At 68.1% G+C, this 115,343-nt stretch carries 89 protein-coding genes, 1 tRNA gene and 6 pseudogenes (1 of these 96 cut by a window edge); 46 read left to right on the top strand and 50 right to left on the bottom strand.

What is annotated here, in order from left to right:
* Positions 1-229 precede the first annotated feature (229 nt).
* Both ML5_RS30055 and ML5_RS30050 read left to right on the top strand, forming a co-directional pair.
* Entirely contained in the window at positions 230-1,960 is a 1,731-nt protein-coding gene (locus ML5_RS30055; protein WP_013285590.1) for a CTP synthase, read from the top strand.
* Between the two features lie 34 nt (positions 1,961-1,994).
* Entirely contained in the window at positions 1,995-2,600 is a 606-nt protein-coding gene (locus tag ML5_RS30050) for an NUDIX hydrolase (RefSeq protein WP_013285591.1), read from the top strand.
* A 63-nt stretch (positions 2,601-2,663) separates the two neighbouring features.
* Here ML5_RS30050 and ML5_RS30045 read toward each other — a convergent pair whose 3' ends face one another.
* Positions 2,664-2,978, bottom strand: coding sequence for a TM2 domain-containing protein (locus ML5_RS30045; RefSeq protein ID WP_225319689.1), 315 nt, complete (start codon positions 2,976-2,978; stop codon positions 2,664-2,666).
* A gap of 225 nt (positions 2,979-3,203) precedes the next feature.
* On the opposite strand from ML5_RS30045, the gene ald reads away from it, so the two are divergent.
* The 9 genes from ald (at position 3,204) to ML5_RS30000 (ending at position 11,792) form a co-directional block, all read left to right on the top strand.
* A complete protein-coding gene (gene ald, locus ML5_RS30040) occupies positions 3,204-4,319 on the top strand; it encodes an alanine dehydrogenase (RefSeq protein WP_013285593.1) in 1,116 nt (371 codons plus the stop codon).
* 11 nt (positions 4,320-4,330) lie between these two features.
* Positions 4,331-5,302 carry a site-specific tyrosine recombinase XerD gene (locus ML5_RS30035; protein ID WP_013477406.1) on the top strand — a complete coding sequence of 324 codons (972 nt, stop codon included), beginning with the start codon at positions 4,331-4,333 and terminating at the stop codon, positions 5,300-5,302.
* Between the two features lie 194 nt (positions 5,303-5,496).
* Positions 5,497-6,420, top strand: a complete 924-nt coding sequence (locus ML5_RS30030; protein ID WP_013285595.1) for a ParA family protein — start codon at positions 5,497-5,499, stop codon at positions 6,418-6,420.
* Positions 6,421-6,461: 41 nt separating this feature from the next.
* Positions 6,462-7,550 (top strand): ScpA family protein, encoded by a 1,089-nt coding sequence (locus ML5_RS30025; RefSeq protein WP_013477405.1) that lies wholly within the window; start codon positions 6,462-6,464, stop codon positions 7,548-7,550.
* 4 nt (positions 7,551-7,554) lie between these two features.
* Positions 7,555-8,559 carry an SMC-Scp complex subunit ScpB gene (gene scpB, locus ML5_RS31785; protein ID WP_013477404.1) on the top strand — a complete coding sequence of 335 codons (1,005 nt, stop codon included), beginning with the start codon at positions 7,555-7,557 and terminating at the stop codon, positions 8,557-8,559.
* Positions 8,546-9,316 carry a pseudouridine synthase gene (locus tag ML5_RS30015; RefSeq protein WP_013477403.1) on the top strand — a complete coding sequence of 257 codons (771 nt, stop codon included), beginning with the start codon at positions 8,546-8,548 and terminating at the stop codon, positions 9,314-9,316. Before scpB ends, ML5_RS30015 begins: the two co-directional genes overlap by 14 nt.
* 171 nt (positions 9,317-9,487) lie before the next feature.
* Complete coding sequence (gene cmk, locus ML5_RS30010) at positions 9,488-10,168, top strand: (d)CMP kinase (RefSeq protein ID WP_013477402.1); 681 nt, start codon at positions 9,488-9,490, stop codon at positions 10,166-10,168.
* Entirely contained in the window at positions 10,165-11,571 is a 1,407-nt protein-coding gene (der, locus tag ML5_RS30005) for a ribosome biogenesis GTPase Der (protein ID WP_013285600.1), read from the top strand. The genes cmk and der overlap by 4 nt, the downstream gene beginning before the upstream one ends.
* 147 nt (positions 11,572-11,718) lie before the next feature.
* A tRNA-Pro gene (locus ML5_RS30000) sits at positions 11,719-11,792 on the top strand.
* Positions 11,793-11,906: 114 nt separating this feature from the next.
* Here the strand turns inward: ML5_RS30000 and ML5_RS29995 are convergent.
* The 3 genes from ML5_RS29995 to ML5_RS33150 all read right to left on the bottom strand — a co-directional run bounded on the left by ML5_RS29995 (position 11,907) and on the right by ML5_RS33150 (position 16,034).
* The gene (locus ML5_RS29995; protein ID WP_013477401.1) at positions 11,907-13,118 is read right to left on the bottom strand and encodes a site-specific integrase; all 1,212 of its coding nucleotides are present in this window, start codon (positions 13,116-13,118) and stop codon (positions 11,907-11,909) included.
* Positions 13,119-13,121: 3 nt separating this feature from the next.
* Complete coding sequence (locus ML5_RS29990) at positions 13,122-13,331, bottom strand: AlpA family transcriptional regulator (RefSeq protein WP_030504821.1); 210 nt, start codon at positions 13,329-13,331, stop codon at positions 13,122-13,124.
* Positions 13,332-14,111: 780 nt separating this feature from the next.
* A complete protein-coding gene (locus tag ML5_RS33150) occupies positions 14,112-16,034 on the bottom strand; it encodes an Hsp70 family protein (RefSeq protein WP_013477399.1) in 1,923 nt (640 codons plus the stop codon).
* Between the two features lie 277 nt (positions 16,035-16,311).
* Here ML5_RS33150 and ML5_RS29975 point away from each other — a divergent pair, with 277 nt between their 5' ends.
* The 4 genes from ML5_RS29975 to ML5_RS29960 all read left to right on the top strand — a co-directional run bounded on the left by ML5_RS29975 (position 16,312) and on the right by ML5_RS29960 (position 23,751).
* Positions 16,312-18,918 carry a LysM peptidoglycan-binding domain-containing protein gene (locus tag ML5_RS29975; protein ID WP_236619332.1) on the top strand — a complete coding sequence of 869 codons (2,607 nt, stop codon included), beginning with the start codon at positions 16,312-16,314 and terminating at the stop codon, positions 18,916-18,918.
* Between the two features lie 314 nt (positions 18,919-19,232).
* Complete coding sequence (locus ML5_RS29970) at positions 19,233-20,174, top strand: SMI1/KNR4 family protein (RefSeq protein ID WP_041784365.1); 942 nt, start codon at positions 19,233-19,235, stop codon at positions 20,172-20,174.
* Positions 20,175-21,202: 1,028 nt separating this feature from the next.
* The gene (locus ML5_RS29965) at positions 21,203-21,658 is read left to right on the top strand and encodes a hypothetical protein (protein ID WP_083816976.1); all 456 of its coding nucleotides are present in this window, start codon (positions 21,203-21,205) and stop codon (positions 21,656-21,658) included.
* An 842-nt stretch (positions 21,659-22,500) separates the two neighbouring features.
* Positions 22,501-23,751 carry a hypothetical protein gene (locus ML5_RS29960; RefSeq protein ID WP_013477394.1) on the top strand — a complete coding sequence of 417 codons (1,251 nt, stop codon included), beginning with the start codon at positions 22,501-22,503 and terminating at the stop codon, positions 23,749-23,751.
* Between the two features lie 176 nt (positions 23,752-23,927).
* Here the strand turns inward: ML5_RS29960 and ML5_RS29955 are convergent, their stop codons facing one another.
* The gene (locus ML5_RS29955) at positions 23,928-24,953 is read right to left on the bottom strand and encodes a hypothetical protein (RefSeq protein WP_236619331.1); all 1,026 of its coding nucleotides are present in this window, start codon (positions 24,951-24,953) and stop codon (positions 23,928-23,930) included.
* Between the two features lie 234 nt (positions 24,954-25,187).
* On the opposite strand from ML5_RS29955, the gene ML5_RS29950 reads away from it, so the two are divergent.
* Positions 25,188-25,376 (top strand): hypothetical protein, encoded by a 189-nt coding sequence (locus ML5_RS29950; protein WP_041784362.1) that lies wholly within the window; start codon positions 25,188-25,190, stop codon positions 25,374-25,376.
* A gap of 404 nt (positions 25,377-25,780) precedes the next feature.
* Here the strand turns inward: ML5_RS29950 and ML5_RS29945 are convergent, their stop codons facing one another.
* From ML5_RS29945 to ML5_RS29885, 13 genes are all read right to left on the bottom strand, one after another.
* Positions 25,781-26,809 (bottom strand): C40 family peptidase, encoded by a 1,029-nt coding sequence (locus ML5_RS29945; RefSeq protein ID WP_013477392.1) that lies wholly within the window; start codon positions 26,807-26,809, stop codon positions 25,781-25,783.
* A 203-nt stretch (positions 26,810-27,012) separates the two neighbouring features.
* Positions 27,013-27,447, bottom strand: coding sequence for a hypothetical protein (locus tag ML5_RS29940; protein WP_013477391.1), 435 nt, complete (start codon positions 27,445-27,447; stop codon positions 27,013-27,015).
* A gap of 122 nt (positions 27,448-27,569) precedes the next feature.
* Positions 27,570-28,559 carry a DUF932 domain-containing protein gene (locus tag ML5_RS29935; RefSeq protein WP_013477390.1) on the bottom strand — a complete coding sequence of 330 codons (990 nt, stop codon included), beginning with the start codon at positions 28,557-28,559 and terminating at the stop codon, positions 27,570-27,572.
* 71 nt (positions 28,560-28,630) lie between these two features.
* On the bottom strand, positions 28,631-29,863 hold the full coding sequence (locus ML5_RS29930; RefSeq protein WP_013477389.1) for a MarR family winged helix-turn-helix transcriptional regulator: 1,233 nt from the start codon (positions 29,861-29,863) through the stop codon (positions 28,631-28,633).
* 171 nt (positions 29,864-30,034) lie between these two features.
* The gene (locus ML5_RS29925; protein ID WP_013477388.1) at positions 30,035-30,628 is read right to left on the bottom strand and encodes a hypothetical protein; all 594 of its coding nucleotides are present in this window, start codon (positions 30,626-30,628) and stop codon (positions 30,035-30,037) included.
* A 12-nt stretch (positions 30,629-30,640) separates the two neighbouring features.
* A complete protein-coding gene (locus tag ML5_RS29920; protein ID WP_013477387.1) occupies positions 30,641-31,369 on the bottom strand; it encodes a hypothetical protein in 729 nt (242 codons plus the stop codon).
* 87 nt (positions 31,370-31,456) lie between these two features.
* On the bottom strand, positions 31,457-32,152 hold the full coding sequence (locus ML5_RS29915; protein ID WP_013477386.1) for a hypothetical protein: 696 nt from the start codon (positions 32,150-32,152) through the stop codon (positions 31,457-31,459).
* A gap of 306 nt (positions 32,153-32,458) precedes the next feature.
* On the bottom strand, positions 32,459-33,310 hold the full coding sequence (locus ML5_RS31775) for a replication-relaxation family protein (RefSeq protein ID WP_013477385.1): 852 nt from the start codon (positions 33,308-33,310) through the stop codon (positions 32,459-32,461).
* 202 nt (positions 33,311-33,512) lie between these two features.
* Positions 33,513-35,978, bottom strand: coding sequence for a type IV secretory system conjugative DNA transfer family protein (locus ML5_RS29905; protein WP_013477384.1), 2,466 nt, complete (start codon positions 35,976-35,978; stop codon positions 33,513-33,515).
* Positions 35,975-37,726 (bottom strand): VirB4 family type IV secretion system protein, encoded by a 1,752-nt coding sequence (locus ML5_RS29900; protein ID WP_013477383.1) that lies wholly within the window; start codon positions 37,724-37,726, stop codon positions 35,975-35,977. Before ML5_RS29900 ends, ML5_RS29905 begins: the two co-directional genes overlap by 4 nt.
* A complete protein-coding gene (locus ML5_RS29895; protein ID WP_013477382.1) occupies positions 37,723-38,616 on the bottom strand; it encodes a PrgI family protein in 894 nt (297 codons plus the stop codon). The genes ML5_RS29900 and ML5_RS29895 overlap by 4 nt, the downstream gene beginning before the upstream one ends.
* Before the next feature lie 3 nt (positions 38,617-38,619).
* On the bottom strand, positions 38,620-39,600 hold the full coding sequence (locus tag ML5_RS29890; RefSeq protein ID WP_013477381.1) for a conjugal transfer protein TrbL family protein: 981 nt from the start codon (positions 39,598-39,600) through the stop codon (positions 38,620-38,622).
* A 2-nt stretch (positions 39,601-39,602) separates the two neighbouring features.
* A complete protein-coding gene (locus ML5_RS29885) occupies positions 39,603-39,893 on the bottom strand; it encodes a pilin (protein WP_013477380.1) in 291 nt (96 codons plus the stop codon).
* Positions 39,894-40,293: 400 nt separating this feature from the next.
* Here ML5_RS29885 and ML5_RS29880 point away from each other — a divergent pair, with 400 nt between their 5' ends.
* Positions 40,294-42,267 (top strand): hypothetical protein, encoded by a 1,974-nt coding sequence (locus tag ML5_RS29880; protein ID WP_041784359.1) that lies wholly within the window; start codon positions 40,294-40,296, stop codon positions 42,265-42,267.
* A gap of 167 nt (positions 42,268-42,434) precedes the next feature.
* Here the strand turns inward: ML5_RS29880 and ML5_RS29875 are convergent, their stop codons facing one another.
* Positions 42,435-43,163, bottom strand: coding sequence for a hypothetical protein (locus ML5_RS29875; RefSeq protein WP_236619330.1), 729 nt, complete (start codon positions 43,161-43,163; stop codon positions 42,435-42,437).
* A gap of 316 nt (positions 43,164-43,479) precedes the next feature.
* Here ML5_RS29875 and ML5_RS29870 point away from each other — a divergent pair, with 316 nt between their 5' ends.
* The 12 genes and pseudogenes from ML5_RS29870 to ML5_RS29815 all read left to right on the top strand — a co-directional run bounded on the left by ML5_RS29870 (position 43,480) and on the right by ML5_RS29815 (position 57,975).
* Positions 43,480-44,055 (top strand): hypothetical protein, encoded by a 576-nt coding sequence (locus ML5_RS29870; RefSeq protein WP_236619329.1) that lies wholly within the window; start codon positions 43,480-43,482, stop codon positions 44,053-44,055.
* Positions 44,048-44,890 (top strand): TRM11 family methyltransferase, encoded by an 843-nt coding sequence (locus ML5_RS29865; protein WP_013477376.1) that lies wholly within the window; start codon positions 44,048-44,050, stop codon positions 44,888-44,890. The genes ML5_RS29870 and ML5_RS29865 overlap by 8 nt, the downstream gene beginning before the upstream one ends.
* 416 nt (positions 44,891-45,306) lie before the next feature.
* Positions 45,307-46,353 carry a DUF4192 domain-containing protein gene (locus ML5_RS29860; protein WP_236619328.1) on the top strand — a complete coding sequence of 349 codons (1,047 nt, stop codon included), beginning with the start codon at positions 45,307-45,309 and terminating at the stop codon, positions 46,351-46,353.
* A gap of 5 nt (positions 46,354-46,358) precedes the next feature.
* Entirely contained in the window at positions 46,359-46,811 is a 453-nt protein-coding gene (locus tag ML5_RS29855) for a hypothetical protein (RefSeq protein WP_013477374.1), read from the top strand.
* 229 nt (positions 46,812-47,040) lie between these two features.
* On the top strand, positions 47,041-47,319 hold the full coding sequence (locus ML5_RS29850) for a hypothetical protein (RefSeq protein WP_013477373.1): 279 nt from the start codon (positions 47,041-47,043) through the stop codon (positions 47,317-47,319).
* A 241-nt stretch (positions 47,320-47,560) separates the two neighbouring features.
* Entirely contained in the window at positions 47,561-48,244 is a 684-nt protein-coding gene (locus ML5_RS29845; RefSeq protein WP_013477372.1) for a GGDEF domain-containing protein, read from the top strand.
* Entirely contained in the window at positions 48,241-49,545 is a 1,305-nt protein-coding gene (locus ML5_RS29840) for a hypothetical protein (RefSeq protein WP_013477371.1), read from the top strand. The genes ML5_RS29845 and ML5_RS29840 overlap by 4 nt, the downstream gene beginning before the upstream one ends.
* 864 nt (positions 49,546-50,409) lie before the next feature.
* Positions 50,410-50,552, top strand: a pseudogene (locus ML5_RS31770) (transcriptional regulator); the annotation flags it as partial.
* A gap of 995 nt (positions 50,553-51,547) precedes the next feature.
* The gene (locus ML5_RS29830; RefSeq protein ID WP_013477369.1) at positions 51,548-51,748 is read left to right on the top strand and encodes an AlpA family transcriptional regulator; all 201 of its coding nucleotides are present in this window, start codon (positions 51,548-51,550) and stop codon (positions 51,746-51,748) included.
* Positions 51,749-52,052: 304 nt separating this feature from the next.
* Complete coding sequence (locus tag ML5_RS29825; protein ID WP_013477368.1) at positions 52,053-53,621, top strand: type I restriction-modification system subunit M; 1,569 nt, start codon at positions 52,053-52,055, stop codon at positions 53,619-53,621.
* Positions 53,618-54,859, top strand: coding sequence for a restriction endonuclease subunit S (locus tag ML5_RS29820; protein ID WP_013477367.1), 1,242 nt, complete (start codon positions 53,618-53,620; stop codon positions 54,857-54,859). Before ML5_RS29825 ends, ML5_RS29820 begins: the two co-directional genes overlap by 4 nt.
* Positions 54,856-57,975: a type I restriction endonuclease subunit R gene (locus ML5_RS29815; protein ID WP_013477366.1), complete on the top strand. Its 3,120-nt coding sequence runs from the start codon at positions 54,856-54,858 to the stop codon at positions 57,973-57,975. Before ML5_RS29820 ends, ML5_RS29815 begins: the two co-directional genes overlap by 4 nt.
* Positions 57,976-58,162: 187 nt before the next feature.
* Here ML5_RS29815 and ML5_RS29810 read toward each other — a convergent pair.
* Positions 58,163-59,394, bottom strand: a pseudogene (locus tag ML5_RS29810) (IS701 family transposase).
* A 159-nt stretch (positions 59,395-59,553) separates the two neighbouring features.
* On the bottom strand, positions 59,554-60,978 hold the full coding sequence (locus ML5_RS32220) for a hypothetical protein (protein ID WP_143766972.1): 1,425 nt from the start codon (positions 60,976-60,978) through the stop codon (positions 59,554-59,556).
* 85 nt (positions 60,979-61,063) lie between these two features.
* On the opposite strand from ML5_RS32220, the pseudogene ML5_RS31760 reads away from it, so the two are divergent.
* A pseudogene (locus ML5_RS31760) lies at positions 61,064-61,350 on the top strand (hypothetical protein); the annotation flags it as partial.
* A gap of 558 nt (positions 61,351-61,908) precedes the next feature.
* Here ML5_RS31760 and ML5_RS29790 read toward each other — a convergent pair.
* Positions 61,909-64,074, bottom strand: coding sequence for an AIPR family protein (locus ML5_RS29790; RefSeq protein ID WP_201766717.1), 2,166 nt, complete (start codon positions 64,072-64,074; stop codon positions 61,909-61,911).
* 721 nt (positions 64,075-64,795) lie between these two features.
* On the opposite strand from ML5_RS29790, the gene ML5_RS31310 reads away from it, so the two are divergent.
* The gene (locus tag ML5_RS31310) at positions 64,796-67,492 is read left to right on the top strand and encodes an N-6 DNA methylase (protein WP_013477362.1); all 2,697 of its coding nucleotides are present in this window, start codon (positions 64,796-64,798) and stop codon (positions 67,490-67,492) included.
* Between the two features lie 466 nt (positions 67,493-67,958).
* Here the strand turns inward: ML5_RS31310 and ML5_RS32215 are convergent, their stop codons facing one another.
* The gene (locus tag ML5_RS32215) at positions 67,959-69,095 is read right to left on the bottom strand and encodes a hypothetical protein (RefSeq protein ID WP_143766971.1); all 1,137 of its coding nucleotides are present in this window, start codon (positions 69,093-69,095) and stop codon (positions 67,959-67,961) included.
* Positions 69,096-69,410: 315 nt separating this feature from the next.
* On the bottom strand, positions 69,411-69,668 hold the full coding sequence (locus tag ML5_RS29770) for a hypothetical protein (protein WP_013477360.1): 258 nt from the start codon (positions 69,666-69,668) through the stop codon (positions 69,411-69,413).
* Between the two features lie 64 nt (positions 69,669-69,732).
* Here ML5_RS29770 and ML5_RS29765 point away from each other — a divergent pair, with 64 nt between their 5' ends.
* A complete protein-coding gene (locus tag ML5_RS29765) occupies positions 69,733-70,365 on the top strand; it encodes a hypothetical protein (RefSeq protein ID WP_236619327.1) in 633 nt (210 codons plus the stop codon).
* Positions 70,366-70,474: 109 nt separating this feature from the next.
* On the opposite strand, the gene ML5_RS29760 is transcribed toward ML5_RS29765, so the two are convergent.
* From ML5_RS29760 to ML5_RS29705, 11 genes are all read right to left on the bottom strand, one after another.
* Positions 70,475-71,224, bottom strand: coding sequence for a hypothetical protein (locus tag ML5_RS29760; protein WP_236619326.1), 750 nt, complete (start codon positions 71,222-71,224; stop codon positions 70,475-70,477).
* Positions 71,225-71,242: 18 nt separating this feature from the next.
* Positions 71,243-71,560: a hypothetical protein gene (locus ML5_RS29755; RefSeq protein ID WP_013477357.1), complete on the bottom strand. Its 318-nt coding sequence runs from the start codon at positions 71,558-71,560 to the stop codon at positions 71,243-71,245.
* Positions 71,557-72,180, bottom strand: a complete 624-nt coding sequence (locus tag ML5_RS29750) for a hypothetical protein (RefSeq protein WP_236619325.1) — start codon at positions 72,178-72,180, stop codon at positions 71,557-71,559. Before ML5_RS29750 ends, ML5_RS29755 begins: the two co-directional genes overlap by 4 nt.
* Positions 72,181-72,839: 659 nt before the next feature.
* Positions 72,840-74,072 (bottom strand): methyltransferase, FxLD system, encoded by a 1,233-nt coding sequence (gene fxlM, locus ML5_RS29745; protein WP_013477355.1) that lies wholly within the window; start codon positions 74,070-74,072, stop codon positions 72,840-72,842.
* A 103-nt stretch (positions 74,073-74,175) separates the two neighbouring features.
* Positions 74,176-74,997 carry an aminoglycoside phosphotransferase gene (locus ML5_RS29740; protein ID WP_013477354.1) on the bottom strand — a complete coding sequence of 274 codons (822 nt, stop codon included), beginning with the start codon at positions 74,995-74,997 and terminating at the stop codon, positions 74,176-74,178.
* A gap of 12 nt (positions 74,998-75,009) precedes the next feature.
* Positions 75,010-75,498, bottom strand: coding sequence for a hypothetical protein (locus ML5_RS29735; protein WP_013477353.1), 489 nt, complete (start codon positions 75,496-75,498; stop codon positions 75,010-75,012).
* 149 nt (positions 75,499-75,647) lie between these two features.
* Complete coding sequence (locus ML5_RS29730) at positions 75,648-75,980, bottom strand: hypothetical protein (RefSeq protein ID WP_013477352.1); 333 nt, start codon at positions 75,978-75,980, stop codon at positions 75,648-75,650.
* Between the two features lie 170 nt (positions 75,981-76,150).
* On the bottom strand, positions 76,151-76,576 hold the full coding sequence (locus ML5_RS29725) for a hypothetical protein (RefSeq protein WP_013477351.1): 426 nt from the start codon (positions 76,574-76,576) through the stop codon (positions 76,151-76,153).
* Positions 76,577-76,910: 334 nt separating this feature from the next.
* Complete coding sequence (locus ML5_RS29715) at positions 76,911-77,585, bottom strand: GPP34 family phosphoprotein (protein WP_013477350.1); 675 nt, start codon at positions 77,583-77,585, stop codon at positions 76,911-76,913.
* A complete protein-coding gene (locus ML5_RS29710; RefSeq protein WP_041784667.1) occupies positions 77,582-78,598 on the bottom strand; it encodes an acetamidase/formamidase family protein in 1,017 nt (338 codons plus the stop codon). Before ML5_RS29710 ends, ML5_RS29715 begins: the two co-directional genes overlap by 4 nt.
* 5 nt (positions 78,599-78,603) lie before the next feature.
* Positions 78,604-80,010: an APC family permease gene (locus ML5_RS29705; protein ID WP_013477348.1), complete on the bottom strand. Its 1,407-nt coding sequence runs from the start codon at positions 80,008-80,010 to the stop codon at positions 78,604-78,606.
* Positions 80,011-80,473: 463 nt separating this feature from the next.
* On the opposite strand from ML5_RS29705, the gene ML5_RS29700 reads away from it, so the two are divergent.
* Positions 80,474-81,085, top strand: a complete 612-nt coding sequence (locus ML5_RS29700; RefSeq protein WP_013477347.1) for a hypothetical protein — start codon at positions 80,474-80,476, stop codon at positions 81,083-81,085.
* On the opposite strand, the gene ML5_RS29695 is transcribed toward ML5_RS29700, so the two are convergent.
* Positions 81,075-81,521 carry a hypothetical protein gene (locus ML5_RS29695; protein WP_013477346.1) on the bottom strand — a complete coding sequence of 149 codons (447 nt, stop codon included), beginning with the start codon at positions 81,519-81,521 and terminating at the stop codon, positions 81,075-81,077. The genes ML5_RS29700 and ML5_RS29695 overlap by 11 nt on opposite strands.
* Positions 81,522-81,557: 36 nt before the next feature.
* Between ML5_RS29695 and ML5_RS29690 the strand changes: the two genes are divergently transcribed.
* Positions 81,558-82,154 carry an HD domain-containing protein gene (locus tag ML5_RS29690; protein WP_013477345.1) on the top strand — a complete coding sequence of 199 codons (597 nt, stop codon included), beginning with the start codon at positions 81,558-81,560 and terminating at the stop codon, positions 82,152-82,154.
* Positions 82,155-82,162: 8 nt separating this feature from the next.
* Positions 82,163-83,104, top strand: a complete 942-nt coding sequence (locus tag ML5_RS29685; RefSeq protein ID WP_236619324.1) for a phosphotransferase — start codon at positions 82,163-82,165, stop codon at positions 83,102-83,104.
* A gap of 79 nt (positions 83,105-83,183) precedes the next feature.
* Here ML5_RS29685 and ML5_RS29680 read toward each other — a convergent pair whose 3' ends face one another.
* From ML5_RS29680 to ML5_RS29670, 3 genes are all read right to left on the bottom strand, one after another.
* The gene (locus ML5_RS29680) at positions 83,184-83,849 is read right to left on the bottom strand and encodes a 2'-5' RNA ligase family protein (RefSeq protein ID WP_013477343.1); all 666 of its coding nucleotides are present in this window, start codon (positions 83,847-83,849) and stop codon (positions 83,184-83,186) included.
* On the bottom strand, positions 83,846-85,201 hold the full coding sequence (locus ML5_RS29675) for a helix-turn-helix transcriptional regulator (protein ID WP_236619464.1): 1,356 nt from the start codon (positions 85,199-85,201) through the stop codon (positions 83,846-83,848). The genes ML5_RS29680 and ML5_RS29675 overlap by 4 nt, the downstream gene beginning before the upstream one ends.
* A gap of 289 nt (positions 85,202-85,490) precedes the next feature.
* Positions 85,491-86,453 (bottom strand): endonuclease/exonuclease/phosphatase family protein, encoded by a 963-nt coding sequence (locus ML5_RS29670; protein ID WP_013477341.1) that lies wholly within the window; start codon positions 86,451-86,453, stop codon positions 85,491-85,493.
* 270 nt (positions 86,454-86,723) lie between these two features.
* Here ML5_RS29670 and ML5_RS29665 point away from each other — a divergent pair, with 270 nt between their 5' ends.
* Positions 86,724-87,398 (top strand): HNH endonuclease family protein, encoded by a 675-nt coding sequence (locus tag ML5_RS29665; protein WP_013477340.1) that lies wholly within the window; start codon positions 86,724-86,726, stop codon positions 87,396-87,398.
* A 326-nt stretch (positions 87,399-87,724) separates the two neighbouring features.
* Here ML5_RS29665 and ML5_RS31305 read toward each other — a convergent pair whose 3' ends face one another.
* Complete coding sequence (locus tag ML5_RS31305) at positions 87,725-89,965, bottom strand: tetratricopeptide repeat protein (protein ID WP_143766970.1); 2,241 nt, start codon at positions 89,963-89,965, stop codon at positions 87,725-87,727.
* Between the two features lie 425 nt (positions 89,966-90,390).
* Here ML5_RS31305 and ML5_RS29650 point away from each other — a divergent pair, with 425 nt between their 5' ends.
* Both ML5_RS29650 and ML5_RS29645 read left to right on the top strand, forming a co-directional pair.
* Positions 90,391-91,899: a hypothetical protein gene (locus ML5_RS29650; RefSeq protein WP_013477338.1), complete on the top strand. Its 1,509-nt coding sequence runs from the start codon at positions 90,391-90,393 to the stop codon at positions 91,897-91,899.
* Positions 91,896-94,376 (top strand): hypothetical protein, encoded by a 2,481-nt coding sequence (locus ML5_RS29645; RefSeq protein ID WP_013477337.1) that lies wholly within the window; start codon positions 91,896-91,898, stop codon positions 94,374-94,376. Before ML5_RS29650 ends, ML5_RS29645 begins: the two co-directional genes overlap by 4 nt.
* 307 nt (positions 94,377-94,683) lie before the next feature.
* Here the strand turns inward: ML5_RS29645 and ML5_RS29640 are convergent, their stop codons facing one another.
* On the bottom strand, positions 94,684-94,863 hold the full coding sequence (locus tag ML5_RS29640) for a hypothetical protein (RefSeq protein WP_013477336.1): 180 nt from the start codon (positions 94,861-94,863) through the stop codon (positions 94,684-94,686).
* 360 nt (positions 94,864-95,223) lie between these two features.
* Here ML5_RS29640 and ML5_RS32490 point away from each other — a divergent pair, with 360 nt between their 5' ends.
* Positions 95,224-95,937: a DUF6338 family protein gene (locus tag ML5_RS32490; protein ID WP_255348691.1), complete on the top strand. Its 714-nt coding sequence runs from the start codon at positions 95,224-95,226 to the stop codon at positions 95,935-95,937.
* A 27-nt stretch (positions 95,938-95,964) separates the two neighbouring features.
* On the opposite strand, the pseudogene ML5_RS33045 reads toward ML5_RS32490, so the two are convergent.
* Positions 95,965-96,222: pseudogene (locus ML5_RS33045) on the bottom strand (hypothetical protein); the annotation flags it as partial.
* Positions 96,223-96,486: 264 nt separating this feature from the next.
* On the opposite strand from ML5_RS33045, the gene ML5_RS31300 reads away from it, so the two are divergent.
* The gene (locus ML5_RS31300; RefSeq protein ID WP_013477334.1) at positions 96,487-99,453 is read left to right on the top strand and encodes a serine/threonine-protein kinase; all 2,967 of its coding nucleotides are present in this window, start codon (positions 96,487-96,489) and stop codon (positions 99,451-99,453) included.
* A gap of 286 nt (positions 99,454-99,739) precedes the next feature.
* On the opposite strand, the gene ML5_RS29625 is transcribed toward ML5_RS31300, so the two are convergent.
* On the bottom strand, positions 99,740-100,003 hold the full coding sequence (locus ML5_RS29625; protein WP_013477333.1) for a hypothetical protein: 264 nt from the start codon (positions 100,001-100,003) through the stop codon (positions 99,740-99,742).
* 188 nt (positions 100,004-100,191) lie between these two features.
* Here ML5_RS29625 and ML5_RS31750 point away from each other — a divergent pair, with 188 nt between their 5' ends.
* Entirely contained in the window at positions 100,192-100,845 is a 654-nt protein-coding gene (locus ML5_RS31750; protein ID WP_013477332.1) for a response regulator transcription factor, read from the top strand.
* On the opposite strand, the gene ML5_RS29615 is transcribed toward ML5_RS31750, so the two are convergent.
* The 4 genes from ML5_RS29615 to ML5_RS29600 all read right to left on the bottom strand — a co-directional run bounded on the left by ML5_RS29615 (position 100,751) and on the right by ML5_RS29600 (position 106,064).
* A complete protein-coding gene (locus ML5_RS29615; protein ID WP_013477331.1) occupies positions 100,751-104,344 on the bottom strand; it encodes an AAA family ATPase in 3,594 nt (1,197 codons plus the stop codon). The genes ML5_RS31750 and ML5_RS29615 overlap by 95 nt on opposite strands.
* A 34-nt stretch (positions 104,345-104,378) precedes the next feature.
* The gene (locus ML5_RS29610; protein ID WP_013477330.1) at positions 104,379-105,170 is read right to left on the bottom strand and encodes a hypothetical protein; all 792 of its coding nucleotides are present in this window, start codon (positions 105,168-105,170) and stop codon (positions 104,379-104,381) included.
* A 62-nt stretch (positions 105,171-105,232) separates the two neighbouring features.
* Positions 105,233-105,739, bottom strand: a complete 507-nt coding sequence (locus ML5_RS29605; protein WP_013477329.1) for a hypothetical protein — start codon at positions 105,737-105,739, stop codon at positions 105,233-105,235.
* An 88-nt stretch (positions 105,740-105,827) separates the two neighbouring features.
* Positions 105,828-106,064, bottom strand: a complete 237-nt coding sequence (locus ML5_RS29600) for a hypothetical protein (RefSeq protein ID WP_013477328.1) — start codon at positions 106,062-106,064, stop codon at positions 105,828-105,830.
* Between the two features lie 375 nt (positions 106,065-106,439).
* On the opposite strand from ML5_RS29600, the pseudogene ML5_RS32205 reads away from it, so the two are divergent.
* A pseudogene (locus ML5_RS32205) lies at positions 106,440-106,571 on the top strand (IS5/IS1182 family transposase); the annotation flags it as partial.
* A gap of 161 nt (positions 106,572-106,732) precedes the next feature.
* On the opposite strand, the gene ML5_RS32200 reads toward ML5_RS32205, so the two are convergent.
* From ML5_RS32200 to ML5_RS33355, 3 genes and pseudogenes are all read right to left on the bottom strand, one after another.
* Complete coding sequence (locus ML5_RS32200) at positions 106,733-108,322, bottom strand: hypothetical protein (RefSeq protein ID WP_143766969.1); 1,590 nt, start codon at positions 108,320-108,322, stop codon at positions 106,733-106,735.
* Positions 108,319-109,542: an NACHT domain-containing NTPase gene (locus ML5_RS31745; RefSeq protein WP_083816971.1), complete on the bottom strand. Its 1,224-nt coding sequence runs from the start codon at positions 109,540-109,542 to the stop codon at positions 108,319-108,321. The genes ML5_RS32200 and ML5_RS31745 overlap by 4 nt, the downstream gene beginning before the upstream one ends.
* 159 nt (positions 109,543-109,701) lie before the next feature.
* Positions 109,702-109,787 (bottom strand): annotated as a pseudogene (locus tag ML5_RS33355) (IS5/IS1182 family transposase); the annotation flags it as partial.
* A 133-nt stretch (positions 109,788-109,920) separates the two neighbouring features.
* Between ML5_RS33355 and ML5_RS29590 the strand changes: the two are divergent.
* The 4 genes from ML5_RS29590 to ML5_RS32485 all read left to right on the top strand — a co-directional run.
* Positions 109,921-110,292 carry a TIR domain-containing protein gene (locus ML5_RS29590; RefSeq protein ID WP_041784341.1) on the top strand — a complete coding sequence of 124 codons (372 nt, stop codon included), beginning with the start codon at positions 109,921-109,923 and terminating at the stop codon, positions 110,290-110,292.
* Positions 110,293-110,302: 10 nt separating this feature from the next.
* Positions 110,303-111,283, top strand: a complete 981-nt coding sequence (locus tag ML5_RS29585; protein ID WP_013477324.1) for a caspase family protein — start codon at positions 110,303-110,305, stop codon at positions 111,281-111,283.
* Complete coding sequence (locus tag ML5_RS29580) at positions 111,283-111,564, top strand: hypothetical protein (RefSeq protein WP_013477323.1); 282 nt, start codon at positions 111,283-111,285, stop codon at positions 111,562-111,564. Before ML5_RS29585 ends, ML5_RS29580 begins: the two co-directional genes overlap by 1 nt.
* A gap of 946 nt (positions 111,565-112,510) precedes the next feature.
* On the top strand, positions 112,511-115,343 hold the 5' portion of the coding sequence (locus tag ML5_RS32485; protein WP_168168228.1) for a hypothetical protein. Its footprint extends 1,058 nt past the window's final position; 2,833 of the gene's 3,891 nt are visible here — the first part of the coding sequence; the start codon lies at positions 112,511-112,513; its stop codon lies off the right edge, out of view.

Here is a 115,343-nt window from a genome sequence, read left to right as displayed (position 1 = left end):
GGGCCGGACCCGGGCCGGAGGAGGGCCGGAGGAGGGCCGGAGGAGGGCCGGGAGAGGGCCAGGGGAGCGCCGGGGGAGGGCCGGCACCGGCCTCACGTGCGCCGACAGCGGGTGCGACGCCGGCTCACGGTCCGGATGGTGTTACCGTGGAATCCCGTGGATCGCGTGATCACTCTGCTGATCGGCACGGCGGTTCGCACGACCGCTACGGACGACACGGGAGCAGGCCTTGGCCCCAACAGCACGGACGACCAGGCACATTTTCGTCACCGGGGGCGTCGCCTCCTCGCTGGGTAAGGGCCTCACCGCCTCCAGCCTCGGCAGTCTGCTGACCGCGCGCGGACTGCGCGTGGTGATGCAGAAGCTCGACCCGTACCTGAACGTCGACCCCGGGACGATGAACCCGTTCCAGCACGGCGAGGTCTTCGTCACCGAGGACGGCGCCGAGACCGACCTCGACGTCGGGCACTACGAGCGGTTCCTCGACCGGGACCTCTCCGGCAAGGCGAACGTCACCACCGGCCAGATCTACTCGGCGGTGATCGCCAAGGAGCGGCGCGGGGAGTACCTCGGCGACACGGTGCAGGTCATCCCGCACATCACCAACGAGATCAAGGCCCGCATCCGCGGCATGGCCGACCCGGACGCGGACGGCCAGGTGCCCGACGTGGTGATCACCGAGGTCGGCGGCACTGTCGGCGACATCGAGTCGCTGCCGTTCCTGGAGTCGATCCGGCAGATCCGCCACGACCTGGGCCGGGACAACTGCTTCTACCTGCACGTGTCGCTGGTGCCGTACCTGGCGCCGTCGGGCGAGCTGAAGACCAAGCCGACCCAGCACTCGGTGGCGCAGCTGCGCAGCATCGGCATCCAGCCCGACGCGCTGGTGCTGCGCTGCGACCGGGAGATCCCGGAGAAGGTCAAGGAGAAGCTGTCGCTGTACTGCGACGTCGACCGGGAGGCGGTCACCGCCGCGCCGGACGCGCCGAGCATCTACGACATCCCGAAGGTGCTGCACCGCGAGGGCCTCGACGCGTACGTGGTGCGCCGGCTCGGCCTGTCGTTCCGCGACGTGGACTGGACCCGCTGGGACGACCTGCTGGAGCGGGTGCACCAGCCCCGGCACACGATCACCGTCGCGCTGGTCGGCAAGTACGTCGACCTGCCCGACGCGTACCTGTCGGTGAGCGAGGCGATCCGGGCGGCCGGGTTCGGCCACCGCGCCCGGGTGCAGCTCAAGTGGGTGCCCAGCGACGACTGCGTGACCCCGGCGGGCGCCGCCGCCGCGCTGTCCGGCGTCGACGGCATCGTGATCCCCGGCGGCTTCGGCGTCCGCGGCATCGAGGGCAAGGTCGGCACCGCCCGGTACGCGCGGGAGAACGGCATCCCGCTGCTGGGCCTCTGCCTCGGCCTCCAGTGCATGACCATCGAGGTGGCCCGGCACCTGGCCAACCTCGACGGGGCGAACTCGCTGGAGTTCGACGAGGAGGCCGTGCACCCGGTCATCGCCACCATGGCCGACCAGGAGGACATCGTCGCCGGGCGCGGCGACCTGGGCGGCACCATGCGGCTCGGGGCGTACCCGGCGAAGCTGGCCGAGGGCTCGATCGTCGCCGAGGCGTACGGCAGCACCGAGGTCAGCGAGCGGCACCGGCACCGGTACGAGGTGAACAACGCCTACCGCGACCAGCTCACCAAGGCCGGTCTGACCATCTCCGGCACGTCGCCGGACGGGCGGCTGGTCGAGTTCGTCGAGCTGGACCGCAACCTGCACCCTTTCTTCGTGGCCACCCAGGCGCACCCGGAGCTCAAGAGCCGCCCCACCCGGCCGCACCCGCTGTTCGCCGCGTTCGTCGGCGCCGCCGTGGCGTACTCGCAGGCCGACCAGCTGCCGGTGGACCTGGACGGCGCGTCGAAGAAGGCCGGCCGCGGCGGTGGCGCGAAGGCGTCCGCGAAGTGAGCGGCCGGTCCGCGCGGGCGCGCGGGGAGGCGGCGTGAGCGGCGTCGAGCACCGGTACGAGGTGACCGGCCGCCGGGAGATCTGGTCCGGCCGGATCTTCTCCGTGGTCAGCGACGACGTCACCATGCCCGGCGGCGGCAGCGCGACCCGCGACTACGTGCGGCACGTCGGCGCGGTCGCCGTGGTGGCGCTCGACGACGCCGGTCAGGTGGTGCTGATCCGCCAGTACCGGCACCCGGTCGGCCGGCACCTGTGGGAGCTGCCCGCCGGGCTGATGGACGTCGGCGGCGAGGACCTGGCCGCCGCCGCGCTGCGGGAACTGGCCGAGGAGGCGGACCTGACCGCCGGACGTGTCGACGTGCTCGTCGACCTGCACAGCTCGCCCGGTTTCGCCGACGAGGTGGTGCGGGTGTTCCTGGCCCGCGACCTCGCCGACGTGCCGGCCGATCAGCGGCACGACCGGCACGACGAGGAGGCCGACCTCCAGGTGGTCCGCGTGGACCTGGACGAGGCGGTGCGGATGGTGCTGGCCGGCGAGATCACCAACGCGTCCTGCGTGGCCGGGCTGCTCGCCGCCGCCCGCGCCCGCGACACCGGCTTCACCGAGCTGCGCCGCCCGGAGGCGCCGCTGCCGCGCTGATCCGCAAACGACGAGGGGCCGCCCGGCGCACTGCGCCGGGCGGCCCCTTCCGTGCGCCTGTGGTCAGTCGCGCAGAGGGCGTCCCTGCCCGTCGACACCGCCGTTGACGAGGATCAGGATGCCGTCGACGAGGCCCCAGATCGCGCCGAAGCCGCACGTCACGAGCGTGACGATGAGCTGGATGACACCGGTCTTGGTGTCGCCCATGTAGAACCGGCCGATGCCGAAGCCGCCGAGCAGGATCTGAAGCACACCCGCGACGACCTTGCTCTTGTCGGAGACGCCCTGCGGGTACTGCTGATAAGGAGTGGTCATGAGCGGACACAATAGTGATCGGTTCACGTCCTGTCGGCCTCGCCGCTCAGCCGATGGGAAGATGTCATCGAACTTTGTCCTCTCGGCGGATGGCGTCTCCACCGGGCAGTCCGGGGCATGCCTGACACACCGTCAGGACCAGCGGGCACCGGATGTCACAGTGTCGCCGCCCGTGGGCTTCCCACGGGCCTAGACTGCCGCCGGCGGGACAGGCGGACCGCGCCGGCAACGGAGCCGGCGCGGCCGCGCAGTCGGGGGTGAGCCGCCCCGGAGGAAGGTGTCTGCATCGTGAAGGTCGGAATCCCCCGCGAGGTCAAGAACCACGAGTACCGGGTGGCGATCACGCCCGCCGGCGTCAACGAGTTCACCCGCCACGGCCACGAGGTCTTCGTGGAGGCAGGCGCCGGAGTCGGTTCCAGCATCACCGACGACGAGTTCGCCGCCGCCGGCGCGAAGATCCTGGCCACCGCCGACGAGGTGTGGGACACCGCCGATCTGGTGCTGAAGGTCAAGGAGCCGATCGCCGAGGAGTACCACCGGATGCGCGAGGGGCAGGTGCTGTTCACCTACCTGCACCTGGCCGCGTCCCGCGAGTGCACCGACGCGCTGGTCGACCGGAAGGTCACCGGCATCGCGTACGAGACGGTCGAGCTGCCCGACCGCTCGCTGCCGCTGCTCGCCCCGATGTCCGAGGTGGCCGGCCGCCTCGCCCCGCAGGTGGGCGCCTTCTACATGATGCGTACCGGCGGCGGGCGGGGCGTGCTGCCCGGCGGCGTCTCCGGTGTGTACGCGGCCAAGACCGTGGTCATCGGCGCGGGCGTGTCCGGCCTGAACGCCGCCGCCATCGCGCTCGGCCTCCAGTCCGAGGTGCTGCTGCTGGACAAGAACGTGGCCCGGCTGCGCCAGGCCGACGCCATCTACCGGGGCCACCTGCAGACCGTCGCCTCCAACGCGTACGAGATCGAGCGGGCCGTGCTCGACGCGGACCTGGTCATCGGCGCGGTGCTGGTGCCCGGCGCGAAGGCCCCGAAGCTCATCTCCAACGAGCTGGTCTCCCGGATGAAGCCGGGCAGCGTCCTCGTCGACATCGCCATCGACCAGGGCGGCTGCTTCGAGGACTCGCGCCCGACCACGCACGCCGACCCGGTCTACAAGGTCCACGACTCGATCTTCTACTGCGTGGCGAACATGCCCGGTGCGGTGCCGAACACCAGCACCTACGCGCTGACGAACGTCACCCTGCCGTACGCCCTCGAACTGGCGAACCAGGGCTGGCAGCAGGCGCTGCGCAACGACCCGGCGCTGGCCCTCGGTCTGAACACCCACGCCGGCAAGGTCGTCTACGGCCCGGTCGCCGAGGCGCACGGCATGGACGTGCTGCCGCTGGATGAGGTGCTGAGCTGACCGACGCCGCTGTGCGCAGGGCCGGCGCGGAACCCGCGCCGGCCCTGCGCCGTGCGGTCCGGACCTACCTGGACCACCTCACCGTCGAACGCGGGCTGTCCGCGAACACGCTCGCCTCGTACCGCCGGGACCTGGACCGCTACCTCGCCACACTGGCCGCAGCCGGGGTGGACGACCTGGCCGCCGCCGGGCCCGCGCAGGTCGAGGCCCACCTGGCCCGGCTGCGCGCCGGCGACGACGACCACCCGCCGCTCGCCGTCTCCTCCGCCGCCCGCGCGGCCAGCGCGGTCCGCGGCCTGCACCGCTTCGCGCTGCGCGAGGGACTCGCCGGCGCCGACCCCAGCCGCGACGTCCGGCCGCCCGCGCCGCCGCGACGGCTGCCCCGCGCGCTGCCCGTCGACGCGGTCCTGCGGCTGCTGGAGGCCGCCGGCACACCCGGCGCCAGCGGCGACGCCGCCGCCCGCGCGCTGCGCGACCGGGCGCTGCTGGAATTCCTGTACGGCACCGGCGCGCGCATCTCCGAGGCGGTCGGCGCGGCCGTCGACGACCTCGACCTGGACGCCGGCACGGTGCTGCTGCGCGGCAAGGGCGGCCGGACGCGGCTGGTCCCGGTCGGCGGGTACGCGGCCGACGCGCTGCGCGCCTGGCTGGTCCGGGGCCGCCCGGCGCTGCTCGCCGCCGGGCGCGGCACCCACGCGGTGTTCGTGAACGCGCGTGGCGGCCCGCTCACCCGGCAGGGCGCCTGGGCCGTGCTGCGTACCGCCGCCGCACGTGCCGGCCTGCCGGTCGACGGTCCCGACGCGGTCTCCCCGCACACGCTGCGCCACTCGTACGCCACCCACCTGCTCGACGGCGGCGCGGACGTGCGGGTGGTGCAGGAACTGCTCGGCCACGCCTCGGTGACCACCACCCAGGTCTACACGCTGGTGACTGTGGAGCGGCTGCGCGAGGTGTACGCGACAGCCCACCCCCGCGCCCGCTGAGTGCCGACGTGGCCGGACCTGGTTGACGGGCGGCCGACACGCCGACCCGCTACCGAACGCGCTGCTGGCCGGTGGCGTACAGTCGGCATCGGCGCGGGCCTCCAGGTACGACGGACCGGGGGTGCGCAGCGGCGCCGCGAGGGACGTCGGACGGCTCCGACGCCGGGTGGTCGTCGGGAGGGGGCAACGAGGACATGGCAGGAAACGGTGACCGTGCCGAGACCTGGACGTCGGAGCTCCGTGAGCAGCAGGCGACGCTCGGTGCCGATCTCGGCCCCGCCGACCCGGCCGCGTACACCATGCGCAAGCCGATCCCCGAACCCATGCCGACCGACCGGCACGGCCCGGCGCGGATCATCGCGATGGCCAACCAGAAGGGCGGCGTCGGCAAGACCACGACGACCATCAACCTGGGCGCGGCCCTGGCCGAGTACGGCCGCAAGGTGCTGCTCGTCGACTTCGACCCGCAGGGCGCCCTCTCCGTCGGGCTGGGCGTCAACCCGCACAACCTGGACCTGTCGGTCTACAACCTGCTGATGCAGGACGACGTCACCGCCGAGGACGTCCTCATCAAGACCGACGTGGCCGGGCTGCACCTGCTGCCCGCCAACATCGACCTCTCCGCCGCCGAGATCCAGCTGGTCAACGAGGTCGCCCGGGAGATGGCCCTGGCGCGGGTGCTGCGGACCATCCGCAAGGAGTACGACTTCATCCTGATCGACTGCCAGCCCTCGCTGGGCCTGCTGGCGATCAACGCGCTGACCGTCGCGCACGGCGTGCTCATCCCGCTGGAGTGCGAGTTCTTCAGTCTGCGCGGTGTGGCGCTGCTGCTCGACACCATCGACAAGGTGCGCGAGCGGCTCAACTTCGACCTGGAACTCGAAGGCATCCTCGCCACCATGTACGACAGCCGCACCACCCACTGCCGCCAGGTGCTCCAGCGGGTGGTCGAGGCGTTCGGCGACAAGGTCTACCAGACCGTCATCACCAAGACGGTGAAGTTCCCCGAGTCCACGGTGGCCGGTGCACCGATCACCACCCTCGACCCGGCCTCCTCCGGCGCGCGCAACTACCGGCAGCTCGCCCGGGAGGTCATCGCCGCCCAGGCGGACCGGTAGGGCGCACGCCGGCCGCCCGCCGCGTCGTCTACGGTTTCCCGGTGACCGCACCGCCCCTCGACCCGCCGCACGGCCCCGGCGACCCCGCCGTCGCCGCGGAGCTGGCCGCCGAGGTCGACGGTGTGGTGCCCGCCGAGCCGGGCACCGGCGAACAGACGAGTGGCTTCACGGTCCGGCTCGACAACTTCACCGGCCCGTTCGACCTGCTGCTCCAGCTGATCAGCAAGCACAAGCTGGACGTCACCGAGGTCGCGCTGCACAAGGTCACCGACGAGTTCATCGCGTACCTGCGCGCCATGGGCGACCAGTGGGACCTGGACGAGACGAGCGAGTTTCTGCTCGTCGCCGCGACACTGCTGGACCTGAAGGCGGCCCGGCTGCTGCCCTCGGCCGAGGTCGAGGACGAGGAGGACCTGGCGCTGCTGGAGGCGCGGGACCTGCTGTTCGCCCGGCTGCTGCAGTACAAGGCGTACAAGGAGGCCGCCGCGCACATCGCCGAGCTGGAGGCGGTCGGCGGCCGGCGCTACCCGCGGGCGGTCACACTCGAACCGCGGTACGCCGAGGCGCTGCCCGACCTGGTACTCGGCATCGGTCCGGAGCGGCTGCGCAAGCTCGCGGTCAAGGCGATGAGCCCGAAACCGGTACCCGAGGTCTCAATCGCCCACGTGCACATGGTCCGGGTCAGCGTCCGGGAACACGCCGGCATCATCGCCGACCGGCTGCGCCGCGCCGGGATCGCCACGTTCTCGCTGCTCTGCGCCGACTGCGAGATGACGCTCGAGGTGGTGGCCCGGTTCCTGGCGCTGCTGGAGCTGTACCGGCAGGGGCTTGTGGCGTTCGTGCAGGAGCAGGCGCTGGAGGAACTCACTGTCCGCTGGACCGGCCCGGCCGACGGCGATGCCGAGCTGACAGTCGACGAGTACGCCGGCAGCCCCGAACCCACGACCACGTCCGTCCCCGCCGCGCCGCCCGACGACCCGGCTGCTCCGGCCGAGGACGCTGCCGCGGTGGCCGGCGATGCCGCCGAATCCGCTGGCGCCACCGTGCCGGGCGACGTCGCCGCAGCCGCCGCATCCGACGCCGCCGTGCCCATCGAGGCGGCGGACGAACCCGCACCGACGCAGGAGTGAACGGATGAGCGACGAGGAACGGCGCGACTCCCTGGCCGACCAGGCCGCCGCCTGGGTGCCCCCGTGGGAGCGCCCCGCCCCGCCCAAGCCGGCGCCGGACGACTCCGACCCGCCCGCCGAGCACCCGGCACCCGAGATCGCGGACACCGCCGGTTACCGGGAAGCAGATCTCGACGCGACACCGGATTCCTCGGCGGATCTTGGAAGCGAAGGGCCCCCAGAGGGGCCCATTCCTTCCAAGATCGCCACGGTTCAGGGGGATCTTGGTGCGGGGACGCCCCTCGGAGGGCGGGACCGTACCAAGATCTCGGGAGAGGCCGGGACGGACGACGTCGGGCGGGACGTCGCCGAGGCCGCGCAGGAAGCGGCGCCGCGGGCGGGCGGGGGAGCGGGGGCTGACGGCGTACCCCCTAAGCGGGGACGGCGGCGGGCCGTGCCGGAACCGGCGCCCGCGCCCGTCCTGGACGACGCGGAGCTGCGCGGCGCCCTGGAGGCGATCCTGCTCGTGGTGGACCAGCCGGTCAGCGAGCTGGTCCTGGCCGAGATCCTCGAACAGGCGCCGGAACGGGTCGGCGCGATGCTCGACGAGATCGCCGCCGGATACACAGCGGCCGGGCACGGGTTCGACCTGCGCCGGGCCGCGGGTGGCTGGCGTCTCTACACCCGGCCGGAATACGCGACGTACGTGGAACGGTTCGTACTGGACGGGCAGTCCGTGCGGCTGACCCAGGCCGCGCTGGAGACCCTCGCCGTGGTTGCCTACCGGCAGCCGGTGACCCGTTCGCGCATCTCGGCCATCCGGGGTGTCAACTGCGACGGGGTGCTCCGTACCCTGGTGGGTCGCGGCCTGGTCGAGGAGTGCGGCACCGAAGCGGACAGCGGCGCCTACCTCTACCGGACCACCACCATGTTCCTGGAGAAGCTGGGGCTGAACTCGGTGGACGACCTGCCGCCGCTCGCCCCGTTCCTTCCCGACGACGTAGAAGAGCTTGCCGATGCGACGCGATGACCGTGCCCCGAAGCCCGACGCCCCCGTGTACGAGGGCGCCGAGCGCCTCCAGAAGGTGCTCGCCGCCGCGGGGGTGGGTTCCCGGCGCGCCTGTGAAGACCTGATCTTCCGGCGCCGGGTCACAGTCAACGGGCGGGTGGCGCAGCTCGGCGACAAGGCCGACCCGGCCCGCGACGTGATCGTCGTCGACGGAGAGCGGCTCCAGGCCGACGTCCGCCTGGTCTACGTGGCGATGAACAAGCCGCGCGGGGTGGTCACCACCATGGCCGACGAGAAGGGCCGCACCGAGCTCGCCGACTTCATCGGCGCGCGGCTGGAGCAGCGGGTCTACCACGTCGGGCGACTGGACGCCGACAGCGAGGGCCTGCTCCTGCTCACCAACGACGGCACTCTCGCCCACAAGCTCATGCACCCGTCGTACGAGGTACTCAAGACCTACCTCGCCGAGGTGGCCGGGCCGATCCCGCGCAACCTGAGCAAGCGGCTGACCGCCGGCGTCGAGCTGGAGGACGGGCCGGTGAAGGTCGACGGGTTCAAGGTGGTCGACACGCTTGGCAAAACCGCCCAGGTGGAGCTGACCCTGCACGAGGGGCGCAAGCACATCGTCCGGCGCCTGATGGCCGAGGTGGGACACCCGGTGAGCCGTCTGATCCGTACCTCGATCGGTCCGATCAAGCTCGGCGACCTGCGCACCGGGCGGATGCGGCGGCTGACCAACGCGGAGGTCGCCGCCCTGTTCAAGGCCGTGGGTGACTGACCCCGACGATCGGGGTACGGCTCCCGGTAGGCTTCGACGCGGTCCGCGGGCCGGCACACGCCGGCCCGGTGGGACGCCCGCGCGGCGCGGGCATGATTCAAGACGGAACATCCGCTCAACGGCGCCCGGCAAACCGGGCGACCCGCGAGGTACGGGCTGAGGAGGACAACGGTGGAGGAAAACGTACCGGCCGGGCGATGCGTGGTCGCTGTGGACGGGCCGTCCGGTTCGGGTAAGTCCACCGTGTCGCGGCGACTGGCCACGGGCCTCGGCGCCCGCTACCTCGACACCGGCGCCATGTACCGGGCGCTGACCTGGGCGGTCCTGCGCTCCGGCGTGGAACTCACCGACGCCGAGTCGGTGGCAAAGGTCGCCGCCGAGGCCGACCTCGGCATCGGCACCGACCCCCAGGGGTACGCCGTGACAGTCGACGGCACCGACGTGTCCACAGCCATCCGCGGCGCCGAGGTGACCGGAGCCGTCTCCGCGGTGGCCGCCGTCGCCGCCGTACGCGAGCTGCTCGTGGACCGGCAGCGGCGGGTGATCGCCGACGCGGGTCGGATCGTGGTCGAAGGCCGGGACATCGGCTCGGTGGTCGCGCCGGATGCGGACCTGAAGGTGTACCTGACCGCCTCCGAGGCGGCGCGCGCGAAGCGGCGCAGCGCCGAGGACGCCGCCGACGTCGCGGCGACCGCTGCCGACCTGGCCCGCCGGGACCGGCTCGACTCGACCCGCAAGGTCAACCCGCTGCAGCAGGCCCCCGACGCGGTGGTGCTGGACACCACCGAGCTGGGCATCGACGAGGTCGTGGCGCGTCTGCGGGACATGCTCACCGAGCGGGGTGCCGCGTGAGCGAGGACTTCGAAGGCTGGGTGGAGTTGCGCGAGCCGGAGGCCGACTCCGGTGAGCCGACCGGCCCGCAGCCCGTGGTGGCAGTGGTCGGCCGCCCCAACGTCGGCAAGTCCACGCTCGTCAACCGCATCATCGGCCGTCGGCAGGCGGTCGTGGAGGACATCCCCGGCGTGACCCGGGACCGGGTGCCCTACGACGCGCAGTGGAACGGCCGGGCGTTCACAGTCGTGGACACCGGCGGCTGGGAACCCGACGCCAAGGACCGGGCCGCGGCCATCGCCGCCCAGGCCGAGATCGCGGTGGTCACCGCCGACGTGGTGCTGTTCGTGGTGGACGCCATGGTCGGCTCGACCGACGTGGACGAGGCCGCGGTGAAGATGCTGCGCCGCAGCGCCAAGCCGGTCATCCTGGTCGCGAACAAGGCCGACAACACCACCATCGAGATGGAGGCGACCTCGCTGTGGTCGCTCGGCCTCGGTGAGCCGTTCCCGGTGTCGGCGCTGCACGGCCGCGGCTCCGGCGACCTGCTCGACGCCATCCTGGACGCGCTACCAGAGGCGCCGAAGATCGTGGAGAACCGGCCGCGCGGCCCGCGCCGGGTAGCCCTGGTCGGCCGCCCCAACGTCGGCAAGTCCAGCCTGCTCAACCGCTTCTCCGGCGAGGAGCGGGCGGTCGTCGACTCGGTCGCGGGCACCACAGTCGACCCGGTCGACAGCCTGGTCGAGATCGGCGGCGAGACGTGGCAGCTGGTCGACACCGCCGGTCTGCGCAAGCGGGTCGGCAAGGCCAGCGGCACCGAGTACTACGCCAGCCTGCGCACCGCCTCGGCGATCGAGGCGGCCGAGGTCGCCGTGGTGCTGATCGACTCCAGCGAGGTGATCAGCGAGCAGGACCAGCGGATCCTCACCATGGTGGTCGAGTCCGGCCGGGCGCTGGTCATCGCGTTCAACAAGTGGGACCTGGTCGACGGCGACCGCCGCTACTACCTGGACAAGGAGATCGACCGGGAGCTGCGACGCATCCCCTGGGCGATCCGGCTGAACCTGTCCGCGAAGACCGGCCGCGCCGTCGACAAGCTCGCGCCCGCGCTGCGCAAGGCCCTGGCCAGCTGGGAGACGCGCATCCCGACCGCGCAGCTCAACCAGTGGCTCACCGCGCTGGTCCAGGCCACCCCGCACCCGGTACGCGGCGGACGCGCGCCACGCATCCTGTTCGCCACCCAGGCCGGAGCGGCCCCGCCGCGCTTCGTGCTGTTCACCACCGGGCCGCTGGACGCCGGCTACCAGCGCTTCGTCGAGCGCAAGCTCCGCGAGGAGTTCGGCTACGAGGGCAGCCCGATCGAGATCTCGGTACGCCCGCGCAAGAAGCTCGGCCCCGGCGGCCGAGGCAAGGCCCACGGCTGACCTCTGGTCGCCGCTTGTCGCCGCACGCCACCCTCCTAGGACGCTCTAGGGGGCGTGGCGTGCGGCGCGGGAGGGGCCTCTGCGCACGGTGCGAAGATCCTGCGCTAAGCTGTACCGGCTGCCGCGGGGGAGACCTGGCGGGGGCATCGGGACGTGGCGCAGCTTGGTAGCGCACTTGACTGGGGGTCAAGGGGTCGTCGGTTCGAATCCGGCCGTCCCGACAAAGAAAAAGCCCTGACCAGCGGGAACACTGGTCAGGGCTTTGATTTTCTTCGATGGAGATTTGAACCGCCCCCCGAAAACCCCCCATTTACGCGGTGCGGCAACCAAGTTCGTCATCGGTGTGCATCGTTCTCTCCTGGCGACGATCCTTGGTTGCTCGGGTGGCTACCGAGCCGTTCGAGGATGCCGGACACGTCTGGGGCTTGTACCGGCTTGGCGATGTAGTAGGTGTCGGTGACCTCCTCGCTGGAGTGCCCGAGCTGCGCTGCCGCGCTCTTGGTATCGATCTCCTCCTTGATGAGGGTGGCGACGGTCTTTCGGAAGGTGTGCGGGGTGACCCAGTCGAGGTCGGCTTCGGCGCGGGCCTGGCGCCACTGACGGCGGACGTTGTTGGGGGAGAGCCAGGTGCCTCGTCGGGAAGCGAAGATCGCGTCGTGGGGGTTGTCCGCGGCAGTGGGTTTGCGGGCCATGAGCATGCCGACCGCGAACCGGGGGAGGACGACCCTCCGGTAGCCGGCGTCGCTCTTGGTCCAGGGCTGTCGGAAGAAGCCCTGGCTCTTGATGAAGACCAGCGTTCCGCAGATCGTCAGGGTTGGTCGTTCGGCGGCGAGGTCCAGGTCCTCCCAGCGGAGGGCCAGGATCTCGCCGATACGGGCGCCGGTGGCGAGCATGAGGTCGACGACGTCGGCCAGGTCACCGCTGTGCCGAGGCCCGGGCTTACCAGGGATCGGTCGCTGCCATTCGCGGATCGCCGTACGGACGGCTTGGAGTTGCTCGGCAGTCAGGACGACGACGGCGCGGCGGGGTTTGCGGAGCCGGCCGGTGTCGCGGACCGGGTTGGTGGGGATGGCGCCGTGACGTACGGCCAGAGCGAACATCTGACTGAGTACGACCTTCACGCCTTTGGCGGCTGAAGGGCGGTCCTTGGCGATGTCGCGCAGGAACCGGTCGAGGCGTCCGACGCTGGCTTCCCGGATTCGGAGGTTGCCGAGGGCCGGCAGGATCGAGGTGCGAACGCTGGTCGCGTATCGGTGGATGGTTTGTGGCGCGATGCGTTCCTCGGCGGTGATCTCTTCGACCCACAGTTCGGCGAGGGCGCTGATGCGCGTTTCGCGGGTGATCTCGTCGTCGGTGGGGGTGGCACGGTCGCGGAGTTTGACCTTCAAGGCCCGTTCGGCGGCCGGGCCTGTGGTGTCGGTGGCCTCGATGTCGCGGGTGATGCCGTCGTAGTCGCGGAACCGGGCGCGTGCCCGGAATCTCTTCGGACCGAGTTTCTCGATCCGGATTTTTCCGGAGGTGCCGATGGCCAGTTCAGGTCGGGCCATGGTTCACCGCTCCGCGTCGGTGTGGTCTTCGAGCCAGCGCTCGACCTCGCTGCGCCGGTAGCGCAGGGTGTTGCCGACGCGGATGGCGCGAGGGCCCTTGCCTCGGCTGTGCCAGGCGTAGAGGGTGTTCTTGGGCTTGCCCAACCAGGCCGCGAGGTCGTCGATGGTCAGGAGCGGGTCTGGCCGCCATTCGGAGGCGGCGGGGCCGTTCATCGCCCGTCCAGGACGTCGGTCGAACCGGGCTGCCAGCGCCGCGTCGTGCGGTTGGCAGTCGGCCGGCGTGGGTCGGCACCTGGTCTGAATTCCGGGCCGGTTCGGGGTCGGGGCGGGCATGGATCGTGCTTCCTTTCGTTGGCCCGGCGTTGCTGGGGCCGGGGGTGAACGGGGTCGTCGCTACGACCCGCGGGTGCGGCATCTGACAGCTGTGGCCGTCTATCCATCCGTTGTGTCCCCCAGGGGTCAAGCCAAGGGCTGGGCTTGTCCTCGAAGAGGCATTGCAGGCTCGGTGTCGATTGCAGACGGACGGCGTCCCCCTGGTCCTGCGGACCGCTGGATGGCGGGCAGAGGGCGTCAGTCGAGCCCTCGCTCGCCAGTTGCGAGACGCGGTGCGTCCCCGTACCGAGCTGGGTGTGGAAACGTGCGATCCGGGTCGCGGTGCTTGTGCGCCCGGTCATCTCGATGCAGATTGGGAAGTTCTGGAGTGTTCTCATCGTCAGTTGCCTTTCGGTCAGGCTGATGTGTGGGTTGGTGCTGGTCGTGGTCTGCGATATCCGGGCGCGTGGAACCGGTGACCTCCTTGCGTCAGAGGGCATGCGTGGCTGGCCCGCCGAGCAGAGAGGCTCGGCAGGCTGGCTGGATTGAATGGACGGCCCGCCGAGATCGGCGGGCCGTCATCTGTTGGAGCGCTGCCTGGTGCTCACGCCGGTGGCGCCGTCATTGGCCGGACAGCGGTGAGTCCCGAGGGTTGGCGCCGTTGTTTGCTCTGACGACTCGTCAGGCTGTGTGGCTGCTGCCCGCGAGTCGGCGCAATGCCTGCCCGGCGCCGGGGTAGGCGAGCCGCAAGGTGTAAGCGGCGAGTTGGACGGCCCACCAGGTGAGGGCGACGAGGTAACCGACCAGCAGGGCGCTGCTGGTGTCGCTGGTGAAGACGATGGCGTAGCCGATGGCGAGGCCGGGGACCGTGATGGTGCGGGTGGTGCGGCTTCGGCTGGTGGTCAGGGCGGTGGCGATGCCGAGCAGTGCTGCTCCGGCGCTGCCGATGAGGCCGGGCATGCCGGTCAGGTCGACCGGTGGGGTGAGGGTGATCGCCGCGCGCATGAGGCAGATGCCGGTGGCGGCGATGGCGGCGGGCAGGGCCGCCGGACGGGTGCGCGCGAGCCAGTTGGACAGTTGCGGAGCCGCGATGCGGGGAGCGGTGGCGGCGATGATCGCCGCGCAGGCGGCGAGGGGGAGCGCGGAGCCGAGGGTCCATTTCAGGTATGGCTCGTAGCCGAACTGGACGGAGGTGCCGGTGGCGAGGCCGTAGAGGGCGGCGGCGGTTGATCCGCCGACGGCGGCGGCGAGGTATCCGCGTCGGATGAGGTGGCCGGTGGTGGGTTTGGAGGTGGCTGCGTCGGTGGTGCCGGCGAGCCAGGTGGTGGGGGCGAGGTGCGCCACGGCGAATGCGGTGAGCATGGTGAGGGCACCGGCGATGCCCAGTTGAGGCAGGGAGAGGCGGACGCCGACGACCTGGACGGAGTAGGTCGTGACGATGTCCGCGGTGAGGATGGTCTGTAGGAGCACGGTGAGCGAGCAGACGCCGAGGATGATGGCGCTGGTCAGGTCACGGACGCGGAGCCGAACTCGTGGCAGTGCGGTGTCGTTGGCGGTAGTTGCTGTCTGGTGATGGGCTGCGGTGAGCGCTAGGGCGCCGTCAGCGAGGGCGTGGGAGTGACCGTCGAGGGCGGTCGGCGTGTGCCCGGTGACGGCCGCGAGGCGTTCCTGCAGGCCCGGGATTGCTCGGGCTTCCCGGTGGATCACGTGGCTGAGGTGCTGCTGGCCGATGTCGGCGGCGTCGAAGATGTCTTGCACGGCATTGGCGGTCTCGTCGAGGAGGGGCTGCGCTGCGGCGGTGACGTCGTCGCGGGTCAGAACGGCCGGCGGGCGGGGCGAGGGCAGGAGAACGGGTGCGCGTTCCTGAGTTGAGAGGGCGGTCCTGGCCTGGCGGATGGACTCCAGCAGTGCCGCGTCGGCTGGCTCGGGTGTGGCCTCTTTTTCGGTGCGGTGTGAGGGGTCGTCCGTGATGCTGCGGGTCAAGAGGTGCTGCGCGAGGTCTCGGTCCAGGTCGCGGCTCGGCCTCACCTGGCGGGTGGCGAGTTCCCGGTACCCGTCGGGGCTGACTTGCAGGACGGTCAGCGTGATTGGACGCCGCTCGGCATCGCAGATCAGCAGACATGTGCCATCCGGGACGTGGCCTGTCGTCGCGTAAGCGGCGAGTGCTGCTGGCGCGGTGACCATGGCCGGTGCGGGCAGGCCTGCCCGGGCTGCCGCGTCGGTGAGATGCCCCCGTCGGCGCGGTCCCCAGGCCGACGGGATGGTCACGGTCAGAGCGGCGACCGGTACGGCGACTTGGCGGACTGCCTGGTCCGCGACGTACCACAGCTGCCCGGCGAGCAGCTGTACGGCGTCCACCGGCGGCTCGGCGTCAGCCGCGTGCAGGAGGTCCACCGGGTCGCGGATGAACCGGTGACCTACCGAGGGCTCCGGCAGCCCGTTGACGCCGGGGTGTAGTTGACCGGCGGGGTCGATCACGATGCCGTGCGGCATGACGATGCGGCCGTTGAGCAGCACGGGGATCCGGGTGCCATCGAGGTCGACGGTGGCGGCGATTACCGACGACGTGAGATCGATCGATAGTCGCGTGCCCCCGCTTGGCATGCGAGGCAGTCTCTCCCGACCGGGGAGTAGATCGTCAACCACGTTCTCGTCCCGTGATCGATTGTGCGCGCATGGTGAGAATCCTTCCTGAGGAGATGGCCCTCGATGGGTATCGCCGTGTATGCGAGAGGAAAGGGATCTACCAAGCGGGGGGACGGACAGGATGTCGCAGCAATCCCCGGACAGCGGCAACCGGCTAGCCGAATACGCGCGTCCCACGGTCTACGTCCCGCCCGCGTCGACACCGCCGCGCCACACAGCGGGGCGGGTGTCCTCCGTGATCCGACCGGTCCGGGCCACCGTAGCCACGGTCGTGTTCCTGGCCGGGGTACCGGCGTTGCTGGTGTCCCTCGACGGCAACCCGCTGAGGAGGTGGCCGTCCTGGACGCAGGTGGTGGCATGGTTCGATCAGCCGAACGAACGGTTCACCTCGACCGTCCTGGCCGGCGCGGCCGTCTGGGCGGTGTGGCTGTTGTGGGCCATGCTCGCGCTGCTGCTGATCGCCGAGCTGATCGCGCTGGCAACCCGATGGCGGATCCCGGTGCTACGGCTTCCCGCACCACTGCACCGGCTCGTGTTCGGCCTGGCCGGCACCGCGGCCATTGCCGTCACCTCCGTCGGCCAACTGAACACCGGCGGCGTTCGACCGCCGGCGGCCATCGACGCGGCCGAGGCAGTAGCTGTTCCTCAGCAAGCCCTCGCGCAGGGGCCGGCACTCATTCAGGTCGACAACACCCGCTACCTGTACACCGTCGAACGACACGACACCCTGTCGAAGATCGCCAAGCAGTGGCTCGGTGACGCCGGCCGCTGGCCGGAAATCTGCCGCATGAACAAGCACCGCCACTTCCCCCAGGCCGGCGGCACACTGCGTGACTGCGACTTGATCTACCCGGGCTGGGAACTGCGGCTACCCGCCGATGCCCAACCCCCACAGACCGCCATCCCGGGCCGCCCGCGCTCACCGCGACCTGGCACCGTCGCCCCATCCCCCCCGCCGAACAACCCGCCGGAAGCCCCGCAGCCCACCGATCCACCCACACCGGAAAACCATGAGACGGCTGCCACGCCCAGGAGCTCTTCGCCGACCACACCCACCGCACCGGACTCCGGGTCACCCACCGACGCTCCCACGCGGTCTTCGTCCTCGCCGGAAGCCGACAGCGCGCAACGCCCTCAGGACACCGACCACCAGCGGGGTCTGCAGCTGACCTCCGCGGAGTGGCTGCCCTGGTCCCTCGCCGCCGCCATCAGCGCGGCGGCTGCCCTGGTGTGGCGACAACGCCGGCGCCGCTACACCGGTGACCCCCACGACGATCCACCCACTCACCTGCCGCCTTCGGTGGCCGAGCTACGCCGTGCCGTGGCCCGAAACCCCGAACTCCCGCACCCCGACGACGGGGCACCACTGGCCACCCTTGTCCCGCTGCCGGCCGGTGGCGTCGGCCTCGTCGGCGACGGCGCAGCTACCGCCGCACGCGCCATCCTCGTAGCAGTGCTGGCCTCCGGCGACCCACACCACCCCGACGCGCGCGGCGAAGTCGTCATCGACGCCGCCACCCTCACCACGCTGCTCGGCACCGAAATGACGACCGCCAGCTCATGGCCACGCCTGCACCTCACCGACACCCTCGAAGACGCCCTCACCACGATCGAGACCCAACTGCTGCACCGCAGCCGCCTACTCGACGAACAGACGCTGACCGACCCCGAAGAACAGCAACAACCCAAGGCACCGGAAGCAAAGGTTTTGCCTCCGGTCGTCCTCATCACAGAGACACCAGCCGCCGCAGCCGAAGCCCGCGTCAAAGCGGCTCTGGCCGCGGGCGCCAGCAGGCAGGCATTCGGGGTACTGCTCGGTGAATGGCACCCCGGCGTCACCATTGACGTAGCCCCAGACGGACAGACCACCCTCATATCCGGCCAGCCAACCGAACCGCTACCGCCGCGCCTACCCATGCTCGAACCCACCACAGCGATCCAGACCCTGACCACGCTGCGAGAAGCGCAAACCGGAGAACCTGCAGCGACAACGTCGCCAGCCGAGCCGGCCACGGTCATTGCCCTGCACGCCAGCCGAAACGACACCGCACCTCAGGACCAGCCCGCGCCGACCCCAACCCCCTCCGACACCGTCGCCGGGAAGGCCCGACTCCGAGTGCTCGGTCCGCCGCGGATCGAAGACATCACCAAACCGGGCCGGTCCTTGCGCGCCAAAGCCCTCGAACTCGCCGTCTTCCTTGCCTGCCACCCCGACGGCGTCACCACCCGCGACATCGGCGAATACCTCGAACCCGACGCCCGCCTCAGCCAAGCCGACCAACGCGTACACACCAACGCCTCAAACCTGCGACACGTCCTCGGCCGTGCCGGCACCGCCGAGACAAAAAACGCCTACGTCATCAAAACCGCCGGCCGCTATCGACTCGACCCGACGACAGTCGACATCGACGTGTGGACTCTCCGTGACCTCATGCGTCGCGCCACCATCGCCACCGGACTGCGCCGCCACGAACTGTTGACCGCCGCCTGCGAGCTCTACGACGCGCCACTGGCCGAGGGGCAGGACTACGAGTGGCTCCAGCCCCACCGCGAGACGGTGCGCCGCTGGGGCACCGAAGCCCACCTACTCCTCGCCGACGACCTGCTTAAGCCAGACCCGCAGGCCGCATCTGACCTGCTGAACAAAGCCATCGTCCTAGACCGGTACAACGAAGCCCTTTACACCAAGGCCATGCACGCCCGGCACGCCCTCGGCGATACGGACGGCATTCGTACTCTTCTGCGCGCCCTGACGAGAGTGCTCGCCGACCTCGACGCTCAACCGAGCGAAGACACGATCGCCCTAGCCGCCCGGCTCGGCGCGGAGTTGGACCGTACATGACCCGACACGTCACAACGCCACGATCCGTGTGCTTAGGGACAACGACATGACGCATCGGGGGAGCCGCCCGGCGCGGACTCGCCCACCAACCTAACGACTGGCGCCTCGACCTCGGCGGTGCCGTGCGGTGGGCGATGTGACCTGACGTTCATCGAGCTCAGGTGGCGTTCGGATCCGCCGAGAACCGTGCATCTGATCGTGTGACCGAAGCCCTCGCTGGCCAATGCCTCCCGGCTGGCTGGTGTCAGTCGCGCAGCCAGCCCACGGGCTATGCTTCTGCCCCGAGTCACCCCCTGATGCGTGAAGAAGCACTGATGGACGACAGGATCGCCCGGATTCAGGCCAAACTTGCAGCCTTGCCCTCCGCCGAAAAGCCCGTTCTCAACCCCGCACTCACCGAGCAGCAGGTCTCGAGCTTCGAGGACCTGCATGGCATCCGACTGCCCGAGGAATTTAGACAGTTCGTAACCCGCATCGGACATGGCGGATATGGCCCGACCTACGGGCTGCTGCCCATGGACAGGTGGGTACCCCCGCGCATGGGAGTCCACGGTAATCTCGCCGAGCCATTCTCCCTCGTGCCTGACTCGTACGTCTCGGCCTGGTCTGGCGGTGGGGGTGAGCCGACGCTTCCTTTCCCCGGTACGATCGCGGTTGTCTGGGGAGGATGCACCCAATACACCCTGCTTGTCGTCACCGGGTCCGGCCGCGGCCGTCTGGTCGAGGTCATCGCTGGCAGCGACGTCGTGCCTCACTTCCACACCGATGCGGACTTCCTGGCCTGGTACGAGCGTTGGCTGGACTTCACCCTGGCCGGGCATCGTGATCTGACCTGGTTCTCACACCAGATGGCCGGCGACGAGCCAGAGCTCGTGGACACGCTTATCAACGGCTCAATCGCAACGCGGCGCAACGCTGCCGCATACACGTTCATCACCTATCCCCAGCCAAGCCCATCGCTTCTCGACGTCCTGGCACAGGCGCTGTCGGCGGAGCCACACCCGATCGTACGAGAAACGATCTTGCGTGCGCTGCAGGCGCAGGGTGAGCAGGGCCGTGATCTCCTGCCCGCAGCACTGACAGATCCAGTACCCGACGTTCGACGCCTCGCGGCGAGCCTCATGACCACCAACACCCGGCAAGGCATACGGCTAAGCCCCAAGCTACGGCGTACTCTCGCCGACCATCTACGCGTGGAGGACGACCGGTCGGTGCGTGACACCATCCAGCGGCTGCTTGACTTGTCGCATCGGTAGACGCAACTCCTTCTTGCGAACGTGTCGGCTGTGGATCCGGTTCCCGCGAGTCGGACGCTCCATAGCCGGATCTGCCGCTGAGAAGGCGCGGCATTTCTGAGCTTGTCGGGTTGACGACCGGGGCCGTGGGAGCGGATCGGGAGCAGTTGAGCCCAACGGTTGCTGAGCGGGCGTTGGCGTCACTAGGACGGCTTGGGCAAGCGGCCACGGCGTCTGACGAACGATGTGCAGGACGGTCCGGCAGCCTGGAGGCGTCAACCCGGTCGCGGGCCCCTGATCGGGGGAGCAGGTTGGGAGCAACAGGGTGTCCTGAACGGCGCTGAACCGCACCGAACGGCATCTGACCGCACCCAACTGCACCCACCCCTGCCTGCAGCTTTGCGTCTCCGCAGGTCAAAGTCCGCGCGGCGTCCTGCTTCACACGGAGTGATCCGCGGTTTTGGGCAGCAGTCGACAGCACTCTATGTTCCCTGGCAGGGGAGTATGCGCGGGTCGCGGCGGTAAGGAGCTGCTGAATCACCTGGCCTTGCAAGCGGGAGCAGATTGGGTGCAGGTTGGCGAAGCTGTCAACGTGCCCGAAGTGCTCACCGGGCCGGGACCGAGCAGAGGTCTTTGACGTGCGGTGATGTGGGCGAGCGGTCCGGCGTGACCGCCCAGAGAAGACCGAAGTGGTCAGCGTTGGCGGCTTCCCGCCTGCCTACTGCCGGCTTGTCGTCCTGGGCTCCCCGACGCCAGTCGCCGGGACGATCCGGCATCGACATGCGGCTCTAGATCTGCCATGGCGGAGTTGGTAGGGATTCCGGCAGTTGGGACTCGAATCCTACCGGCACCCATCTGACCAGGGCTTCCTACGCGGTGACCTCTTCGGCCTGCCCGAAGTATCAGCGTCGCGGCTCGGGTCCGTGACGGGCGGTTTGCGCTCATGCCGAGGCGGATGCCGACGGACTGGCCGTCTGACACGACACGAGAGTTGGCCCTGCGCGTGCTGGCCGACGACGGTACGGTCGGCTGGGTCATATTCTCGCCGGGTGACGGACGAGGAGACTGCGGAACTTGTCATCGATCGCTTGCTCCGAGCGTTAGCGGCGCAACTCGACTCGTCGGGGACTCGGGCTCTGGCGGCCGGTGCGGTTGAGGCGCTCGCCGGCTTGAGCAGAGGCCAGGCCGATGTCATCTTCGGTCAGGCGGGCCATCTGGTTCATTATGGCGCGGACACTGAACCGCTGAAGACTCTCATCGGTGCGATCACGGCCATCCAACGCGATGAGGCTCCGGCAGATGCCGTGGTCAAGCCGGGTGACGAAGTGCGACTCGTGGGTGAAGTGCCAGAGAGTCTTGCCGACTACGACGAGACGTGGCTCCGCGAGACCACGTTCGTCGTCCGCTACGTAGGTAGGAACGCGATGGTCGACCTGCAGCCGGACCTGATCGAGGATTATGTGATCGCGACAGTGCCGGCCGCCAGCGTGCAACCCATTCTGTAGCCTCGCCGCATCCGCACCGGTACGACTGCCGTCCATGGGTCCGGTGGATACCTCGGCGACAACCCTGATGCCGGATGCGCAGCCGGGACCATGGCCGCAGCCCGGGCGAGTAGATCGGCAACATCCACCCCGCGGAATATTCAAGGCCGGCGTGGCATCAGCGTTACGCCTCTCGCCGGCGCTCGGACCTGCCGCCCCGTGTGACAGCCCTCGGGCGGTGCGTTGCAGGCGGTCAGTTCATGCGAGGGTGTCGAGATAGCTGACGTCCGAGGCGGGGACGACACGGTCTGGCTGGCTGTGGAGGGTCTGCTCACGGCTCCCGTTCGGGCCGTGGCCCCTACGTCTCCAGAGCCGCTCAGGTCTGCGCGTAAGTCCTCCTACCGATGGCCGCTTCAGCTACCGGCTTCCTGGCTTGGTCTGAAACCAGAGGATCACGGTCGCGGCGAAGAACAGCAACACAAAAAACGCGCAGGGGCACAGCAGTAGCCACGCCAATCCTTCCATGGTGCACAGCCTAGGCTCGCCGGGGGACGCGCCGAACTCGGCAGCCTGCGAACCGCAGTAAGCCTCGCTTGGATCGGTACTGGCAGCATCCGCATCTGCCGCGATCCGCGCGGCGATGAGCTAATGAGCGGAAGTGCGCCGCACGCTTCAGCTGATCGCGCCGGGCCAGCCTCGGCCGGCCGTGCGCCTCCTCTTGACAGAAGCCCCGAACCTGGGCCGGACACGAGCACGATGTGTTCACCCGGACCGGCCTCGCCCAAGATCAGGGTGAACCGGGGTTGCCGGACCCGGTCGGGCATGGTCCACTGTTCCGCGCGTGACACGGGGGGTGCGGTGGAATGCCTGGTACGACGCTTCTGCGCTGGCAGGCGGGTCTCTGGGTGGCGGGTTGCCTTGAGCGTCTCGCACCGTACGTGCATGCGTGCGGCACGCCACGAGCGGCCGCGTTCTATCGAGACAGCGTCGACGCGTTCTGGACGGGGCACGGCGAGCTCGCCGCGCCGGACGCGGAGCGGATCGCGGCAGTAGGCGCGAAGCTCGGAGCCCTGTGCGAGGAGTGCAGCGCCGAGGCGCAGATCTTCGAGGTTATGGTCAGGGCGGCCGAGGCTGCTCGGCAGCCCATGGCCGAACCCATGGAACAGCTTGTCACGTGGACGGTGGACCTCTGGGCGGAGCTGGGGTCCGACGACGACTCGGGAGACCGGGAGGCGCAGGCGCAGCGGGACACCCTGGCGATGACGCAGCAGCCTCCCGCGCAGGCAGCAGCCCAGATCCGGATCGTTTCCGCCCGGCTCGGCGCCGAATGGGCAGCCCGACTTGCCAACCACGGCCTGCTGAACGCCGGCCCTGAGCGACCGGAGATCGTGATACCCCCGCACGATCTGACCTACCAGGTCGGTGACGTGGTGACGGTGTCATGCCCGTGGACCCCAACGGTGACCACGCGCGCCGGCAAGTACCACGCGGCGGTGCGCTGGCCGTGGGCCGTGCTCGATCCCGACTCGGCGTACGAGCCGAACGGCAGCTTCGCCTTCCCCGTCGACGAATCGACCGAGCCGTGGTGGCCGTACCAGCTGCGCCCGCCGGCGGCCGAACTCGACGTGGGCGACCGGTGCGCGGTTGGCATACCGCTGACCCGGTGCTACGTGGTGCGGTCCAACCGATACGACCCGCCGATGGACGACGGCTTCCTGCCGAGACTCACAACGAGCATCGCGCTGCTGCCGGCCGGCAGCGGATACGCGGACGCGGCAGACGTGTGGCTGGAGCGTGCCGAGCCATTCGAGATGAAGCTGCTGCACCGCCCATACGGTGCGCTTCGCTCCGGTGACACCGTCGACGACGCGGACGGTTGCCGGCTGCAGTTCGTACCGCCGTTCCTGTTCTACGCCGACGGTGGTCGAGTGCGGCCGGCGTGGCCACTAGCTTTGGTCACCCGGGACGGAGTCACGCCACCCCCGGACGCGGTCGACGCCGTCGCCACCGCGACCGCCGTCGGCAGTCATGCCGACGCAATCGAGCTCTGGCTCACCTACAGTGAGGTGCCGTACACAGCCACGGTCGCCGAAGAACTCTTCGACGAAACCTGAACCGACCACGAGAGCGAGCGACCGACGCCGCGCACCCGACGCCCGCCTCCGGTCATCGGTTCAACGGTCGGACGCCCGGGCGTTGACCGAGATCAGGTGCACTGATCTGCCGCTACGAGGCGACGCAGATACCTGCACGTCATGCCTCGGAGCAGGCACGACGGCCGCAGGGGTCGTTACCCTGCGTGGCCTTCGGTTGGCTGCGGCGCGTGCGGGAGATCAAGACGGTCGACGAGGGTAGGCAGCGCGACCTGGTCGAAACCCTCCGGTGTCGTGCGGAACCAGTAGGGCTGAAGCATCTGCTTGCCACCACCTGGGGCGATCGTTCCGTCCGGGTTTCGGGCGGGAGCATCGAGGCGATCGACGAGGCCGTACGCGGTCAACTGCCGGTGGGTGGCGTATATGTCGCGGTGAATCCCGTACCAGGTCTCGCGTTGGGGATTGTTGGCGTAGACGCCCGCCTGACCAGCTACGGGATAGCGGGCTTCGAGGTCGCGCAGCATGAGGTACGTGGTGATCTCTGCGGCAGACAGCACGTGCACCCATCCGTTGAGGAAGAACGACGCTGGCAACGAGATCACCGCGCTGCGTCCTTGGGCCGGTCCCGGCGGCCGAATCCATGCCGGGTCGACCGTGCCGACGTCGCTGGGCAGCGGGACGGTATAAGCGGACTCGCGGCCCTGGATGCGTCCGCCGTTTTCCAGGCGGAGACGGAAGTAGTCGTATCTGCCCCGGAACCCTGCGCGGCCCCGCAAGCCCACCAGATTCTGCTGCTCCAGCAGAGCGAGGGCGCGCACGAGTTGGCGCCGCATCCCGGCCGAGCGGGGCGTGGTGCTGGTGACGGCGGGCAGCAGATCGACCCAGGCGGCCTGCAGCTTGCTCCCGTTCAGCAGCGGCCGCGTGTTGGTGACCGCGAAGCCGGCGCGGTGCTGCGCCTGCGTCTCGAAGAGCGCGATCAGATACAGATGCAGCGCCCATCCCCTCATCGGGGCAAGCGCCGCAGCAGGCGACGCCACCACCGGGGCGCTCGGCTCGGGCGTTCTGGCCAGGATGAAGGTCCGGCGAACCAGATAGAGCGTCGGGTTCTGCCCGCCGCCCTCATGAATACGCCGCAGTTCGCGCCGCGCCCTCATATACGCCGGCCCGTGCGCGCGCAGGGAGGCGACCCGGGCGCGGTGGCGCTGAGCATCGCGAGCGTTCACGCCGTGCAGAATATGTGACCGATCAGCCGTACCAAGAAGTTCCTTCGCCGAGAGCCACAGAGAAGACGAAACCGATCCATGCCCCCACCTGTAAATATCGACTTTCGCCTGTGCGGCTGATCGGTCAGAGGGCGGTTTGTCCTGGCCCGATTCAGGTGCGACTGTTTCCCCGCGGCCCGCACTGATGAGGCTCGGCAGAACGTCGGCCGGGCGGGCTCGACGAAGGGGGACTGAGTGAACACTGGCATTCTGGTGGGGCTGGGCGTAGCGGTCGCGATGTTGTACTCGGCAGCCGTCGGAGTGACCGCAGGATGGCTCTCCTGGCTCGATGACCATCGCGTGCCGCGGGCGCTGCTGATTGGCGGTTCAGCATCCGGCGGGGCGCTCGCGCTCGCGGTCGCGGTCGCAGCCCTGCTGGTGTGAGAGACAGAACCGGCGACCAACTCGCCGCGGCGGCGCACAGGCGGCACTCTCAACAATATCGGCCTCGTGTACGACAACCTCGGGAGTCGCTGACCTACTACCAGCAGGCCCTGCCCTTGCGCGGGAGGTCGGCGGACGGGCCGGCGAAGCGGTCACCCGCTTCAACATCGCGATGATTCACTTGGGCGGGGCGACCTCGACCAGGGCGATCAGACAACTCGAAGTCTCCATCGAACTCGACCTCCAGTCCAGCCCCCGACCGCGCCTCCGACATCGCCGCACTCGAACAAGCCTGAATTGTCGAGTAGTACGTGAGCCGATGGTTGAGCAGACGCGAGGGCCATGGCGCCGGGCAAGCGGCGTCCGGCGGCATCGACTGTCCCGAACGTAGGATCGTGCCGTTCTCAAGCCGGCTCCTTGACGATCCGTCGGATCTTGGCGATCTGGTCGTTCCAACTGCTCAGCTGAGTGATCTTGACGAGGTCGCCGGTCTGCGGGGCTTGGATGATGAGTCCTTCGCCGAGGTACATGCCGACGTGGCGTGGGTGGGACGGGGTGCCGTTGCTGCCGGGGATCAGGATGAGGTCGCCGGGTAGCAGGCGCGTCGAGCTGGCTACTGGTGTGCCGGCGTTGGCCTGGTCGGTGGTGATACGTGGGATGGAGATGCCGGCTGCTCGGTAGGCCGCTTGCGTCAGGGATGAGCAGTCGCACTGTTTGTGGGGGTCGTTGGAGTGGGGGTCGGTGCACGTGCCGCCGAAGTGGTAGGGCGTGCCGAGTTGGGCAGCGGCCCAGAACACTGCGGTTGTTACGGCTGGCGGGGTGTCGGAGGGCAGCGTGAATCCGGCCGGTAGGGCGGCCAGTGCGTCGGGGGTGCAGTCGGCGAGGGTGCTGGTGAGCTGCTCCACTAGGCGGAGGGCATCGTTGGTCCATGTGGCGTATGCGTCCGGGTAGGCCGATGCTTGGACCGCCTGGGCGGCCTGGGTGAGTGGCATCGTTTCCCAGCCGGGGATCGTGAGGAGCTTGTCGAAGAATTTGCCTGCTTGATAGGCGGGTTCAGACAGTTGTGCGACGGTGCCCCATCCCTGGCTTGGGCGTTGTTGGAACACCCCGATGGAGTCGTGGTCGTTGCGGGTGCCTCGGTGGGGCAGGTTGCGGAGGCTGGATTCCTGCATGGCGGTGGCGACGGCGATGACCCAGCCCCATCGAGGGACGCCTTTGGTGACGCCGATGTCGATGATGGTCGCGGCTACGTCAAGTTGCTCGGCATCCCAGGCGCCGACGGTGGGCGGTCGCCCGGAGGGATGCATGTTGGGTGTGGCGGCGATGCCGCACCCTTTGGAGCCAGCGCCCGTGACGGCCGTCAGCAGGAGCATGGGCAGGCCGAGGCAGGCAACGGCGACGAGGCTGACAATGCCGGTGATGGCTCTGGTCATGGCGGCGGCCTCTCAATATGGCTGGGATGGCGGATCGGACAGGAGCCGTCGCGAGCAGGCTCGTCGGCGGCGCGGTAGGCGCGGTGCATGGAGGGCCTTTGAAGGTGATGAAGCGGAGAATGACCGTGGGCTGCCTACGTGGGCGGCCCACCTCATTTGCTCGATCGGCCGATGAGTGCGCGGCGCGTCAACACCGGCTGCCCTCAGACCTCTGTACCTCGGTTGTGCCTGGACTGGTCCTTGGCCGTCTGGTCCTCGGTGACGCGGCGGTAGATCGCGATGCATCGGAGGATCAGCTCGTGTGATGGCAGGGTCAGTAGCCGCTGCCGTTTGTCCTCGCGGAGCTTGTCCCAGATGAGGACGGTGACGGTGGCGGACCACACGTCCACAAGCACGCCGTCGATCTTTGCGTACTGCCGGGCGGCGACGATGCGTCGCAACGTGTCGATGAGCGTGGCGTCGCCCGGCGGATGGTTGGCGTCGTCGGGCCGGGCGGCCTCGGGCAGCAGGGTGTAGCAGTCCTCGCAGGTGTAGTCGATGCGCGGCGGGTTGTCGGTCGCCCACCGCTGCACGTCGGTGGCGGGTAGGCCACATACCGACTGCCGTAGATCGCGGGGGTGGCGGAGGTGGCCGGTCATCAGCGGGTCCTCTGGTTTGTACCGAGCCTTCGGGTGCTGGGCGGCGTCACGTGGGGTTTCCGTTCCTTCGGGCCGGGGCAGCGGCGCGGTGACCGCTGCCCCGGAGGCGATGGATGTGGCGGTCAGACCTTCAGTAGGTCGAAGGCGGCGACTTTCAGGTCGCCGGTGTTGCCGGTCAGCACCCGATTGGCGCGGACGAGGTCGTTCTTGGCGGGCTGGTAGTGGTCGAGGTATTCGGTGATGGCCTGGTATCCGGCCCACCGGCTGCCGGTGATGGCTTTCTGGGTGTCGGCCTCGCGGATCAGGTACTTGAGGGTGCCGAGGCGTTGCTTGGCGTTGTTCTTGGCCTGCTCGGACGCGGTGTCCTTGACCGGCCATACCTGCGCGACGACGTTCTCGAACTCCCGCATGGTCAGCTCCGCGTTGAGCATCCGTTCGGCGGCCTTCTCGAAGGTCTCCATGTAGGTCCACATCAGGCCCAGGGCTTCGCGGGCCTGGCTGATCTGGGAGTTGACGTTGGAGGTGTGCCGGAAGGTGTAGTGGCCGACGGCGTGCTGGAAGGCGGCGCGTTGGGTGTTGGCGCAGACCACCCGGATCGGGCTGGCGTCTACCCGCAGGGCGGCGCTGCCGTCGTGGGAGGTGGTGCCGATGAGGTACAGGTCGAGGCGGTCCACCCCGGCGATCTCCATCGCGTCGGGCAGCTTCATCGTGACGAACACGCTCTTGCCGCGGCGCAGGCTGCCGGCGGTTTCGAAGTGGGCGCCGCCGACCTGGTCCACGAGCCGGTCGAGCATCTCGGCGCACTGCTCGTTCTGGACGACCGTGTAGTCGGTGCCGACGATGCCCAGGTATTCGGTCTGGCCGGTGACCGGGTTACGGCGTACGGTCATTCGCTTGTCGTCGGCGGGTACCTGCACCTCGGCGCCGTTGAGGATGTCGATGCCGACGGTGCGGATGGTGCGTACGCCCCAGTTGCCGAGGCGGGCGGCGGCCATGATCTCTTCGGCCTTCATCGTGTCCTGGGTGACGGTGCCGAGCTGGTGCCAGGCCGACAGGCGTGCGCTGGCAAAGGCAGTCGTTCCGTCGGTGTAGGTCTCGAGTTCGTGCGGCACGGGGATGCTCCTCTCAATGTGCTGGCGGGGGCCGAGTACGCGGCTCGGCCCCCGCAGGGAAGTGGCGTTGGTCAGGACTGGTCGGTGCTGCCCGCGTCGGTCTCGACGGGGTTGTCGCTGTCGGGTTGCGTCGGGTGGACGAAGGTCAGCGGCGCGTCGGAGACCAGGACGATCCGGCCGCTGGCGGCGGCCTTGGTGCAGTTGTTCCGCACGGCCCCGGAGCTGATCGCGCGGCCGAGTTGGCCGGCGAGCACGGTGGCGATGTCCTGCGGGGTCATCTGCTGGCCGGGGTTGGCGGCCAGGACGTCGAGGGTGAGTCTTTCCAGTTCGCCGCGGCCGAACGGTGGGCTGCCGTCGGCGTTGACGGTCCCGTCACCGCGCGGCCCCGTGCTGCGGGCGACGCGCGGCGTGCGGCCGGGTGCGCGCAGCGGCATGGCGACGACGTGGGTCTCGCCGTCTGCGTCGACGACGTGCAGCGTGCCGTCCGGTCGGATCAGGGGCAGCACCGCCGCTGCGGCGATCGGCATGCTCGTTTGGCCGCGGACGACCTGGGAGCACAGCGGGCAGCGGGGCGGCTCCGGGTTCGGGTCCACCTCACTGGCTCTGGTCGGTCCGGCTACCCACCGCTCGGGCAGGCCGGGCAGTCGACGGGCGGCGTCGGCCTGTTCCATCGCGGTCAGCAGCCGGGACGCGGTGGCGTGTCCGATGCCGCTCTCAGCCACGATCAGGTCGATGGTGGCGCCGGCGTCGCCGTAGTCGGCCAGGACTCCCTTGATGGCCATGACCTTGCGGTCACCGGGCCGCGCCGGCTGCACCGCAACGACGGCGGAACTCTCACCGGCCTCGCTGCTGTCGTCGTCGCGTCCGCGGCTGTCGTCGTGATCGGTCTCGTCTTCCGCCTCATCCGGCGCCTTGTCCGCGTGGTCGTCGCGGGATGGATCAGCTGCGCCGCCGTTGGCAGGTTCGCTCGCCGAGGTGTCGAGATCCGATCCGATGAGCTGCTCGCTCTCGTCGTCCGCGGCGGCGGTCTGCTGGTCGCCGAGATCGACGGCAGCGTCCGGTTCCGCAGCGGCGGCGCCGTCCGGAGCGGGCAGGGCCCACCGGGTGGACGCGCCGTCGGCCGCATCGGCGTCGGTGTCCACCGGAACGATCAAGCCGGCGTCGGCCAGGGACTTGAGTGCCTTGTCGGTGGTCGAGCGCGCCTTTCCGGCGCGGTCGGCCAACTCGTGCACGTCACCCTGGCCAAGGTCGGTCAGGGCGTCGAGGACAGCCTGCGCTGCAGGCGTCAGGGACAGGTCTTTCATGGGGTTCCTCTCTTGGGGACGTAGTTCGGATAGCGGCGCGAGTGAGGCCGCCCGGATGGTGAGCCGGGCCGCGGGTGACAGCCGGGGCGGCAGGCGCGCGTCGGGAGCGCCGTGCCGTGCGAGGTGTGCCATTCGTCGCCCGGTGAAGGGCGCCGCGATGAGACCGGTCGATTACCGGCCTGAGGTGGTGGGTGCGCCTGCCGCAGGCTGCAGGGTGTAGAGGCGGTTCTCGGTGCGGTCCCGGTAGATGCCGGCATCGCTGTGGGACAGCCGCACCGAGCTGACGCTGCCGGGCGGCCGAAACCTGGCGTCGGAGCTGCCCACCCTGACGTCGGCCGTGTGTCCCGCGAGGTTGAGCGCGCGGCAGGAGTCGGTGTGCGGCAGAACGACCAGCACGGTGTCGCCGGGGTCGACGTAGCGCCGACGTACCTGCTGCCCAGGGTGGGTCAGCGCGTAGGCGGTCCGCGTCTCGTCGCCGATGAGGGCGTCTATCCGAGCGCGGGCGTTGCCGTACTCGCCGGCCAGGTTCTGGATCGTCTTAGCCGCTCCCGTGATAGCGGCGGCGGATGCATGTAGGTCGTCTTCATTGAGGAGTCTGGTACGCAGGTGGTCGACGGCGAGCAGCAGCTCGTCGCGTAGGTGCCGGAGATCGTCGGCGGCCTCGGGTAGGTGCGCGGCGGCGGGGACGGGGTCGACGGCGTGTTGGTCGAGGGTGCGGCCGGTCGCCGCAGTAATCCACCGCTCGACCAGGTTGAGGTGCGGCATCACGCTGCCCCGTCAGTCGGTGAGGTGGACGAGTTCGGCGGGGGTGAGCTGTGCGGGAGTGCGGTTGTGCCAGGCGTCGGAGTGGCGCAGGTTCCACCAGCGCAGCAGCGTCCGGCAGGCCGAGGTGAGCTCACCCCGGATCGGCAGGGAGTACACCGTGGCGAGCGGAACCTGATGCGCACGGGCAACGTAGGCGGTCGGCGCCCATCCCCGTTCGGTGCGGGTGACCTCGCCGACGATGCGCTGCGGGTAGGGGATGTCGAAGGCGGCGGCGGCTTCGGCGTCGGGTATCACCAGCCACGTGTCCGGATCCTTGCGCTGCAGGGTCGCCACGCCACGCGACGGGTCGCAACGCCGCAGAAGCACGTGTCGCTCGTCGCCTTCGTTCATCGGCCGGTGGTTGCGCCAGGCGCGGTAGCAGGCAGTGAGCGTGACGCCGAGGACGGTGTGCCGCTCGCGGGCGGCGAGAGCATCGGTGACGACCTGGTGGTGACCGGGGATGTACAGGCCGGCGTGCGCAGCCAGTCCTCGTCGGCCTGTTTCGGCGAGCGCACCCAGCCTGGTGAGGGCCTGGTCGAGGTTGGTGGTGCTGTCGGTGAAGTCGAGCGCGGTCTTGTGCAGGAGGCGGGCAAGGTCACCGATCGGTTCGGCGGTGGCGGTGTCGTGGCGCCACTGTTGCTCGGGCAGAACGTCGTTGGTGTCGGCGGCGATGCGCCGCAGCACCGGATCGGTCAGGAACATCAGGGGTCTCCTTCCAACTGTGGGGACATGGCGAAGGCCGGTCGCAGCAGGGCTGCGACCGGCCGTGGTGCTTCGGGTCGGGGGGTGTCAGGCGATGGTGACGGCGCACAGCCGCGCGCGTCGGTCGAGGCTGCGCAGGTAGGCGCAGGCGTCGTTGAGGAAGCGGAACCGGTCGGCGACGGAGCCGCCTGCGGGGGTGAGAAGGCGACCGTCGGTGGTGATCAACGCGTCGCCGACCAGGGCGATGCGCCAGTGCAGGCCGGTGTAGGTGGCTTCGCCGGCTTGGTAGGCGGGCAGCTCGTACGGGTCGAGGTGGTGGGCGAGCATCGCCAGGACGCGGGGTTGCTGCTCAAAGCGTCGGCGGGCCTCGTGGGCGCTGACCTTGGCGGGATCGGCGTGGTGCTGGGCGAGGTAGTCCTCAAACGGCCGGGCCGGGGGAGTGGTCGCGGCGACGTGGGTGTGCCAGGCACGCCAGCGCAGGGCGGCGTCGTGTGCGGCGGTGGCGGCGGTGCCGGTCAGGTCGAGGCGGCTCTTGCGGCCGCCGGCGGCGATGGTGATCGCGCCGAAGCGGCGGGCGGCGTCGAGCAGGTAGTAGCCGATGAAGCGGGTCAGCCAGCCGATGAGGCAGCGGTGCCGGACGCGGTAGCGGCGCGACGGCGTGCCGTTGGCCTGCAGAAGGTCGTGGACCTTTTCGGAGGCGGCGAACCAGTCGGCGTCCTGGCCGGGGGCGAAGCAGACGGTGATGACCTGGTCGGTGAGGGACGTGTTGGTGAGTGCGGGCATGACGGGGTGCTCCCTTCGCGAAGGCATGGTTCGACTGCGGGTGTGGTGGTGCCACCGGGATGCGGCGTCTGTGGTGGAGTGCTGCCGGGAAAGGCGCGGGGCGGGTCACGGGGCCGACCGGATGGTGGGCCGAGGGGTGACCCGCTGGCGCGGGCAGATCCGGGGAGGACAGACGGGCTGCGGTGCGAAAAAAGAGAAGAAGCTGCACCGTAGCGTCGTGACCTGACAGCACGCCCTCGACCAGTAATCATGATCATGTGCTTCACCTGCGTTGACAGGTTCCGGCGGGTCGGCTGACAGGTCGTGTCAGAGGACGAAGACTCCGTCGTCGAAGTTGGGGTTGTCCGCCACCGGCTGACCGTGGTCGGTGGGTAGCTGCGCGAGCCCAACTCTGCCGGTGGCGCCGACCGGCAGCCACACCGCTTGCGCCGGGTCCGTGTCATGGGTGGCGGTGGCGACGAGGACGTCGCCGCGTCGCCCGCGTAGGAGCCGGTGCAGGTGTTCCTCCCGGGCGGCGCTGCCGAGCCAGAACAGCACCGGGTACCGGATGCCGACGCGTCGGGTCAGGGTGGCGTAGCGGTCGAGTTTGCCGGTCAGCCGGCCCAGCGGCTCGGTGCCGGTGTCGGCCTCCAGCCAGAATCCGACGCTGGCGCCGGCGGCGGTCCAGATGCCGTGGCCGTCGGCGGTGATGGTGCGGAACTGCCGGGTGGTGGTGCGCTCCGACCACCACCGGTCCAGACGCGCCTCGGGATGGCGCCGGGTGTGGGTCTTGAGCCGGACGAAGAACTCGTTGACCGTGAGCAGGTGGGTCAGGGTCGGGCTGGCCGACACCCGTTGCACGGCTTGCCGGCTCGCCCGGGCGGTCGGCTCGGGGCGTTCGTGGGCGGCGGCCTGGAACCGGTGTCCGTTGTGGCCAAGGGTCCAGTGCCACGGCTGGCTGCCGCCGCCGGTGCGCGCGAACCGGAACCGGTCCAGCAGGCCCAGCCCGTACAGCTCGCTGAGGCGGATCTGGCAGGTACGTCGGGCCAGGAAAAACAGCTGGTGGATCTGATCGGTGGTCAGGACGTGATGGTCGTCGAGGAGGTGGAGCAGCTGCCGGTCCCGGCTGGTGATGTGCGGGTAGATGGCCAGCAGGTCAGCAGAGCGCGATTGCGGCATGGGTACCCCTGCAGAGAGAGTCCCGGTAGGGAGTCTGGACGAGTTGATCTCGCGGACAGGCCGACGGCAGGCCAGGCACGGGCAGGTCAGGCACCTGACAGACGGCTGGGGGAGGGCTCGGGCGAGGTCTCGTCTCGCCGACACCCCCAAGCGAGCCCTCACCGCAGCACCCGGACGAGGCCCGAAACGAGCAGGCCTTCGCTCAGCGCTCCCGGCTGGCCATCCGCCGTTTCATCACCGAGCGGGCGACCTGCTGCATCGGCGGCTCACCGTCGGCGCGGCGGTGCGCGGCGGCGCACTCCTGACGGATCGCGGTCGCCTCACCCACCACCTCCGCCGGCGGATTGGTGGTGAACGTGAACGCAGGCAGCTCCCGGTTGCCGACCAGCAGCCGCGCGGCGGCGGTGTAGACGTCGAGGTGGGCGAGGTCGTGCTCGTCGAGCTCCGGTCTGGTGTGGCGGGACAGTTCCCGGGCGTCGGCCGGGTCGACGTTGAAGAACAGCTTCGACCGGGCGTTGGCGGACACCGCCGCAGCGACATCCTTCGGGAGCTGCGCCAGGTCCTGGTGCGCCAGCACCAGACCCAGCCGGAACCCCCGCGCCTCGGCCAGCATGTCCCCGACCGAGCCGGGCAGGGTCAGGAAGTTCTGACACTCGTCGACGTACAGCACGGCGTCGCGGCGCTGGTCCTCCGGGATGCTGGCGCGGGCGATGGCGGCCTGCCAGACACGGGCGACAATCAGCGAGCCCAGGATCCGCGTCGTCTCCTCCCCGAGCACCCCCTTGGGCAGCCGGCACAGCAGCACCCCGCCGTCGAGCACCCGACCCATGTCGAACGAGCTGTGCGCGTTGCCGATGACCGACTTGACGAAGTCGCGCAGCAGAAACGCCCGTAGCCGGGCCAGGACCGGGGCGATGACCTGCCCGCGGAACTGCTCGTTGATGCCGTCGTACCAGACCCAGAACCCGCCGAGACCGTCCGGGTCGTCCAGGCCGTGGGTGAACCGGGCCCGGAAGTCCTTGTCCTGCAACAGCGACGGCACGAGGCTCAGCGTCGGTTTGGCGTGGCGCATCAGCGTCAGGCACGCCACCCGCATCGTGTCGTCCATCCGCGGCCCCCACTGCCCTTGGAAGATCTTCGCGAAGATCCCCACCAGGTTGTCCACCGCCAGGTGCGGGTCGCCCCGGTCATCGAGCGGGTTGAAGCAGCCGGGGTTCTCCTGGTCCGGGTCGATGATCACGATCTTGTTCGCGGAGGTGGCGGGGAGCCGGTCGAGGATGTCGGTGATCAGGTCTCCGCGCGGGTCGATGACCACCGTGCCCCGGCCGGCTTTGATGTCGCCGAGGATCATGTTCAGCAGCAGCGTGGACTTCCCGACGCCGGTCTTGCCGACCACGTGCACGTGCTGGCGGGCGTCGGTGACGGTCAACCCGACCTTGTGGCGGCCGATCTGCGCGCGGCCGAGCATCTTGACGCCACGCCCGCCGCCGGGGACCTGCACGGGCGCCGGCACAGCCTTCGCTCGGGCGCGGTCCAGGCCGGGCACGGCGAGGTCTTGCGGCAGCGCGGCGAGGGCCGCGAGTTCCGCCACGGTGGCCAGGAACCCCCGCCGCAACCGGCGCCCGGCGAGGGTGGCGACCGGGTGGGGCATTTTCATGCGCCGCAGCCGGTTCGGGCCCGTGTACGTGGCGGCGGCCGAGGCGATGGTGTGCCCCAGCCCGATCAGCCGCTCACGGGTCTGCCTGGCCCGCTCCGTGTTTGGTGGTGTGGTGGCCGGGTCGCGGGCGACGGCGAACCGGACCGCGATCTCGAAGTGCGGTACCCGCACCGCCTTGTCCACGACCGTGCGGGCCTCAGCCGCGGCCACCGGATCCCGCTCGGCCACCCGACCCGCCGCAGCCGAGGCGCGCGGCGGCCTGGACGGGCCCGGCGTGAACACCTCGAGCAGCCACAGCAGCGGCTCGACGGCCAGCCTCGCCATGCCCGACACCGCCCGCGCGGCCAGGTCCGGCCGCCCGTGCGGGTGGGTGGCGGCCGTTGCCGCGGCCCGGCGGGCGGCGCGGACCCGGCGGGCCGGCGCCGGCCGGGCGAGGACCTGCACGCAGGCGTGCTCGCGGGGGCCGACCTCGGCGCCGGCGGCGAGCAGCGCCCGCAGCGGATCGGTGTCGTGGTCGCTGCGCAGCGGCAGCCCATCGGGGTGCTGCGGCCAGTGCGCCCCACCCACCCCCTCACCGACCTGCGGCGGGATCGGCGCGGCGGCATCTGTGGTGGTGATGGTGGCGGCGGGCCAGGCCGCGCGGACGGCGGCCTCGACCGCGCCGGGCGGCACCGTGCCGGGCACCCAGACCCGGATGGTCAGCGCGCGGCCGGTCCACGTGTACTCCCAGCCGACATGCGGGTAGCCGAACACCCGGCGGCGCCACACCGACGGCGTGAGGACGCCGGTGAGGGTGGTCCAGAACGCTGCGGCGGCCTCGGCGGTGACCTGCGGTGGGGCGGCGATGGTCAGCCATCGCGCGCCGGCGGTGAACCGCCGGTGCCGCCAGGCGAGCACCTGGTCATGCCCGAACACCGCCGCGACAACGATCGCGGCGGCGACGAAGGCCAGCCACGGCCGGGCGAGCACCCAATGCCCCATCTCGGCGGGCCAGCCCGGGGTGGCGGTCACTCGGTCTCCCCGATGCCCGTGACGGCGATCGCGTGCTCCGCGGCCGACCCGACGCTGCGAAACGGGATCCGCGACCGGCCCGCGACGAGCAACCCCTCGCCCCGGGGCGCGGCCAGCAGCAGCCGCGCCTCACCCGCGGTGAGGTTGAACGCCTCCACCACAGCGTCGATCGACTGAGTGCTCTGGCGCATCAGCACCTGCGTCGCGGCGTTGGACACCACGGCGAGCCCCAGGTCGGTCGACAGCACATCCGCCGCGTCCTGCGTGACGACGCACAACCCCGCCGACCGCTTGCGGGCCGCCTTCGCCATCCGGAACAAGAACCGCGCGCCCTCGCCGTCGCGCATCAGCAGCCACGCCTCATCCACCACCACCAGATGCCGACCCCGGCTAGTGCCGGCTGGCGGGGTGTCGATGCCCGACCAGATCGAGTCGAGCGCCATCAGCGTGCCGACGGTCCGCAGCTCGTCGGGCAGGTGCCGCAGCGACCAGACCACCAGATGCCCGTGCGGGACGGTGGTGGTAGGCCCGTCGAACAGACCGGCGAAGTTCCCCACCGTCCAGGGAACGAGCCGGGCGGCCAGCTGCTCGGCCGCCGGATCGCCGTCCCCGGCGAGCACCTCGGCCAGGTTACGCAGCAGGGGAGCGGGCTTCGTCCAGGTGCCCGGGTCGGCGTTGATTCCGGCGCGGGCGTAGGTCGCGGTGATGGCCCGGTCCAGGGCCGCGCGTTCCGCCGGCGGCGGGGCAGCGCCCAGCATGACCGCGATCAACGTGTGCAGGTACAGGCCACGTCGGGTGAGCGTATCCGGCCGCCGGTCATCGGGCAGGTCGAGCGGGTTGATACGCACCCCGGGCACGCCCAGCTGCACCACCGTGCCGCCGACGTGGTCGGCCAGCGGCGTGTACTCGTCCTCCGGGTCAATGGCGCTGACGGTCGTGCCCTGATACAGGTTGCGCAAGACATCGAGCTTGACGAAGTAGCTCTTGCCCGCCCCGGAGCGAGCGAGGACGACCGAGTTGTGGTTGTCCTGCGCCCACCGGTTCCACACCAGCACCCCGTTGGAGGTCGTGTTAACCCCGTACAACACCCCCTCCGCCGAGGCGACGTCGCCCGGTGTAGGGGCGGGAAGGTCTGGCGAGGCGAGGGGAAACGCCGCCGCGAGAGCGGTGGTGTCCAGCACACGGCGCATCCGCAGCGGGTCCACCCCGACCGGCAACGTCGAGAGCCAGCCCTGCTGGTGACGGAACGTCGCCGGTTGCAGGTCCAACAGCACGCTCGCCGCAGCGGACTTCACGCCCTCGGTGAGGGTGGCCAGGTCGTCGAGGGTGCGGGCGTGCAGGGTGACGTAGATGCCGACCTCGAACAATTTCGCCGCCCCACGGGCGACCCGCTCAGCCAAATCGGCGGCATCGGCCGCGGCGGCCTCGACCATCGGATCGCCCAGCCGGCCGGCGTCGGCGTCGAGCCGGCGCGAGGATTCGAGGCGGGCGCGTTGACGCTTCAGCATCGGCGCGGCCAACTGCGGCACCACCGGGTCCAGGTGCACGGCGACGTCGACGCGCCCCGGGTAAGACAGCAGCGGGTCGAGCCACGCCGGGCCGACCTCCGCCGGGTAGCCGCACACGACGTAGGTGGCGGCGTAACCGTCACCAACCCGCACATGCGACGGGGTGAGCGACAACGCGGCCGGCGCTGGCATGCCCTCTACGACTCGGACACTCTTCTTGGGGGTTTTCAACAGGTTCATGTGCTGCTCCGCAAGGTGATGGGGACGCCGGGCACCGCGCGAGGGCCGGGTGCCGGTGGGGAGAACGGGTCGACCGCGCCCGCGAGCGCGGCGCACACCGCAGACCCGTCCAACACGGCGGCGTGCACGCCGAGCCCGGACAACGCCCGCACCGCGGTGTCGCCCGCTCGCGCGCCGGTGACGACCGCCAGGACCTGCCGGCGCAACGGATCACGCTCGCCGTCAAGCTCCAGCAAGAACGCGGCGTGGTCCTCGGCGGCGGCCTGCAGCGCCCGGTGCGGCAGGCGCCGGGCGTGATCGGCGACAGCGCTCGCGTGTGCGGCCAGGTCGTGGCGCTGCGCGGCCACGACGATCTGCGCCGGCCCGGTCAAGCCGTTGAGGAACCGGCCGAACCCGTCCAGCAACGCGCCCTGCTCACCGCCCGTGCGCAGGTGAACGTTGGTGGTGCCGCAGGCGATCACCACCTTGTCGCTACCCGCGCTGGTGAGCACACCAGCGGGGCTGACCGCCGTCACCGGCGACCGCAACAGCGCCGGCACGATCGGCTTCCCCTCCACGGCCGCGCCCGGGACCGCGCGGGCCGCGCCGGGTGTCAGCACGCGAGGGCTGTGCGAGAGGGTGAAGGCGTGCCGCAGCCACACGTCCAAGGGCAGGCCGTCGCGGCGGCCGAGCGCCACCACGACCGCGACAGCGAACACGACGGCACCGCCGACGAGCCACACGGGCCGCGGCAGCAGATGCCCGAACGAGCGGTAGACACCGGCAGCGGCCAAGCCGACGCCGCCGATGATGCCGAGCTGACGGAAGGTGAGCCCGAACGCGACCCGGTCGGGCTCGTTGACGTTGGCCGGCACCACCGCACGCGGCGCCGCATCATCCAGATTGTTCATTGATCACTCCGGGCTGGGGTAGACGCCGGGCATGTGGCGGTAGGGCGGGCGGATGGGGTTGCTCGACGCCAGCGGCGTGCGCCGGACCGGGGCGGCTCTGAGTCGGCCCAGGTTGCGGGTCATCCCCTGCAGGGCCACCGTTCGCAGGACGACGCCGCCGATGCCGACGCTGCGGCCCTGCTGACCGGAGAACCGCCGCACCAGGCTCGGAATCCTGACCGTCATCCACAGCACGACGACCACGAGCAGCAGGTTCAGGGTGTCGGAGCCAGGCAGGCCGAGCAGGACCGGCAGGTTCCCCCGCGGATCGATCACCAGGTTGACGCCGGCCGAGAAGGTGACCGCCTGGAGCGTCGGGGTGGCAAGACAGCCCAGCACCGACCGCCACCACAACTGCGCGACCCCCTCGGTCCAAGGGGTCGCGTGGCACGCCAAGGCCACCGGCGCGACACCGGCCAACACGACCAGCACCGCGATGCGGGTCAGCCAGCCGCCGACGAGCAGGAACATCAGCACCACGATCAGCAGCCCGATGATCAGCATCAGCAGGCCTGAACTCGGGTCCCCCACCGTGGAAGCGAGCCGCGCCTTGACGAAGGTGACCGCCTCGGTCGTCGGGGCGTCCACGCCGGCAAGCGACGTGGTCAACGCGTTCGCCACCTCGATGAGCATGCCGGTCAACGGAACCGCGAACGTCGACAGGACCAACCCGACCACGAGCCGCGGCACGAGCTGCTTGACCGTGTAGCGGGTCTCGACGGTGTCGCCCAGCATGACCGCGGCGCCCGCGGCGATGATCGCGAGAATGAAGCAGGCGTCGACCACGAGGGCGCTCTTCCCGGCGATCGACTGCACCTGCGGCAGCCCGGTCACATCCGGCGATACGAAGATCGAGGACGTCAGGAAGGCCAGCAGGCCACCAAGAAGATCGATCACCCGCTCGGCGAGCCAGCGGACCAGATCGTTCATCACCCAGGTGGTCATCCTCAGCCGCCGAGGATGCCCTGCAACACCTGCAGGATCACCGGGGCCAACACGGCCAAGGCGTAGCCGACCAACGCGGACTTGAAGTTGCCCTTGGCCTGCTCGACCTGGGCCGGGTCACCGCCGGCGGCCATGTACCGAAGACCGCCGATGACCAGGAACATCGTCGCGACCAACGCGATGATGCCCATGATCCAGCCGGTGATGTTCGAGATGACCTGATTGATGGAATTGACCGCCACCGGCTGTGGCGCGGCGGCGACCTCCGACAGGACGGACAGCGTCAGATGCATGACGGCACTCCAAACCGGTTCTGTGTGCCGCCCGGCGGGGATCTCGGGAGGGAACGATGTGAGTCGGTGGGGGCGCTCCTCCCTTGCGATCTAGCGCAGGGATCGCGGTGTCAGTACGCCGCGCCAGCCATGCCAAACTCACCTCAGACCCGCCGCGCGAACGACCCCCGCCGGGCGGGCATGCCATGCAGGACATGCACCGCCCAGAACTGCGCTGTTAGACAGATCGAACCCGCCTGTCGCCTGTCACGCCCTGACACGACTGGTCAGCGAGCGGGCGAACATTCGGCCCTTGGCCTTGCTCAGGACGGCCGGCGCTGGCTCAGCGCAGCCGATCGAGGTGACAAGATGCCGTGCAGCTGTAATTCTCGGTCTTCGGAAACGGGCGAAGGGCAAGGGCATGAGTGAAGAACACGAGGAAGCGCAGCCCAATGCCACCGACGAGGTGCCAGCCGAGGCGGTCCCCTACACTTTTCTGCCTGCACACGTGAGCTTCGCGATTGGCGTCGTTGATCGCGCTTTGGCCGGGGATGCCAGGGCGTGGACCGCTGCTGCCGCCATCGCGGAAGCCACGGCTCCCGACGAACTCGGTGATGTCGCCGCGCTGCAGCGTGAGCTGTGCCGGGCGGTGACGTATTCCTTGCGCCTTGCTCGAGGTGATGAGGAGCCTGGCTGCGAGCTGAAGGTGGGCGGGAATGGACTGCTACCGGCCGTCCGGGACCTGACCGAACCGGTGATTCAGCTATGGCAGGCCGTCGCTGGCAACGCTCGCGAACCCGCGGCGATCGCCCAGTTCAATGATCTGCTCTGGTGTCGGCGGGTGCCTGGTGCGGGGCGTCATGCCGACCGGGCCGCGCGGGCCTACGTACAGCTCGCCGGCACCGGCGACATCGACATGCGCCGCCTAGAGTTCCTACTGCGTGCCTGGACTCTGACACGCCAGATCAACGGCGTGGAACTTGCGGAGCAGACTCGCGTCCTGCTCGCGCAGGTCGCCGACGACGTCATCACCGACGGCCCCGGCGAACGGCCCGGGATACTCTTACCGATTCTGGCGGCACTGGCCCGCGGACCTCTGCGGTCGAAAAAGGCGCCGCTGGCCTCAGACCCGATCGATGTCGATGACCTGCTCCGTCGCGCTGCGACTGTGTGCCAGCACGGCAGGACCGCGACCGCTGTCGCACGCTATCGCCGCACCCGTACCCAGGACCCCGCCACCCTGCGGGCCATTGCCCGCGACGAAGTCAACGCCTATTTTCGTGACGCCGACACAGCCCCGAGCCCTATGGTACGGATGGCCCGGCTCACCACGGCCGCGCAGATCGCCCGCGATCGCGGCCTCGGTGATCTCGAACGCCGAGCCGTCGCGGGAATGCAGAGCATCGACATGCCGTGGCAGACAATCGCCGCTTCCACGGAGGTACCCGCTCACCGAATCGAGCCATTCCTGGATTTGTTCACCCGCCCTGCCGACTGGCAGGAGGCCATGGACGAGTTCCTCGAGAGCAGGTGCCCGACTGGCGACATCGCCGTGCTGCGCGCGCTCGCTGCGGACACCCGCGACGACAACTTCCTGAGCCTGATTCTGCGCCCGGTTCGGTTCGCCGACGGCCTGCCCCGAGCAAGCGCTGCTACCGAGGCGGACGTCGAGAAGCAGGAGCTCGCCTTCTTCGCCGAGGTCCGCGCAGAGAACTACGGCCGGCTTGTCGCCACCGGCATGTATCGGCTCGCCGACCGCTACGGCATTCCCACTGAGGACGGCTTGGTCGACTATCTACTCACTCGCGGTGCCCGCGATCCAGCCTTGGCCCGCAGCCTTGCCAAGGCCTTCCGGCATTTTTGGCACCGCGACATCGAGTCGTGCCTGCATCTGGCCACCCCCAAGTTCGAGGCTGCTGCCCGCGCATTGCTGATCGAACTCGATGAAGGCATCTACCGCGCCGAAGCCGCAAACAGCCCTGGCGGCTATCCCGGCCTCTACAGCCTGCTTGCCAAGCTCGAAGACATCGCCCTGGACGAGTCATGGGCGTACTTCTTCACGTGGTTGCTCGCCGGGCCTTGGGGGGCGAACCTGCGCAACGACATCGCCCACGGCCTGCCCACACCCCTCACCCCCGCCTATGCCGTTCTCGTCCTGCGCGCGGTGACCCTCCTCGCCGTTGTCGCCGGACCGGCGCCAATCACACAGATCCGCACCGGCGATCGGCGGGATCGCGACGAAATCACCGCGTTGCTCAGCAACCCGATCGGTAGAGCGCCGAGGGAGCGCGGCGCCTGGCTTGGCCGGGCGGCAGTCACCGCCGAACGACTGGCCTGGCGACTGCGTGTGACGCACCTACGACACACACTTCGCCGCCGACCGCGCACCCCGTAGCCGGACCACCTGCGCTCGACATATCGTCACTAAACTCGCCAACCCTGGAGCCGATAGCTAAGAACGCCCTCATCTGCCGCGCGCCGAGCGGAGCAGGCGCGGGTTGGGTCCTCGCGGTTCAATCGGTCTCTCCCCGTCCCGAGGGCTCGGTTAGCCCACAGCCATAGTCAGGGCCTGTGAGCGCGGTAGTCGGAAGGACTTGGGCCGGACAGGTCGCCCCGGCTGACAGCGGCGGCCACGAGGTGCTCGGCGCGACGCCGGCGCATCCGCAGTGCAGATGCGGTCACGCCTTGCTCGCTGGCCAAGTGCTCGATCAGGGCGTCGCCGAAACGGGTCGCGCTGATCAGTTCGGCGGTGTCGGGGGTGATCATGCCGGCGGCTGCTGCCCGGCCGAGCAGCAGGTCAGGATGCCCGTAGGGCATTCTGGGCGACCGCGAGCCGGTAGCGAGGTCGGGTGGCAGTTCCTCACCGTCGTCGACCTTGACGACCGCGACCGCGGCGCGCCAGGCGGCCCAGCACAACCGGAGCCATAACCGCGGCGGCGCAAGGTCTGCGGTGCGGAGAGCGTCAAGGAAGCCAGCGAGGACTTCGGAGTCCACGTCGTCGGCGTGCCTCGGCCTGCCGCGGCTGATCCTTGCCGCGAGGTGCGTCAGCGCCGGGAGCGCGACGCCGATCGCGCCTACGACCCAGGCCGGCCCCCACTCGCGGGCGTGGTGGGCCAGCTGTCGCCACAGCACGTCGGTGGTGTCGCTGCTGTGATGCTCGCCGAGCAGCAACGTGCGTAGCTCGTCCAAGGGCAGTGGCCTGTCCGGCAGGCCTGGCACTGGCCGTGCGTCGAACATCAGCGGTGCGGGTTCGCAGGTCAGCAGCTCGAACGCCTTCTCGGCGGCGCTCAACGCCGTGTGGGTCGGCGTTGCATGCGTCGTTGGTGCCACGGTGAGGTCCCCTCGACCGGAGGACGTCGCCTGGTGCGACGTTCCCGAGGCCCTCGATTGGGACAGCTCAGCCTGACACCAGAGTCGGTTGTCAGGGTCGGACGGGTCATGTCCGAACCTGTCAGGTCCACACCGGTCAGAGCGGGTCGACCTGCTGACCTGGCGCCGCTTGCCGCCGGGGTGATGGGTTTTGTCAGACCGGGGGTGGGTTCGATCGGCCTGTCAGCGTGGCCCTGGGAATCGTCAGTACGTCCGCCGGTCCGGGGGCCACGTGCCTATGACCGACAAGAATCCACGTCGCGCACCCGATCCTGTAGGGGATGTGGTGCCCGGCGACCCGCCCGTGCCGATCACCGTGTGGCCGGTCCCCGCGCCGCAGGCGGGGGAGACCATGTCCAACGCGATGGGCGTGCGGCTGGTCCACAATCTCAGCCACTCATCCGATCTGATCATCGACTTGACGGTGGGGCCGCAGTTGGCCCGCGCGATTATCGGCACGCAGCGCCGTGCCCATCTGACCCTGGCGGGCCCTGGAGAGCGGAGCCCGGAACCGGCGACGCTGATCGTCTCCGGCTGGCCGCCCCACGAGGCCGCCGCACCGGAAGAGTTCTTCACCCGCTGCCGTGCGAGTTTGCTGCCTGGTGGCTGTGTCGCGGTGCTGCTGCCGCACGACAACGTTGCCCTGCCTGTCGACGTGGTCATCGCCGCCAAGCGGAGCGGACTGATGTATCTGCAGCACGTCGTGGCGGCTGACCGACCGCCCCGGCGTGGCCTGCGCACGCACCTCGACATCCACACCGACGTGCTGATCCTGACCCGAGGCACCACGCAGCGCGGCGACGGCCATGGGTGACTCGCTTCCGATCACCTCGGTGTGGCTGACCTGCCAGATACCCGCCCGTGACCAGCGGCGCGGCCGGTACATTCCGACGACGTCGAGCCATCCGGCCAAGATGCTGCCCCACGCGGCTGCTCATGCCATCGCCACCTACAGCCGGCCGGGGGATCTGGTGTTCGACCCGATGTGCGGGGTCGGGACCACCCTGGTCGAGGCCATGCACCTCGGCCGTCATGGACTCGGCATCGACATCGAACCCCGCTACACCGCCATCGCCGAGGCCAACATCGCTCTTGCCACAGGGCAGAACGCTCCCGGAACCGCGCGGGTGTTCACCGGCGACGCCACCGGGCTGCTCGACCTGGTGCCCGCAACCATCGTCGGCCAAGTCTCGCTCGTGCTCACCTCGCCGCCGTACGGACGCGGCACTCACGGACTGGTCCAGACGACGAGCGCAGGCGTGCGCAAGCGACACCACCACTACGGGGACCGGCACAGCGGCAACCTCGCCTACGGTGGTTGGTCGCGTCTACTCGACGGGTTCGCCGCGATCCTTGCCGCCAGCTACCAGCTTCTGCGCCCCGGCGGGATCGTCGTGATCACCTGCCGGCCGGTGCGCCGCCAGCGCGACGACCTGATAGATCTGCCTGGCGAGCTGCTCACCGTCGCCCGGTCGGTCGGGCTGATCCCGTTGCAGCGGTGCGCAGCGATGCTCGCCGCTGTCCGCGACGGGCATATCGTCCACCGGGCCAACATGTTCGTGCTGCTGGCTGTACGCCGCGCCCGCGACGACGGCATTCCCATGCACTTGATCGCGCACGAGGACGTCCTCGTGCTTCAGCGTCCATAGACGCCTCCGTTGGCGCTCCCGCCGAGGTGCCGGCTCGCGGCGGCTGGGCTGTCAGGGCCTGACAGATAGCCAGTTCTGACACGTGGGGCCCTGCCTTCGGGAGCCCGCATAGCCTGAGGATTCCTTCTTTTCTCTTTCTTCGCGCTCCTCTGACGCATCCGCGACGGCATTCGCCCACCGCTTCGGTCGGCCGCCAGCGCCAGCCTCAGAACGCCGCAATCCATCAAGCCCGCTCGCGCCTTTGGCGATCGCGCGTAGCAACCGTCGGTCAGGCGGCCACCACTCGGATGGCCGCCTGCTGCTGTACGTCACCAGCCGGAAGCCGCCGCCGGTACCACCACTGGGCTTCAGGTCTATGCACCCCCGCCCGGCCCAGATGCCGTCGGCAATCCCATCCCTTCGACCCGAGTCACATTGTGGAGGTCATCGTGTCGTTACCCGAGAACAAAGTGACAGTCCGCTCGCCGGCCGATCTGGCCGCCGCCGTGCCCTACCTCATCGGTTTTCATCCCAGTGAAGGCAGCGTCGTCGTCATCGCCTGCAACGGCCGACGGATCGTCTTCGCCGCACGTGGGGACCTGCCCGCCGGCTCAGAGTACGCACACCAGCTGGACGCCCTCGCCGCTCAGCTCATCCCCGTCGTGCAGCGGCAACAGCCACTCACCCACGTGGTGATCATCGGCTACGGCACGCCGGACCCCATCGACCCGGCGCTGCGCGCCCTCAGCGACGCCTTCGCCGCCGCCGGACTGTCCGTCGTCGACTTGCTGCGGATCGCTGGGGATCGCCTGTTCAGCCTTATCTGCGACAACCCTGCCTGCTGCCCGCCCCAGGGAACCCCGTTCGACCCCATCGCATCAACGGTTGCGGTCCGGGCGACCATCGCGGGCGTCGTGGTTCGACCCGACCGGGCGTCGATCGCCGGCCAAATCACCCCAGTGAGCGGCGCCGCGCGCGACGCCATCCAACGGGCCAGCCGCGAGGCGCGCATCCGACTAGAGGCATTGCACGTCGCCGGCGGCACCGCGATGTATGAGGCCGGTAAGCGGGCAGTCCGCGACGCGCTACGTCTACACGACGCGGGAGCGCGACTCACCGATGACGAGGTGGCGTGGCTGACCACTCTGCTGGTCGACCGGGACATCCGGGACGTCGCCGTCGGCCTCACCGAGCCACACAGCCGGCACGTCGACTTCTGGGCTGACATCACCCGCCGCGCCCATGAGCCGCTCGTACCGGCGCCGGCCACCCTGCTCGCGGTCACCGCCTGGCGCTGCGGCGACGGTGTCCTCGCCGCCATGGCCGCCGAGCACGCCCTCGGTATCGACAGCAGCTACCAGTTCGCCGAGACGGTCCTTCAAGCCCTACAGGCCGGGGTACCCCCGACCGTCATCGAGGAGGCCCTCGCCGACGCCGATTCCGAACCCCTCGCTCTGCCCGACGACCCGATGGAAAAGGAGTAAAGATCATGGATCCGGTTCGCGCCATCCTGCTGGCCCTCGCCGGCAAAGCGGAAGAAGCCCGGTTGCGCTGGTATGCCGAGCGTGCCGCCCTGCGCGCCCGCGGCGAAACCCCCACCGACGGCAACTCGTGGCCTTACAGCGTCCAAGCCGACCACTGCCTAATCACCGCCATCACCGCAGCCGACCTGCCCGCGAACTTCCGTCTCTACGACACCTCGCTGTCCCGAGACCCCCTCGCCGCAGCCGCGCAACTCCGCGAAGTCGCCTCCGCCTACGACCACAGCGGCCCAATCGAGGCCGAACACGAAGCAGCCCGCCTCGCCTACAAGCAGGCCTTCGCCGAACCGCTCGCTCCACAGGAACAGCACTACGTCAACCTGCTCGCCAGCCTTCCCACCGCACGCCGAGACAAGATCATCGAAGCGGCGGAGGAACGCGCCCGACACCGTCCGGCCTGAGTCCCCGGCCCGATGGACGCCTGCCGCCAGGCCATCAGCCTCCCCTCGCGCCTACCGCAGAACGCGCCTTCAGCCCGAGCGGCGCCGGCCTTCCCCGAGGGGTCAAGAGCAGGGGAGTGCGGCGCCGGAAAACCAGTGCCGCTGGCGGTCTCCGCGCCAGCCTTCGCAGCCAGCAGGCCATCGGAGGCAGCGACTCGGCAACGTCGCGAGATCTCCACGAAAGGAACCCATGAGCCTCTACACCCTCATACCCAAGCCAGGCTTCGACCGGTACACGATTCAGGTCGGCTGGAGCCCACACCGCACCTACATCGCCACCCTCGTCGACTTCACCTGGGACCCGGTGACCGAACCCGATCGGCAACCCGACGTCATCCACCTCGGCCGGGTCGAGACCATTCTCGACCCGGCCGAAGTGCTCTCGGCCCTTGAGCCCTACGCCGAGATCCCCGCCGACCTCCCGGCCAGACTCCGCGCCGACCAGGCCAAACACCCGGTACGCCGCTGACACCATTTCGCGACCAGTCACGAGGTGACTGGCTGCTGTCGTATCTGCAGTGCGGTTCGACGTGCCGCTGTCCGGCGCCGCCGGCCTGGCCCTGGCCCGAACGCTCCGGCCACCAGTGCCACGAGTCCTTGCAGCAGGAACCGAAACCGGCCCGCCACTGGCGGGCCGTCGTCGTATCAGGACCCGGGACGCGCCGCCTGGAAACGTCCGCGTCCCGGGTTCTCCCGAAAGGAGGACCCCAGTGTCCCGACCACTGCTCATGATCGCCACCGCTGTGGTGGCCTACGTCCTGGGCCGGCTCAGCGCCTGGCCGACCATCCACCGCCTACGCCACCAGCTCGCCGGCACCCACCGCTCGATGCTCCACGATCCGCTCACCGGCATGCTCAACCGCGCCGGCCTCCACGCCGCCCACGCCGCCCTCGCAGAGGAAGCCCTCGCCCAGCCGATCACGGTCGCCCTGATCGACCTCGACGACTTCAAGCACGTCAACGACACTCACGGCCACGACCACGGCGATGACCTGCTCATCGCCATCGGCGACCGCATCACCGACCTCGCCGCCCTCCACGGGGGCGCCGCCGCACGGCTCGCCGGCGACGAATACGCCGTCCTCCTAACCAGCCGCGCTGGCGACCCGGACCGCATCGCCGACGCGCTCGCGACGATCATCGCCGAGCCCGTCGCCCTCGACACCGACGAGCACTCTGTCACCGCCAGCATCGGCCTGGCGATCGTCGAAGCCACCGATCCGCTCACCGACGTCGCGCTCCACCGGGCCGACGTCGCCATGTACCACGCGAAGCGCAACGGGCGGAACCGTCACGTCACCTACCAGCCGGGCATGACCATGCCGCCCGCGCCCCACCGCTGCGGACCACGCCTGCGCGACCGCCGACGCCCGATCGACGGAGCCCCAGCATGACCGCCCCACCCGAAGAGATGGCCTGCCGCACCTGCCTGGTCCCGCTCAACACCTTGGGTACACCGCCCACCCACGTCCACCCGGTCCATCTCGCCACCGACGGACACGTCCCCGTGCCCGTCCCGGTCAGCCAACTCGCCACCGTCCGCCGGACCTGCGACTTCTGCGGCGACCCCTACCCGATCTGGACGCTGCACGGCGCAAACGTCACCGCCGTTGCCATCGGCTCCACCGCCACCCTCGTGCAGAACTTCGGCGAGACGTGGGCAGCCTGCGCCACCTGCCAGACCCACATCGACGACGGCCGCCCAGACCTGGTCGTCGACCGAGCCGTCCAAGCCCTCGGCGTCGGCACCAACCCGGAGGTACGAGGGCGCATCCAGGAACTGCACCTGGCATTCCTCGACGCCCGCCTCCCCGGCCGCACGCTCCTCACCACAACCCCCTGGCCAGCGGCATCCATCGCAGCGAAGGACCTGCCCAAGGTGCGCGACCGGCTCACCCACCTCTACCGAGGCAACGACGACGTGCCCGCTGCGCTCGGGCTCGCCGGAGCGCGCGGCCAGATCGCTGACGGACTCGACCAGTCGCGTCTGTACTGGATCGACGACGACTTCACCGACATCGCCGAACACGCCGCCACCCAGCTCACCGCCCTCACCATCGGCCACGACCTCGGCCTGCCGGCCAACGTATTCATCACCTGGTCGCGGCCCGTGACCCAACACCAGATCATCGCCGCCTCCTGGACCTTGGCCACCGATGGCTGGCAGGTGGTTCTCTACCGCGCCATCGGGGCCGGACTCGACGGCAAACCCCTGCAACGGCTCCGGGAGCAAGTCGGCTGGCTCGTACCCATGACGGCCGCCCACCTCACCGAGCACCATCTGATCGATGCCGACCACCCCGCAGCCGCCCTGTTCGCCACATGGCTGCTGATCACTCAGAAGGCCGCAGAGGTCGACGTCGCGAGAGTCGACAAAACCATCGTCAAGGCCTATGCCCGTACGAAGCGGGACCAACCAGAGGTGCGCATCGTGCGGATCCGCGGCCGCCGCAGCCCAAGCGACGCAGCAGAGACGACACCGGGGGAGCAAGGGCGGCGTCAAAGTAGCCGGTTCTGGGTTTCCGGCCACTGGCGCAACCAAGCCCACGGCCCAGGCCGATCGCTTCGCCGCCCGGTCTACATCAACCCATTCCTGAAAGGGCCAGCCGAGTCACCGGTGAAGACCAGTACCACCGTTCGCATGCTCAGCAGCCACAAACCGCAGGGTGAGGAGCCGACCCCACGACCAGCGTGACCTGATGTCAGGTGGTGGCAGGGGCCTGTCCCCTGTCACCACCAACAGCAAGGCCACCTCTGCGTACGGCAGCCTCCACGGGGGTACCGTCGACCGACACTCACCAGGCACTGTGCCGTGGGAAGTCAAGGATGCGCCTCTATGACTCGGCGATGGTGACGCTTCGTCGTCCGGATCCCGGCCGAGTAGACGACTACGTTCACACCGAAGAGGTCACTGGTTCGATCCCAGTATCGTCCACCATCAATATAGGCAGGTAGGGAGCCCGTCGCCGGAGGAACCGGTAACGGGCTTCCCGGCTGTTGCCCCTTAAATTGGGAGCAAATTGGGAGCAGGGGGCGCCGGTATCGTCCGCTGTCTCCTGCGCCGCGTACCGGCCGCAGCCGCGGGCGCCAGCACCCCTGACGCCGGAGCAGCTCGGGCCTCGGGTGAATCCCGGCTAGTGGGCCGGGTGCCCAAGGTCAGGGTGGTCTCAACCCCCGTGGTTGGGAAGCTGCTTTCGGCTCGCCATGATCGATCCAATGGTGTCGGCGCCCTATTGGTCCGCGAGCGTGGGCAGCCAGAGGCCTGCGTCCAGGTTCATTTTGGTGGGCGGTCATCGCCTTGGCAGTGTGCAGGGGATTTTCCTCATCAGACATCCCGCCCTGCTGTAAGACTCCGCTCACCGCAGCTCGGCGATCCTCCCAACGTCGATTCCGGGCAACCCGAGGCCGGAGTGAGCCGGGGACCGGCACGGCGACCGGCACCCGCTCGGCCCGCAGGGCCACACGCGGGTAGACGGCTACCGCGAGACCGAGCCTGGCAATGATCCAGCCGTCCGAGCCGTCGACAGCGGCTGGCCGCTGTCGCGCCAAGGTCGTCCAGATGCGCGTCCTCAACGAGGCCGGCTTGCTGGAGCGGAGAAGCGCGGTGTCTGGGCGTATTACCGGCTGGTGCCGAGCGCGATCGCGACGATAGCGGATCCGCTGACCCCGCCATGCAAGCGAACAGCGCCGAGAACCCGTTGACGGGGTGACAATCTCACCGCCCTTCACTCGGGGCCGGCCTCACGAACTGATGCTGGTGAACCGCCAGCCGAGTCGGACATTCTTCAACGTCCACTGACCGGGCGCTCGTAGACCGTCGCCGTCGCGGGATCGACGACGGCCTCAGGCTTGTGGCCGGTGCGGCTCAGTCTCGTTGACGTCGACGTAGCCGACGTTCGTGAGCTGGCGGTGGGGCTTGCAGGTGCGGGGCGGCATCAGCCCTCTGATGACGACGGTGCGGGCTGCGACGAGGACGTCCCTGAAGTCTTCCCACGCCTTGCATCCAGTCGGTGACCGTGGGAAGTTCAGCGGCGAAGACCACGCGAGGGTAGGTCGCCACCTTCACCCGGAGGCGCCGTGCGCAGCCAGCCGAGGAACCGGGCGTGCACGCCACGGTTGTCGAGGCTGAGGCGGTGTAGATCATCCAGGGCGTCGGCGAGAGCGAGGGCGAGGTAGACGGCAAGCGACGAGCGGGCGTCCCGGTACTCCGCCAGCAGCGCCAGACGCGCGGGGGGGCAGGGCCAGGGGCAGCCACAGCGGCGGCACCGCCAGAGGGGGCGCATCGGCGTGTGGGGGCGTCCCACTGCCCCGCTTACCACCGGATGCCTGCCCGGCGCGACTGCGCGGGCGTCAGGTGCCCCGCCCGCCCAGTCGGCGGGTACAGCGTCGTCACCTCCCGTCCCCATCGTGGCGGCGGCACCGCGGCGACACCCCGGTACGTCGGTGAGGGCTCGGCCGGGGGTACTGGGCCGCGATCGGGGCACGGCCAGGGCAGGCCGCAGGTGCATCGCCGCCATCCCGTTCGCCAATCCCGGCGGTGTCGTGGACCTGCGGGTACGGGGTGGGGCGTCCTAGTCAGCGGCATGTGCCCATCGTTCGACGATGGCTGCCCCTCGTCAACGTGCATCCCGCAATATGACAAGCTGCTATTTGACAAGCTGCGGTTTGACCAGTTACTGCGTGGCTAACCTGCGGCCATGCCACGGCACCTGTACGGAGCGGGGGAGATCGCTGGGCGCCTCGGCGTTAGCCGACAGCGGGCGCGGCAGATCATCGACCGCCCGGACTTCCCTGAGCCGTACGACCGGCTCGGGATGGGCGCGGTGTGGCTAAAACGCGACGTGGAGGCGTGGATCGCGGAGCATCGTCCGCACCTGGGCGAGCCCGACGAGGAGTAGCGGCAGGCAACTGTACGGTTTGCGCCTATGCCACTCGCAGCCTGGCATGTCCTCTTGGCCGCGATCACCGCCGCCGGTGTCGTGCTGGCGCAATGCTGATGGCCATTCCAGCAATAGCAGCGCACCGTCCCAGAGCGCGGCGGGACCAGACGGTTTAGGAAACTGTCGGTGCGCCCACTAGGTTGGGATCGAGGTCCGCAAGAACCAAGTACACACGCCTGCGGCGTGAAGGAGATCACCTGACTATGAGCCCCTCGACGACAGTCTGCATCGCCAACCTCCGCGCGAGGCTGGTGGCGTGGTAATGGCTCCGACGACCAAGGAAGCTCAGCGCGCCGAGCTTCACAAGACGATCTGGCGCATTGCCAACGACCTGCGTGGCTCTGTCGACGGCTGGGACTTCAAGACCTACGTCCTGGGCATCCTCTTCTACCGGTTCATCTCCGAGAACCTCACCGCTTACGTCAACGAAGGCGAACGCAGGGCCGGCGAGGCTGACTTCGATTACACCAAGCTGACCGACAAGCAGGCCGAGGTCGGTCGCAAGGCGACGGTGGCCGAGAAGGGCTTCTACATCCTGCCGAGCGAGCTCTTCGTGAACGTCCGCAAGCGCGCGGCCAGTGACCCGGACCTCAACGAGACCCTTGAGAGGGTGTTCCGCAACATCGAGGGATCGGCCGTCGGTACCGACTCCGAGGACGACCTCAAAGGTCTGTTCGACGACCTCGACGTCAACAGCGGCAAGCTCGGAAACACCGTCGCCAGGCGTAACGAGAAGCTCGTGAAGCTGCTCAACGCTGTCGGTGACCTCAAGCTGGGCGACTTCAACAACCACGCCATCGACGCCTTCGGCGACGCGTACGAGTACCTCATGACCATGTACGCCTCAAGCGCCGGCAAGTCCGGCGGCGAGTTCTTCACGCCGCAGGAAGTCAGTGAGCTACTGGCGCGCATCACGGTCGTGGGCAAGAAGTCGGTCAACAAGGTCTACGACCCGGCCTGTGGCTCCGGCTCGCTGCTGCTCCAGTTCGCCAAGGTGTTGGGCCAGAAGAACGTCCGCCAAGGCTTCTTCGGTCAGGAGATTAACCTGACCACCTACAACTTGGCGCGGATTAACATGTTCCTGCACGACATCGGCTACGAGCAGTTCAACATCGCCCACGGCGACACCCTCCTCGATCCGGCCCACTGGGACGAGGAACCCTTCGAGGCAATCGTTTCCAATCCGCCGTACTCCACCAAGTGGCCCGGCGACAGCAACCCACTACTCATCAACGACCCTCGGTTCTCTCCGGCCGGCGTCCTAGCACCGAAAAGCAAGGCTGACCTTGCCTTCACGATGCACATGCTCAGGTGGCTGGCAGTGAACGGCACGGCCGCCATCGTTGAGTTCCCAGGTGTGCTCTACCGAGGCGGTGCCGAGCAGAAGATCCGTAAGTACCTGGTCGACAACAACTACGTTGATACGGTGATCCAGCTGCCGCCGGACCTCTTCTTCGGCGTCACCATTGCGACGTGCATTATCGTGCTGAAAAAATCAAAGAACGATAACAACGTTCTGTTCATCGACGCGTCCGCCGAGTTTAAGCGCGTCGGCAACAAAAACAAGCTTCTGCCCGAGCATCGGAAGATGATTCTCGACGCCTTTGTTGCTCGGAGGAGCGTCGATCACTTCGCGCGGCTCGTTCCGAACACGGATATCGCGGGCAACAGCCACAACCTCTCCGTGTCGTCGTACGTCGAGGAAGAGGACACGCGTCAAAGAGTCGACATCACGGCGCTGAACGCTAAGATCTCGCAGATTGTCGCTCGACAGGATGAGCTCCGCAAGCAGATCGACGACATCGTGGCCGACCTGGAGAGCGCGCCGTGAACAGCATCAAGAACCTGATTCAGCAGCTGTGCCCCAACGGGGTTGAGTACAAACCCCTCGCTGAGGTCGGACACCTTGTCCGCGGGAATGGGTTGCCCAAGACCGACTTCACGGAATCGGGCGTCGGTGCAATCCACTACGGGCAGATCTACACATACTACGGCACTTGGGCCACCGACACGATCTCGTTCGTGGCCCCCGGGACCGCTACAAAACTTGCGAAAGTCGACCCGGGCGACGTCATCATCACGAACACGAGCGAGAACCTCGAGGACGTTGGCAAGGCCGTAGCGTGGCTGGGCAAGGAACAGATCGTTACAGGAGGACACGCGACTGTCTTCAAGCACTCTCAAAATCCTAAGTTCATTGCCTACTGGCTCCAAACGCCGGAGTTCTTCACGCAGAAGAAGAAGCTGGCCACTGGAACAAAGGTGACTGATGTCTCGGCGAGAGCACTCGAGAGAGTGAAGCTGCCGGTTCCACCTATCGCCATTCAGGATGAGATCGTACGGGTGCTTGATTTGTTCAGCGGAGCAGTGGCTGACCTCAAGGTGCAGTTAGATGCGGAATTCGCTGCTAGGCGGCTGCAGTACGCCTACTACCGGGACAACTTGTTTACCTTCCAGGACGCCGATGTCTGCTTCGTGCCAATGGGCGAAGTCGGCGAGTTCCTGCGCGGTCGCAGGTTCACGAAGAGCGACGTCGTGGACGAAGGCATCCCGAGCATTCACTACGGCGAGATCTACACGACCTATGGCATCGCCGCGGATCAAGCTGTGTCTCACATTCGCGAGAAACTCGGGCCCCAACTGCGGTACGCCAAACCGGGCGACGTCGTGATCGCGGCGGTCGGCGAAACCGTAGAGGACGTGGGTAGGGGGGTGGCATGGCTCGGCACAACCGACGTTGCCATTCACGATGACTGCTTCCTCTACCGCTCGAACGTGTTGGATCCGAAGTTCGTGTGCTATTACCTGAGGAGTGAGGCACACAATCGGGCGAAGGCCAAGTACGTGGCACGGGCCAAGGTGAAGCGCATGTCTAGGGAGGGCCTGGCGAAGCTCCCTATCCCCGTGCCTTCACTCAAGGAGCAGAAGCGGATCGTCGCTATCCTCGACGAACTCGACAGTCTGCTGACAGATATGGCTGCTGCTCTACCTTCCGAGGTCATTGCCCGGCGCCAACAGTACGATTTCTACCGCGACCGCCTACTCACATTTGAGGAGTTATCGGCATGAGCGAAGGGACGCCAACGAACGTCGAGCCGATTGCTATCAGTGCCGAAAGTACTGTCGTCGCGGAGTTCCTTCCTGACCCCTCAACCGCCACTGCCTATCAGTCTGAGGCGGACCTTGAGCGCGAGTTCATCAAGCTCCTGCAATCACAGGCCTACACGTATCTGGCGATCAAGTCTGAGACCGACCTGGTCGCGAACCTCCGCGCCCAGCTCGAGGCCTTGAACAACATCAAGTTCAGCGATGCTGAATGGAAGCGCCTCTTCGCCGAGCAGATCGCCGGCAAGAACGATGGCGTAGCCGAAAAGACCGTTCGCATCCAGGAGGATTACGTCCAGATCCTGAAGCGGGACGACGGAACGACCAAGAACGTTTGGCTGCTCGACAAAGCCAACATTCACAACAACCGGCTCCAGGTCATCAACCAGTACGAGATCGGTACGGGCCAGGGCGCCAAGCACGCTAATCGCTATGACGTGACTGTCCTGGTGAACGGCCTTCCGATGGTCCACATCGAGTTAAAGCGCCGCGGAGTCGACATCCGCGAGGCCTTCAACCAGATCGACCGCTACCAGCGTGACAGCTTCTGGGCTGGTTCGGGTCTCTTCCAGTACGTCCAGCTCTTTGTAATCAGTAACGGCACGCTGACCAAGTACTACAGCAACACGACGCGCATCCAGCACATCAACGATTCGACTGGCAAGAAGCGCGCGAAGAAGACCTCGAACTCCTTCGAGTTCACCTCCTGGTGGGCCGACGCCACCAACGCGCCGATCCAGGATCTTGCTGCATTCGCCAAGACATTTTTTGCGCGCCACACGCTGCTTAACATCCTGACTCGGTACTGCGTGCTCACTGCCGGCAGCAGTCCATCGGACCGTTTGCTGCTGGTCATGAGGCCGTACCAGATCGCCGCCACCGAGCGCATCCTGAACCGCATCGAAGTCGCCGTGAACTACAAGAGGCTCGGTACCGTTGCCGCAGGCGGCTACGTCTGGCACACGACCGGGTCGGGCAAGACCCTGACGAGCTTCAAGGCGGCGCAGCTCGCCAGCCGATTGCCGACCGTCGACAAAGTGTTGTTCGTTGTCGACCGCAAGGATCTCGACTACCAGACGATGCGTGAGTATGACCGGTTCGAACGGGGTGCGGCCAACTCGAACACCTCCACCGCGGTCCTCAAGCGCCAGCTCGAGGACCCGAACGCTAAGATCATTATTACGACGATCCAGAAGCTCTCGACCTTCATCGCTGGCAACAAGGGCCACACGATCTACGGCGGTCACGTCGTCCTGATCTTCGACGAGTGTCACCGCTCGCAGTTCGGTGACATGCACAAGGCAATCACCAAGGCGTTCAAACGGTACAACCTCTTCGGCTTCACCGGCACGCCGATCTTCTCGGTCAACGCCAGCAGTCGGGGCAATCCGCGCCTCAAGACCACCGAGCAGGCGTTCGGCGAGAAGCTTCACACCTACACGATCGTCGACGCAATCCGAGACAAGAACGTCCTGCCGTTCCGGATCGACTACGTCAACACCATCAAGGTCGCGCCAGATGTCGACAGCAGGAAGCAGGTGTCTTCCATCGACACCGAGAAGGCATTGCTTGCGCCGGAACGGCTACGTCTAATCGTGGACTACACACTGGCGCACTTCGACCAGAAGACCAGGCGGACGAGTGGCTACGTCCATTCGGTCGTAGCGAACGTTGGCGAGGTCGCTTCTGGCAAAAACCGGATCAGTGAGGTCAAGGCCGCCAACCGTGTCCACGGCTTCAACGCGCTGTTTGCGACGGCCTCGATTGATGCCGCCAAGCGCTACTACACCCGCTTCCAGAACCAGCAAGAGCACGTACCGCCTGACCGCCGGCTCAAGGTCGGCGTCATCTACTCCTACGCAGCCAATGAGGTTCTCGACGACTACCTCGACGAAGAAGGCTTCGAGACAAGCGCCCTTGATCAGTCCTCGCGCGACTTCCTCGATGCGGCCATCGCCGACTACAACGCCCTGTTCGGTACTAGCTACGACACCTCGTCGGACAAGTTCGAGAACTACTACAAGGACCTCTCGCTGCGGCTCAAGAACCGACAGATCGACCTCGTCATCGTCGTGAACATGTTCCTGACCGGCTTCGACGCCACCACCCTCAACACCCTGTTCGTCGACAAGAACCTGCGCAGCCACGGCCTGATCCAGGCCTACTCGCGTACCAACCGGATCCTCAACTCGGTCAAGACCTACGGCAACATCGTCAGCTTCCGGGACCTTGAAGAGCAGACCAACGACGCGATCGCACTGTTCGGCAACAAAGACGCCAAGGGTGTTGTCCTCCTCAAGCCGTACGCCGAGTACTACAGCGAGTATGCCGACAAAATTGCGAAACTACTGCAGCAATACCCGCTCGGCCGGGTCATCCTCGGCGAGTCGGCGCAGAAGGCGTTTATCGCCCTGTTTGGCCAGATCCTACGCTTGCAGAACATCCTGGTGTCGTTCGACGAGTTCGCTGGCAATGAGATTCTGACCGAGCGTCAGAGCCAAGACTATCGCAGCGTCTACCTCGACCTCTACGCCGAGTTCCGCCAGGGCAGGGACGGCGACAAGGAGTCGATTGTCGACGACATCGTCTTCGAGATCGAGCTGATCAAGCAGGTCGAGATCAACATCGACTACATCCTGATGCTCGTCCAGAAGTACCGCGAAGCCCATGGCGATGGCGAGGACAAGGAGATCCGCGCGAACATCACGCGCGCCATCGACGCCAGCCCGAGTCTGCGCCTGAAGAAGGACCTTATCGAGGCCTTTGTTGATTCGGTCTCGGCGAAAGGCGACCTTGACGACCAGTGGGCTGCCTACGTCGCCAAGCGTCGTACGGATGAGCTCAACGCGATCATCGCGGACGAGAACCTCCGCCCTGACGAGACCCACGCGTTCATCGCGACAGCCTTCCGCGACGGAGCGATTCAGACCGGCGGTACGGCAATCACCAAGGTACTGCCGCCGGTGTCGCGCTTCTCGGCGGACGGCGGCCACGGCGAGAAGAAGCAGCGCGTGATCGAGAAGCTCGGCACATTCTTCGAGCGCTTCTTCGGCCTCAGCTCTGGCCGAGGCGAGGAGTAGGCGTCGCGGCAGGCACGTAGCGGCCGGGAAGTCCTGGTTGGGCGTCGCGTTCCACGGCCGCCGCCGTGGAGCTGCTGGTGGTCAGAAGGGGCAGACCCTTGATGCCCACGCGTTGGACCAGCAGCTGGCGACGTGGTTGCGGAACCGGTCCGGCTGACGCGACGCGCGGCGGCCTAGTACTCCAACGTCACTTGGCTTGTCTGCGCTGGTAATGGGATCGGCGGGCGCGGGCTTGGGATGTTCGTCGCCAGATCGACCAGTGCAAGGTGTGCGCTGGCGGTAGCAATGTGGTGAGGAGGAAGGCGTTGAGGAGTCGGCGGATCTCGGCGATGGTCAACGCGATGATCTCCGGGTCGGGGTCGGGCTGCTGAGCGGCGAGGATGGTCAGGACGGCCAGGGCGAGCATGGCCAGGGTGACGTGGCGGTGCCAGCCGGTCCAGCTGCGGACCTGGTAGTGGTCGAGGCCGACCTGGCCTTTGCCGGTCTGGAACAGCTCCTCGATGCTCCAGCGGGAGCCGGCGACGGTGACGAGGGTGTGCAGTGGCACCGGGCGGGGTGACCAGCACAGGTAAAGGCCATCTCGCCGGTGGTGCGGTTGCGGCGAATGAGCAGCCACCGGTACTCGTCCGGCCGGGTGGCGGTGGTGATCCACGCCCACAGGTAGTCGCGGGGACCTTTCGCTCCGGGGCCGCAGCTGTGCCGCTGCCACTCGCGGGTAGGGATCCGCTCGACGAGGTCGTCGACGCGGATCAGAGTCCGGCCGTCGTTGACCGCCACACGTCGGTCGCAGCCGACCGCCAGGACGTAGCCGATCTCGCGGTGTTCCAGGTCAGCGCGCAGGCCCGGGTCGGCGCCGTAGACCTCGTCTCCGGTCACCCACCCGACCGGGACACCAGCCTCGATCGCGGCGGCGATCATCTGGCGGGCCAGGGCAGGCTTCGTGGCGAACCCGACCTGGTCGGGGACACCGGCGGCAGCGAGGCGGTCAGGCTGGTCGCACCAGGTCGCCTCCGGCAGGTAGAGCCTGCGGTCGATCATCGCCCGCCCGGCAGGTGTCACGTAGGCCAGGAACACCCCGACCTGACTGTTCTCGACACGTCCAGCGGTGCCGGTGTACTGCCGCTGCACCCCCACCGAGCACACACCCTTCTTCAAGAACCCGGTCTCGTCGCAGACCAGCACGGCGTCGGGATGGCCGAGCTGCTCGACCAGCCACGAACGCACGTCATCACGAACGGCATCGGCGTCCCACACCGCCGTACGCAGCAACCGCTGCATCGCCTGCGGATCACCGTGACCTGCCCGCTCCGCCAACGACCAGCAGGTCTTCCGCTCGGCGTCCGACAGCAGCCCCTCTACGAACTGCCCGGCCGTCGCCCGCGGCTCGGCCCGCACGAACCGGCCCGCGACACGCGTCATCGCCTCGTCCAGGATGACCCGCCACCCGGCGGGGTCTACGCTGTGGCACGCGGCCACCGCACGATCTTCGGTTGTCCTCACAAACCATCGATGATCAACGCGGTGGCCGTCTTCATGCCCGCGCCACGCCCAACGCCGGAGCCAAGTGACGTTGGAGTACTAGCCGGCAGGGTTCTGCCGTCGAAGCGGCTCGTCGTAGGCGACCAGGAGGTGCGCGGGCGGATGGTCGCGAAGTCCCGGCAAAAGTTTGTGCAGGGCAGTACTAGCCTTGCCTGAGGTGCCGATCCAGCAGTCGCGTACCAGGCGGGAGAATGTCTCCGGATCGATGCTACGTGCGGTGGGAAACCGCAGGATCTTGCCGCCGCCTCGTCCTTCATCCGGACGTGCGTACATGAGCTGCACGAAGTCGGCGGGTAGGTAGTGTCCGTCGATCAACTGGTTGTCGGCATGAAGCTTGGTCATCGGGTAGGCGAACTTCACGAACGCGCTCGTGTTTGCCAGGCGAAAGTTCGTGGTCGTCGATGGCGGGGTGCCGTCGGACTGCGTGCAGGCGAGCATTGCCTCAAGTTGGCCAGGGAGTCGGTCTTGGCCGTTGATGCGGTGGATGAAGCCGTCGCGGTCCTTGGTCAACACCTTGTACTGCACGATGACAAATGCATCCGGGTCGCTACGCCAGTAGATGAGGTCTGCTCCGGTGATGGTTTCCATCGGCTTAAAGTTGATGTTCTTGACCAGCAGTCGCCGGCCCGCAGACTGGAACTCGACCCAGCCGCCCTGTGACCTGTGCTGTCGCCAACCATCGAACGGAACGATGTCGTCTTGGATCAGGTCGTTTTCGGTCACTGCGGCGAGGAACTGCTCGAGCTCCGGTGCCAGAGGCTGGTCTGTCACCGCGGTGGGCCGCAGTTCCCGCCAGTCGGGTGAGAACACACGCATCGCACTCATGCCGGCGTCACGCGCTTCCTGTAGGGAGGGCCTGGCCGCAACTTCCACACCGTCGGCGGGTGTAGAAGGGCGCCGGGCTGCTGCGGCGATTGCGTCGAAGCCAGGGACCCGGGAGCGCAGCGCACGGAGTGTCGCTTCGTCGGTGCTGGGCGGGATCGGCTTGGAGGAGCTGTGGAGATTCTCGCGCCACCAACGGGCCTCGTTCGGTGGCAGGTCGCCGACGATGTCGTTCACGAGCACTGGCGTGGGCAGCAGGCGCCAGTCACGGATCTCGAGCCTGCGGACGCCGGTGGCCCCGCTGCCCCTGCGTCCGAGGGCGCTGGCGCGTGCCAGCGCGATCACAGCCGAGACCGGGCCGGGTCCATGGCTCGGCGGGTCGGTGTTGCCTATGAGCAGGGCCAGCTCGACGGTCCGCTGCTTCCAGTGCTCTGCGGCGACATCGCGGTCGAGGAACTCAATCTGATGACGGTTAGCTACCCGTCGTTCGCCAGTTACTCGACGTTCCCGGCGCCGGCTTTCGGTCGATGAGTCGAAGGACGCCACTACAGAACGCGGCATCGGTCGGAAGGAGGAGTCAGGCAGGACGCCGTGCCGCACCAGCTCTACCTGCTCGGGGGTCAGTACGATCAGGGTCGACAATGGAGATACCACCTATTTGAATCCTGTGGTGTTACGCCGAGACGCCGCTACCAGTCAGCACGATACGGTGCAGATTCGACCCACGATGGCACCGTCTGGCTACGTCGGGGCCGGGATCTGGCGGACAAGGGACGGACTGGCTGTCCACGGGGGGTCATTGATCGATGAGATTGTGCGTGATGGCGCGCGACGGATGCTGGTGGCGGCGTGGAGGCCGAGGTTGCCGCGTATCTGGCTGCGCACCTCGCCGAGTTGGATGAGCGGGGCCGCAGGCTGGTGGTGCGCAACGGCCATGCCCGCCTGCCGCAGGTGCTTACCAACGCCGGCGCGGTCGAGGTGGTCGCGCCGCGGGTCAACGACAAGCGCGTCGACGGGCGATTTCTCGCCCAGAACAGTGCCGCACATACGCTAGCCCCCGGCAGCGCCCGGATCGGGGGCGGGAAACTGGGCTTTTTCGAGGTCGCTCGGCGGAAGCAGCCGCAGTAACGCGAACGCCTTCGTCACGCCGAGATAGGCCAGTCGAAGCAGCACAGCCGATCATCATGCCGCGGGCGGGAGACACAGTCGGGAGAGGAAACGATTCCTGCGCCCGCTGTCATGATCCGCATGTAGTTGGTCCCATCTGATCGGATGAGGTCTCGGCAGAGGCAGGGCCAGGGCGGACAGGATCGCCCGGTCCGGCCAGGGGAGCCGAAGCCGGCCCCGTACCTGCCGGCGTAGCACCGCTACCTCGTGCCGCAACGCGAGGACCTCGACCAGCAGTGCCCTGTTACCGCAGATCAGCAGCCCTAAACCGCTGAGCAGGCGGATCATCGCCAAGTACAGCAATCGCACAACCATACCGACGGTGGCCAGCCCGGTCGAGAAAACTCCAAGTTCACAGCATGTGCGACAGATTTTGGCACCGTACAGCACTCGTGGTGCATGGTTTCATGCGTCCTCGTCAGGGTCGTCGCTGAGGGAGGCCAGGGTCTCCCGCGCCAGCGCCCACAGCGACTTTCCTCCGGAGACGTACCACCGGGACGGACCTTGGGCGGCGACGGGCGCCTTGTTCCACCCTGCCAACCGCCACATCTCCTGCACCAGGCCGGAAGGGGAGTAGCGCTTTCCGTCGACCGCCCACAAGATCGGGCGTACCCGTTGGTTGACCCACGTCGCGCTGCCCCGGCTCGGGTCTTCCGCGAGCCATGCGGCCATCGCTTCCCGCTCGGGCCGGCCGGCTGCCCGGTAGGTCAGCGGCGTGCCGTCGGCCAGTGCTCTGGCATCGATCAGGGTGGGCACGGCATTGGGACGGCGCTGTTGCTTCGGGATCTTCACGATCCGGTATTCCAGCGGCAGGTCGGGAACCGGGGCCCCGCGCTTCAGGTCCGATAGGACCAGACCCGCGAGGGTACGACAGCGGTCGGGGTCGGCGAGCGTGCTGGACACGATCGAACTCTGGCCGAACTCGGCATCAACGTGGTGGACGAGCCAGGCGGTGGCACGTTCGACAGCGTTCGGCACCTGGGCGAGGACCCTATCCCAGTCGGTGTCCGGTTCGTCGATACCGTCGAGGTCCAGAGCTTGAAAGACGATGTGCGCAATGAGCCTGTCTCCTCGCTCCACGATCGCCTCGGCTCGCGCCTGACGGCTCTTCGCAGTGCGGTGGAGCGTGGCATCGATCTCCCGCAGCACGAGGACGCTGCGCCAGACCTGGTGGGCAGAGGGCCGGTCCTGCGCGTTGAACAACAGCTGGTAGGCGCCCTGCGTGCCCTGCTCCCAGAGCAGGTCTACGCCGCGCTTGGACCGGACGGCGAGATCGGAGTTCCGGTGCGCGCAGGCCAGGGCGGTGGCTGCGGCCTCCACCGAGCAGCCGCTCTCCGGTGACGGCTCTGGTTCTCCGCGCTTGACCGCGTACGTCTTTTGGAGAGAGAGGAGAAAGTCCTCTCTGATGGCTCTCTGCACGGGATCGAGAGCGACGAAGTCCCGCCGTTCGACCCGGTTCTGGGTGTTCGTGGCCGTGGTTACCGCGTCCGCGAAGCCCGCCGGGCAGTTCGTGAGAGAGATGACCCGGACGGTCACGTATCCGTCGCCGATTGCCGCAGCGTCCTTTCGGGAAGCCCGGTGTATCGCGTGGACCGTCTGCGCACCGTTTACCACGCTGGCTCCGTCCAGCTTGAGCGCGACCGGTGAACGCGTCGCCCGACTGAAGTAGTCGGGGGCGAGACTGTCGCAGAGCAGGGTGATCCCGTTGTTGAAGAACCAGAAGTTGTGCGGTTCGTCGGTCAGCGTCTCGATCAGGCCCTGGTTGACCTGCGTGATGCCGAGCGGCTTGCGGATGTTGCGGTCGAACAGGCGGTCCTCGTGGTCGTCGTACCAGGCCGCGATGTCAGCCACCGAAACAAGACCCTGGAACGCCTCGTACGGTTCGGTGATCTTGACGTAGTCCTGCATCCTGACCGTCAGCGCAATGGGAGGTTCCGCGAAGTCGTTGCGCACCACCTCCCAGATGTCGCGGGCCAGATAGCTGCGTTGGTCGAGAATGTTGCCGAGTTGGTTGAACTCGTCCTGAGCATCTGAGAGCCGTTGCACGACGTCGCGTGCGAGCGGCTCGCTCCGCATGACGGCGGTCACCAGGGTAATCTTCGATCCCGGGTTGCTAAGAACGGCGGCGACCTGGTCCGCGAGGTTCTGGAAGCGGATGTTGAAGCGGTTGAACTTGCGCGCGTCGATATGCCGGAGGCCCTCAATGAACTTGAGCGCATCGGCAAGCTCGAACCGTGCCTTGCCCCTGTCGCTCCACTTCGATTGGACCAGCCAGAGATGGGACGCGCTCTCGTCGGTGGCCACCGCGTCGATGCCGATGTCGTCCCGGCCGTCGATGACCGCCTCGGCGGCAGCTGCCGATTCGCAGCCGGTCAGGTCGCGCACCGCCAGGGCGGCCAGGGCGCGTGACAAGAGTGACTGTTCACGCTCGTGGGGTGGTTTGTTGGCGAGATCCGATGCGTCTATCAGTTCGCCAAATTCTCGCAGCAACGCATCCCGCACCTGTCGGACCTGCGTTTCTGGGGGCGCCTCGTAGGGCGGCGGACCGGACGCAACAGGCTTTTCGCTCACTCGACTACCTAACTGTCGATCTTCACCCGTCATCGCCACACGTCGCGTCGGACGGTCCGAACGCTCCGGGACCGGCGCAGGGCTGGCCAGCCGGGCTCGGCTGATCCATGCAGCGTGACGCGTCTCGATCGCGGAAGACTGGATCTTGACGCGCGTCACCCATCGTAGCGGCTCGAGCGCTCTCTCGGTATCCCATGAGGACGCCCCACAGCTCTTGTCGACTGCTGTCTTACCCGGAGCCTTGTCCTCATCGATCCTTGGACCCGCCGCGCCTGCCCCGAGCTGAGACATCGTCCTAGTTGGCGCACGAAAGAGTGGCGAAACAGATGGCTCGATCGTGGTGGCCGACAGCCATTTGCACTGCTGCTGCGCGCGAGCCCTGTCAGGCTCGCGCCAGCAGCGGGACGGCCCGCGACTCTATCGGCGTGCCAGCCGCAGTTCTTTCCTAACGGCGATCATGGATATTTAGTCGACACCGGGCCGGAGTCGTACTCGATGTACATGATCGAAACCGAGTCCGGCGCTTTGGCTCGAATGGGGCGGCGAACCCTCGGGCGCTGGCCCGGATCCGAGCGGCCGAGCCATCGGTGCTGAACGGCAAGATCCGCCCCAGGAAGAGTTCTTCCCCGGGGCGGCCGGGAGGGCGAGCTCTGCCGGGCGAGCCGGGGTCGGCCATGATCCGGCACCAGCGATCGAGGGGGTGCGGGCGCTAACCTGAGCCGTGCTTACCGAGGACGTTAAGGCCGGCATCAAACGGGCCTGGGACGCTTTTTGGTCCGGAGGCGTGACGAGCCCTGTGACGGTGATCGAACAGATCACCTATCTTCTGCTCATCAGGCGGCTGGACGCCCCTGGCTGGGCCGAGCTGCGGGGAGCCGGGCCGGATCAACTCGTTGAGATCGTCACCGAGCGGCTGTTCCCCCGGCTGCTGAGCCACGTCGAGGACGAACCCGGCTGTCGGGTGGCCCTGCTGCGCGACGCTGAGTTCGCAGTTCCTGGACCGGCCCTGGCTCGAGTCATCGCATTGCTCGACCACATTCCAGAGGGGGACCGGGACGGGGAGCGCGAGCTCTTCGATCACCTGCTGGACCAGGCCCCGCGGTACGGCAAGCAACATTTCGGCACGCCCCGCCCGGTCGTGACGTTGATGGTGGAGATGCTCGCGCCCAGTCCAGAAGACTCTGTCGCTGATCCATGGTGCGGTCCGGGGGGCCTGCTAGCCGCAGCGAGCGACTACGTACGCCGTACCGCCGGGGAAAACCCGCGGCAGAAGTTCTACGGTGCCGAGAGAAACCAGGCCCTAATGCGCCTGGCTGGTATGAACCTGCTACTGCACGGCGTGGGTGAGGCGGAACTGACGCAACGCGACCCGTTGGAAGCGCCCGGCAGATTTTCCGTCGTCATGACCAATCCGCCGTTTGGCGGCCGCCGTGACATAGAGTCGGTCCCTGCCGGCCTTGCGGGCCTGGTGCGGACAACGAAGACCGAACTTCTGCTCTTGGTGGCGGCGTCCCGTCTGCTCGACGCCGGGGGCAAGGCGGCCGTGATCGTGCCACAGAGTGTCCTGTTTGGATCGAGCTCTGCACACATCGAGGTGCGGCGGCTGCTCGTCGAGGAGCACCGACTCGACGCCGTAGTGATTCTCCCGCCGGGGACGTTCCTGCCGTACGCCGGACTGTCCGCGGCCCTGCTGCTCTTCACCAAAGCGGATTCGCGCACGGGGGACGTCTGGTTCTACGACGCCGCCGGCGATGGTCGGAGGGACCCGCTCTCCGACGATCACGTGGCAGACGTGTTGAAGCTGTGGGAGCGTCGAGCGGGGGGCGAGCGGACGGAACGCAGCTTTCTGGTGCCGCGGCGGGAGATCGCGGAGCACGGCTACGACCTCAGCCCGCAGCGGTATCGCAGGCTGCACGAGAAGGCCCGGCTCATGCGGGAGAAGGCGCGACGGCTCGGGGACGTCGCCGAGGTCTTCCCAGGCTGGGTCGAGGCCGGCGAACTCGGCACTGCGGCCGACGTCCCGGACGCCGGGGTGGAGCTCCGAGTGCTGCATCCGTCCCTGCTGGGCAATGATCTGCCGCGAGTCGAGGAGCTGCCAGTCCGGCTCGAGGGCAAGGTATCCAAGCGCTTCCTGATGGCGGGCGACATCGTCGGGCGCGACCTGGCCAGCCTCCGGAACTGGACCGTGCTGCCCGAACCCTATACCGGTGCCCAGGCGGGGCGGGGTCTGCTGGTTCTCCGTCTGGGCGATGACAGCTACCCGGCCGAATACGTGGCCGAGTACCTGGCCTCCCCGCAGGCGGAGCGCCAGTTCGCCAACCAAGGCGCGGTGATCCCCCGACTGACGCCGGCGGCACTGGCGGACGTCCTGGTGCCCTCCTGCGACGGCGGCAATCGTGAGATCACGTCGGCCGTCCTACGGGTCCGCGAGGGCGCTGCCGAGGTGAGCCGCATCCAAGCCATGCTCGACGAGTCACGCGGCAAAATTTTTGAGAACGGAACCAGCACGCAACGCCGGACACGCCTGATGGAAGCAGCCGAGCTTAGCCTGCTGACTGCTCAGAACCTCCGGAAGCAACAGGAGCCCTACCGGGTCTTCCAGCAGTCGTATCCATATGGCATCGCACGTGCTGTACGCCGCATGCGGCACAGCGCCTCGGTGCGGGAAAAGCATGAGGCGGCCCTGCAGTGCGCGGAGGCCCTGATCCTGTCGCTGGGCATCGTGTCCCTCGCGGCCGCCGCTGACCGGGGCTGGCGAGAACTGGACGAGGTGGCCGCCTGGTCGGAAGCGGTGCAGCGGGGCGGCGTTTCGTTCGGCCACTGGCTGGGAGTCATCCGGGGCGTCGGCGTCATGGCCAGGAACAGCCGCGACGAGGTGGCCGGTCTGGCAGACGCCACCGCGACCCGCAAGGGCGACAAGGGCCTGATCTCCGACCTCAACGAGCTGGTGTCGCTCCGGAACAAGATCCGGCACGGCGGGGGACCGCGCACTCCCGCCGAGGTGGAACGGAGTCTGCAGACCATCCAACCGCTGGTCTCCCGGGGCCTGACTGGCAGCTCGTTTCTGTCCCGGTCAGACTGGGTCTACCCGCTCAAGCTCCGCTGGACACCGCAGACCGGTGGCTTCCACGTCTCCGGACTCGCCGTCATGGGCGACCACCCCGACTTCGAGCCGATCGGGTTCGACGCAGGACGGCCCTTGGAGGACGACCGTCTCCACCTAGTGGACCGCAACCGCGAGTGGTTCCTGCTGGAACCGTTCTGCGTGCTCGCGGACTGCCCGTCCTGCCTCGCACCGGAACTCTACTACCCCGACCGGATCAAGGGCCAAACGGCCCTGCTGAAGAGCCTGGACCGGGGTCACGAGCTGGAGAGCAATACCGTCTTCGCCGCGCTGAGCGCCTGGCTGAACCCCTGACGGGACTGCGTAGATCCTGTGTTTGACCTGGGTGTGGTCGTTTTGACAGGACATGGAACTTGCCCGGGAAGGACCACGTCACGGCAGAGAAGAAAATGGCTGTTGCCCCACTTAGGTTCCGGTGGCCGGGGGAAGTGGGCGGCGGGGAGACCTGGCGGCGTTTCGTGCGGGGGCCGCGTTTACCCCCGAAAACCCCCGGCCGAGGGTTGACGAAAAGCGACAAGCAGCGGCGAGCGCCTGGCTATGTCTGTGCCGCCCAGCGCCCATCAGCGGCAAGCAATGACAAGCTAAGTTCGGCTGCGGTTGGTAACACCGGAATACGGGGAGAAGTTTGTAAACCACCTGGCCGCTCCCGATGCATTAACTTCTGAGAGCGAGAACTGACTCGTCGGGTAGGCCAGTCGCGTTGCTTCGTTGCGCAGCAACCCTGCACGTCGCAGGTCCACGGAGGGCGCGTGGGTTCACGTCAAGTGAGCGGTACGAAGCGGTCGATGAGGTAGCGGGCGGCAGTGGTCAGCGCATGTGTCCGAAAGTGCGCCTCGCCAGCGGGCGATGTTCCTGGATGAGAGCCGTTGGTCTGCACGATCTTCCAAAGCCCGTGGATGTAGTTGCCACCGTCGTCGGCCGGAAGGTGGCCCTGATCGATCAGGAACCTGATCGCCCTGCCACCCGCACCCTGACTGGTTCGGGAGAATCCTTGCTGGACGGCCAGATGAGCGAGAACTTCCTCGAACATGGCCCGCAGCTGGGCGTTGGCCGCCTCGTGCCGTCCGTCCGTCAGGCAATCAACGGCTTGTCGATAGTGATTGCGTGCGACCGTCATCCCGAGCCGCTGGAAATCTGATTCGAGCGCGGATACCAGCTCTCCCAGTGGGGCGTGAGGCCCATCGAGTGGGAGCAGCCGGGCTTCGCCGCCGATCAGGCGAAGGTCGAAACCCGCCGAACGCGTCGCCTCACGTAGCCGGATGAGCTGGTCCTCGTCGCACCGTTCCGCGACTAGGCTAATGAACTCCATCAGGCCCTTGGCGACATCCGCGTCCTTGCCAGCGGCCCTCACCGCGCCACCCAGCGTGCTGGCGATGAGCTCGGTCTTGGCGTAGCGCTGCGAGCCGGACCGCGGTGGCGGCTGAAAGCTCTGCAGCCCACAACGTATGAAGCGCAACTCCAGGTCGGAGCTGGTAAACACGGAGGCATACTCGCCAGCTTGACCGACCGCTCGAGCCAACGAAAAAGCCACCGACCTATCTTTCCACAGCATGGTTCGAGGCGCACCGCGGGGTGTTGTGCCAGGTCGCGGCTGCCAGAGCGACGAGACGTTGACTGACGCGGCCGAACAGGCCGGCGGGCGGCGGGCCGTGGCTTCAGCGAAAGCTTCCCGTGAGGTCTGGATGTTCAGCTTCATGCATTGCCGCCCTTGCAGCAGTGCTCGATCGATCGCCGTGCGTGGTGGGTCGGACTTGGCGTTGGCGCGTTTCGGGCAGAGCATGTGCCCGCCGATCTCGTGGCAGAAGCGTTCGAACTCGGCGCTAGCCAAGCCTGGGTCGGCCGTGATGACCTGTCCAGTGGTGATCAGTTGGTGATCGGCGTCGATCACGCTGGCCATGACCTTGCGTTCGTGAGGTTTCGAATGGGCCAGGCACCGCACGATGGAGATGCCCTCGCTCGGGAGCAGGTAGAGGGCGTGCCCCAGAAGCAGCCCGAGTGTGAGGCGCTGTATCTGTAGCCAGCGTCGTTGGCCAGGTCAAAGCCCTTGGCCGTTTCACGGTATGCGCCGCACGGGACCGGGACGAGCCGATCGGCCGTTGGGCCAGCACACCGGTGGTAGGCGCTCCAGCCAGACTGGCGGTGTACCAATAGTTGTCATTCTGTGGGCCATCGCCCAGGAGTCGCTCTCGCGGTAGTCATGGAGGGTCTGGCGTCACCGTCGGCGCATGATTGCGTAGACCATCCTGCTGCTCGCGAACTCGGAGATTGTGATCAGTTCCCAGCCGAATCGTTCCAGCACCTCCGCGGCGGCGACGGCTTGCGTGACTTGGTCACCGCCCACGCCGCGGTGCGACAGGACGGTGAGAAGCCGGTACGGGTAGACGCGCAGGTCGACACTGCCGCCGAGGACCGCTTCGGTGGTGACCGTTCTCGTGCGGGCTATCTGCTCCGGTGTCTCACGGGCGGCCATACGTGAACCCTAGTCGTCGCTTGCACGGACAGTCGCGTTCGGTGACAGCGGGTATGTTCGGGTCGTGCCTACCTCGGTCCGTCTCCCGGCCGTCGCCGCCGCCGTCCTGCTCGCCGCGGCGGTGGCTGGCTGCGACAACGCCGATGATGGTCCAATCGCGGCGCCTACCCCGCCATCTGTCTCGGCTTCTGGCGTCACGGCCAGCCCGACAGCACCTGCAGAGCCGGCGTACACCGCGGACGGGCTGGACCTGTGCGCGAGGACGGATGTGAAGGTCGTGGCGGACCTGGCGTCCGAGGTGACGCGCGAAGATCCGCGGCCGCCGCTGGCTCGACCCGGTGCCGCCTGCCTGTTCGAGATGCAGACTAAGGCTGGCTACCAGGCGAATCTTCGGGTCGAGGCGTCGACGCTCGCGACGGCCGACGAGGCGCGGCAGTTGTATCGCGGGACGCGGCGGGCTACGGGGATGACGCCCGCCGGAGCGGTGCCGGGCGTGGGGGAGGAGGCGGAGGCTTTCACCAAGCGGTCGACCCCGGGGTTCAAGTACGCCGAGTACATGGTGCACGCGCGTACCGGCAACCTGGTGGTGAAGGTGTGGCTCGCCGTCGGCGGCGAGTCTTACGTTGCGAACTCGGTGTTGGCGGAGAAGTCGTTGACGATTCTGCGGGCCACGCAAGCGGCGGTGCCGACGGCGTGACAGGCCCTGACCCGTCGCCCTGGACCACTGCCTCTGCGATTGGCGTGAATGCCCACACCTGCCGGGTAGCGCACGCTGTGGCCTCCGGAGAGGGGCGCCTTGTGCTGGGTCAGTCCCGTACGGCTTGCGGCCACTGGCTTCCGGGTAGCTTCGAGTAGTCACCGACCTGGGTGGCGATGTCCCGGATGTTGCCTAGGGCGTCCATGAAGCGCTGCCCGACGGTGAGCAGGGTGTTGAGGCCGGCGGTGACGAGGTCACCGACCGACTTGGCGAGGGTGGAGATGGCCCAGGGGATGTCGATGACGGTGCTGGCCTCGGTGGCGGCCTGCGCCAACTTGCCGGCGAGTCCGGTGACGATCTTGGCCAGCTCGACGGCGTAGTCGACGTTCGAGCGGGCGATCTTGAACAGCCATTGGCTGATGAACTCGGCCTTCAGCACCGACTCGTCGATCGCGGCTTTCTGCTTGGTGGCCTTGGCGTTGTAGGCGATCGCCGCGTCACCGCTCCACTTGGCGATGTTGTCGCTGCGCGGCTCGGTGGCGGTGAACGACAACTCGGAGACGGGAGTCTTGACGTCGTTGACCCACCGGAAGCTGACGTTGATCAGCGACAGCACCGGAACCTGGCGTTCCAGCGCGTGGTCGACCTGGTCGAGCACCGTGGTCATGGCCCGGCGGGTGGCGTCGAGGTTCTGCTTGATCCACCACAGCCCTGCGGGTCCGAGAAGCCAGCTGTGCTCGTTGACTCGTTCCACGATGTCGTTGAAGGAGTCGACGGCTCGGTCGATGCCGGAGCGGATCTGGTCGAACGCCTTGTTGAACGGCTCACCGTACTCAAGGTCGCTGCTTGCGGGCTGCACCTGCACTGCCTTCCATAATCATGCGCGGTAGATCTTGTCGAGGTCCAGGGAGACGACCTCGTCGGCCCGGTCGTACTCGTCAGCGATGCGCCGCAGCGCCGCGCCGATCTGATCGAACTCCGTGACGGCGCCGCTCAGGATCCGCACCATGAACGTGTGGAAGTCCCGGTAGGAGCCGGCGTGCAGGACCACGCTCGCGTCGCCGATGAAGAACGCGGACGGCTCAAGATGCAGCTGTTCGGCGGCTGTCTTGACCTCCGCGATGCTGTCGGACATCGCCAGCCACTTCTTGCCCTCGTCGCGCAGCGCGTCGGTGATGACTTCCAGGTCTTTCATGATCGCGCCTTGGTCTCGCCGGGGCGGGCGAGCTCGTAGGTCCGGAAGAGTGATCGGGTCTCGAGCCGGAGTTGTTCGGTGTCCATGCGGGCGACTCGCGCGGCGTCCGCGGTGATCGCCGTGATGCCCGTGCCGCGCAGGTGAAGCGTCAGGCATCCGTGTGGACTGGAGATCGTCCGTTGCTCGGGCTGCTCCGGTGCGTGGGTCAGCCGGGCGAGTTCGGCGTCGATGTGGTGCAGGGCGCCCCATGTGCGCTGCAGCCAGAGGGCTTGGTCGAGTTCGGGCTCCGTGCTGGTGGCCGGCGGCTGCGCTGGTTGTGCTGGAGGCTGGTCTCGCTGCAACTCCTCGAGTGCGGTGGTTTCGAGGAGGCTTCCCAGCGCGCGGGTGTACGCCTCGTAGACGGCATCCCCGATACGGGTCACGCCGGCCTGGCGTCGCCAGTCGCGGCTGATCGTCACGTCGTCCACTTGTCCGGCTCTGGTGAGGAGCAGGCTGACGGACGCGGTGCGGTCCTGGCCGGAGTGAAGCCTCGGCGCGGACCGGGAAGCGCACTCGTCGACAGCGTGTGCGGCGTTCGTGCGCAGCGTGTCGTCGTCGCCGAGGAAGTCGAGGTTTGCCATGGACAGCCGAAGGTTGGCTCTGTCTCCGAACATCAGTCCCAGCCCCCGCGAGATGCCAACGCATACAGTGATTTGCTCGTTACGGCGCAGGGACACCGTACGGGAAACGCGAGAGCCCATGGGGGAGGGTGCTCGGCTTCCTGCGGCGGTCTGCCGCGGAGGCCGAGGATCCGCCGCGCGTGGAGCTCCTGCTGACCGCAGGGCGGCAATGTGTGTGCCGGCGGCGACGGCGGTAGACGGAGGTAGCGGCGGTGGATGCTCGTATGCGGTGGAGGCTGGCCGTCACGCTGATCGGTCTGAGCCTGCTGATGGTCGTCCCCGCCATCGCCGGAACCTGGGTTTCTGGTTCGAGTTCGGGGACACGTATCGGGCGCTGAGCGTCGTCGTCTGTGTGCTGTTGCTGGCTCAGTGAGGACTGGCGGCATCGATCGGTGTCCGGCCGGCACGGGGATGTGCCCTGGCTGCGGATCGCGATGATCGCGCTCGCGTTCGTGCTGGCCTGCGGAGTCGCCGCGGTCCGCAGATCCCTTTGACCGATTACACAAGGGTGGGCTGCGGCGTGAGACGGGGATATAACTTGGGCGAGGACGCCGTCACTGGCTGGCCTGCCGTCTTTGTTTGCGGAGGTGTTTCACGCAGATGTGGAGGGCCGTTGCTGGTTATGCGGGCTGGCCGTTGCTGGTCCAGGTGATCGCGATGGTGGTGTGCGGGCGGGGGATCAGTAGCCGCAGGTGGTTGGTGGGGCGGGGTGCGGTGCCGGTGGGGTAGACGGCGATGTGCGGGCCGGGTTGGTGTCGGTGGTGGCGGTCCCAGGCGGTGATGAGGTCGAGCATGTGGCCGGTGAGTGTGGTGGCGTGGGGTCCGTAGCCGTGGGTGCCGAACTGCCAGGTGGTGTGGTCGAGTTGGCGGGTGGCGAGGTAGGCGATGCTGTCGGCGGTGAGCAGGGCTGGGCAGGCCACCCAGTTCTGCGGTGCCAGGTCGGCTGCGCGCTGCCGGTCGACGGCGAGCAGACCGTGAGGGTGGGGTTGGCTGGCCAGCCACAGTTGCAGGGTGTCGAACGGGGTCGCCGGTGGGGTGGTGACCGGTGACCAGGCGTCGTGCCGCGGTCCGTCGAGGGCGGCGGGCAGCGCGCGGAGATCCAGGGCCTCGGTGACAGGGTCGTCGACGAATATGGTGACGTCGTCGCCGCGTAGGCGGTGTGGTGTGACGGGGTTGGCGCCGGCGCCTTGCATCGGGACGAAGCCGCAGACGAGGGCATCGGTGGCGACGAGGTGTACGCCGTCGCGGACGAGGGTGAGGCAGCGGGTGTGGCCTCGCATCCGCAGCGGGGCGACGAGGACGCCGTCGGGGGCGAGCTGGTCGGTCCAGGCGGGTGGGATGTCGCTGGTCTCGACGGTGACGATGATGGCGTCGTACGGGGCGGCCGCCGCCCACCCTTCGTCCGCGTCGGCGTGCACCGTGTGAACGTGCGGATAGCCGGCGGTGTCGAGGGCGGTGCGGGCGTGGGCGATGACGGCGGGGTCGATGTCGATGCTGGTGACCGTGCCGTGCGGGCCGACGACCTCCGCGATGAGCGCGGCGTTGTAGCCGCCGGATCCGACCTCCAGCACCCGTGCGCCGGGCTGAAGGTGGGCGGCGTGCAACATGGCGGCTTGAAGCCACGGCGCGGAGATCGAACTGGTCGCCTTGCCGTCCGGGCCGCGGCGGGTGACCACCACGTCGTCTGCGTACGCGGCCTCGACACTGGCCCCCGAGGGCGTGAAAAGGTGGCGGGGGACCCGTCTGAAGGCCGCTTCCACGGCCGGTGAGGTGATCGCACCGTCGGCGAGCAACGTGTCGACCAGTCGAGCGCGAGCCGCCTCCGTGAGCTCAGTGTCGAGCGGATCGGCCATCATTGGCTCCCTGCGGTTCGGGCGCTCAGCGCGCGAGTTCATCCCTGACTTGGTCGGGCCGAGATCCTGTGGCGTGGGGTGACCTTGTACAGCCTGCCGGTTGTCAAGCCTGCCGGGCCCTCGGCTGCGGCTCACGGCCTTGCGCTACGCCCCCGTGGGCGCGGTGGATCGCCCACTCGCCGGTCCATCGGGCGAGATCCTGTACCCAGCGCTCGGTGTTGTGTCGCGCCTTGGTCGCCCACTTCGCGGCGTTGGCCGAGGCGAAATGGTTGAGCACGTCAGCGCTTGTGGCGGTCCAGGCGGGGAATTGCCCGAGCCAGTCTTCGGCTTGGTCGGCGGTGTGGCCGCTGCCGATCAGCCATTGGACGAGTAGTGCGAGTTCGACCCATGCCGCTGCCTTGGTGGCCCAGGCCCAGTCGACGATGCGTAGGCCGTGCGGTGTGATGATCAGGTTGGTCGGGTTGAGGTCGGAGTGAACGAGTGTCCCGCCGTCCATCGCCGGGTGCGTGAGCCCGAGCCGGTCGGCTGGGGTGAACCACCGATCGCCCGGCGCCGGCGTCTGCTGGAGGTCTTTCAGGGCGGCGGTGAGCAGGTCGAGATCGGGGCTGTCGGGGGATAGGTCGGGGTGGGGGCCGGCGAGATGCTCGGTCCCCACCACCAGCCAGCCATCGGCCTCGAAGTGCCACCGCAGCGCTGGCGGGTACCGGTCGACGGCTTGGGTGACGGCCAGCTCGTAGCGCAGCGACTGGACGGCCCATTCGTCGCAGGCCGCTTTGACGAAGACCGGTCCGGATGGGCCGGTGACGGTCGAGGCGATCTGTGCGTGGTTGCCGTCGGGTGCCGGGGTTGCCTCGAACGCTCCACCGACCTGTTCGGTGATTTTGGTGATCACGCTGCGGGGTAGGGTCGTCCAGTCGCTGCGCATCAGGTTCTCCTGTTACCGGCCGGGCTGTGGCGGGTTCGGCGGACAGCAGGACTCGGCCTCACCGTCCCAGAATTCCATGTCGATCTGGTAGCCGGTGTCGTGCAACGCCGCGAGGGTGTAGGTGATCGCGGTGCCGTCTCGCATGGCTTCGGTCAGGATCGGCCGGTGGTGCACGTAGTGGCCGGCGATCTGGTGGCAGGCGGCGGTGTAGGGCTCGCTGATCTGCAGGAGGGCGTGCCAGACGGCGTCGACCGGTCGGGTGGGCACGACCCGGTAGGACTCGCCGGTCGGCAGGAGCATCCCGAAGTCGGGCTTGCCGGCCTGGTCGGCGTGGGCCTTCAGGAAGACCAGGAATTGCCCGACCGCACGCTCGGCGTAGAGGTGGCTCACCTCCTGCCGGGCGGCGAAGTAGCGGGTCAGCTTGTCGAATACCTCGGTCGACACGAGCGTGCGCGGGTCCTGTGCGACGGTCGTGACGGGTCTGTCTGCGGTGATGCTCAAGATTCCTCCTTGATCGCGAACGGGGATGAGCGCGTATCGCGTCGCCTTCGGGGCGGTGATGCGAGCGTTTGTCGTGCGGTGATGTAGAGGGGAAGTGGGGCCAGGCCGTCGCGGAGGTCCCCTCACCAGCGGCAGGCTGCGGTGCTTGCTCACCGCTGCTCCAGGATCGATCTGCGGAAGGGGCCCCAGGCCACGAAGCGGTCGAACATCTCCTGCGGGCTCGGTCCGTCGTGTGGGTTGAGGTGGAACAGGTCGCGCATCGCCTCGAACATCAGCCCGCTGAGGTAGATCGAGAGCGCGGGGAGCGCCGATTCGTACTCCACTTTCAACAGCAGCCGGGCCTGCGGGCACGGCCACGGCTGACCGCATGCCCGGCATGCCAACGTCGGCCGCAGCGGGGTATGCGGAGGCGTCGTTTCGGTTCTGTAGCGCGGCCGATCTGGCGTGGGGCCGGCGTCCGGCGTCTGCAGCTGCGACGACATCACCTACGGCTCCTGGCTGCTCGCACCTTCCACTCCTGGCGGGGTTGCTCGCTCGGGCCCGTTCGACGGCCAGAGCCGGCCCACGTTCGTAGATCCATGGGGAAGTACCTCTTTCCTTCGCCGCTGTCGGTAGGCGGTGGCGATGATGCGGTGGCCTGGTGCTGCAGTGGCTACGCGTCGCAGCTCGGGTAACCCCTGCTGCTGATCGCGCCTGCGACGGTGGAGGTCGGTGGCTGGCCGGTCAGGGTCCGACGGGGCGCCGGCGTAGGTGGTGTGGCCGCGTTCGAGGATGAGGACGTACGAGAACAGGCCCGCCGGCGGCCGGTCAGCCGTTCGTGCGCGGCGAGGATCTCGCCGCTTTGCGGGTCGACCAGGAGCTGCGAGGTGGATCCGTCGGCGGTGACGGCGAACGTCAGGCCGGTGCTCTGGCCGCGGTAGGTGATGACGGGGATGTCGGCGAGGACGCGCAGGCTCGTCGCCCGCTGGGCCTGGTTGAGGTATCGGCTGCTCACGAGCGCGACGACGCCGCTGATCAGCAGCCGGGGATAGGCGAGGTCGGTGGCCAGTTCTCGGGGCGCTACCGCGCCGGCCAGCACGTCCGCGTCCTTCAGGAATGCGTCGAGCAGGTATGGGTGCAGGCCGCCGGGCAGGTGCTCGTTCGTTTTCCCCCGGCGCCTCGCCGAGTGTGATGTAGATGGGGTCGGCGAGGACGGTGAGCCGCTGCCCCGGGGTCAATCCTGGCCCGGTGGCGCTGGGGTGCGTGGTGGCGGATCGACTGCCGGCGACCGTAGGCGCGGTCGACGCGGGCCTCGGATGGCCGCGGGTGCTGGCGAAGCAGTCGGCGAGCAGGACGCTACCGACCAGGTTCACCGCCAAGCCGATGGGGACCGTCGAGCGGAGCATCACGGTGTCGGGGTTCCTTCCTCGTGTTTAGCGGTAGGTGGCGGTGGCGAGGTCGCCGACTGCGGCGTCGACGGCGGTAGTGATGTCGCGGACGGGCCGGTGGTGTTGGTCGGCGATGGCGCGCAGCTGGTTGGCGACGGTGGTGGTGTCGTCGTGGAGGTAGAGGTGGCCGGTGAGGTTGAGGGCGACGACGAGCCCGGCGAGGGCGGCGGTGTGGTTGTCGGGTTGTTCGCGGCCGTCGGCGAGGTAGCGCAGGCGAGCGCGCGCGATGACGGGCCACCGCTGGTGGGTGGGTAGGTAGGTGTCGGCGCGGATCAGTCCGCCGAGTCGGCGGTGGCTGGTGTGGCGGAGGATCCCTGCGGCGTGCAGGCCGGCGCGGGTGCGTTCGTAGAGGTCGTCGGCGAATCCGCGCAGCCAGTGGCGCAGTGGTGGGGCGGGCCGGGTGTGGCGCAGGCTGGTGAGGGCGGCATCGGTGATGAGGTCGCCGACGGGCCGGTCGATGTGCAGCCGAACCCGCTGCTCCCCAACCTGGCCGTGGCCGTCGAGGGTGGTGCGGCCGGTGAGGACGAGGTCGATGAGGACGGCGCCGGCGAGACCGAGGGCCAGGGCTTGGCGGTGGATGTGGGGTTGGCCGGTGTCGTCGTTGTGGGCGAGCAGGTACAGCTCGTCGCGTAGCGGCAGCCCGGGCACCGGCGCGGTCATGGCTGCCCCTGAGTGAGGCTGCGGAGCCGGGCGTGGGCGTCTGCGTAGGCGGGCTGCGGCTGGGGGAGGTGGGCTTTGTCGATGGCGGCGAGGATTGTGTAGTTGGGGTCGCAGACGTTGCCGATCGGTGCCCGGCCGGCTTGGGAGATGAGCTGGTAGGTGTCGAGGGTGTCCAGACGGCAGAGGTCGGCGGTCCAGGTGGTGAGGTCGTGGTGGGCGATGCGGTAGGCGTCCTCGAGTGGTCGGGCGCAGCCGACGGACATGATCGCGGTGTCGGTTTCCAGCCGCGGCCATGCGGTGGGAAGGCCGCCCTTGATGACCTCGACGGCGAGGGTGGTGACGGTGGCGATCTCCACCGCGACCCCGCACGCTTCACCTTCGCCTTGGCGGGCGTGTCCGTCACCGAGGGCGAGGAGCGCGCCGTGGACGTTGACGCCGAGGTAGAGGGTGGTGCCGGCGCGCAGTTGCGGGGTGTCGAGGTTCCCGCCGTAGTAGTCCGGGACGATCGTGGCGCGGGTTTCCATCGCGGCGGGGGCGACGCCGATCGTGCCGATCATCGGATCCAGCGGCAGCTCAACGCTGTGGTCGCTGGTGGTGGCGCAGTACCGCACGGTTCCGGCGGTGGGGTCGATGTGGTAGACCCAGACGCGCTCGTCGAGGGGTGGTTGGAGGGTGGCGGTGTGCGGGGTGGAGGTCAGCGCCCCGAAGTACGGGAACGTCGCGGACACGCCCCAGTCCCGGGCCGGGACGATCGAGGCGATGTGGACGGCGAGGGTGTCGCCGGGTTCGGCGTCCTCGACGAAGAGCGGCCCCGACACCGGATTCAGATACGGCATCGCGCACACCTGCGACGGCAGGTCCGCCGGACCGCGTACCCGGCCGCCGAAGCAGTCCTCGGTGTGCACGGTGAACACGTCACCGGAGCGCACATGCGCTACCGGGATCCGCCCGCCGAAGGTGTAGGCCAACTCGTCCCGCGCCGGCCGATACGTGAAGTGACTTCCGGAAGACATCGTGGTCACACCCGCTCCAGGTCACGAGCGGACCGCTGCACTGGCGCCAGGCCGGACAGCGACGGGCGGCGGCCGGTGGCGTAGAGGCCAGCCAAGATGACGACGCCGAGGGCGAGCCAGGCCAGGCCGAGGCGCTGCGCGGCGATGTTCGCGTTCACTACCACGTAGGCCAGGATCGCGAACCCGATACCGGGCATGACCAGGTGCGCCCACCAGTTGCCGCTGCGCCGCCGGATGAGGTGGTGCACGACGACGGAGACGTGCAGGACCAGGAACGCGACCATCGCCCCGAAGTTGATCAGCGATGACAGCAGGGTGATCCCGTCGGCGCGGGTGGCCATGTACAGGCCCAGGGCGAGGGACACGGCGCCGGTGAGCAGGGTCGCGTTGATCGGCACGTTGCGCCGTACCGACACCCTTGCCAGAAAGGCCGGGAGCTGCCGGTCGCGGGCCATCGCGTACAACAGCCGGGACGTGGCGACCTGCGCGACCATGGAGTTCGGCAACCCCCACGCGATGGCCGTCGCCACCGCGCACAGCGTCGCCAGCCAGCCGCCGCCGGCCACCGTGGCGGCGTCGTAGAAGGCGGTGCCGTTCGGATCACCCTGCGCCAGGAGTACGCCGGGGTCGGGGACGAGCATCGCGGCCAGCCACGTCTGGGCGATGAACAACACCCCGGCCAGGATCAGGACGGCGGCCATCGCTCGACCGATCTGCCGGGAACCGCCCCGGGTCTCCTCGGCCAGCATGCTGATGCCGTCGAAACCCAGAAAGCTGAGCACGGCGATCGACACCGCCCCCGCCACCACCGACCAGGTGAACGTGTCGGCGTTGTAGAACGCGTCCCAGCTGAACCGGCCCCTCCCCGAGGCGAGAGCCCACCCGGCGACGGCCAGAAAGACCGCCAGGACGATCAACTCGCCGACGAGCATCACCCGGGTCACCATCGCGGTCATGCGGATGCCGACCGAGTTGACGACCGTGTTGACCGCGACGAACCCCAGCAGCCACAACCACACCGGCACCGCCGGCACGGTGGCATGCATCGCCACCGACGCCACCAGATACAGCAGGCCCGGCACCAGTACGTAGTCGAGCAGGATCACCCAACCGGCCAGGAAACCGACCGGTGCGCTGATGCCCCGGCCGGCGTAGTTGTAGACGCTGCCCGACATCGGGAACGCCTTCACCATCTGAGCATATGAAAACGCCGTGAACACCAACGCCACCACACCGACCGCGTAGGCCAGGGCCACCATTCCGCCGGATCCGGCGTACACGCTGCCGAATATCGCCATCGGCGCGATCGGCACCATGTACACCAAACCGTAGGCCACGAGATCCCGGAACCGCAGGTGGCGGCTCAACTCTTGCCGATAGCCGTAACGCCCCAGCTCTCCCTGATCGAACATCCAGCATTCCTCCCTGAAACTGCTCGACGAACCGTCCTCGGCGCCCGACGAAAGCGCCCGCCGTCACGGCTCGACCGCGACGCATCCTGGCCGGGACACGGCTGAGGTTCCCGGCGACGAGAGTGACTAAAGGCGAAGGAGCTCAATGTCGGTAAGCCTCCTCATCCACGTCTGACAACCCACCGACAAGCGCCTATTCGAATACCGACTACAACAGCGAGCAGCGCCGACCGGCGCCTCTCGAAGACGCGTCGTAAAGCCGCATCCGTCCGCACAGTGGTCTAGGCCGGGCATTGTCGAATCTTTGTCAGAGGTCGACGCAGTGGGTTATCGACATCCACGCACGCTGCATTAATGGAGGCATCACCGTGAGCGCCATTGGCGCGAGGACAGCGGTGACAGGCGTCCCGGCGTCGCTGGTTACGCCTGCCTATGCCCAAGGCTCTCCAAGGAAGGACGTGCCATGACCCCACAATCCATGCCCGAACCCGCTGAGGTCGGTCGCCGAGCCGCCGAGATCCTCGACCTGATCACGCAGCACCCGTCGTCCGAGCGGCTACGCAGCTCGTCGATGAAGTACTCCAGCTGCTGGGCGACATTCACCGGGTACCCGGCGATCAGCCAGTGGTCCCTGGACCGTGACGCGGGCCCGCTGCTGACCGAGGCGATGCGGGTCTTGGCGCTCAAGGCCGCAGTGTTCGAGCTCTCCGGCGGCGACGAGGAAGTCGCTGAGCTGCTGGTGCCGGCGCCGGTCGACGAGATGATCCACGCCGTGCTGGCCCAGTTCACCCTCATGTCCCGGATGCAGCGCGACCTCGGGGTCACGTTCCCGCACGCCACGGAGTTGGAAGAGTTCACCTACGTCCGCGGCTGCCTGACCGACGCGTACTACGCCGCCGCAGGCTGGGGGCCGCAGCCACTGCGGTACTGGCTGGACTCCGCCGAGGTAACCCGCCGGCTGGACCAACTCAACGCTCACTACCAGGCCGCAGGCCTGGGACGCGACGGACGCAGCCACGACTTCGACTTCGAGAAGCCCGGCCCCGCGACCGCGCCCGTCGGGGTCACCGGTTAGCCAGCTCCACCGACAGCACTCGCCGCATGGCTGCCACCACCTGCTTCGGGTCGAACCTCTCGCCGGCGAGGCGCTCGGCGCGGGCGACGGCACCGAAGATCTGCTCCGACGGAGCGTCCCGCAGGACGGCGACGAGCCAGCCTTCCAGATCCACCAGGTCGGCAGGCAGTACCAGGGAAGCAGGCGTCGGCGCCGGTCGTGACGCCCGGACGGGGACAGGCTCCCCGCGCGAGGCGTAGCGGCCCGGCGGAAGCCCGACCCGATACGGGTGTACACACACCGCGACACCCTCGACGGTGACTCGCCATCCAATGTCCGCGTCGTAGGCAAACTCGGGTCCGGGCCGGCCGACCACGTCGAACTGGCCCGGCCCGAGCTGTTGAGCGGGACACACCACGCACGTCTGCTCACACCACTGCTGTAGCGGCCCCGACATGACGCCGATGCTACGGCAACCAGGAGGTATCAGGCCATGACCGTCTTATCCCCTCCCCGGGCCGCCACCATCGACCGCGCCCTACGCGACGCCCAACGATGGTGCGCCGGACACACCATCGACGACCGCCCCGCACTGACCCACGCCGTCCGGGTCGCGGTAACCATCGGCGAGCATGTACCAAACCCGGACCCTGATCTGATAGCCGCAGCGCTGCTGCACGACATCCCCGACTTCGCGCCCCGTACGCCGGACATCTACCAGATCCTCGCCACCGCCTACGGCCCGCAGGTACCGCGGATCATCGCCGCTCTGCAGGCCGAGCACCAGGATCTCGACATGCCGGAACCGCCCATCCGCGTGGACGACCTACCGGTGCTGCTCGCCTCGACCGCCGACAAGATAGTCGCGCTGACGTCGCTGCTACGACGGGCACACGCCAGTGGTGATGTCACCCGCTTCCTCCGCACGCGCCCGGCGCTGCTCGCGCTACTGCCGCACTTCCGGGCCTTTCAGCAGGCAGCCCACCATCGAGTGCCGCTCCGGATGTCGGCCCGCCTCGACACCGCCCTGACGCTGCTCGAGCGAGCCGCCACCGGCGTCCAGACGGGGAGCAGACCATGCTCGCTATAGGTGCCGCGTTGGCCGACCAGCTTCACCGTGACCTGCTCACCGCCGCCGGCCGAGAAAAGGTCGGCGCGCAGGTCATCCAGGAGTGGGAGCTGTCGACGGTGCACCGGCTGTACCTGAGCGACGGCAGCAGCATGATCTGCAAGATCGCCACATCACCGTTCACCGGCGAAGCCGCCGTGCTGCGAGCCCTCAACGAGCACGGTGCCGCCGTGCCTCACCTGCACGGCTACACGCTACGGCCGCAGGCGCTGGGCATGCTGATGGACGACCTCGGCGACCCCATCCGCCCACCCACCACGGCCGAGGCATCAGCCGCCGCCCGCGCGGTCCACGCCATCGCCCCGATGCCCACGCTGCCCGCGTTCGGCCAGCAAACCCTGGCGCGCCTTCCTGAGCAGGCGCTCGCTGCACTCGACGCGCTACACCGCCAGGGCCGCTTCCTCAACACGGGCACGATCGAGGACCTGCTGCGGCGGCTGGCCGCCGTGGCGGGCAGGCGCGCCGACGGCGCCGAACAAGAGCCCTTCGGGCTGTGCCACGGCGAGTTCCACCCCACCTCGCTGCACGTCAGCCGCAACGGCTGCCACCTAGTCGACTGGGCGAAAGCGTTCACCGGGCCCGGACTGCTCGACCTCGCCACCTGGTTCGGCACCCGCACCAACCCAGACCCGGCCCAGCTCAATCACCTAATCCGCGTCTACGTCGCGACCGGCGGCAGTCCCGACGCCTACTCGGACCGCGGCGGCCTACCGGCCGCACAGTGGGCCCTGGGGTGGCACCGCCTCTGGGCAGCCTGGTGGTTCCTGACCACGGCCGCCGCAGGCCACCACCAACCTCATACCGACAGCCACCACGCCCAGGTCATACACCGCCAACTCCACGCAGCCGCGCAACTGCTCGGGGCAGCACCGCCTGCCGCCGCCGGCAGTCACCTCACCAGTGCTGGCTAATAGGCAACGGGTCGAGCGGTTGGGCGTGCGCCCCGCTCGATCCGTTCGGCGCTCACGCCCCGCAGACCCAGCATGATCATCATCCGCCGAGGGGTGCCACGGCCACAGTTGTCCAGTTGTAGGTCTGGTCTTCTCGTCGCAGCGCGATCAGCGTTGCCTGTCGAATAGTCACCCGGGCGGGTGGCTGGTCACGTAGTTCGGCGAGGCGGGCGCAGATTGGTCCGGTCGGCGCTTGCGAACCGCTGTAAGCGACAGTTACGTGGGGCCGAAAGCCTTCTGCAGCCTCCGGAACTGCCGGCCATACCGCGCTGATGGCATCACGAATGGTGGCGCGCAGGTGTTCGACGCGGTCCCAGGGGCGGACGAGCAAGCCAATCCCTTCGGCATCGGGGTCGACAGGGCCAAGTGACAGCTCCAGCGGCTGCAGGCCGGCGCAGCGTTGCTGGGTCTCCGCGACGATCGCCTCGATGTCGTTAGTGGTGACCTCGTCGGTGAAGCCGAGACCTTGCATGGTCAGGTGGAGCCCATCGAGCGGCACCAAGTCCAGCCCGGGCAGAGTGAGTTGGCGTTGCAGGCCGGTGACGAGACGATGAAGCTCAGGTTGGTGCTCGAAGGTGAGGTGCCAGGTGTAGAACTGGCGGTCGGCTCGCCAGCCTGGGCGCCAGTACCAGTGAACGGTGAGTTCGGGTAGATCCTGGTAGGCGGTCCAGCGCTGTTGCAGGTTGGCCAGTTCCCGGCTGCTCATGACAGCGATGGTAAGGCGGCTCGGATGACACCGGCCCGTGGGCGGTCGGCCAGCAGGTCGGCGACCTGCCTTAGCCGCGGATGGCGAGCGAAGGGACGAGCGGCGACGAGGAACTGCCGGGCGCGTTGATGGACCGATTCGAAACGCTGCTCCGAGGTAAGGGTCAGCGCTTCCACCGCCAGCGTGGCGGCCTGGTCAGGGTCGGGACGGCCGGCGTGCAGGTGAGCGGTGGCCAGATCGAGGCGACTCAGTGCCTGCGGACCGGCCATGCCTGCGGCGTCGAACGCGGTGATAGCGACGGTCAGATGGTCGGTGACGCCTGCGGTACGGCCGAGCGCCAGGTAAGCAGTCGCCGCGTTGGCCGCAGTTCTTGCCGGACAGTACGGGCCGAGGGTGAGGCTCGCGCTGACCGGCGAGTCGGCCGGGTAGTTGGACAGCATGGTGAAGGCATCGTCGACAGCACGGTCTACCCCGTACCGGTCGCCGAGATGAGCGAGGGCTCGCGCCAGACCGTTGATCGTGAGGCGGATACGGTGCCCGCTGGCGCTGCCACGACGCAGGCCATCCTGGGCGTAAGCCAGCGCGTCATGGTAATTACCGGCGTAGAAGGCAACCAGGCTCTGCGTGGCACGCGCCCAGGCTTGAACGTCGGGCTGCTCGGCAGCTTCGGCCAAGTCGAACGCTTCGGCGGCGTAGGCGTGCGCCACACCGAACGCGCCGAGGTCAAGGGCGAGCGCGCCAAGAAGCCCAGACAGGTGAGCGGCGACGGCGTAGAGACGGGCCCGTTGTGGCGGGTGCTGCCGGCCAGCCATGAGCTGGTCGACATAGGCGCGCAGCGGTCGCAGACGCCCTACGAGAATCCCAGGGGTGAGGCGCTCGTTGTCAGCGATCGCCTCCCGAAGCTCGTTCTCCAAATACGTCAGGCGGACGTTGTCATCAATGGAAGACCTCAGCGCCAGCCGACGGGCATCGATGCTGCCCGCACCTTCCCACAGCACAGCACCGCTATCCACTCCAGGTAAGGAGTGCCCAGCGTCCATCGGCGCCGCGGGCCCCGGCGCGGTCTTGAGCTCCTGGAGCGCCGATGAGCGGCGTCGGCGTCGGTTCAGCTCCGTGATCCGGTCGTACTCATTGACGAGGACGCCGCCGGCCTGCAGCACGCTGTCACAGCGCGCCCAGAAGGCGCGGTCCGGGTGCTGGTGGCCGGTCTCGGTGTTCGCCACCGAACTGCGCCCGTACTGTACGAGCCGAGCCAGCTCATGCTGAGTGTGACCGGCAGCCTTCCTTAACTGGGCGAGCCGACGGCCGAGCGCGTGGCAGGCGTTCCTGCTCTCGTCGGCGTTAGCCAACACATCCAACCCCCAATACCTGCATACGCCGCTGTCACGGTCCGTACCGACGTTAGCCGCGCTTGTGACCCGCCGACCGACTGAGCAGCGCCGAGTAGCGGTGCGACCGATGGCCGCTACGGAACCAGCAACAGTGCCATGTGTCCATTATCGAGAGCGGGGGCGGCTATGGTCCGATGACCTTGTCAAAGTTTTGTCAGAGTTGCTGTCGGGGGTCCACCGACAAAGTCTCGAGGGCTGTCCATGACCGGCAGCGGTTCACGTCGGCCATCCCGTGAACGCCGAATGCCGGTCACACCGGCTGGTTGCGTTGTCCGTTGAATCGCGCGATAACCGGTGCGTGGTCTGGTACGACGGTCTTCTTTCGGCTGCGGGTGGAGGCGCCGATGGAGGTGATGTCGTCGACGAGGGAGTCGATGGTGATCAGCTGGAGTTGGAGGTCGCGGGTTGCCAGGATGTGGTCGATGAGCTCGCCGTTGCCTTGGTAGATGCGGGAGTATGCGCGCGCTGGGGGGAGGCGTCGTCCGAGGTTGTACAGCCGGACGGCGTCGCCTTTGTCGGGGCGGTTTACGTCTCCGTCGGCTGGGCCTTCGAGCAGGACGGTGGTGATGGCGTCCGGGCCGTCGTTGAGGTCGCCGCAGAGGATGGTCGGCATGCCCGGTTGACCGTTCACGGCGGCTGCGGCGAGGGCCTTGTTGAGGTGTACGCGCAGGGCGACGGCTTCGGCGGTGCGCCGCAGGAGGGCGTAGCCGGCGCCACGAGCGCGCTCGTCCTCGTTGAGGGGGTAGCGTCGCCCGTCCGGGTAGGTGAGCAGTTTGCTTTTCAGGTGCGCGGTCAGCAGGCGCAGCCCTACGCCGCCGCAGTCGACGTGTACCTGAAGCGCTCCGCGGCCCATGTGGGTCAGGGTGTCGCCGTCGACGTCGGGGACCGCGGGCAATCCGGAGGGCGGCAGCGCGAGGATCTGCGCTTCCTCGGTGAGGGGATGCCGGGCGAGGACGGCGACGCGGATGCCGCGGCTGTCCGGGTGGGAGGACACGACGGCCTGCCAGGGCTCACCGAGGGCAGCTTGCAGGTCCTGCGCGGCCCGGAGGCTGCCGATCTCTTGAAGGGCGACGACGTCGGCGCCGGTGCCGACGATCAGGCCGGCGAGGTAGGTGAGCTTCGCGGTGTAGGTGTCGGCCGCCGACGTGTCGGTGTCCTCGGGTGGGAACAGGTTCTCGACGTTCCATGTCATGACGATCAGGTTGTTGGCCACCGTCGCTCCCGGAATTGCAGGTGTCGTGCCAGCCTGAGAGTCGCACTCTAGGACGTCGGATCGTCGCTGATCGCCGGTTCGTCGCCATCTCGACAGGCGCGATCGGCGGAGGGGCAGCGGACCGGCGAGTTCGCCCGGCCGGTGGTGCGGACAGGGAACGGCTGTGATCAGTGTTCGCGGGAGCCTTCCCCACTCTTCACAATGGTGACCATCGATCGACATGATGAGGCGAGATGGTCGCTGTCACGACCGATGCCCGAGGAGGCCCTCATGCGACTCACCCCACGACTCACCACATCGGCGTTGGCACGGCGTGCCCTGACCGGCGCAGCGGCCGTGATGGTCGCCAGCGCCGGCCTGGTCGCCGTCGACGCCTCGGTGGCTTCGGCGACACCTCCCGGCATTCCGTCCAAGGCGAGCGCCCAGTCGCAGCTCAACGCTCTGACGGTCAAGAGCGAGGGGTCGACCAGTGGGTACTCCCGGGATCTGTTCCCGCACTGGATCACCATCAGCGGCGCCTGCAACACCCGCGAGACGGTCCTCAAGCGCGACGGCACGTCCGTGGTCACCGACAGCAACTGCGCGGCGACCTCGGGCCGCTGGTATAGCCCGTACGACGGCGCGACCTGGACGGCGGCCTCCGACGTCGACATCGATCATGTCGTGCCCCTCGCCGAGGCGTGGCGCTCGGGCGCCAGCGGCTGGACGACTAGCCGGCGGCAGAGCTTCGCCAACGACCTCAGCCGCCCGCAGCTGATCGCCGTAACCGACAACGTCAACCAGGCCAAGGGCGACCAGGACCCCTCCACCTGGCAGCCGCCCTTGTCGTCCTACCGGTGCACCTACAGCAAGATGTGGATCACCGTGAAGTACAACTGGGGGCTGAGCCTGCAGTCATCCGAGAAGTCCGCCCTGCAGAGCATGCTGAACACCTGCAGCTCCTGACGCCCCAAGGAGTCCGCGCGCTCACAGCCCCACACATCGCCGCCGGGCGGGCTACGACCGAAAGCAAGTGCGGGCTTCCGAAGCAAGGAAGCAGATGACCGGATGCCAGTAACGCGGTCAACGGGCGGCAAGCTCAACCCCCGGGCTTGCCGCCTCTCACACCGCCCGGCAGCTGCGACGACAACGGCGGTGGACCGAACCATATGACGACGCCATCCGGACACCTGACCAGGTAGATGCGCGTCGCTGGTGGCGTTCCGGTCGGATGCGGTCCAGAGCAGGGTGATCTGGGGGTGGGCTCCCCGTGCCGTGATCTGCGGCTGGACTCAATTTGTCTTCGGTAGGGGGACGGTCCGGGCGAGGTTCTCGGCGAATTGGCTCAGCGGGTGCTGTTGGCCCAGGGTTTCGAGGCAGAGACGGTAGGTGGCGTGCAGTGTCGGCGCAGCTTGCTCCTGTTCGCCGGCGTCCGCGAGGAACCTGGCGTGCTGCAGACGGGAACCGAGCGTACGGACATGACCGGCGCCAAGGACGCGTACCCGATCGTCAACGACCTCGGCGAACAGGCTCGCGGCGGCGTCAGCGTTCCCCGTCTCTCCGATGAATCGGGCGATCTGGTGACGCGTGCTGAGTACGCGGGGATGCGCCGAGCCGAGGATTCGTCGCTGTTGGGCGAGGAGCTCTGTGAGCAGGTGAAGAGCCTCCTGCGGCATTCCGGCGTCGCCGACAGCGCGCGCGTGCTCGTACCGGGCGCTCAGTGAGTACGGGCTGTCAGGGCCGACCACGCCGCGCATCTCATCGATCAGGGCGGCCAGTTGACGAACAGCCACGTCGGGCTGGCCTGCCTTCGCCGTGTAGCGGGCGATGCTGACGCGTGCCAGGAGTGTATCGACGTGTGTATCGCCCAAGGTTCGGCGTCGCTGCTCGGCGTTCTGGGTCAGCATGCGCACTGCGATGTCGTATTCGCCGGAGTTGCCGAGGAACTTGGCTCGGTACTCCTGCGAGGTAAGCGTCAGTGGGTCGTCGGTCCCGAAGATGGCCGTACGTCTCACGACGACGTGGTGAAGGATCTGCGCAGCTTGCGTCGCACCGCCCGACTCGCCGAGGTAGCGAGCTTGGTCGTGCTGGGCTTGCAGAGTGTCCGGATGATTGACGCCCAAGCGAGTAGATCGGTCAGCGGCGATCTCGCCCAACTGCCTGGCCGCGGCGGCCGCATGGCCGGCGTTACCCCAGGCGAGGAGGTAGGCGTAGTCGGCGTTAGCGACGCCGTGTCGCCGGGCATGGTCGAACGCCGCGATGGCGTGGTCAGGTCGCTGCAGGTCAGTCGCCGCCCAGCCGACGTCGTATGACTCGGCAGGCGTGAGGTGGGGTAAGAGGGTGATCCAGCTTGCTTCGGGCACGGCCCCAAGGAACGTCTGGTCGATCAGGTAGTCGAAAGCGAGATACCCCTGCCCGGGTACCTCGGTGAGCAGGCTGCTCGAGCCATAGGTGACAGCCGTCGCCCAAGCGATCGCTTCCTCGGTCGACTCAAGAGGCGGCTGCTTGCGGCTGCCGTTGAGGTATGTCGTGTGCAGCGACACGAGCAGGTCCAACGGGACGGGACGATGCAGGCCCATGCGGCGGCAGTCGACGGCAGCGGCGACGAGCGCGGCGCCACGCGGATGATCACCTATGGACTGTGCGCGTCTCCAATCGGCGACGAGCTCAGGGCCCGCGGCGAGGACTTCGGCAACGCCATAATGCTGTGCCTGCGAGACGGCCCTGGCGACGCGGCGGTCCGCCGTGGCCGCTCGCGCTCGGCTGAGTTCGTCGGTCGACCACTCGCGTGGTAGCTCCAGCGGGTCGCGGGCCAGCAGAAGTACGTCACGACCTGTTCGCCAGACTGCGGCGTCGGAGACCTCACGGTGGCGGGCGCTGTAGCGGTCGTACTCGCGCACTCTCATCGTCGCCAGGATCACGACGTGCCAACCGGGCCGCCGCGCGAGAAACCGGTGCACGACGTCGATGGTCAGGCCGCCCGCCCCGAGGTATAGATCCAACTCGTCTAACCAGATCACATGTCGACGTCCGGTAGCCATGGCCGCGAATACGTCGTCGAAGCCACGCCCGGGGGTCGGCTGGTGAAATCTGTGGTCTTGCAGCTGGTCGCGCATCGCCTCGAACGCCAGACGGGACTTGCCGGCGGTCGACTCGCCGATCAACAGGACGAAGCCGCCTTCACGGAGCCGGGCGCACAGCGACATGTACGCGTCGCGGCGCACGAACTCCGGAACTCGATTGGTGTGACCCGCCTCGTCCTGCGCGACCGCTGCGGGGTGGACGCCAAGTCCGATCGGATCGCTGAGGTCGCGTACGTGTCGCGGGCGATCTCGTCCACGTCGTGCTGTCCGGTTGATGGCCTCTTGGGCGCGGGCGCTAAAGACACCGGCTACGCCTGCCCCCGCCGTACCGACGGCAGCGGCAGCCCACGGTGGCAGCCACATGGCCGTGAATACCGCGAGGGCGCCCCCGGTACCCGACGCGCTGAGCAGCGTCAGCCATGGCCGCAACCGCCCCAACACGTCGGGCACCCCCTGTCGAACCGAACGGCTGCGGCCAATGGTCCACGCTGAATGGAAGCACTGTCCACCAGTACAGGCCGTGGACCAGGAGTACGTAGGGCCCGCTGACGCAATCCTGAGGCGGCGCAAAGTCGGGTCCGCCCGCACGCGCCGAGTTGCCCAACTCACGCTGAACGTCGTTCGCCTTCAGGTGGTCAGATCCGGGCGCTACCAGCCCCGAGCAACGGCCTGCTCGCTACCGATCACTGGTTTCTCGACGTATCGATGCCGGGCCAAGCCCCTCTTCCATGACCGGACACATCGGCATAGGCAATGGCGCGCTGTCCTTCACTGCCCGTGTCGGCAATCTGTCACTTTCCTGATGTTCCTTCTGCCGTCTGGTTCCGTAGCGCGGTGGATCTCTCCGATCAGCGCTCAACTGCAGGGGAGTGCTCGTGACTGCCATGCTGGGGCCGGCCTGGACGGTCAAGCCAGACACCCCGGAGGACACCGGCCGTCAGCCTCTTGCCGTCGAAGCGGTGATCGGTGCGCATGCCACGGCGCTGGTCCCCGGCGTCATCACCACCACCCCTCATGCTCGCTACCTTTCCCTGCACGCTCGCCTTGCGATCGAGGCGCAGCGACGCGGCTGGGCGGATCGAGAAGACCTCAAGGCTCTCCACACGCTCGTCCGGCGTAGCGAGGTTGTCCTGGGCGCGGTGTCGGTCGCTCATGCTGCGGCGGAGGACGGTCACCACCTGCGGGCGGGCTCCTTTGGCGTGCATGGTGTGAACACGATCAGGCCCGAGTTGCAGCGCCGTCGCTCCGTGGACGTGCCTCGGATATCAGGAACCTACAGTCGCGTCGCGGGCGGTTATCTGCAGACTTACGCGGGGATCGAGGCAGTGCTCGGCCTCACCGACGGAGGAGGTATCCCTCAGCCTGGACCGGCAGCGGACGCCGACCAACTCGCCGCCCTCGACGAGATACTGACCGTGGCGTCTCGGGACAAGCCGCTGTCCGTGGCAGACCTCGACGCCCTGCGTTACCTGTGCGTATGCGCCATGGCAGATGCACCCGACGGTGACTGCGTACGGAACGCGTACTTCGCCGACACCAACGGCTCAACGTATGCCCGTGTCGACCGCGACAGCACGGCGCTGCTGGTAGGGGCGCTCACAGGCGAGCAGATCGACGGCGAGTCGATCGACATGTCCATGGACCGCTGGTTGTGCTTTCGACCCGATCTGCGCGACCACGTGAGCGAGGAGCTTTACGCTCATGCCCTCGTCTGGCGCGGCGCCCTTTTACGCAACTGGTCGGTCTGGGCCTGGCGCCTCATCTGGGCGCGACTGGTGTCGCCACTGTCTGATACCGGCACTCTCCAGCAGGCAATCACCAAGTTCGTCCACGGTCTCCCGGACGTCACCGTACGAGAGGTGCTCCTCGACGGCCTCCCACCGGTGATCGACGGCGACGGCAACCCCCTGCCGGTCGAACATGATCTCTACCAGGAAGCATTGAACGCCGACGACTGGACGGTGCTCGGGATGCTACGTCTGCTCGCCGTCGGCGCCCACCGGGTGGATCTCCTCGACCCGGTTACCCGCGCCGCCTACACCGGCCCATTCTCCGACGATCTGGGACCGGGCTACGTCACCGCATGGCTGACCCGCGACGCCGACCGCCCGCTGGTCGACGCCGTCGCTGACCTCGCGGGTGCGCTGTTCCACCGCGCTGAGTCGGTGAGCCGGCAGAAGATGCAGTGGACCCGAGGCGGTCTACGGCTTCCCACCCGGCTACGACGCGTCGGCGACCAGTGGCGCCTGGAAGGCCACGAGGGTCGGGCGGCGGTATCGCTGCGCCTGCAGACGCTCACCAACGTCATGCAGCAACTGGGCGTACTCGCCCACGACGGCGACACCTGGAGCGCTGGCCCCCGCGCCATCGGGGGGACGTCGTGACGCAATGGGAAGAACTTCAAGGCGCCGCGCCCCCAAGACTGCTCCGCGCACGACCGCTGGCCGACGCAGAGGAAGTCCTTGTCCTCACCTACACCTGTGACCTGTCCTTCTTCGAAGATGTCTGCCTCCGTGAAGCACAGGCAGTCCGAGCCCGCACCACGATCCTCTACGACGCCGACCAGCTCACTCAAGGCCCTCGCCGCACCGACTATCTCGCCCTTCCCGCCGTGTGCAAGCAAAACGGAGCTTTCCACCCGAAACTCATCGTGATCGCCTCCGAGACCGACGCGGTGGTGGCCATAGGCTCCGGTAACGCCACCCCGTCAGGCTGGCACCACAACGCCGAGGTCTGGGCGCTGCTGCGCAGCGCCGGCCCGGCAGTGCCGCAACTCTTCCACGACCTCGCCGACTGGCTGAGGCGACTGACCGCCGCCGTCTGGATGGAACACCTCGGCCGAGACCGCCTCGACCGGGTCGCCGAGCTGCTCACCTGCCGTCCGACAGAACCGGAACACGACCAGCCGACACTGGTCACCACGAGCACACGCCCCATCATCGAGCAGCTCCCAGTCCCGAAGGCGCCCACCACGTCGCTGGCAGTCTCCGCCCCATTCTTCGACCCGCGGGCCGAGGCGCTACGCCAGCTGGTGGACCGCTTCAAACCCGCCGAACTGCAACTCCTACTCACCCGGGACGTCCAATGCGACCCGGCGACCCTCGCCGAGGTGGTCAAACAAGTACCCACCGGCATCGTCACCACCCCCGAAAGCAGTCGTTACCACCACGCGAAGATCGTCGAATGGACCACCAATGACCAAAAATGGGCGCTGACCGGCAGCGCCAACTGCAGCACCGCCGCCCTGACCACAACCATGGCCACCGGCGGCAACTGCGAACTCGGCCTCCTGACAGCCACCTCGGAGCCGCTGATCGCCGCAGTACCCGCACACCCGGTAGACCTGTACGACCCAGCGAACCTTCAGCTGCGGAAACCCACCGACCGGAACCTCAGCGGAGCCTCACTACGCGTGCTCGGCGTCCGGGTAAGCGCGCAACGAGTGGAAGCCACTGTCCTCACCGAGCACCAAGTCCCGGCATGGCTTCTGGTCGGCGGGCTGCGACTCAACCACGAGCGCAGCGACGGCAAACTCCACCTCTACGTCGGCTTCCCAACCCCCGACTGGTCCATCACATTCGACGAGCAGACCACCACCCACGTCACGACGGACACGGGCACCGAGATCCGCAACGTCGTCGTCACGGACGTCGACGCCGCACTGTCACGCATCGACCGCCCCTCTCCGCTGGAACACACGCCGCTGCCACTGGTCATCGCCGACCACGAGCACATGGAAGCGCTACTCAAGGCACTTGCCGACCTAGCCTCGGTCCGACCCGACAACACCACCGCCCCTGCGCCAGGCACCGACCGACGCCGCCAAGTGGAACGCCGCATCACCGCAAAGGTCGGTCCTGCTCTCCTGCATTTCACCCTCGGCCTCGACAATCGGCGAAGATCCACACCCACGGACGATGAGATCTTCAACCTCCCTGATGGCGACGACGCTGCGTCAAAGGCAAACAAGGTCGGCGGATCGGCGACGGCAAGCCAAGCACCGCCGACGCGACCCGAAACCGTCGCGACCGTGCTCGACGCTCTCACGAAGCGCCAGCGCACCAACCTTCGACGTCAGGCAGAAGAACTGGTAGACGCGTCGGAGGAATGGCCCCTGCCGGCGAAGCTGGCTGTCAGCCGACTGATGCTGACCCTGATCGCCGGCGGGCTGTGGGCAGACGAAACCGACTGGACGGACCTCCTGTACCGGGTCGTGCTGCAGCTGTGGCTGACCGACCAGCAAGAGAGCCTGAACGACGAGCACGCTTCCCTCGCCACCATCGGACTCGTCGCCCTACGCACGGGCATCGACCGGCAGGACGAGCCCAACAACCGACTCATCGCAGACTTTGATCAGCTACGGCAGACATACATCGACTGGATCGACTGGCTGGAGGCAGCGTCGGAAGAGACGATCCGACGCTACGCGACCGGGCTAAACGGACACACCCTCGGAGTGCTGTTCGCGCAAACCGACTTCACGGCCGAGCTTCGCTCCATTGTGCGGCGTTCGGCGCTAGACGATGCAGTAGACCGGTTAGCCGGCGCCCGGCTCGACGGCTCCGTCGTCCGCATCGCCCCCGGCCGCACTGCACGGAAGGCGGTAATCGCTGCGCTGGACGCTCTCCGGGACTTCCCCGACGTTCACGTGGTCTCCGCCGACGAGCCAGCAGTGCACGGCTGGTGGAACGGCCGCCGCCTACTCCTGGTGACCCGGACTGGCGCCAGTTGGCGGGCCGAAGTTTGGACGCAGCTGATGACCGGTATCGCCGCCTACTCACGCGGCACGCCGTTACGTCCACCGGACCGACGCTGGACGGCATCCGGACCAAACGACGCCCGCGACTCAGCACCCCGCTGACACACCGCGCCCGTCCCGACGCAGGGCAAGACCCGGGCCGACACCGCCAGGTGGCAGTGGTGATACCCATCAAACGACGGTCACCCGCACGACCTCACTCGACCGCTATGAGCGGCCGAATCGAGGGACTACGGGACTGTAAGACGAACGTCTGACAGACCCAACGCCCCCCACCTACACCTACACCCCACGGGGTCAGACTGGTGCTCGTTCATGTTGGAGGTCGCGATGAGCGGGCTGACTGCCGCACGCTGATGGTCACAGAAGGCCCCCACCTCCAGGTGGGGTGCTTCGTCGTGTCCGGACCTCAGTCCGCGTGGTACTCCGGGTTAATGCCGTCGTGGTGGATCGCGGACAGCTCCTGGCCGATCGCCAGCAGCGCCTTGACCTCCGCGACCTTCAGCAGTTGGTCAGTCGACAGCCTGCCGGACTTCTCGCTGTCGATGGCCTCGGTCAGTGCATCGGCGGCCTCGTGCCACAGGCTCATGGTCCCCTCCTTGGTCGGTGGCGATCGAGCCTACTGCGGGCGCGACGTCACCTGAGATCCCGGGAGGACGACTGACGCGCGCTGCCAGGTTCCCAGCCGAGGGGGGGGATGCTGGGTTGCGGCGATCCCCGCTGGCGCGATCATCCATGTTGCGGGTGTACGATGGCGCCGCATTCAGGAGGGCCGATGGCAGAGCGCGACGACCGCACGAGGCGGATGACCATGGACACCCGGCCGGACCACACGTTCGGTGACCGCGGGCAGAAGATGGCTCCCGGGGCAACCCCGGCACAGCCGGCGACCTCGCGTCCGACGCCACCGCCGCCCGACTCGGGAGCCAAAGTAACCAAAGAGGAATAGTTGATTCCTACGTCGGCGATTGGGCTGGTGCTGTTCGTCGCGCTACTCGCGCCCGGACTCGCGTATGTCCTGAGGCACGAACAGGTCGTTCCAGCGCAGTCGCTCTCGGCGTTCCGTGAGACGGTGCGTGTCGTCTTCATGAGTGTCGTCTGCCTGAGCATGACGGGACTGCTGTTCGCGGCGCTGCGTTGGTTCTTCCCGGGGCATACGCCCAACGTGCGCGGCTTGATCCGGGACCCTAACAACTTTGCGCGAGAGCATCACGTCCACCTGGCGTGGTGGGCCCTAGGGCTGCTCGCGTTCGCCACGCTGCTTGGCGCCCTTGCAGCCGACCCGCGCTTCGTGGAGGCGCTCCAAGCTGCCAGAGCCAAGAAGTGGTACCAGCGGCTCACCGGCTATAGCGAAACCACCATTCTCGATATCTCGGCCTGGTATCGGGCCATCGAGCAACACCGAGGTGACGCAGAAGTGCTGGTCGTTGGGGCGCAGTTGGACAACGGCGCTTACGTACTGGGAGATCTCTTCACGTACAGCACAGCCAGCAAGGAGGACGAGAACAGGGACCTCGTCCTCAAATCCCCGATCGACCTGCGCACCGCTGATGGCGTGACCCACGCACTCGATGTGAAATACACTGTCATCTCCGCGCGGCACATCGTCCGGCTCGACGTGACCCCCGTACGGCCGGATCCCGCCGACGAACCAGAGGGCTAGACGTCGGGCGTCCTGCCAGTCGCCCTGACGCTCGAACCTCTCGAGGACCTCGGCTGCGTGCTCGGCGGCCACTTGCATGTCGGCGCCGGCCGCCTCCAGCAGCTCGACCGTCGGCCCACTGACTCCGTGCGGGTCGGCTATGGCCACGCCGGCCTGGATGCCCAGCAACTGAGGATCGGTGGTTACCTGGCGCACCGCGGCGATCGCCTCGGCGCGGGGGTTGTCCCGGTCGGTGCCGTGGCCGTAGCGGCCGGCGACCCCGGCGGCCTGGACGCACGTTCGCACGCTGGCGGTTCGGACGGTGGTCTGCTCGGCTCGCCCGAGTCGTCGGGCTGGCGTGCTGCTATCCGCACCCACACTCCACGGACGGGCCGGCCAGGTCTTCGCGCACGATCAGCGCAAGTCGTACCGCGAGCCCTTCGGCTCGACCACCAGAATCCAGAGACTCTCACGCGGGCCTACCCGGGAGGAAGAGGTGGCGGCTTCTTTGGTGGGGACCGGACGGGAGACAATCACAGTGTCATGCCTGATACGCGGTCAGGGGGTTCAGTGAGCGGCGCCGACCTGAACGATCTGGATGGTGTGCCTACGCTGACCGCCCGGTACGGGCAGCTCCTGGGCGGCGGTCATGACGAGCGGGAGCGCGGCAGGCTGCTGCTGGACATCCTCCACGATCTCCTGAGCGCGTCCGGCGTTAAGCTGCGGCCAGCGGCGCCGCTTTTCGGCACGAGTCGGACGCTGGGTCTGCGTCGTGGTGACACGAAGCTGCTGCTGGGTCTAACTTGGCGCGATTCGCCGCTGACGGCGCAGGACGTCGCCATGTGGCAGCAGGCCGCGCGGCAGCGTAGCAACGTGCAGGTCGCGTTGATCTCGATGTCGGGGTTCGACGCCCACGCCGGTGAGGCAATGGATCCCCAGGTCCCATCAGTGGTGCTGCTGGATCGTACGCATGTCGAGGCCGCGCTGTGCGGCCTGCTGACGATCGAGAAGGCGACGCAGGAGCTCGGTGACCGGACGGACTTCGACGGCACCGCCTTCACCTCCCTGACCGACCTGCTGCTGACGGCACCGCGTCACGATCCGCCGTCGTTCGTGTCGTTCACCCGGTCGCCGATGCCGTGGGAACTCGAGATCGCCGCCACAGGCGAAGTCTCGCTGCAGCATCTGCTCAGCGGAGGCGCAGGATGGGGTGAAATCACGGGCTTCACCGTTGATGGCTCCCGGATGCTAATCACGACCGGCGAAGGTGTCGTGGAGGTCGACACCCTGCGCGGCACCGCTCACTGGCTCCTGCCTCTGGCGGGTTGCTCGGGAAGCGCTCTGGCTTCGGCCGACGGTGGGATCCTGGTCCGGCGGGGCTCGGCCGTCGTGGAGTGGAAGGACGATGTTCTAACTCCGATCGCCGGGGACCTGGGCGATACCCGGATGCTGCTGTGGGGTCCCGGTGGGCAGGCATGGGCCTTGTGTGGCAATGGCGCCGAACTGGGCGGCGCGACGCTGGGCCTGGTCCGGCTGGGTGGCACCATCGGTGATCAGCAACGCTACTCGATATCGTTCAACGCGGACGTGCTCAGCGCGGCATGGTTGGGCGACCTGCGCTTCTTTCTCGGCGCGGAGGGCCACAGCACAGTTGTGGACCTGGGTCGCAGCACTATGGTGCGGCGCGAAGACTGGATCGAGTCGCCGCCGAGTCCCCAATACCTTGTGACCCGTGGCGGCGAGGTGATCGCCGCAGGTTCCAGTCGTATCGGCGTGCATGCTTTCCTGCATCGTGTTGATCTCGCCGCCAGAACAAGCAGCCTTATCACACAAATGCAGCTCAACCGGGTCCAAGGGCTTGGCGTCACCGCGCAGGGGCGGCTGCTCCTGCTCGGCGATGTGCGGGGCAACAGCCGAGCCCCACACCCGGTCATCGTCGAGATCAGCATGGGCTCTGGAGTCCGTACCGCGGCCCGCACCAACGCGCTGGCGAGACCGGTCGAAGCTGAGCCGTCTGCGGCTGATGCGGCGAGCGGAACGCCGGTCGATACTGCGGGAGCCCTCTCGGTTGTCGCCGCGGACACCGCTGTTCGGTTCATGCCCGTGCGGCTTGTGGCGCATGGTGAGCGCAAGGACTATGCCTTGGAGCCTCGACCACTCAAGACCGGTGGGCAGGCACAGGTGTTCCGGGCCAAACACAAGAGCACCGGCACGCCCGTCGCGTTGAAGCGGCTGCGAATGACGGGAGAAGGCCAGCGGGCCCGGATGCGCCGCGAGGTCGAAGCGGCCGGCATGTTCGGCTCCAACCGTCACCTGATGCCGGTCCTGGATTTCAGCGCTACCTTCGACTGGCTCGTCATGCCGTTGGCGGATCACTCGGCCGAGGACATGGCCGCCGCCCTGTGCGTTGACGGACCGCTGCGGGAGTTGATCACGGCGATCTGCGAAGGCATGCGGGAGCCACACCAGGCAGGATGGATCCACCGCGACCTGAAACCGGCCAACATCCTGTGGCTTGACGGCCGGTGGGTCGTCGCGGACTGGGGCTTGGGCCGCCGTCCTCGCGGGCAGACCACCGCGCCGGGACGCACGCAGGCCGGCGAGCTTTACGGCAGCCTGGGCTATGCCGCGCCCGAGTTGTACACCGACGCCCACGCGGTAGGCCCGCAGACCGACATCTACAGCATCGGCCAGATCATCGGCTGGGCACTCCTGCAGACCGATCCCCGCGCGAACGTACCGCATCTCCCCCCGACAGGCCCCTGGCGGGCGGTCGTACGCGCCGCGACCCATTACGACCCACGCCAGCGCCCAGCGACCGTGGACGAGCTTCTCGCGCTGATCGAGGACGAACTCGACCCGCCGCCGATTCCCCCCGTCAACCGTGGCCGGGCGCTCATCGCAGCGGCCCTCGAAGGAGGCGATCTAACACCGCCCGCCCTCTTCCGTCTCGCCGCAGACACGAGCAGCGACTATTTGCTGTACACGGAAGTGCTGGTCCACCTCAACAACACCCAGGTCGAACAGGCGGTGTCCGCCGACCCCACGACCGCCCGCGCCGTAGTCCAAGGCATTCAGGAGCTACCTACAGGCGGGTACGAGATGACGATCGACGCCGGCGACGTCCACAACCTCAGCCTATGGCTGCTGCAAATCGCTCGTGGCGCCGAATCAATCGAGGCATGGGACCTGCTCGAGGACACGGTCGACGCCATCTTCTACCTCAACAACGACTGGGACCGGGTCCACTGGGAGGTCCACGAAGCCATCCGCGCCTGGCTATCAGGACGGTCCGGCGCCGCCGCGGCCATCGCGGCGCATGCACTGCGCGCACACCCACGCTCGATCCCGGTCTTCCGCGATCTCGCGCAGCAGGAAGTCGTGGACCACCGCATCCGGAAAGCAGTCACTCGGGCAAGTCAGCATGCCTCCGACTACGTTTCTCGCCCCGCCCGGCTTGGGCCATCCGGCGAGGTTGTGGGCCGAGTGGTTCATGGCGGCGGACCGGCCTCCACGCGGGCGAGCAGGTCTTCGTAGGCCCCATGGCGGCTGTGCATGTGTTCCAGCCACTACGTCGCGCCTGCCTCCGCATACGTCCGGACCATGGCCCCATCGGACGGCCGGGACGAGCCGATGAGCCGAGCACCCCCGTGCCGCATTCGCGGAAGTATCGGACGTCGTCCGCCAGTCGTTCCGGGGCGCGGTCATCTTGCCCAGATCGTCGTCCCCGCCTTTGAGCCAACCGCCCCAGTCGGCGCCCCCCGGCGCCGCCATGATCGCCGGCATCGCACTGTCGATCAACGGCGGCTGAACAGCCCGATAATCATCCGCCTGGGTGCAGAGTTTTCTGGACCCAGAGGACCATTCCCTTGGTGAGTTCGGACAGGGGCTGAACCTGTCGGGCCCTCTGCCTCCGCTGAGATTCGGTCAGTTTACGGGCCAAGCCCTCATCCCAGTACTCCTTTATGACCTCGGCGATCAGGTCGTACAGCTCGGGTGAGGGCGGCGGTACAGGTGTCGGCAGCGGCAAACCGCTGACGTCGAAATCCTGGTGAGGTGGATCGCTGGGGTCGTCGTCGTAGACCACGGCAACTCCTCGAAGGCGTAGGTGCACCGAGCGTAAGGAAATCGGCGCATGCCGAATACCGACCGATATCTGCCGTGGTCGTGCCAGGAAGTGGCAGAAACCTGACCTGTTGGTGAGTCGACGGACCGGTGGGCGAGCACAGGTGTCTACGCTGTAGCCCGCGCGGCGAGAAGGGATGTCCATCACCGGTGACCGTCCATGTCGCGGTCCTCGACCCCCTGCCGATGTATAAGCAGGGAGTGGCCGTGACCCTGTCCGCGATCGGTCACATCGTCGAGACGCCTGAAGACCCGCTGGCATGGGTCCGCCGGTCTCCGGGCGCGGTTGTGCTGTTGACGTTGATCGGGCACGGCGACTGGGATCTGCTGTTCAGGCTGGGGGAGGAAATGTCACCCCATTCGGTGATCGCTGTGGTCGAGGACGACGTCGTGGTCCTCGGCGTTCGGGCGGTGCGTGCCGGTGCCCGGTCGGTGATACCGCGCGGTGTCACCGACGAGACGTTGCGACGCACGATCGAGGCCACGCTCGACGGTCAGGCGGTCCTGCCCGCCGGGGTGGCGGTGGCGCTGGCCTCCGGCGAGGAACACTCGCTTCCCCCGGCGGAACGTTTGGAGTGGCTGCGTCAGCTTGCCGAGGGAGTCACCGTGGCGCAGCTCGCCCAGCGGGCCGGGTACTCCGAGCGCGCGATGTTTCGCCTGTTGCAGGCTCTATACAAGGAGATCGGTGTACGTAGCCGCCTTGAGGCCATCATGCGGGCTCGTGATCAGGGTTGGTTGCCGAGAGCTCGTCCAGCACCGGCTGCAATGGACCCCGGGGGCGGCCGCGGAGGTCGATCCGGCTGACCAGGAACCGCAGGAGTCTGCGTAGGCCCTCGCTTTCCGGTGCCCCGGACCGTGACTCCCGGAAGGCCTGCACGGCGTCGTCGACCGGAACGTCGCGGTCGAGAACGTCAACGCACATCGCGAGTGCTCGGAAGTCACCGGCCGCGAAGTCGCGGGGATCGTGCCGGCAGCGGTCGCCGGACTCGGCGGCCAACTGCCGAAACCGCATGCTGGCGATGGCGGGGCGGCGCTGGCGCCGGGCGACCACTGCCTCGAGCGCGAGGACGACCAGCGAGTGGCCCGGGCGCCGGTAGCGTCTGACTGAGAGGATCTCCTGCGCAGCGACGCCCAATTCGCCGTTCTCCAGGTGCACGAGACAGAGGGTCGTTCGAGCTCTGGTCAGGATGGCCGGGTCGTGCAGCTGCTGGGCCAGCTCGACCGCCTCGGCAGCACGGGCGTGTGCAGCCGTCTTGTCGCCTTCCCAGAACAACAGGTCAGCCTCGCCGTCGGCGAGCGCCGCCCGATGCCAACGGCCGGCGCTGTTGTTCGCCCAGCGCTGCGCCTCCTCGATCCACCGACGGGCGTCGGGCAGTTGGGCGAGCTCGGCATGCCAGCGGGAGAGCTTCAGGGCGAGGGTGACCCTGCGGGCCGCAGCCCGGCGGGCGGTAGGCGTGTCGGGATAGCCGTCCTCCGAGGGCAGGCGGTATGCCGTCTCGACGTGATCGATGGCTTCCGGGAACCGTCCCCAGCGCCGGTAACAGTCGGCTAGGCCCTCGAGCCCTCCCATCCGAAGGACTGGATCGCCGAGCTGTTCGGCGCCGTCGAGCACCGTTCGATAGCGCGCGAACGCCTCCTCGGCATCGTTGTCGAGCCAGGACATCGCGGCCAAGTTGGCCCCGATCCTGAGCTTCGCCACTTTGTGCTGGTCCTGTTCGGCGTAAGCGAGTGCACGCTGGTAGGCGGCCCGCGCTTCGGCGAAGCGTCCGCGCGAACGGTGGATGCCGCCGATCGCACTCTCGTTGGCCATCTCGAGGTACGGGTGGCCGAGGCGGCCGCGCAGCGTGTCGCGGGTGTCGAGCAGCAGGAAGGTGTTGTTTACCTCGCGAAGCCGGTCGTGGATGTTCTCCAGCAGCTCGTACGCTGACTCGAACTCACCCGCCTCGATCAGCGCCCGCAGCTCCGCGAAGTGAACTGCAAGATCAGCCACGGTTCGAGGATTCCGGTTGCGCATTTCCTTGAGACGGGCCGCAACGTCAGACGACAGGTCCCGAGCACTTCCGTCCATACGCTGGAGAATCGCGTCCGCGTCGGCGTCCGTGAGCTCGTACCGGTCGCCGTCCCGCCGCACGAGCATGCTGTCGGTCAGTCTCTCCAGCGCGTGGAGAGTCTCCTCGTCGGCCGTGCCGTCGAACAGAGCCAGAGCGTGCTCCTCGGCGACAGGGATCCGAAAGGCCGCCAGCGCCTCCAGTACCCGGCGAGCCGGTGGCTCAAGGTCGTTGAGCAGCAGACTGAGCAGGGTTCCGGGCACCTCCCTCGGTGCGAGGCCGGACAGCTCGTCGACCAGGGCGCACAGCCGGACGCGGTGAAGGGACAGCACGCAGACCGCGTGGAACAGGTTGGTGAGGCGTGGATTGCCCTGTAGTACCCGGTAGAGCTGGCGGAGCCCTTCGTCGTCCAGTCGCCGGACGCGCGAGGAGCCACCGGGACGCTCCCGCAGCAAACCCACAAAGTGGTCGTAGTTCAGGCGCGCGATAGCGATCGGTGGTTCGGTCACGGCCCATGTGCCGTCCGACGGAGAGGTCGGCACGACGCTGGTGACCAGCACGATCGAGACACGGTGCTCTGGTCGCGCGCTCAGCGCCTCGAAAGCCTCGTCCAAGGCACCGTCAGTGAGCACGGCGCCCGGCCCCAGCAGTTGCTGCGCATCCTCGACGACGATGACGATCGTCTTGTCTTCGATCGCGTCCAGCGCCGCCTCCAATCGGGCCAACGAAGACTCACCCGGCCGCAGATCGGCCCCCGGGGCCGTACCACCCTCGATGCACTCGATGAGGGTCTTCGTGTCCAGTAGGGCCCCGCCGACGGCTGGCGTGCGGAACACCTGGACCTGGCTGCTGTCCAGACCGCTCAGTACGCTGCTGACCAGCGTCGACTTGCCGACCCCGCGCGGCCCGACCACGACGACCACGCCGTACGGCCCGTCGACCAGCCGCTTACGCAACGCCACCCGTGCCGGTTCGTGGAAGGCCGGGACCGCACTGCCGCCCGTCGTTTGTCTGGGACGGGAGCGCGATGCGTTGGCGTCGGCTCCCGGCAGGATGAACTCCGGGGGAAGTTGTAGCCGGTCGGTGTCCTCGATCTCGTCACGAGGGAGGAGTTTGGTGGCGGCATGCGCGGCGAGCCAGAAGAACCACTGGCGGTCGGCCGGTGTGAGCAGTGACCGACCGGAGAGGATCAGCCCGGTCGCGGTGAGACAGACGAGCCGTTGTTTCGGCCAGTCGCCCAGCAGGCCGTTTGCGTCCGCGTATTCGTGTTCGGCGCCGTATATGCCGGAGATCAACTGGCGCATCTCCCGGTCGAGCTTCGAGGAGAGCTTTCCATCATCGGTCTGTGGATGCAGCAGCGCGTCCCTTAGCGCGGCCTTATCCAATGCCTTCTGCTCGCGCAGGCGCATCGCGATGGTAGTGCACATCAGATAGCACGGATCCCACGCCAGGAGCCCGCGCGGGCGGTATCGCGAGAGGTCGATCAGCCAGTAGTCAGGCGGATTGCTAGCCTCCGTGGCCACCAGCAGGTTTCCCGGATGCAAGTCACCGTGGGTGTGCCCGCGGAAGGGATACAAATTGACGAGGTCTCCGAGCGCGCTGTTGGTAGCCAATGCGAAGGGATTGACGAGGTCCCCGTCCGGGTGACGCAGCCAGGTCTTCGAAGCGGAGACGAGGCCGGCGTACCTGTCCGCCCAAGCGTGCAGCAACCCACCCGGCTCGATCCGGTCTCCCAGCAACTCCTTCAGGACCCGCCCGGCGGTCATCGGACCACTCATCATCGTGTTGGCATTCCAGTCGAGGAGCAGCGACCGGATGATGGCTTTGCAGGTAGCCCCTGGATCATTGTGCTTCTCGAAGATCTTGTCGAATCCGATGGTGTGGTCGAAGCCGCCCCCCGCGACCTGCTGAAACGTGATCCAGCCGCCGCCCATCAGAGGCTTGACGGGAAAGTTGTAGCGCACCAAATGGTCGAGCCTGAGCGGCTTAACGTGCCACTCCGCCAGCTGATTCGCTTCGAGTTCGGTGAGAGCCCGATCCGGCGCAGTGTCCACCTTGATGATGGTTCCTTTGCTGGATCCCGTCCTCCCCTGTGCGTATACGCCGAACACCCGGGCCGACGTGAAACCCGAGGCCGACCAGTTGACCGGGGTCAGACGAACTCCGGTGTCCTGCGCCCACGACCGGAGCGCGGCCTTCGCCGGTTCCGAATCGAGCTGGTCGAGGATCTCCTCGAGCCCATGGTCGCGCTCCATCGCGCATCCTCCTGATGTCCGAAGAGGCGGGGGATCAGGGTTGTGGGGCGGTGATCAAGCTTTGGACGGCGGCCATGGCGGCCTGGACCGGGCGGATGAAATCGGGACGGAAATCGGAGTGCTCGTACGGGCCGATGAAGTCGGCGAGCTTTGGGGGAGTGGGGATCTCGGTGGTGCCGGACGGGACGCGCGGCATGACGGTTTCGTACTCGGTGACCAGCTCCCGTAAATATTCCTCGGTGGACTTCAAGAAGAGGACGAGCTCAGGTACGCCGTCGAAGACTTCGCCCTCAGCGTTCACATTGCGGATCATGAGTTCGAGGCTCAGCTGCGCGTCGAGGAGGAGTTGGAGTTGCTCGTCGTACGTGACGACCCGCAGTTTCCCGTCTCCCGCTGTGGTGTGGATCTGGGCTCTGGCGCGCAGCAAGCGGCGTGCTCGTTTGACCGCGTTGTACAGCACCACCAGCTCGGCCAGGTAGCGCTGGCGGATTTCGCGGATGGCGGTCGCGCGATCCTCGGCCAACTTGAGTCGCTCGGCCCGTTGTTCGGCCTGACGGTTGAAAGCCTGGTAAAGCAACGAGACGCCGCCACCTAGCACGACCACCATGAGGAACTGGAGCAATGTCTTGTAGCCATCGGCGCCGACCACTCTGGTGGCGGACTCGTGCCAGATGATCAAAATCGCTGCGGTGGCCATGGCGAGCAACGCGCCTGACGCGAGCGCCAGCGTGAGGCGGCGGGGCAAGGAGCCTTCGAAGCGATCGATAGTGCTGAGCTTAGCCGGAGTTTGTTGCTGCGCCGTGCACGTGACAGTTCGGCCGGGCACGGCAGGGCCACCGTCGTGCCGGTGACGTCAGGATTTCAGGGTGTCGGCGAGGTCCACGCCGATCAGCTGGCCCAGCTCGCTGACCTGCGGAGGTGGGGTGCGCAGCGGACGACGGGTGCGGGCCTCGGGGGGAGCCCGCCCACCGCACCGGCGACGAGGGAGAGCAGCGTATGCACAGAGGACAACTCGTACACCGACCACATTGCCGTGCGCGAGTCGGCCAGCAGCATGATCCGGTCGTCGCAGGCGACCAGCACCGCACGGTCTCCTCCGGTGCAGGCCACCGCCACCGCCGCTCGACCGCTAACCCGCCGCACCGTGGTCACCACGTCGGCGGCGGCCCGCTGCGGGTTGCCGGTGACACCGTCGACTCGCCAGACAGCCTCCTCGAGGCGTACGGCCAGCCCGGCATCGGCGAGCGCCGACCGCGCCTCGGCGTATAGGTCGTCCTTGGCGCCGCGCGCCAGCTCGACGGTCTCCCGTAGCGCGGATGCACCCGCCACCACGGCGAACAGGTGGACGGCCGGCAGTAGCAGAGCCTCGGCCAGCGCGAGGTCGGTCTCGGCCACCCACTCGGGACGTCCCGGCAGGTGCCGGTCACCAGCGCGTCCGCGTCCTGGCTGCCGTGCAGTCGCGCGCCATTCCGCAGGGTCGTCACTACCAGGGCGAGCCACGCGTACAGGTGCGCGAAGGCTTCGGCCGGCTGTCCGACGACAACGTCCTGGTTGAGCTGCCGATCATGTCCAGGGTCAGGTCGGCGCGCTTGGCCACGTGGCCGAAACCGCGCCGGTAGCGCACCAGCCGGCGGACCAGCCCGGTCGGCAGCGCCGGGTTCTCGGCAAGACCGTCGAGCACCTTCGTCAGGTGGACCGGCGTCGGCTCTTTCTCAGCCATCCGCCGCCCTTTCCCAGATCCGTTGCGCTCGTCGCGCCGGCGCGACACCCGGGAAGGTCGCTGCGCTCGATCCGAATCCGCACAGTCCGACTCTAGGACGCCAGCTGCGCCGTCGTTGGTGCGCGGGCCGCGTGAGGCGTCACCGTGTTCATCGACAGCGTTGCCGTCCAGCGCTTCGCGACAGGGACCCCTTCAACCACGACGCCGCCAAAGCCTCAATCGTCACCGTACCAACCCTGATTGTAGTAGCCTATTAGTCCATCATGGACGCTGGTCATCCCGGAGAGACATGGCATCCTCGCTGCTGAGCGCCCCTACGGGACGTTTCGTAACCCTGACGTCTGTCTGTAGAGGACGGCCGGGCCGGATGCCCGGGTGCAGGTGATCACGGCGGCCCGCCCAGAGTGGATCTTTCCGTTCACCGGGTTGCAGCTCGCCCAGTTCCGCAAGCTGGTCCGGCTGGTCGCCGAGCATGGCGGTGACGGCATCGCTGATGGCCGGCCAGGACCACGGCTGCCGGCAACAGCACGCGGATCCGTGACCGCCACCGGTGCGCCGCCGGCTGGGCGGGCGAGGGGGCGCCGAGCCGTACGCAGGTCTCCGCGAACAGGTGCACGAGGAATTCACGCCGGTCGTAGGTGGTGGGTGCCTGCACCAAGACGAGCACGTCACCCTCGGTGGCTCGGAACTGCTCGGTGCAGTACCGCTGGAGCAGCGTGCTCTTGCCGGTGCCGCGCGGGCCGCTGACGCCGATGCTGGCGCCCTCGAGTTCCCGCAACGCCCAGGTGACGCGACCACCGGCCGCATTCTCGACCAATTGCTCGGCGCGGCTGACGTCGCCCAGCCGTCCTGGGCTGAGCACGGGCAGTCGCAACGAGTTCCGGTCGCCGCCCTGCCCGAGAAAGGGCCACACCTTCGGCACGATCCAGTGGCGGGCCATCGCCACCAGCCAGTCCTCGCGGGCTTGGCGGGGCCGCCTCGTCGTAGCGGCGGGTCGCCGGTGCGGGTTCCGGCCATCGTGACGGGTCGTCGCTGCACAAGCGGCGCCACGCGTCGGCGGCCTGGCGCGATCCCACCCACGACAGGCCAAATAGCGAGGCCGCGACGGCGGCCGCCACGACGAGGGACTCCACCCCCGGGAGGCGCCGGAAGGACATGCCCGCCAGCGTCAGCAACGCCGCGATCGCCGCGACCATGACGGCCAGACAGGCTGAGAGTATGCCGCGGCGCCCCAGCCGGTCCGCCACGCGAGCGACGACTCCACACAGCATGATCGTGGCAACGGCGGCGATGACCGGCGTGGTCAGCGGGGAGATCCGCAACGACCAGAGCGCGTTGCCGAAAGCGAACACCGTCACCGCAAGCGCCAAGCCGGCGAGCAGCCCGTACACGCTGTTCAACCGCGCCCAGGCCGGTACCGCCGCCGCCACCAGCTGACCACGTGCCTGCTGGAACCGATCGTGGTGGGCCGCTCCGCTCTCCAGGACGGCGGACGGGTCGGTGGTGATCTCGCGCCGCACCTGGTGCTCCAGCATGCGACGACGCTCGTCCGGAGCCGGGGCCAGATACTCGGTCACCTCGGGCAACGCCAGGAACTGCGCCAGCAACTCGTCGGTCACCGCCGCCGCGGGCCCGCGCCGCGCGTTGGCGTGACGGATCACCGCGTCGCGCATGAGGGCGTGGCGGAACCGATAGCCGTCCCTGGTCCGGGTCAGCACTCCGGCTCGGTGGGCGTCGGTCAGGAGCCGTTCGAGCCGCAACGGCATTCGGCCCCGGGCCGCCAGCCGCAGCCGCGTAACCGTGTACTGCCCCCACGCGCTGGCGTCGAACACCGCGAGCAGCGGCACCATCACGGACAGGACAGCCACCGCGACCGGTGGCCGGGAGCCGTGTGCGGCCGAGAGCAGCACCCCACCGAGGCCGGCGGCGCACAGGGCGCGAAGGGCCACGCCGAGCCGGTCCTGTCGCAACGACGGGTGCGGGGGCGGCGGCCGGCGCGGGTGCCGACCGGTGACCATCGCGACGACCATCGTCGCGGCGCCGGCACCGGTCGCGAGGTTCACCGCCAGCGGATGAGCGGCCACGAAGGGCAAGATCGAGTTGGCCCCGGCGGAGAACGCGAGCAGCCCGACGGCGATCACCGCGCCGCTGGCCGCTTCGACGGCCGCCCGGACGAGGTCACCCCAGCCCCACCACGCGACTCGGCGAGGTCTCGGCTGGCCCTCGATCAATCCGCCGCGCAGGGTCAGCACGATCACCGTGGCCAGAACGAGGGCGGGGGTGACGCTGCGGGCCAGAGTTGCCGTGAGCCCGAGAAGCAGCAGGGTCCGGACCGTGCGGATCGCGCGGTGGCTGCTACCGCCCCGCCGGTCTCGGCCGCGAGCCGCCACCAGACGATCTCGTTGGGTGGCTGAGCGCTGACCGCGGCCAGCTCCGTCAACCCGGTGCGGGTCCGCTCGGGCAGGCGTTCGAGGATACGCTCGACCACCACACCCGCCGGGTCCGGCTGGTCGAGCAGCTCGCGCGGATCCGCAGCCGGGTCGCCGTACGCGTCCCGCGCGATCCCCGCGAGCAGCGGCGTCGCCAGCGTCTGCGCCAGCGGTCCGCGCGGATCGGCGGCGATCTCGGTGAGGACGGGGCCCCAACGGTCGGCGGTCGCCGGGTCCTGGGCGAGAAGGGCGGCAACATCGTCGCGCCGCAGAGGCATCAGCTCGACGACCACGGCCCGTGGCTGAGCCGTCGCGCTGATGTTCGCGAACTCCGCCGTACGGCAGGTGGCGACGTATCCGGTGCGTAGCCGGTCGAGGGCCGAGATCGCCCCGGACCGCTGCGGTTCGGACAGCTCGTCGAGCCCGTCAATGAGCGGAAGCACGAGGCCACGCCGGACGAGGTGGCGCGCGCTGGCGGCCTCGTCGGAGGTTCCCAGCATGCCGGTGGCGACGAGGGTCCGCACGACGAATGCCTCTGGCGGTTCCTGGTCAGGCTTCCAGGAGGCGGCCGGGCACAGGAGCGGCACCGGCCGTCGCTCGGCGTGGTCCGCCAGCAACATGCTGCCGAGCATGGTCAGCAGGGTCGTCTTGCCCGATCCGGGCCCGCCGACGATGATCATTCGGGTCACCCGTGTCGATCGCGCGAGCGCGGCTAGGTCGACGACGCCACCGCCGAGGTCGGGATCCGCCGTCCAACGCAGCGGCAGCCGGGAGCTCCATCCGCCGGTCGCGATCTGCGTCTGCGCCCGGAAGGATCCTTCGGCCGCGACGGTCAGCCGTCGGTGGACCGCATCGCCTTCGCCGACCGGGTCCTTCGGTGGCCGGATCCCCAGCAGGGACACTGCCATCCCCAGCAGGCCGATCACGGCGCCGATGACGCTCGCGAGCTGATCGCCGGTGCGGAGGTCGACATTCGTCATAACCTGCCAGGCGATGCCGGCGACGGCGGCGCCAAGCAGAGCGAGCAGCCAGGTCCGGCCGCGCCTCACGTCGCCGCTCCAGTGACCGCCGTCGACCTCACACGGGACAGTATGCGAGACCCGGCACCGTCCGTGGGGACGAGTCGAGCGGGGCTGCGGGGTGACGAGGTGGCAGGCCGGCGCGGCGCCGGAGATGGGCCTGCAGGCGCTCGATCACCGCCCTGCATTGTCCAACTGCCCCGCGCCGCGCAGCCGGCAAGCAGTGTCTCGTGCAGCTGTTGCCACACTCCAGCGTTGTGCCAGTCCCGCAGCCTTGAAGCATGCGCACAGGGTGTCGAACTTCGGACGCCCGTGCCTTACCGTGAGTGTCGGTGCCCGTCGGTAGTCTCGCAGCAGCTCGGATGCGATCGACTATGGTCGCTGCTCGAACACATGGGAAGGTCACAGGTGGCCGAAAACAAGATCATCTTCGTTGCGTTCGCTATCGAGGACCAGCGGCAGAGGGACATGCTGAAGGGCCAGTCGCTGCACCCTCGCACGCCGTACGAGTTCATCGATATGTCGGTGAAGGAGCCCTATGACTCCGGCTGGAAGGACAAGGTCCGCACGCGTATCCGCCGCTCCCACGGGGTGATCGTGCTCGTTAGCAGGAACTCGCTCACTTCCTCCGGCCAGAAGTGGGAGATCCAGTGCGCTAAGGACGAAGGCAAGCCGCTGCTGGGTGTCTGGGCATACGCCAGTGACCGCACCAACCTCGTTGGTGTCCGGACGGTCGTGTGGACCGACGCGAACATCGCCGGCTTCATCGACTCGCTCTGAGGGCGTCGGCATGCGTAAGGCGCTCATCGTCGGGATCGACCACTACGACCGGATCGGGTCGCTCCACGGCGCCGTGAACGACGCTCACACAGTCAAGAGCGTGCTTGAGAGGCATGCCGACGGCACGCTCAACTTCGCACAACCGAGGCTAATGACTGCTACCGGTTCCGATTCGGCGGTCAGGCGCACCGAGCTGAGGGAGGCCGTCGAGGAGCTGTTCCGCGACGACGCCGAGATCTCCCTGTTCTATTTCGCCGGCCACGGCTACATCGACGGGTCGGGCGGCTTCATCTGCGCGAGCGACTGCACCGCTGGGCACGACGGGCTCTCGCTGCAGGAGGTGATGACCTTCGCGAACAACTCACCGGCGAAGAACAAGGTGATCATCCTCGACAGCTGCCACAGCGGCGTCGCGGGCAACAACCCGGTTGCCGCGCAGGTCGCCGAGATCAAGGAGGGCGTCACCGTCCTGACAGCGTCGACCGCCGACCAGTACGCCATGGAGACCGGCGGCTCCGGGGTGTTTACGAGGCTGCTCGTTGACGCGCTGAGCGGGGCCGCTGCCAACCTTGTGGGCGACGTGACGCCGGGCAGTGTGTACGCGCACATTGATCAGTCTCTCGGGAACTGGGCGCAGCGGCCCGTGTTCAAGACGAACGTGAAGAAGTTCGTCTCGCTTCGGGAGGCCCAAGCCCCCATCGAGCTGGCCCAGCTGCAGAAGCTCACGGTCCTGTTCGGCGAGCCCACCACACAGCTCTCGCTCGATCCGGGCTACGAACCCGAGCGCTCAGGCACGGAGGACGAGTCGGTCCCGCCGCCGGACCCCGCCAAGACCGCCGACTTCGCGGTACTGCAGTCGCTGGTGAAGGTGAACCTGGTCCGGCCGGTCGACGCGGCGCACATGTGGCATGCAGCGATGGAGTCGAAGGCGTGCGAGCTCACTGTCCTCGGCCAGCACTACTGGAAGCTCGTGAAGAAGGATCTGATCTGATGCCATCACACGACCAAATCCGTGAACTTTTGGAAAGCGAGCGGACCGTCGAGCGACTCGCCGCGATCGAGCACGAGCGGTGGGCGCATTGGCAGCGCTATGCCCACGACCAGTGCGAGCGCCTAGACGACGGTTCCCTGGTCATCCCTGCCGGGCTGGCAGCGCGCTGGGAGGCCCAAATCGAGACGCCCTACGCCGAGCTGTCCGAGCAGGAGAAGAACAGCGACCGCGAGCAGGTGCGCCGGTATCTACCGACAATCATCGACGCGCTGATTCAATGACGCACCTGCTCCCGACCTGCCCGCGTCCGAGCCCCGACGGCAAGCCCCAACGGACTCGTTCCTGTTCGCGGCAAAATGAGCTACGCCTACGGGCGATACCGGCCGAAATCACCGACCCCGGTGGCCAGATTATGCCGTCCAGCGCGACTACGATGCACGGACCGCCAAAGGAGATGCGGTGACCGGACCTCTTCATCGTGATGGTCCTGGTCGCAGAGGGCGGGACGTAGCGCGGTTGACATAGGCCGGAGCTCCGGTAAGACAGCAGTCGACCCAAGATCCAATGCCTAACCGCGAGCCCTCGCTGTTCTGTCTTACCCGTCTACGACGCGCTGTCCAGCCGGCTCCTGAACCACCTGGCCGACCTCATCCGTGCCGAACCAGGCCGGTGGTGCCGCCTCCCTCGACGCCGGGTCGCAGGGCGCTCATTGCCCTGGCCTATCTCCCCCAACGGTGACACCATCGCTCCTGCGGCTTCGCAGCCAGCCTCACCATGGCCTGTCGGTACCTCCGGGAGGCCTCGACCTGCTCGCCGCCCACGCGCACGCGCAAGAGCCATTGCACTCCACCGCGACCTAGCCTCGGTCTCAACAGCGAGCGAGTCAAGACCACTTCAGGTTGATACAGGTCAGTGTGCCCGAAATGATTCGTATCAAGTGCGCAAGGCATGTCGTTAATTTGCCATCACCGTAGACGGTCACAGGCGGCGTCAAGTACTCGTACTCGAAATCTCTGTTTGCGATCCCGGGTGGGTGTCCGCATGGGTTGTTGGAAACGTGCACTGGTCCTGCTGACCGTGATTGCCGCGGCCACACTGCTTGGACCGGCTGCGGCTGCCGCCGACGATCCGGTGGCTGGATGGACGCCAGTCGGTGTCTTGCCCGGGCAGTGGGGGCCCCCGGTCCACTGGAACGTCGACCCGCTGGTGCTCAGTACGACGCAGTGTGTGGGCAAGACGCGCTCATGGGCCGACGAGGAGGCTGCGTTGACGGTCGCCGTCACCTGGCACGAGTGTGGCCGGAACCTGGACGTTGCTGCGGCAGAGCTCGATGACCGGCACCAGGCGAGTCCGGCCCGCTGGCGGAGCCGCGGTGACGTGCTGGGTGAGGGTCTGGACATCATCGAGCCTCGGGTGCGCGCCCACCAGCGAAGTTGGGTGGAGGACCGTTTCCAGGTCACCGTCTACGTGCAGTGCTTGTTCGACGGCGAAAGCCGATGCCTCGAGTTGAGCCGAAAGGCAGTGCAGGACATTTCCCGCCGAATCCCTGGGGAACCTACCAAGATCGTCGGTAGCCGGTCGATGATCGCGATGACCTGGCTGCTCAGCGTCATGCTGGTTTGGCTGTTCGTGCTGGGGGCGGTGGCAGCTGTTCGGCGGCTGGCGAACGCCGGTGGCAGCTATGCAACCCATCCCGACGGTGCCCGCTGGACGAACGTGGATGAGGGGGCGAAACGTCTACGCCGACATATGCGTCTGCGCCGCTACGGCACCGTGCTCGTCGCACCCACCGCCGGGGCAATCCTCATAGTGGTGGGCCGTGCGATAACAGGGAGCCTGAATATCGCGACGCTGAGCTTGGTTCCGATCCTCGCCATCTTCGGCGGCCTCGCCGGCGTGGTCATGCTGGTTGCCTCCCGTAGCCCGGTTCGGGGCGACGAATGGCGGTGGCAAGTGCATCGTCTCGATCTGCCCCGGACCCGCCGGATCGTCTCGGCAGTAATCTCTGCGGGGTCCACCATTCTGTTGGTCCTGCTGGTGTCGCTCTTTCCGGTGGCGGTTGGTGCCGGTCGGGTCGCGGCGCTTCCGCCGTTGCTGCATGCGGGTCTGCAGATGATCTTCTTCAGTATGCTCGCTGCTGCCGTGCCGGTCAGCTGGCTCGTGAGGCGGAGGGCCACGGCTGACGCCTGGCGGTCCCTGAACTCCCGCTCCGGCCCGCCGATCGTTTTCCTCCGGGATGCAGCGAGTCAGGCGGCCGATTTGCGGGCCTCGGTGCTGACCGGGCGGGGCGCACTCAATTACGTCGGCTCGTTGCTCAAACCGCAGAGAAGGCTGCGATTCGACGAGGCGCTGGCGAACCTGCTCGTCCGGCAAGGGCCGGTGCTTGTGCTACAGGCTCCGAGTGCCGCCACCGACAAGCGGGGTCCGAGGAGTCTGGATGTGCGGGACGTTCAAGCAGACGAGGTAGCGCGCGAAGTGATGCACTCACAGGCGATGGTGCTGGTCGCCGGTCCGCCCGTCATGGAACCGCACACTCTCGGTCTGACCCGTTTCCTGATCGGCTTGGCGCGAGAGAAACCGCTGTTGGTCGTCCTTCCACCGATTAGTAAGAAAAAGCTCCAGCAGCGATGGGCGCAGTGGTACCGGGTGCTGGCGGACGTCGCGCCGGTGACTGACCTGGATCCGGCACTGGTAGCCGACGGTGCCCACGTACTCGTTCACTTACCCGGCCACGGCTGGCATGCATGGGGAGCCCGGAGACGCGACGAGTGGACGTACACGCAGGCGGCCCACGACGCGCTGGCTTTTTCGGCCGCAAGTGTCGCGGCGGCCAGGCACGCTGCCGAGCAGGTCTCGTCCGAGGCGGAAACGAACGAGGCCCCGACCCGTGACGATCTGGAGGTCGTCGCCGTCGCCGCCGACGAGCGGACCGCCGCAGACATCGCCGCCGGCCTGTCGGGCATGGGGCGACCAGCCGTGGTGCGACTCGTGCCGTCCGAGACTGCCGGCGGCGACACACCATCGATCACGAACGTCGTCGTGATATCGGAGGCTGCGCTCGCGAACCCACAGTGGCACGCGGCCGTCGAGGATCTGATCGAACGGGGAAACCGCCCGGTGCCGGTCGTGCTCGGCACCGTGCACGCGGGTTCGGTGCCCGAGGGTCTGCAAGAGATCAACTGGGTCCTCTGGGCCGGCGAGCAACGGGTTGGCGCGTTGGCCGCGCTGTTCGCGGCAATCAGCTCGGAGCCGTCCCGCTACCAACTACACCGGGACCTGCTATCCCGGGCACGCAGTTGGGTCTCCGATAACCGAAGCCAGGGGCTGCTGCTCGCCGACCACGACGAGACCGAGCAGGCCGCGGCGCACCTTGCTGACGCAACACATGACCCCCTGGCACGGCCCAGCGCGCTGTTGCACGATTTCGTTACGGCATCAGTGGTGCGGGCCAGACAGTACCGGCGGCGGAATCGCAGACTGTTGATCACTGGCGTCGTGCTGGCCGTCGCCACGGTGTTGTTGTTCTCCGGAATTTGGTTTGCCGTGCGGGGGCCGGCCGAGAACCAGCGTCTGAATGCTTTGGTTTCGATTGGACCACGTCTCGCCTCGGACCGGCCGGACTGGGCGGGCCTGTTGGCCGGTGCCCTGATTGTGCAGGGCGATGCCGAACAGGCCGAGACAGGCCGGCTGGTGCTGCGCTCCATGCTCGACCGGGTGTGGCCGCGCACGCGGGTGGGCGTCGCCCATGACGCCCTGGTCAACGACATGGCGATGGTGGGGGACAGCAGCGTCCTCACCGTCGACAACCGTGGCACCCTGACCCGATGGGATCTCGGCACCGGTGCCGTGCAGTGGCGCCGGCACCTGGAGCAGCCGCTGAACCATCTGGCCGCCACGCCGGACGGCGCCACGGTTGTGGCAGCTTCCGCCCGGCACCTGCATCTGATCAAGTCCGAGCCGTGGGAGCACCGCCGTATTTCTTTCAAAAACACGATCAGTCGGGTGGCCGTTGCCGCGGACGGTACTACGGCGGTGGTTGCCGACGAGGATGGACGCCTGA

Source organism: Micromonospora sp. L5, assembly GCF_000177655.2.
GTDB lineage: Bacteria > Actinomycetota > Actinomycetes > Mycobacteriales > Micromonosporaceae > Micromonospora > Micromonospora aurantiaca.
This window is presented reverse-complemented; position numbering and strand designations above follow the sequence as displayed.

Bases quoted from the DNA above. Each gene is read 5' to 3' on its own strand.
- ML5_RS29695 (WP_013477346.1), bottom strand. From the start codon at position 81,521: ATGTCGGGGCCGCTACAGCAGTGGTGTGAGCAGACGTGCGTGGTGTGT.
- ML5_RS29960 (WP_013477394.1), top strand. From the start codon at position 22,501: ATGCCTGGTACGACGCTTCTGCGCTGGCAGGCGGGTCTCTGGGTGGCG.
- ML5_RS29925 (WP_013477388.1), bottom strand. From the start codon at position 30,628: ATGCCGCACCTCAACCTGGTCGAGCGGTGGATTACTGCGGCGACCGGC.
- ML5_RS32215 (WP_143766971.1), bottom strand. From the start codon at position 69,095: ATGGCCAGCGTGATCGACGCCGATCACCAACTGATCACCACTGGACAG.
- ML5_RS29900 (WP_013477383.1), bottom strand. From the start codon at position 37,726: ATGAACCTGTTGAAAACCCCCAAGAAGAGTGTCCGAGTCGTAGAGGGC.
- ML5_RS29970 (WP_041784365.1), top strand. From the start codon at position 19,233: ATGGACGACAGGATCGCCCGGATTCAGGCCAAACTTGCAGCCTTGCCC.
- ML5_RS29995 (WP_013477401.1), bottom strand. From the start codon at position 13,118: ATGGCCCGACCTGAACTGGCCATCGGCACCTCCGGAAAAATCCGGATC.
- ML5_RS29750 (WP_236619325.1), bottom strand. From the start codon at position 72,180: ATGGCAAACCTCGACTTCCTCGGCGACGACGACACGCTGCGCACGAAC.
- ML5_RS29665 (WP_013477340.1), top strand. From the start codon at position 86,724: ATGCGACTCACCCCACGACTCACCACATCGGCGTTGGCACGGCGTGCC.
- ML5_RS29840 (WP_013477371.1), top strand. From the start codon at position 48,241: ATGACCGCCCCACCCGAAGAGATGGCCTGCCGCACCTGCCTGGTCCCG.
- ML5_RS29830 (WP_013477369.1), top strand. From the start codon at position 51,548: ATGCCACGGCACCTGTACGGAGCGGGGGAGATCGCTGGGCGCCTCGGC.
- ML5_RS29680 (WP_013477343.1), bottom strand. From the start codon at position 83,849: ATGAGCAGCCGGGAACTGGCCAACCTGCAACAGCGCTGGACCGCCTAC.
- ML5_RS29920 (WP_013477387.1), bottom strand. From the start codon at position 31,369: ATGTTCCTGACCGATCCGGTGCTGCGGCGCATCGCCGCCGACACCAAC.
- ML5_RS29730 (WP_013477352.1), bottom strand. From the start codon at position 75,980: ATGTCGTCGCAGCTGCAGACGCCGGACGCCGGCCCCACGCCAGATCGG.
- ML5_RS29895 (WP_013477382.1), bottom strand. From the start codon at position 38,616: ATGAACAATCTGGATGATGCGGCGCCGCGTGCGGTGGTGCCGGCCAAC.
- ML5_RS29940 (WP_013477391.1), bottom strand. From the start codon at position 27,447: ATGACCGGCCACCTCCGCCACCCCCGCGATCTACGGCAGTCGGTATGT.
- ML5_RS29915 (WP_013477386.1), bottom strand. From the start codon at position 32,152: ATGCCCGCACTCACCAACACGTCCCTCACCGACCAGGTCATCACCGTC.
- ML5_RS29890 (WP_013477381.1), bottom strand. From the start codon at position 39,600: ATGACCACCTGGGTGATGAACGATCTGGTCCGCTGGCTCGCCGAGCGG.
- ML5_RS29585 (WP_013477324.1), top strand. From the start codon at position 110,303: ATGCGTAAGGCGCTCATCGTCGGGATCGACCACTACGACCGGATCGGG.
- scpB (WP_013477404.1), top strand. From the start codon at position 7,555: ATGAGCGACGAGGAACGGCGCGACTCCCTGGCCGACCAGGCCGCCGCC.
- fxlM (WP_013477355.1), bottom strand. From the start codon at position 74,072: ATGGCCGATCCGCTCGACACTGAGCTCACGGAGGCGGCTCGCGCTCGA.
- ML5_RS29580 (WP_013477323.1), top strand. From the start codon at position 111,283: ATGCCATCACACGACCAAATCCGTGAACTTTTGGAAAGCGAGCGGACC.
- ML5_RS29815 (WP_013477366.1), top strand. From the start codon at position 54,856: ATGAGCGAAGGGACGCCAACGAACGTCGAGCCGATTGCTATCAGTGCC.
- ML5_RS29885 (WP_013477380.1), bottom strand. From the start codon at position 39,893: ATGCATCTGACGCTGTCCGTCCTGTCGGAGGTCGCCGCCGCGCCACAG.
- ML5_RS29700 (WP_013477347.1), top strand. From the start codon at position 80,474: ATGACCCCACAATCCATGCCCGAACCCGCTGAGGTCGGTCGCCGAGCC.
- ML5_RS29600 (WP_013477328.1), bottom strand. From the start codon at position 106,064: ATGGCTGAGAAAGAGCCGACGCCGGTCCACCTGACGAAGGTGCTCGAC.
- ML5_RS29930 (WP_013477389.1), bottom strand. From the start codon at position 29,863: ATGAAAGACCTGTCCCTGACGCCTGCAGCGCAGGCTGTCCTCGACGCC.
- ML5_RS29880 (WP_041784359.1), top strand. From the start codon at position 40,294: ATGAGTGAAGAACACGAGGAAGCGCAGCCCAATGCCACCGACGAGGTG.
- ML5_RS29770 (WP_013477360.1), bottom strand. From the start codon at position 69,668: ATGGCCGCCCGTGAGACACCGGAGCAGATAGCCCGCACGAGAACGGTC.
- ML5_RS29870 (WP_236619329.1), top strand. From the start codon at position 43,480: ATGACCGACAAGAATCCACGTCGCGCACCCGATCCTGTAGGGGATGTG.
- ML5_RS29865 (WP_013477376.1), top strand. From the start codon at position 44,048: ATGGGTGACTCGCTTCCGATCACCTCGGTGTGGCTGACCTGCCAGATA.
- ML5_RS29710 (WP_041784667.1), bottom strand. From the start codon at position 78,598: ATGTCTTCCGGAAGTCACTTCACGTATCGGCCGGCGCGGGACGAGTTG.
- ML5_RS29740 (WP_013477354.1), bottom strand. From the start codon at position 74,997: ATGCGCAGCGACTGGACGACCCTACCCCGCAGCGTGATCACCAAAATC.
- ML5_RS29615 (WP_013477331.1), bottom strand. From the start codon at position 104,344: ATGGAGCGCGACCATGGGCTCGAGGAGATCCTCGACCAGCTCGATTCG.
- ML5_RS29855 (WP_013477374.1), top strand. From the start codon at position 46,359: ATGGATCCGGTTCGCGCCATCCTGCTGGCCCTCGCCGGCAAAGCGGAA.
- ML5_RS30030 (WP_013285595.1), top strand. From the start codon at position 5,497: ATGGCAGGAAACGGTGACCGTGCCGAGACCTGGACGTCGGAGCTCCGT.
- ML5_RS29755 (WP_013477357.1), bottom strand. From the start codon at position 71,560: ATGAAAGACCTGGAAGTCATCACCGACGCGCTGCGCGACGAGGGCAAG.
- ML5_RS29825 (WP_013477368.1), top strand. From the start codon at position 52,053: ATGGCTCCGACGACCAAGGAAGCTCAGCGCGCCGAGCTTCACAAGACG.
- ML5_RS29850 (WP_013477373.1), top strand. From the start codon at position 47,041: ATGAGCCTCTACACCCTCATACCCAAGCCAGGCTTCGACCGGTACACG.
- ML5_RS29715 (WP_013477350.1), bottom strand. From the start codon at position 77,585: ATGACCGCGCCGGTGCCCGGGCTGCCGCTACGCGACGAGCTGTACCTG.
- ML5_RS31775 (WP_013477385.1), bottom strand. From the start codon at position 33,310: ATGCCGCAATCGCGCTCTGCTGACCTGCTGGCCATCTACCCGCACATC.
- ML5_RS33150 (WP_013477399.1), bottom strand. From the start codon at position 16,034: ATGCCAAGCGGGGGCACGCGACTATCGATCGATCTCACGTCGTCGGTA.
- ML5_RS29690 (WP_013477345.1), top strand. From the start codon at position 81,558: ATGACCGTCTTATCCCCTCCCCGGGCCGCCACCATCGACCGCGCCCTA.
- ML5_RS29640 (WP_013477336.1), bottom strand. From the start codon at position 94,863: ATGAGCCTGTGGCACGAGGCCGCCGATGCACTGACCGAGGCCATCGAC.
- ML5_RS29945 (WP_013477392.1), bottom strand. From the start codon at position 26,809: ATGACCAGAGCCATCACCGGCATTGTCAGCCTCGTCGCCGTTGCCTGC.
- ML5_RS29705 (WP_013477348.1), bottom strand. From the start codon at position 80,010: ATGTTCGATCAGGGAGAGCTGGGGCGTTACGGCTATCGGCAAGAGTTG.
- ML5_RS30015 (WP_013477403.1), top strand. From the start codon at position 8,546: ATGCGACGCGATGACCGTGCCCCGAAGCCCGACGCCCCCGTGTACGAG.
- ML5_RS29990 (WP_030504821.1), bottom strand. From the start codon at position 13,331: ATGAACGGCCCCGCCGCCTCCGAATGGCGGCCAGACCCGCTCCTGACC.